We start from the raw sequence: 114075 nt of genomic DNA on the forward strand, positions 1-114075 counted from the left end.
GCCGCCCGTTGGGACGCCTTCCGCGTCGCCCGTCGTGCCGCCTTCCTCGCCGCCTGTCGTGCCGCCTCTAGCCGCAACCCATGCGCAGCACTCCGCGGCCGCCCTCGAGAAGCCTGCGGGGCCGCGCGCCGTGCCCGATAGTGATCGCGCACAGGCGTCCGCGCCGCGCGTTGTGCCGGTGAGCGACCGAGCGGTGATGGACGGCCGAGCGGTTGTCGCCCCACGGCTGGGAACCGGGTCTGATCACGGGCGCGGTGTGGCTCGGGTCGCCGGGAGGAGCGGGCACCCCTCCGAGCAGGCGGCAGCGGGGGATAGACACCCGACGGCGGCCGAGCGGCCGGGTGTGGAAGGCGCGGTGGCCGAGCGGCCGGGTGTGGAAGGCGCGGTGGCCGAGCGGCCGGGTGTGGAAGGCGCGGTGGCCGAGCGGCCGGGTGTGGAAGGCGCGGCGGCCGAGCGGCCGGGTGTGGAAGGCACGGTGGCCGAGCGGCCGGGTGTGGAAGGCACAGTGGGTGAGCGGCCGGGTGTGGAAGGCGCGGCGGTGGCCGAGCGGCCGGGTGTGGAAGGCACGGTGGGTGAGCGGTCGGGTGGGGAAGGCGCGGCGGGCCGGCGGGCGGTTGCGGAAGGCGCGGCGGGCGGTGAACTTGCGGGTGGCGTTGCCGTTGTCACTGGAGCGGGTGCCGGGCTCGGGCGTGCGATGGCGCTCGGGCTCGCCGCCTCCGGCTACGGCGTTGTGGCCGTCGATCTCGATGCTGAAAGTGCTGAAGCCTGTGCCACCCAGGCGCTGGCCTACGGGGTGGCCGCCCGGGCCATGGCGGCCGATGTGCGTGATCCGCGGTTTCTGGAGCGGATCGTGGCTGCCGCCGGGGAGCTCGGCGCCTCTGGCGGTCCCACGGTGCTGGTCAACAGCGTGGCCGGCTGGGTGGCTGAGCGTTATCCGGATTCTGAAGCGTGGGTGCCGCCCACTCTCGACCTGACCGATGCCACGCTTTTGAGTCAGCTCGTGCTCGAACCTATGCGCTCGCGCGGCGGCGGCGCGATCGTCAACGTCATCGCCGGCGGCGCGGGCACGGACCAGGAGGCGCGCCTGATCCGTTTCACCGCGACGTTCGCCCCGGTGGCCCGGCGATTCGACGTCCGGGCGATGTGCGTCACCGCCGACCGGTTGATCGTTCCGGCCACCGATGTCCTGGCCGCCGTCCTGGACCTGATCCACCGCGGCGACCCGGGCGCGATCGTCGAGCTGCGCGGCAGCCGTGCGGCCCGCTTGGACACCGGCGGCGCGGCGGGCCGCTCGGGTAGCGGCGGCTGGGTGGGTCGTTCGGGCGGCGGCAACGGAGAGGGCCGTTCGGGTAGCGGCGGCTGGGTGGGTCGTTCGGGCGGCAGCGACGGAGAGGGCCGTTCGGGCAGCGGCGGCTGGGCGGGGCGTTCGGGCGGTGGCGGACGGGTGGGGGTTCGGGCACTGTTCGCGCGTCGGTGAAGGGCTGAGAGGTTGTTTCTCGGGCTTCGGCCGAGGGTGGCGTGGAGGCCGCCCTCGGTCTTTTGTGTTTTTCGAGGGTGACCACTGAAGCGGCCGGAACGTCGGTGAGCAGGGTGAGTTGCAGCCGGCCGGTCGCTGCGGCGGGGGCCGTCAGGGTTTGGCGGGGAGGCTCATCTCCGTACCGAATCTTGTTTCGGCGGTAAAAACTGCGTTTCAGACTCGCCAAGATCTAGTACGAACGGGCCATGCGCGCTAGTCCGAACGGGCACGAAGCGTCGGGTGAAAGAGCCACCGCAAAACCGGTCAAATGTGGACGCGTGATGGCGGTCACGTCGTAAAGAACATTTCCGGATTGATGACTGTCAAGTGGTTGCGGCGTAACACGCGTTCATCGGCGCAGGTCAGGTAACGGTTTGAAAACTTCGCCCACAGTCTTGACACGGAGGGGCCTTCAGTAAGAACTTTTACCGCGACAGTAAACAGTCCTTCCTGAAGGGATGGCCAATGGGCGAGCCGGAGATGGACGGCACCGCGTCGACCGCGGTCGTCGACTCCCTGGTTCGTGGCGAGCCGGTCGTCCCGACGGTCGAGAGCGCTGCTGACCAGGTGTCGGTGCTCGTGCGCGTGCGATCGTTGCTGCCGGAGTTCACGGGGGCTCTGCGGCGCGTCGCCGAGCAGGTGCTGACCGATCCGGCGGCGGCCTCGAGGGCCACCATCGTCGAGCTCGCCGAGCGCAGCGGCACCTCGCCCGCGACCGTCACGCGGTTCTGCCGGGCGCTCGGCTTCGACGGCTATGCCGATCTGCGGCTGGGGATCGCGGCCGAGACGGGACGGGCGCGCAGCGCCGGCTGGACCGTCGACATCGGCCGCGAGATCCAGCCCAGCGACCCGCTCTCGCGGGTGCTGGGGCAGATCATGGCGGCCGACACGCAGGCCATGCACGACACCGCCGCGCTGCTCGATCTGGCCGAGGTCGAGCGGGCCGCGGTCGCCATCGCCGCCGCACCCCGCGTCAACATCTTCGGGGCCAGCGGCAGTGCCCTGGTCGGCGAGGAGATGCAGTTCAGCCTGCACCGCATCGGAGTGCCGGCGTGGGCCTGGACCGACGTCCACAACGGGCTCGCCAGCGCCGCGCTCTCCCGGCCCGGCGACGTCGCGCTCGGCATCTCGCACAGCGGACAGACCGGCGAGACCATCGAGCTGCTGGCCGAGGCCAGCAGCCGGGGCGCCACCACCATCGCCCTGACCAGCTTTCCGCGTTCGCCGCTGGCCGAGCTGGCCGACATCGTCCTTCTCACCGCCACCCAGGCCACGACCTTCCGGCCGGACGCGCTCAGCGCCCGCCATCCCCAGCTGGTCGTGCTCGATCTGCTCTACGTCGCCGTCGCGCAGCGCACCCACGAGCGCTCGCACGCCGCCTTCCAGCGCACCGCGCAAGCCGTGCACGGTCACAAGGCCGCCAAGGACGGCAGCCCCACATGATCTCCGCCGGTCACCGGCGGTGCACCAGCGACAAAACCCCCACACATAAAAAACTCCCCTCTGGAGGAAGCGTGAAGCGCAAGATCGCGGTCGCCGCGGCACTCGCTGCGACGCTGCTCGCCGCCGCCTGCGGCTCGAACGAAGACTCACCTACTACCTCCGCATCCGGCAAGGTCGACGGCGCCGGCAAGACCCTCAAGGTCTGGCTGATGGTCGACGCGCAGACGGCGTGGAAAGACGTCGTCGACAACGCGAGCAAGCGCTTCACCGAGGCCACCGGCGCCCAGGTCAACGTCGAGTACCAGCAGTGGGCCAACCACCTGACCAAGCTGGACGCCACCCTGGCCGGCACCGACGTGCCGGACGTGATCGAGCTGGGCAACAGCGAGTTCCCCAAGTACGTCTTCAGCGGCGGCTTCGCGGCGATCAACCCGGCCGACTACGAGAACTCGGGCACGTGGCTCGCGGGTCTCAAGGGCGCCTGCGACTTCGAGGGCAAGACCTACTGCGTGCCCTACTACGCCGGCGCGCGCCTGCTGATCTACCGCACCGACCTGTTCAAGGAGGCCGGCCTCGCGGCCCCCAAGACGTACGACGACTTCCTGGCCGCGGCCGAGAAGATCCAGACCGCGAAGAAGTCGGACCCGAAGTTCGGCGCCGTCTACATGCCCGGTCAGTACTGGTACGCGGCGATGAGCTGGGTCAAGTCGACCGGCGGCGACATCGCCAAGCAGGACGGCGACAAGTGGGTCGGCCAGCTCTCGCAGCCGGCCTCGATCGAGGGCCTGCAGCGCTGGGTCGACATGGTCAAGAAGTACTCGAAGGCCGACCCCACCAAGAACGAGAACGAGCAGGCCGGCATCTTCGCGCAGGGCACCTCGGCCATGTTCTACGGCAACGCGTGGGAGCAGGGCTCGGCCGAGGAGGTCAAGAAGGACCCCAACGACGAGAACTCGCCGCTGGTTCCGACCAAGGTCAAGGGCAAGCTGGCCACCGCGGCCATGCCGGAGATCCCCTCCTTCCTGGGCGGCTCGAACCTCGGCGTGGCCGAGAAGAGCCAGAACAAGGAGCTGGCGGCCCAGTGGATCAAGGCCTTCACCGACAGCCAGTCGATGGACGGCCTGATCAAGGCGAACGCGCTGCCGAACTCGACCGCGCTGCTGGACAAGGCCGCCGCGGCCAACCCGGCGCTGGCCCCGGCCGCGCAGGCGGCCAAGGACAGCTGGTTCACCCCGAACGCCGAGAAGTGGGCTGACGTCGAGAAGGGCGCGGTGCTGCAGACGATGCTCACCGACATCCTGACCGGCAAGAAGTCGGTGGCCGACGGCGCCAAGTGGGCCGACGACCAGATCAACGCGACGCTCAACGAGAGCTGAGGCCTGTGGCGCCGCCCGCGAGGGCGGCGCCACGCTTCCTGGAAGGGAACCCGCTGATGTCCGTCGTCGAATCACCGGCGACCCGCCCGGCTGCTCCAGCTCCGATTCGGCCGGCGGCCAGCAAGAAACGCAAATCGGATAAGACCCCTTGGCTGCTGGCGATTCCGGCCCTCGTCCTGCTGGCCGGGCTGCTCGGCTATCCGCTGGTCCGGATGGTGGTCCTGTCCTTCCAGAACATGCGGCTGCGCGAGCTGCTCAGCGGCGCCACGCCGCCGTGGGTGGGCTTCGACAACTACACCAAGGTGCTCACGGACAGCGTGTTCTGGGGCGTGACCGGCCGTACGGTCGCCTTCACCATCGTCTCGGTGTTGATCTCCGTCGTGCTCGGCCTGTCCATCGCCCTGCTCATGCGGCGGGTGACGCGTGGCGTACGGCTGTTCATGGTCGTCGCCATGATGTTCGTCTGGGCGCTCCCGCAGCTGGTGGCCGCGCAGATCTTCCGGTGGATGACCGACTCCGACTTCGGCGTCGTGAACTACCTGATCGACAAGATTCCGGGCGTCGACTACGCGAACCACAGCTGGTTCGTGAACCCGTGGCAGGGCTGGTCGGTGATCACCACGCTGGTGGTCTGGGCCGGCATCCCGTTCCTGGCCATCACGCTGAACGCGGGCCTCACCCAGGTGCCGAAGGAGCTGCTCGAGGCGGCGACGATGGACGGCGCGACGCCCTGGCAATCACTGCGCAACATCATCCTCCCGATCTTGAAACCCTTGATCACTATCGTCACCACGCTTTCGGTGATCTGGAACTTCGGGCTCTTCACACAGGCGTGGGTGCTGCGCGACGGTCATCCTGAGCCGTCGTTCCAGACCCTGGCGACGTACTCGTACACGCAGGCCTTCGGGCAGTCCCGGTACAGCCTGGGCTCGGCCATCGCGGTGATCACCGTGATTCTGATGCTCGGCGTGATGGTCTTCTACATCCGCCAGATGTTCAAGATCGGTGAGGTGGAGTGATGGTCGCCGTCGCCCCGGTGATGAAGAAGAGACGCGCCAAGAGCGCCGACGACGGCGTGCTCACCGTCGGCCGCAGCAAGGCCGGCACGATCGCGGCCAACACCGCCGGGATCCTGTTCTCGATCTTCATGCTGTTCCCGGTCTACTGGGTGCTCAACACCGCGTTCAAGCCGGCCAACGAGGTCCTCTCGCTGGAGCCGACGCTGCTGCCGAAGAACCCGACCTTCGACAACTTCCTGTCGGCGTTCAAGGCGCCGCTGTTCCTGGAGAACATGCTCAACGGCGTGATCATCACGTTGCTGGCGGTGGCCGGCGCGCTGGTCGTGGGCTTCCTGGCCGCGCTGTCGATCGCCCGGTTCAAGTTCTACGGCCGCAAGTCGATCATCCTGGTCATCCTCGTGGTGCAGCTGATCCCGTTCATCTCGTTGCTCATCCCGCTGTTCCTGATGCTTCAGCAGGCCAAGTTGACCAACAGCCTCATCGGTGTGAGCATCACCTACCTTGTGCTGATCCTGCCGTACACCGTGTGGACACTTCGCGGCTTCATCTCGGGCATCCCGCGTGAGCTCGACGAGGCCGCGCTGATCGACGGCTGTACCCGGGCCCAGGTCTTCTGGCGCATCATCCTCCCGCTGACCGGCCCCGGCCTGGTGGCCACCAGCGTCTACGGGTTCATCCAGGCCTGGAACGAATTCATCATCATCAACACGCTCAACAGCCCGGACAAGCAGAACCTGATGGCCTGGCTGCTGCAGAACCAGACGACCCGCGGTACCGCCTGGGGCCCCCTCATGGCCGGTGCGATCATCACCTCGATCCCGGTGGTGATCTTCTTCCTGATCATCCAGCGCAACATCGCCACCGGTCTCACGGCCGGCGCGGTCAAGGGCTGATCACAAACACAACCTGAGGAGATGTTGTGACCGATATTTTCGCCAAGCCCGAGCTGGACCGCCGTACGCTGCTGCGTCGTGCCGCCGCCGTCGGCCTGCTCGCCACCCCCGCGGTCGGCATGCTCAGCGCCTGTGTGGGCGGTGGGTCCGACGACAGCGACTCCGAGCAGGCCACCGGCACCAAGTCGGCGGACAACCCGCTCGGCATCGACCCGAAGGCCGGCGTGGAGATCGTGATCTTCAACGGCGGTCTCGGCACCGCGTACGCCACCGACGTGGACACCCCGCTGTTCAACAAGAAGTGGCCGGACGCCAAGGTCACCTACTCGGCGACCGAGCAGATCTCGACGGTCATCCAGCCCCGGATCAACGCCGGCAACCCTCCGGACATGATCAACAACTCGGGCTCGAACCTGATGGACTTCGGCGCGATCGTCAAGGCCGGCCAGGCCGCCGACCTGACCGACCTGTTCGCGGCCCCGTCGCTGGACATCCCGGGCAAGACCGTGGCCGAGACCCTGGTGCCGGGCGCGGTCGAGCAGGGCAGCTACGACGGCAAGCCGTTCGCGATGAACTACTCGTACACCGTGTTCGGTCTCTGGTACAACAAGGCGCTGTTCGCCAAGAACAACTGGACGGTCCCGACCACCTGGGCCGAGTTCACCGCCCTGTGCGACAAGATCAAGGCGGCCGGCATCACGCCGTTCGGCTACGCGGGCGCCAACGCGTCGTACTACATGGTCCGTGCCCTGCTCACCAGCGCCGGCAAGATCGGCACCGAGCAGGTCCTCAAGGACATCGACAACCTGAAGGAAGGCGCCTGGCAGAACGACGCCATCAAGCAGGCGGCGCAGGCCTGGGGCGAGATCGGCAACAAGTACATCAACAAGACGTTCCTCGGCCTCAAGCACACCGAGGTCCAGCTTCAGCAGAACCAGGACAAGGTCGCGTTCTACCCCTGCGGCTCCTGGCTCGAGAACGAGCAGGCCAAGGACACCCCGCCCGGCTTCGAGTACGCGATCGCCGCGTACCCGAGCGTGACGGCGGCCGACAAGCTCCCGGCTCCGGCCATCAACGCCGCGGCCGGCGAGATCTACTTCGCGGCGGCCAAGGGCAAGAACCCGGCCGGTGGCAAGGAGTACCTGCGCACGATGCTCTCCAAGGAGGCGGCGCTGGGCTTCACCAAGCTCACCAAGTCGCTTACGGTGGTGGCGGGCGCCTCCGACGGTGTCACCATCTCGCCCGGTCTGACCAGCGCCAACGACGCGGTCACCAAGGCCGGCAAGGACATCTTCATGGGCTACCTGTTCGACACCTGGTACAAGAAGCTCGACGACGAGTCCCGCGGTGCCGTCAACGACCTGATGTTCAAGGGCGGGGACGCGCAGAAGTTCTGCGACCGGATGGAGAAGGCGTCCCAGGCGGTTGCCAAGGACTCCTCGGTCACCAAGTTCACCCGTAGCTGATCTTTGTACGGCAACAAGTAGGACGGTAGAGCGCCATGCGACGCGGTAAGTATCCCTTCATCATCGGCTTCCTTATCGTGCCGGTGGCGCTCTACTGCACCTTTGTGGTGGCGGCGTACATCCAGACCTTCCAGTTGTCGTTGAGCAACTGGTCGGGTCTCGGCCCGATCGAGTACGTCGGCTTCGACAACTTCACCAAGCTGTGGCATGACGAGCTGTTCTGGAAGTCGATCCGGCACAACCTCTTCCTGCTCATCCTGCTGCCGATCGTCACGATCATCCTGGCCCTGGTCTTCGCCTTCCTGCTCAACGTGGGCGGCGGGCACAAGGGCGGCACCACCCGCGGCGTGTGGGGCTCCAAGATCTACCGGGTCATCTTCTTCTTCCCGCAGCTGCTGGCCCTGGCCATCGTCGCGGTGATCTTCGGCCGGGTCTTCGGGCCGGACAAGAGCGGCATGCTCAACGGCCTGTTCCCGGCCGACTGGAAACCGTGGCTGTTCCTGGCCGACGAGCGGTACGCGATGCTCTGCATCCTGATCGTGCTGATCTGGCAGGCGGTCGGCTTCTACGTCGTGCTCTTCTCGGCCGGCATGGGCTCGATCCCGGCCGAGATCTACGAGGCGGCCGCACTCGACGGCGCCACCCGCATCACCCTGTTCTTCCGGATCACGATCCCGCTGCTGTGGAACACCGTGCAGGTCGCCTGGGTCTATCTGGGCATCGCCGCGTTCGACGCCTTCGCCCTGGTCAACATCATGACGGTGGACCGGGGCGGGCCGAACGGCGCGTCCTCGGTGCTCAGCTTGATGATCTACCGCAACGCCTTCGAATTCTCGCAGGCCGGCTACGCCTCCGCGCTGGGCGTGGTCCTGTTCTTCCTGACCCTGACCTTCGCCGCGCTGACCCTCCGGGTCACCCGCCGCGATTCCGTCGAAGCCTGAGGCGGACGAGATGACGAACCTGACAAGCACCCCCGGCACCGACGCCGTTCCGGCCGCAGTCGCCACGAGCACCAAGAGCGCCGGCCGCAAGCCCGACAAGAAGCGCGACGTCAACGCCTTCACCGGCCTGGCGCACATCGCCCTGTTCGCCTGGGCGCTGGTGACGGCCGGCCCGCTGATCTGGGTGCTGCTCGCCTCCTTCAAGAGCAACACCGAGATCTTCCTCGGCGAGCCGTTCGCGCTGCCCGAGCACTTCTCGTTCCAGACGTACTTCGACGCCTGGGGCGAGGCGCACATCGGGCGCTACTTCCTCAACAGCGTCATCGTCGTGATCATCAGCACGGCCGGCACGATGCTGTTCGGCTCGATGGCCGCCTACGTGCTGGCGCGCTACCGCTTCTGGGGCAACCGCTTCATCTACTACCTGTTCGTCTCGGGTCTGGCGTTCCCGACCTTCATGGCGCTGGCGCCGCTGTTCTACATCCTCAAGAGCATGGGGCTGCTCGGCTCGTACACCGGCCTGGTCCTGGTCTACATCGCCTACTCGCTGCCGTTCACCGTCTTCTTCCTCGCGGCGTTCTTCAAGACCCTGCCGTACGAGATCGAGGAGGCGGCCACGGTCGACGGCGCCTCGCACACCCGCAAGTTCTTCCAGATCATGATGCCGATGGCGAAGTCCGGCCTGGTCAGCATCACGATCTTCAACATCGTGGGCCAGTGGAACCAGTACCTGCTGCCGGTGGTCATCATGACCGGGCCCGGCGCCGAGTCGAAATATCTGCTGACACAGGGCATCGCGAATATCAGCACCTCGGCCGGCTATCACGCCGAGTGGTCGACGCTGTTCGCCGCGCTGGTCCTCTCCATCCTGCCGATGATCATCGTGTACGCGATCTTCCAGCGGCAGATCCAGGCCGGTCTGACGGCCGGCGCCGTCAAGTAGAACGCCAGATTCCCGGAGGTACGCCGTACGCGCGCCGGAACGCCGACGCGAACGCGAACTCCGAGGTGTAGCCGACCCGGGCCGCCACCGCGGCCACCGTGAGCCGCTCGTCCCGCAGCAGGAGCCGCGCCTTGTGCAGGCGCAGCGCCCGCAGATAGTGGACGGGCGGCTCACCCACAGCGGCCGAGAACCGGGCGGCGAACGCCGTCCGGGACAGCCGCGCCGTGGCCGCCAGCGACGCGAGCGCCCACGGGCGACCCGGATCGCCGTGCATCGCGCCGAGCGCCGCCGCCAGATGCGGGTCGCGTAAGCCCGCCAGCCAACCCGGATGATCGGTGACCTCGCCGTGCCGCCGGATGGCCCGCGCGATCATCGCGTCCGACAGGCGGGCCATGACGACGTCGCTGCCCGGCCCGGCCTCGAACGCCTCCTGCCGCAGCGCCTCGACGTAGGGCGCGAGCCACTGGCTCTCGGCGGCCGGAATCAGGATCACCCGCGGCAGCCCGCTCAGCGCTGGATGATCGGGCTCGCCGGCGACGAAGGCCCCGCAGACGATCGTGGTGGACGGCCCGGCCGTGCCGTGGCGCAGCCGCACCCCCTCGGCCCGCGCCGCGAGCTCGAAGCCGGAGGTGGCGGGCGCGACCCCGTACACCAACTCATGATTGTCGCCCTTGGGCAGGATGACCGTGTCGCCCTCGCTCAGCGGGACGACCTCGCCGGCCAGCGACAGGTCGCAGCGGCCGGAGGTGATCAGGTGGACGCCGCGCAGCCCCGGCCGGTCGAAGACGAGCCGGAACTCCCCGCTCATCTCGATCCAGCGATAGGCGGCGGTGGCGAAGCGGATCTCGCGCAGGACGGTGCCCAGGACGTCCGATGTGGTCTGCGGGACGGGCACACATGGATTGTCGCCCCGCCCGTTCCTAGCGTCGAGGGATGACGAAGATACTGGTGACAGGCTCGACCGGGATCGGCGGAGCGGTGGCCGCGGAGCTGGGGGAGCGGGCCCTGACGATCGGCCGCCACGGCCGGATCCGGGCTGACCTTTCCCTTTTGGCCTCCGTCGCCGAGGCGGCCGACGAGGTGGCCGCCTCCCACGACCGGCTCGACGCGATCGTCTGCTGCGCCGGGGTGTTCACGATGCGCGCGGCCACGACGGCCGAAGGGCTGGAACGGGCCTGGGTGCTCAACTATCTGTCCCGCTTCCTGCTGATCGACCGGCTGCTGCCGCTGCTGCCGCCGGACGGGCGCGTGGTGCTGGTGGCGAACGCGGGCCGTTATCGGGACACGCGCGGCAATCCCACGTGGGGGCTGGGGGTCGCCGGTCGCACCCAGTTCGCCAACGACCTGTACGCGGTGGAGTTGGCCTCTCGGCACCCCTCACTCTCGGTGGCCTGTGTCTATCCGGGTCTGGTCGCCACGGGGGTGTTCCGGGACGCGTACGGCGTGCCGGCCCCGCTTCGGTGGGTGATGAACGCGCTCCAGCAGCGGATCGGCGCTTCTCCCGCCTCGGCCGCGCGTGGGCCCGTACAACTAGCAATCGGTCCTCGGTTTGCTTCTGGTTTCTATGGCCCGTCGGCCCGGCCGCTGTCGATTCCGGCTCGGGTGCGTGACGGGCGAAGGGCCGAGTTGTGGGCCGAGAGCGAGGCCGTGACCACGCGCGTAAGGTCGCAGACATGCCGACGATCACGACCAGCGACGGGGTCCGCCTGAATTACACCGACGAGGGCGCCGGCACGCCGATCGTCCTGATCGCCGGCTTCTGCGCGCCGCTGGAGAGCTGGGAGCTGCAGCGGCGGCCGCTGCTCGAGGCGGGCTATCGGGTGATCGGCTTCGACCGCCGCTCGCACGGGGCGTCCGAGTCACCTTCGTACGGGCAGCGCTTGTCTCGCCATGGCGCCGACGTGCACGAATTCCTCCGCGCGCTCGACCTGGAGGACGTCGTGCTCATCGGCGGCTCGATGGGCGCCAGCACAATCTGGGCTTATTACGATTTATTTGGACCAGGCTGGCTGCGGGCGGTCGTCACCATTGATCAGACGCCGAAGATGGTCAACGACGCCACCTGGTCACACGGCTTCTACGGCCTGACCCGTGAAAACGTGGGCACGTTCTTCGACAACGGCGTCCCCGGCACCGGGCGCGGCCGGCAGGACCGGCTGGCCGGCCTCAGCCGGGTCACCGAGGCGCTCGGGCGGCCGCCTGTCTTCGCCGATCCCAGCACACCCGAACGCCGCGCCCTGCTCCAGAACCACGCCGAAGCGGACTGGCGTGACGTCATCGCGCGCATGACGGTGCCGTCGCTGTTCATCGCGGGCCGCGACAGCCAGCTCTGGCCCAGCACGCACGCCCTAGATCTGAATGAGTCGGCCCGGGTGGTGACGCTCGACGACTGCGGGCACGCCGCCAACCTCGACCAGCCCGAAGCGGTGAACGACGCGATCCTGGAGTTCCTCAAGTGAAAGACCTGCTGACCGGCCTCGACATCGTCGACGACGCGGACGTCCTGGAGAGCCTCGCCCACGACGACGCCGAGTGGGCGCCCTACGGAAAGCCGGTCGCGGCCGTCCGCCCCAAAACCACTGATGACGTACGCCGGGTGGTGGCGGCCTGCGCGGAACGAGGCATTCCGCTCGTCGCGCGCGGAGCCGGCACCGGCCTCTCCGGCGGTGCCAACGCCGTCGACGGCGCCATGATCATCGACCTGTCGAAGATGAACAAGATCGTCGAGATCGACGCCGAGAACATGACGGCGACGGTCCAGCCGGGCGTCGTCAACGACGACCTGAAGAAGGCCGTGGCCGCACACGGCCTGTGGTATCCGCCCGACCCGGCCAGCGCCCCGTGGTCGACCATCGGCGGCAACGTCGCCACCAACGCGGGCGGCCTGTGCTGCCTGAAATACGGCGTCACCCGCGACTACGTCCTCGGCCTGGAGGCGGTGGTGGGCGGTCCGGCGGGGGCCTACGGCACGGTCGTACGCCTCGGTCACCGCACCACGAAAGGCGTCAGCGGCTACGACCTGGCCGCCCTGTTCACCGGCTCCGAAGGCACCTTCGGCGTCATCACCGAGATCACCCTGCGCCTGCGCCCGGCCCGCCGCGAGGCCCCGCGCACGGTGGTCGGCGCCTTCGACAGCGTCGTGGCGGCCGGATCGGCGGTGGCCGCGCTGACCCGGGCCGGCCTGCTGCCGGCCGCCCTGGAACTGCTGGACCGCACCTGCCTGCGGGCGGTCGAGGAGTGGAAACACTTGGGCCTCTCAGCGGACGCGGCCGCCCTGCTGCTGGCCCAGCTGGACAGCCCCGGCGCGGCCGGCGACGAGGAGGCGGCCGCGGTGGCCGCGGTCTTCCGCGAGGCCGGCGCCATGTGGGCCGAGCAGTCCACCGACGAGATCGAGGCCGAGGCGTTGTTCGCGGCCCGGCGCCTGGCCTACCCGGCGCTGGAGCGCCTGAGCCCGGTCCTCACCGAGGACGTGTGCGTCCCCCGCTCACGGGTCCCCGACATGCTGGCCGCCATCGAGGAGATCGCCACCCGCCACGGAGCGACGATCGCCACGATCGCCCACGCCGGCGACGGCAACCTGCACCCGCTGATCCTGGCCCCCGCCGGCGACGAGCAGGCCCGGCTGGCCGCCCAGGCCGCCTTCGAAGACATGCTGACGGCCGCCATAGCCATGGGCGGCACGGTAACCGGCGAGCATGGCGTGGGCCTGCTGAAGCGGGACGGCATGAAGCAGGAACTCTCCCCGTCGGTCCTCGCCATGCAGGTCGCCATCAAGCAGACCCTCGACCCCCTGAACCTCTTCAACCCCGGCAAGGTCGTCGGCTGACCGGGATCACGCCGGAACCGATGGCTCACTGAAGCCGTAATATGCGCGCGGCCGCACGCTCCGCGATTGCGTGCGCCTGCGCGACCTCCAGCGGCTCGGTAGCCGCGACGCCCCGCGCCACGAAGAGCTTGACCACCACAGAGCTGACTCGAAAGACGTAGAAGAACATGGTCATCTCGATCTCCGCGATCGGCATCAGACGCGCGCCGCCGAACACGCGACACTCCTCGCCGACCGGGAGCGCCTCGGGGATCGGCGGGTTGCCCTCGCTGTTGGCCAGGAGCCGTTCGGCGTGGTAGGCGGCCGCCGACGCTGCGTCGGGGAACACGAAGCGGATGTCGACGAGTCGCCAGACGGAGCTGGTGTCTGGGGCGAGCCAGACACGCAGGCCGGTGCCGACGCCGCCGCAGGCGGAAAACGCATAGTCGCCCGGGTCGGGGGCGAGGTCGGCGGAGTCCTGCACCAGTTGCATGCCCGGCAGATCCTCGGCGGTCAGGTACACCTCCCGGAAGGCCTCGAGGGCCGGTGGCGGCCCCGGGTCGGGGATCGGGTCCGGGTCACGGGCGCCCGGATCGGCAACCCCGTCCAGATGTCCCTCCACCGCCGGGCCGACGATGGCCTGTGCCGCGCGAAAGGCGGTGTCGAGCCGTGCGAACACGTCCGTGCCGGCGACGGCGGCAAGCGGGGTGACAGCGCGCCGCAATCCCTCCATCAGCGGCTGCCAGCCCGCGTCGAGCTGCCGGCAGGCCACGGCGACGATGAGTTCCATGTCGCCGGTCTCGGCCGCGACCGCCAGCACGTCGGCGAGCAGGTCGACTCGCAGGTAGACGTTCTCGATGCCGGCGATCCGGTCCAGGGCCGCCCGGACGAGCCCGGCGTCGCCCTCGGCGAGCATCAGCAGGCCCACGGCCGCCGACCACGGATCCACCTCGGCGAGCGCGGCCACTTCGCGATCGGTGAGCTCCCGGCGGTCGTCCTCGCCGAGCCACCTCAGCGCGGTAGCGACGGCCATGGCCCGATGCGTGGGTGCGAGCCCGGCCGGCGCGTCGTCCAGCTCTTGGCGGACGGCGTCGGCCAGCACGGCCGGGTCCCGCGTGAGTGCAGCGACGAACAGCCGGCCGAGTAGTTGCCGGCCGGGATCGCGGATGCCGGACAGGATCTCCGCGGCCAGGTCGCCGTCGATCGGCGTCACCACCCAGAGACCGGCCATCCGGATCAGGTCCTGCTGGATCGGGTCGGGCACCTGGTCGGCCGTGCCGACCGCGTCCCGGACGAAGGCGGCGACCTCGAGGGCGTCGGGATGGGCGGACACCGGACCGTACAGGCGGTCGACGAGGCGCTGAGCGCGCAGCGTCGCCGAGAGATACCAGGAGTCGGCGGCCATCGCCAGCGCGCTCGCGGTCGCCTCCATCTCCTCGGGCAGCAGGAGCGCCGCCTCAAACCGGGCGCGGGCGGCGGGGTCGAGGTATCGCAGCGTCGGTGCCTGGTCGATCTTGGTCAGGTCGAGCTCGGCCGTGTAGCGGGGTAGCGTGACGGCGGCCCGCCCGGCCGCGGCCACCGCGCCGCTCCGGCGGGGATCGTCCGCCTCGGACAGTGGCGCGATGAGCGCCGCCAGCGCGATGAGTCGCTCGGCCGGGTCGTCGAGCCACCCGGTGAGCGCGATCGCCGCATCCCGGTCGTCGGCTGCCGTCGGCGTCACGGCGGCGGCCAGCACACCCGCCCATGACGCGATGCTGCCCCGGCTGCCCGGCCCCATCTGCATGCTGCGGGCCACGTCGGCCGGCTCGGCGAAGGGGACCCGGTCGCGGGCGGCGTGCCAGTAGTTGAGGCAGTTGCTCATGTAGGTGATGAAGTTCGTCGCCCGGACGAGGGAGGGCACCCCACCGTCCTCCACGGGTCTGAAGAAGCCGCCGTGGACGAGCCGCCCGTCGGCCCGGCCCAGGCGGCTCTCTTGCTCCGGCATGCACTCCTCGAGCAGTGCCCGAGCGAGCGCGGGGTCGCCGTCGCAGGCGTCGATGCCCAGGCAGGCGAGAGCGGACAGCCGACCGTCGAGGGAGTCCCATGGGCCGCCGCTGATCCAGCTGCCGTCCATCAGCCGGGCCAGCCGCAGCGCGCGTGGCGGGTCCCAGGTCCGCACAGCCTGGGCCGTCATGCCCAGCGTGCTCGTGATGCGGCTCTCGTAGGGATCCGTGTTCTTCTCCGCGGCGGTGACGATCAGCTCCTCGGCCTCGTCGGCCAGCGCCCGGGCCCGGTCCGGGTCGGCCGGATCTAGGGCGACGGCCAGTTCGGCGATGGAGTCGGCCGGCCCGAACCAGCCCAGCCCCCGCTCGTACTCCAGCACCTGATCCGCCATCTCCGAGGCCTTATCGGGACGCCCGAGCACCGCCCACAGCCGTACGGCGCCGGTCTTCGCCCAGCTTTCCGCGTTGTCCGCGCCGGCGATCCGGTCGAGCAGCTCGCCGGCCAGGCCGGGCTGGCCGGCCGCGACGATCTTGGCCGCGGTCAGCAGGTGGCGCGTCTCCGTCCCGGGCGCGGACGCGGCCGCGAGCAGTTCGGCCGCGAACTGCTCGGCCCGATCCAGGGCGAACTCCCCGTACGACGCGACCAGCTGCGCCAGGGCCGGCAGCGGCTCCTTGGCCCGCCCGTTCTCGACATCCTGCTCTGCTATCGACAGCAGTCGATCCCGATCCTGGGTGCTGACCTGACAGGCCAACTGCGCCGCGGCGGCGGCCCGGCCACCGGTCATGCGCTCGATCAAGGGCGCCCGCGCGTCCGGTGGCCGAGCTCCGGCCGCGGCCTCCAGCACGAGATCGTGGACGCGGTGACGGTCCCACTGCGGTTCTGCGCCGGCCGCGAGGGTCAGCGCACGGTCAAGGTCGTAGGGCGCGAGGGCCACCGCGGCCACCTCGACCGCCTCCCGGTTGCGCAACCCGGTGAACAGGCTGTCGTCGATCACCGGCACCTCGGTGGCCGCCGCGACCAGCAGCTCGGCGCCGTCGTACGGGCCGAGACGGTGGCGCTCGGCGGTTGGGGTGCAGGCGACCAGCGCCCGCGTCGCGGCGAAGCGGTGCTCACCCGGCGGGAGCAGCTCGATGCGGGCCTGCGCCTCGTCGATCCGGCCGAGGCGGGCCATCAGGCCGAACACGGCCGGGGCCAGGTGGGTCCCGCCGGCGCCGAGATCGGCTCGGACCAGGGCGAGGAAGAGCGCGTCGGCCAGCGTGTCGGCCGGAGCGCGGCCCGGGTCCTGGTGCGACAACGCCGCCTCGACCAGCCGCTGGAAGGGCAGGTCGGTGAGGAACCGCCGCCGCGACTCGACGCGCATCCCCGCGGTGACCAGCTCGATGATCTGCACCTGTCCCGCCGGGCCGAGCTCGGCGAGGTGGTCGGCCAGGTGCAACAGCCCGTAGTCGTCGACGACGGTCCAGTCGACCTCCGCCCACACGGCGGCGCCTCGGTAGACCCTGACCACCCGCCGGTGCCACTCGTCGCCCCTGACGAACAGGTCCGGCGCCTCGTCCTCGGCCTCGCCAGTCAGGAACTCGGCCACCGACGGGTGGAAGAATTGCCAGCGATGCTCGACCTCGTCGAGCAGCGGCCGCAGGAGCCGGATCAGGTCGTCGACGGCGCTGGGCCACACCCGGACAGAGCCGAGCCATGTGAGCTGAGCGGAACTCAGCGGGGCGCGGGCAACTGCCAGCACGGCGACGAGCCGCTGCCCGGCGCCCTCCCAGGCCGGCACAAGCTCATCGCCGGCGCTGCGCGGGTCCCTCACGTCGAGCAACCCCAGCCGCTCGATCTCTGTGCGCGCGTTGTGAAGGAAGACCGCATACAGCGCGCCCAGGCCGGCCGGCAGCACGTCGAGGCTCAGCAGGCTGTCGGCCAGCTCGTCGTCACCGCCCGCCACAGCCCCGTCGAGGCCCCGTTGCCACGCGCGCAGGTAGGCGAAGTTGCCCTCCGAGGCGTCGGCGACATGCTCGGCCACTGAACCCGGATCGGCGACTCGGTCCGCGATGGCGGGCGCCCTCAGCACGCCGGTTGCGAAGCCGTGGGTGTCGGTTCGAACGGCGCCAGCCAGCTCGTTGAGGTCGATCGTCTCCACCTGCCCAGGGCGGACGCCTTGCAAGGTCGCCAGGCGCGGGTGGGGCCGCGAGGAGAACACGATGCGGACGTTCTGCGGCAGCTGTGGGCTGCGCTCCAGCCAGTCGAGGACGCTCACCTCGCTGCGGAAGCGCAGCGACTCGTCGATCGCGTCGACGAGGACGACGATCCGCTCGCCCGTAGCCATCGAGGCCAGCGCCGCCGCCGGGTCGAGCAGCGCCAGGAACTGCAGATTCTCCCACGTGAGCAGGCGCGGGTCCACAGTCGCGCGGGCGACGTCGAGGCCTACGAGCCGGCCGCCGAGGTCGGTCACATGCTGCTCGACACGGATCGCGGTGCGGTGGAACGGCGAGACGGTGAGGTCCTCGATCCGCACGCCGACCACGCTCGCGCCTGGACCGGCGGCCGCCACCCGCTGATTCACCACCACCGTCAGCAGGTCAGGGTCGAACAGCTCGGGCCGACGGGTGGCCAGCTGGTGGCCGACTCGCAGGAGCGCCGATACGGCGTCACCCCCGCTCAGCGGTGTGGTGCTGTCGCGGCGGATGAAGTAACGCCCCCAGCCGGGGTGGCGCGCGGCGAGGCCGGCCATGAGGCCGCTCTTGCCGGCGCCGGGCTCTCCGATCAGCACGACGTAGCGGCAGTCCGGCCGTTCCAGCCGTTCCCGTACGGCCTCTTCAAGCCAGATTCGCCGCACGTAGGCCGGGTCGTCCACGTAGTCGCTGACGACATCGTCGAAGAACAGCTCGCCGGCGTCGGCGGTCACTGTCCCAGCCGCTTGATGTCCGCGCCCACGACGTTGGAGGAGGCATCTTTGATCTCCTGTCGCACCGTGACTCGGCCGCTCAGCATCTGCTCGACCTTGGCGCCGGTGACGCCGTGGGCGGTCGCGATCGACTGGAACACGTCGACTCCCGGCCCGGCGCTCTGGAGCAGGGCCGCGAGTTCGGCCTGCATCGCCGGGTCGTCGGCCAGCTTGCTGATCAGCCGGGCCTCCACGACCGGCTGGTAGATCTCCGGCTCGGCGGTGAATCTCTCGAGGTCGCCGGAGGCCGACGAGTCACCCGACCACCATGACTTGATCTTGGCGAAGATGCCGGAGGCGCCGTCCGCGGCGGCGTCCTCCACCGCACTGAGGGCACCGTCCGCCACCTTGCCGGCCACCTTGAGCAAGGCACCCATGACCAGGGGAACCAGGATCTCGAGTCCCATGACGCGCCCTCCCGTCGCCATTCGGCCGATGTCATCGTCGTGCGGATCGGACCGCACGGGCAACGCCGGTTCGGGTCGCACTGATGTCCGGCATCCGACTGTGCTTCCAACGCCAGTCGGTGGCCGCTCCACCACATGGCGCTGTGCCGTCGCCGGACCCGTTCGGCTGGGCGATGGGGATGCGGCACGCCGAGGTTCTCGCCGCCGAGCGGGACCGGGAGGCGGCGACGGCCTTCGGTAAGGGTCGGCTGGCTCATCTCGTGTCCGAGGAGGACTTCGTGGCGTCGCCGGCCATCCTGCTGCCCAGCGAGAACGTTATGCAGATCCTCGGGCCGGTGCGCGGGTGGCCGCGCGGGCGCCTCGGCGGCGCTTCGATCCGCGGGCGATCCGGCGCGCCTGATCGTGCCGGCCGGTGATGAATCGTCCACCTGGAACGCGGCTTCGCGGGCATTCGACCAGGAAAATTCGGATCGTGGCCTTGGTTATGACGACGCGGTCGAGGCGAGCTGACCGGGCAAGGTGCCCGCTCAGGAAACAGCCGACGACGTCACGGAGCCGGAGGAGGCGGAGTGGGCGGCGCCTCCGCGCCGCCCACTCGTCATGTCAGCGGCAGGTCCACATGAGAGGGCGGTTGGCCACCGGGTCGGAGGCTGTGGTGTCTGTGGTGTAGCCGGCGGCTACCTTGCCGTCGGCGCTGAAGGCGCTTGTCACGTACTCCTTCATCTTGTTGTAGAACGGGAGGGGTACGGCCTTCTCGCCGGCGATGATGATGGGCTCGAAATGGCCTGTGGTGGCCAGGACCCAGCCGTTGGCGGCGCCCAGGGTGAGCGGGCCGAGCGGGATGTCGAGCTCCTCGTACTCGTTGGCCGCGATGTTGTAGCGGTAGGTCGCGAAGGTGCGGCTTCCGCCGTCGGGGCTGTCGCGGACGGCCCGGCCGTAGACCCAGCCGCTGCTGACCGACTCCGGCCAGAAGTAGGTGGCCTTCACGCCTTCCACCTCGGGCAGGGGCATCAGGCGGGCCTTGCCGTTCGGCAGCCAGAGGTAGCCGGTGCTCTCGGTGTTCCTCTTCGCGACCGTGCCGATGACCGTGCCGTCCTCGTCGATGGCCTTCGCCTCGCCGGTGCGGAACCCGGACGGCAGGCGCAGCCGCACCGGGTTGGCGCCGGGCGCGGCCCACGTGGCCGGTGTCCCCTCGTACGGGTCGCCGAGCGTGCCGGCGATGGTGCCCGCGTCGTTGATGGCGTTGGCCGTGGCCCGGCCGCCGCGCAGCGGTGTCACGGTGCTGCCCGTGGAGACGTACGCCCGCTGCTCCTCGCCCTTGGTGAAGCTGTAGCCGACGGCCACGCCGGACGAGTTGATGTCGCCCCAGGCCCCGTCGTCGCCGGGCATGGACGGGCGGTTCTGCAGGACGCCGTCCTTCCAGATGACCGTGTACACCTCGAGCTTGGGCGGATAGACCCGCCCGGTCAGGTAGTGGCCGCTCGGGTCGCCCGAGCTGACCGTCGCCTTCTTGATGTCGCCGGTGGGCAGCAGCTTCACTGTGCAGTCCCGCGGGACAGCCGGCGCCGGGGCGGCGGCCACGGTCGAGGGGGAAGGAGAAACGACGGGCGCCGGTTCGGACGAGGGGCGCAGGGCGGCCACCGCCACCGTTCCGCCGCCGGCGGCCACGGCGGTCACCGCGGCCAGGGCCACCCCGCCCGACCAGCGGCGGGCGCGGCGCCGGCGGCGGCCCTCGTCCATCGTGCGGGGAATGTCGATCCGCGACGGGGCCGGCGGCTCGTCGGGGATCGTCCGCAGGATCCGCACCGTCCGGTCGTCCTCACTCATGTCGTTCTCTCCCAGGTTCATAGCCGGTCCAAGGCGGCCGAGTCGAAAACAAGGCGGAGCTTGTCGAGGGCGTGCGCGCATTGGCTTTTCACGGTTCCCTCGGAGCAGCCCAGGTGGTGGGCGACCTCCTTGACCGGCAGGTCGCACAGGTAGCGCAGCACGACGACGGCCCGCTGTCGCGGCGGCAACTGCATCAGCGCGGTCCGTACGACGGACTGGTCGTCCACGGGCACGTGCGGGGCCGGGCCCCGGTCCGGTAACCAGTCGAGCAGCGCGACCTTCCACCAGCCGCGGCGGCGCTCGTCGAGGAAGACCCGGACGAGCATGGTGTTCACGTACGCGTCGACGTTCTCCACGTGGCCGATGCCCGGCCACCGTGTGTAGAGCTTCGTCAGCGTCTCCTGCACGATGTCGTCGGCCTGATGCGAGTCACCGCAGAGCAGATACGCCGTGCGCCGCAGCCCTTTCACCCGGCCGTGCACGAAGGCCAGGTATTCGCTGTCCGTTCTCTTCGGCATCCCCGCTCCTGTCGATGTCCTGCGTATCCGACGGCGGATCGACAAGGATCGGTTGGGTCAAGGGCAAAAGAAAATTTACAGGGGTACGAGGGCGTCGAGCGGCATGGTCGGTGACGTGGCCCCGGGCGCGGTCTCGATGGTGACGCCGACGGCATTGGAGGCGGGCAGGCCCTCGACGATCCGTACGGTCGCCGCCTGGTCCTCGCCGAGCGCTCCGGCCGAGGTGGGGTCGTCGTCGCGGATGGTCCACAGCTGGTAGACGCGGCCGTCGCCCGGCGGGGAGGAGGCGGCCAGCATGATCACGCCGGCGCCGGTCAGCTTCGACGACGCCACGGTGACCCGCCCGCCGCTGGTCAGCGGCTGCTCGCGCACCTGGAGGTCGGGCGCGGCCAGGATCGCGCGGACGCGCGCCTCGGAGGCGCGCGCGGCCTCGGCGACGGCCCGCTCATCCCGTACGCGCTGATCTTGAAGAACGTAGACGGCCGCACCTGCACCGACCGCCGCGACCACGACGGCGGCCGCGGCCACCAGGTGAAGCCGGCGCTGGGGACGAACCGGGCGGACCGCAGCGGCCGGCTCCTGGCGCGTGGTGCCGATCTCTCTCAGGACGTTCGCCCGCATCGAGGGCGGCGGCACCGACCAGGCGGCGTCGGCCAGGCGGGCCGCGGTCTCGCGCAGCTCACCCACCTCGGCCCGGCAGTCCTCGCACTCGCGCAGGTGCCGCTCGAAGGCGACCCGTTCCAGGTCGTCCACCGCGTCCAGCACATACGCGCCGACCAGCGAATGCACGTCGGGCCTCATGCCGCCGCCCCCGTGGTCAGGCAGTCGCGCAGCCGGGCCAGACCGTCGCGCATCCGCGACTTGATGGTGGGAAGCGGCGCCCCGAGCATCTCGGCCACCTGCGGATAGGTGTTGCCTTGGAAATACGCGAGGGTGACCGCCTGCCGCTGCAACTCGGTCAGCCCGTCCAGGCAGCTGCGCACCTGCCGGCGCTCCAGGCGCGTCGCGACCTCGTCGGCGACCGTGTCATACGGGGTGTCAATCGCCTGGATGCCGATCCGGAGGGTGCGGTCGGCCGCCGCCTGCTCGGACCGGGCCCGGTCGACCGCCCGCCGATGGGCGATCGTGAAGATCCACGCCGTCGGCGTTCCCCGCTCCGGGTCGTATTGCGGAGCCCGCCGCCACACCTCGACCAGCACCTCCTGCGCGACCTCCTCGGCGTGCGACGGATCGCGCAGCACGCGCCGGACAAGACCGTAGACACGCGGCGCCACCAGGTCGTACAGCCGCGCGAAGGCCTGCTCGTCGCCCCGCGCCACCCGCACCAGCAGCGCCTCGATGTCCAGCACCGGCGTCGCCATTCCACGCCCCTCCATGGGGATGATTCGCCAGCACCGTCGTCCGCGGATGAGTATCCGGCTAAAGAATCCTGCGGAGCAATTCCTCGGCGGCCGGCCCGGGCGGCGCCGCGGCCGGCAGAGCCACCGAGACCTGCCACGAGGCGCCGGCGGGCAGGCGGGCCACATGCAGCCCGGCCGCGTGCGGCTTGCGGGTCACCGGCGCCGGCACGACGGCGATCCCCAGTCCTTGGTGCACGAAGTCCAGCAACGTGTGGACGTCGTTCACTTCGACCGAGACGCGCCGGTCGACGCCGTGCCGCGCGAACAACTGGTCGTTGACCTTGCGGGCGCCCCAGTCCGGGCTGAAGTCGACGAAGTCCTCGGCGGCCAGGGCGCAGGGATCGAGATCGGCCGGGACGTGGTCAGGGTGGGTGAGCAGCAACATCTCCTCGGTGGCCAGGGCCTCCAGCCGTACGCCCTCGGGAGCGGCACCGGGAAGCGCGACGAAGCCGACGTTGAGCCGCCCCTGCCGGATCTCGTCGACGATGTGCCCCGACCCCGCGTATCTCAGGCTGATCTCCACCCCCGGATGCGAGCGGCGGAACGAGGCCAGCAGCGGCGGCAGGTCGATCACGCCGAGGCACTGCTCGGTGCCGACCGTGAGGCTGCCGCGCACCAGACCGCGCACCGCGGCCACCGCTTCCCGGGCCGCGGCGGCGCTGGCCAGCGTACGATTCGCCTCGGTGAGCAGGGCGCGCCCGGCGTCGGTGAGCTGCACGCGGCGGGTGTGCCGCACGAAGAGCTCGGCGTCGAGCTCGCGTTCGAGCGCCTTGATCGAGGCGGAGAGCCCCGACTGCGCCACCCGCATGCGCTCGGCGGCGCGGGTGAAGTGGCGCTCCTCGGCCACCGCGACGAAGTACTCCAGGTGCCGCAACTCCATGATTGAGCAGTCTAGGTGCTTAATCCGAGCGCTTTCTTCTGTTGGACCTTTGGTCAGCGAGCGACGAAGGTGGGGACATGCCAACCAGCTACACCGCCGAAGGCGACCGTTACGACACCATGGAGTACCGCCGGACCGGGCGTTCCGGGCTCAAGCTGCCCGCCGTCTCGCTCGGTCTGTGGCACAACTTCGGCGACGACAAGCCCCTGGAAACCCAGCGGGCGATCCTGCGCCGGGCCTTCGACCTGGGCATCACCCACTTCGACCTGGCCAACAACTACGGTCCGCCGTACGGGTCGGCCGAGCTCAACTTCGGGCGCCTGCTGGCCGAGGACTTCCGCCCGTACCGCGACGAGCTGGTCATCTCGACCAAGGCCGGGTACGACATGTGGCCGGGACCGTACGGCGAGTGGGGCTCCCGCAAGTACGTGACGGCCTCGCTCGACCAGTCGCTCAAGCGGATGGGCCTGGAGTACGTCGACATCTTCTACTCGCACCGCTTCGACCCGGAGACGCCGCTCGAGGAGACGATGGGCGCGCTCGACGCCGCCGTCCGGGCCGGCAAGGCGCAGTACGTGGGCATCTCGTCGTACTCGCCGGAGAAGACCGCCGAGGCGGCCGCCATCCTGCGTGACCTGGGCACGCCGCTGCTGATCCACCAGCCGTCGTACTCGATGCTGAACCGCTGGATCGAGGGCGGCCTGCTCGACACGCTGCACGAGGTCGGCGCCGGCTGCATCGCCTTCTCGCCGCTGGCCCAGGGCATGCTCACCGACCGCTACCTCAAGGGCGTCCCCTCGGATTCGCGGGCGGCCGAGCACAAGTCACTCTCGACCGACCTGCTCTCCGACGAGAACCTGGGCAAGATCCGGGCGCTGAACGAGATCGCGCAGCGCCGCGGGCAGACCCTGGCCCAGATGGCGATCGCCTGGTCGCTGCGCGACCCGCGGATGACCTCGGTCGTGCTCGGCGCCAGCAGCGTGGCCCAGCTCGAGGCGAACGTCGCGTCCCTGGGGAACACGACGTTCACCGGCGACGAGCTGGCCGAGATCGACAAGTACGCCACCGAGTCGGGCATCAACCTCTGGGCCCGCAGCAGCGAAGTTTAAGAAAAGGACGCGTGGTAGGACGCGGCCATGTCCGCGTCCCCATGCCCCTGCTCCTCGGCCCGGCGGAAGCGTTCGGCGCCGGCTTCGGCCAGGTCCAGCCGTACGCCGTGACGCCGGCCGGCCTCGACGATGAGCCGCGCGTCCTTGCCGGCCGTGCTCACCGCGAAGCTGGCCGGTGTCAGCTTGTCCGCCCGCACCAGGTCGGTCTTGGCCCGCAGGTAGCCGTTGTCGAGCGGGCCGCCCTGGATGAGCTCGAGGAACTTGCCGAAGTCGACGTGCAGCGCCTCGGACAGGGCCAGCACCTCGCCGCCGGCGTGGGTCAGGGCCAGCACCCAGCTGTTGGCGACCAGCTTGAGCCTCGTACCCTCGCCCGGATTGTCGAGCCACACGGTTTTTGCCCCGACAGCATCGAAAACTGGCGAGATTTTGTCCCTTTTGTCGGCAGTGCCGGCCGCCAGCACGGTCAACTGCCCCGCCTCCGCCGGCTGCCTGGTGCCGAGGACGGGCGCGTCGTAGTAGACCAGCCCATGATCACGCGCGAAACCACCGAACTCGTCGACGTCGTCCAGGCTGACGGTGGTCGACTGCACCCAGATCTGGCCCTCGTTCAACGCCGGCTGCGCCTCACGCATCACCTCGCGCACGGCCGCACCGTCGAACAGCATGGTCAGCACCACGTCGGCCCCGCGGACGGCCTCCTCGACGGTGGCCACGACCCGGGCCCCGTCGGCCCCGAGCGGTTGCGCCCTCTCCTGGGTGCGGTTCCACACCCGTACGGTGAAACCGCCTTTGACCAGATTTCTAGCCATGGCGGCGCCCATGATGCCGGTGCCGAGGACGCTGACGGTGAGGGTCTCTGTCATGCGCATCATCTTCCCGCCCGGCGCTGACGAAAACTGTCGTACCCCTTCGCCAGAATGACGGGGTGCTGGTAGCGGTGGACCCGTCGGGGCTCCTTCAAGATCTGCGGGCCGACGGGTCGCCCGCCGGTCCGCCGGTCCACGCCGCCGATCTGCCGGCCGCGATCGCCGCGCGCGAGGCCGCCGACGCGCCGCGCTGGGTGTGGCCGGCCACCGCCGAGTTCTATCCGGGTTTGCTGCGGGCCGGGGTCCGCGTCGCCCGCTGTCACGATCTCGAGCTGACCGAGGCGCTGCTGCTCGGCCACGCCGGCCGCTGGGGCGCTCCCCGGTCGCTCGCCGCCGCCCACGCCCGCCTGCACGGCCGGCCCGTTCCGCCCGATCCGCCGCCGCGCCTGCCCGAGCCGCCCGGCCTCGCCCAGGGCGCCCTGTTCGACACCGTGTCCGCGCCGGCGGCCGCTCTTCAGACCATCTCCGAGGTGTATGGCGATCAGCTGCGCCGAGTCGCCGAGACCGAGCACCCCGGGCGCTTCCGACTGCTCGTGGCCGCCGAGTCGGCCGGCTCCCTGGTCGGGGCCGAGATGGGCCACGCCGGTCTGCCGTGGCGGGCCGACCTGCACGACGAGCTGCTGCGCGAGCTGCTCGGCCCGCCCCAGGCGGTCGGGCCGCCGCGCCGCCTGGCCGAGCTGACCGCCGAGATCAACGCGGCCTTCGGCTTGCACGGGCTGCATCCCGACTCCCCGGCCGAGGTGGTCAAGGCGTTCGCCCGGGCCGGCATCGACATCCCCAACACCCGGGCCTGGGTGGTCCGCCAGGTCGAGCACCCGGCCGTGAAACCCCTGCTCGAATACAAGGAGCTCTACCGCATCTGGACCGCGCACGGCTGGTCCTGGCTCGACCAGTGGGTCACCGGCGGCCGATTCCGGCCCGAGTACGTGCCGGGTGGTGTCGTCTCCGGCCGCTGGGCCGCCCGCGGCGGCGGCGCCCTCCAGGTGCCCAAGTCCGTGCGCCGGGGCGTGGTCGCCGATCCGGGCTGGCGCTTCGTGGTGGCCGACGCCGGGCAGCTCGAGCCGCGGGTGCTGGCCGCGATGTCCGGCGATCGGCGGTTCGCCGAGGCCGGCGCGGCCGGTGACCTCTACGCGGCGCTGGCCGCCAACTCGTTCGACGGCGACCGGGCCAAGGCCAAGGTCGCGCTGATCGGCGCCATGTACGGGCAGACCGGCGGCAACGCCATCCCGGCCCTGGCCGTGCTGCGCAAGCATTACCCGGTCGCCTTCGACTATGTCGAGGCCGCCGCCCGCACGGGTGAGGCCGGTGGCCTGGTCCGCTCGTGGCTGGGCCGCACGTGCCCGCCCTCGTCCGCCACCTGGGGCGACGACGCCGGGCTGGACCCGCCCGAGACCGAGCAGCCGCTGGGCGGGGCGTCCGGGCGGGCGCGCGGGCGCTTCACGCGCAACTTCGTCGTGCAGGCCACGGCGGCCGAGTGGGCGCTGGTGTTGCTGGCCACACTGCGTACGGCTTTGGAGGGAACCCGGGCCGAGCTCGTGCTTTTCGTGCACGATGAAGTTGTCGTCCACTGCCCCGCCGACGAGGCGGAGCAGGTGGTCGCCGCCGTGCACGACAGCGCCGCCAAGGCGGGCAGGATGCTTTTCGGGGACACAACGGTGCGCTTCCCGCTCGATGTCTCAACAGTTGGCGCATACGCCGACGCGAAATGAGATTGCGGTAACTTGGGTGGTCCGAAGCGAGAGGCGCTGCAACGGGGAGTGATCCCCGCCACGCTCGCTCGGTGCAATCCGACCAAGGGCGCCTCCGTTGTAACCACGGAGGTGGTCGGTGTGGAAAGAAAAGAGCGCGTCGCGGAGCTCAAGCGTCTGCTCGGCGAGCGGATCCTGGTGCTCGACGGCGCCTGGGGCACGATGCTGCAGGGCGCCGGGCTGACACCGGACGACTACCGCGGCGACATGATCCCGGCCGATCACCCGCAGGACGTGACGGGCGACCCCGACCTGCTGATCCTGACCCGGCCCGACGTGATCCTCGACGTCCACCGGCAATATCTGGCGGCCGGCGCCGACATCACCACGACCAACACGTTCACCGCGACCAGCATCGCCCAGGCCGACTACGGCCTGGAGCATCTGGTGCACGACATGAACGTCCAGGCCGCGCGGCTCGCCCGGCAGGCGGCCGACGAGGCCGGGGGCACCCGGTTCGTGGCCGGCTCGGTCGGCCCGCTCAACGTCACGCTGTCGCTGTCGCCCAAGGTCGACGACCCGTCCTACCGCGCGGTCACGTTCGACCAGGTCAAGGCGGCGTACGCGGAGCAGATCGCGGCCCTGGCCGAGGGCGGCGTCGACCTGCTGCTGATCGAGACGATCTTCGACACGCTCAACGCCAAGGCGGCCATCGCGGCCGCCCGGGAGGTCGCGCCCGACCTCCCGCTGTGGATCTCGGTGACGATCGTCGACCTGTCCGGGCGCACGCTCAGCGGCCAGACCGTCGAGGCGTTCTGGCGTTCCATCGAGCGGGCCGAGCCGCTGGTCGTGGGCGTGAACTGTTCGCTCGGCGCGACCGAGATGCGCCCGCACGTGACCGATCTGGCCCGCTTCTCCAACGTCTACGTCGCCTCCCACCCGAACGCCGGCCTGCCCAACGCGTTCGGCGGCTACGACGAGCAGCCCGCGGAGACCGCCGCCCTGGTGAAGGGCTTCATCGACGACGGCCTCGTCAACATCGTCGGCGGCTGTTGCGGGACGACTCCGGCGCATATCGGGCAGATCGCTCTCGCGGCCCGCGGCGCGACACCGCGCGTGATCAACCCGCCGGCCGAGACGACCCGGTTCAGCGGCCTGGAGCCGTTCGCGATCGGCCCCGACACCGGCTTCGTCATGATCGGCGAGCGGACCAACGTCACCGGCTCGGCCAAGTTCCGCCGGCTCATCGAGGCCGACAACTACCAGGGCGCGGTCGACGTGGCCCTCGACCAGGTGCGCGGTGGCGCCAACCTGCTCGACGTGAACATGGACGCCGACCTGCTCGACAGCGAGCAGGCGATGACCACCTTCCTCAACCTGATCGCCACCGAGCCCGAGGTGGCCCGCATCCCGGTCATGATCGACAGCTCCAAGTGGAGCGTGCTCGAGGCCGGCCTCAAGTGCGTGCAGGGCAAGGGCGTGGTCAACTCGATCAGCCTCAAGGAGGGCGAGGAGGCCTTCCTCGCCCAGGCCCGCAAGATCCGTGACTTCGGCGCGGGCGTGGTGGTCATGGCCTTCGACGAGGAGGGCCAGGCCGACACCCGCGATCGCAAGGTCGAGATCTGCGGGCGGGCGTACGACCTGCTGGTGAACGTGGCCGGGTTCGCGCCGGACGACATCATCTTCGACCCGAACGTCCTCGCGGTCGCGACGGGCATCTCCGAGCACAACGGCTACGCCAAGGCGTTCATCGAGGCCCTCCCGCTGATCAAAGAGCGTTGCCCGGGCGCCCGCACCAGCGGCGGCATCTCCAACCTGTCGTTCTCGTTCCGCGGCAACGACGTGGTCCGCGAGGCCATGCACTCGGCCTTCCTGTTCCACGCGGTCCGGGCCGGCCTCGACATGGGCATCGTCAACGCCGGTCAGCTCGCCGTCTACCAGGACATCCCGGCCGACCTGCTGGAGCTGGTCGAGGACGTGCTCTTCGACCGCCGTCCCGACGCCACCGACCGGCTGGTCACCTTCGCCTCCACGGTCACCGGCAAGGGCAAGCAGCGCGAGGTCGACCTGTCCTGGCGCGAGGCCCCGGTCGCCGAGCGGCTGTCGTACGCCCTGGTCCACGGCATCGTCGACTACATCGAGGAGGACACCGAGGAAGCCCGACTCGAAAAGAAGCGGCCGCTCGAGGTGATCGAGGGCCCGCTGATGGACGGGATGAAGGTCGTCGGCGACCTGTTCGGCTCGGGCAAGATGTTCCTGCCCCAGGTGGTCAAGAGCGCCCGCGTCATGAAGCGCTCGGTGGCCTACCTCGAGCCGTACATGGAGGCCGAGAAGGAGCAGGCCCGCCTCGAGGGCCGGGCCGAGGTCAGTCGCGGCCAGGGCAAGGTCGTGCTGGCCACGGTCAAGGGCGACGTGCACGACATCGGCAAGAACATCGTCGGCGTCGTGCTCGGCTGCAACAACTACGAGGTGATCGACCTCGGGGTCATGGTCCCGGCCGCGAAGATCCTCGACACCGCCGTGGCCGAGGGCGCCGACGTCATCGGCCTGTCCGGCCTGATCACCCCGTCGCTCGACGAGATGGTCGCGGTCGGCGCCGAGATGCAGCGCCGCGGCCTCAAACTGCCCCTGCTCATCGGTGGGGCGACGACGTCCAAGCAGCACACGGCCGTCCGCATCGCGCCCGCCTACGAGGCCTCCACTGTGCACGTCCTCGACGCGTCGCGGGTCGTCGGCGTGGTCTCCGACCTGCTCGACCCCGACCGGGCCGAGAAGCTCGACGTGGCCAACCGGGCCGACCAGGAGCGGCTGCGCGAGCAGCACGCCAACCGGCACGCGCAGCCGCTGCTCACCCTCGATCAGGCCCGGGCCAACCGCGAGCAGGTCGACTTCAGCGACCTGCCGACGCCGGCCTTCACCGGTGTGCGCGACGTGCAGCCGACGATCGCCCAGCTGCGCGAGATGATCGACTGGCAGTTCCTGTTCCTGGCCTGGGAGCTCAAGGGCAAATACCCGGCCATCCTGGAGCAGCCGGTCGCCCGTGAGCTGTTCGACGACGCCAACACCCTCCTCGACAAGATCATCGCGGACGGCTCGTTCCAGGCCCGGGGCCGGTACGCGTTCTGGCCGGCGCACAGCGACGGCGACGACATCGTGCTCGCCAACGGCGTCAAGTTCCCGATGCTGCGCCAGCAGACCCAGAAGCCGGAGGGCCGCGCCAACCGCTCGCTGGCCGACTACATCGCCCCTTCCAGCGATCACCTGGGTGGCTTCGCGGTGGCCATCCACGGCGCCGAGGACCTCGCGGCCAAGTACGAGGCGGAGAACGACGACTACCGGGCCATCATGGTCAAGGCGCTGGCCGACCGGCTGGCCGAGGCGTTCGCCGAATATCTGCACCTGCAGGTCCGCCGCGAGTGGTTCGAGCCCGGCTCGCAGCCGAAGCTGGAAGACCTGCACGCCGAGCGCTTCCGGGGCATCCGGCCGGCGCTGGGATATCCGGCCAGCCCCGACCACAGCGAGAAGAAGGACCTCTTCGACCTGCTGGGGACGCGGGAGATCGGCGTGGGCCTGACGGAGTCGTACGCGCTGACCCCGGCCGCCGCGGTCAGCGGCCTCATCTTCGCCCACCCCGACTCGCGCTACTTCACCGTGGGCCGGCTCGGCAAGGACCAGATCACCGACTACGCGTCCCGCCGCGGCATGAGCGTCGACGAAGTGGAACGCTGGCTGCGGCCGAACCTGGCGTACGAAATCGAGTGAGGCTCTTCCTCTGCGACTCGCGCCCGGAACCGGCATGATCGTCGCATGACGGCCGGCATCGAGACGCTGCTGGAGAAGGCCCGCGAGGGCCTTCTCCGCCTGGACCCGCACGAGACTCAGGCCGCTGTTCTCAACGGCGCGCTGCTGATCGACACGCGCACGGATCCGCAGCGCGCCGAGCAGGGCGACCTGCCGGGCGCGATCGTCATCGACCGGACCGTGATGGAGTGGCGCCTCGATCCGACGTCGCCGCATCGGATTCCCGAGGCCACCGACCACGACGTGCAGATCATCGTGGTCTGCCGTCAGGGCTACAGCTCGAGCCTGGCCGCGGCGAGCCTGCAAGCCCTGGGCCTGTGGCGGGCGACCGACCTGATCGGCGGTTTCGAGGCCTGGCAAGCCGCGGGCCTGCCCCTGTCGGACAAGCCCGCGGACGTTCGCTACTGACGCGCTCTACTGCGGGTAGTCACCCGTCTCGGTGAAGATCGCCACGACGGTCGCCGCCCGCACGTCGAAGCCCAGGGTCAGGAACTTGCCCGGCTCGAGCTCCACACTCGACGGGTTCGCCTGGTCGGAGTGACCGGAGTCGTACAGCTGCACATCGCCGTACCCGTCCCAGCCCTTCTCGGGCTCCCGCACGAGGCGGCCCACCGTGTCGCGATGCTCGGAGAACCGGGGCTTGAGGTCACCGTACGTCACCAGGACCTCCCCCGTGCTCAACCGCAGAGCGTGATGCGACGAGGCGGGCATGTCGGTCGGCTGGGCGATGCTCCACGTGTGCCCGTCGTCGGTGGACTCGGCGATGTAGGCGTGCCCCACGGTCGTGCGGATCAGCACGATCACGCGGTCGTCGAGCACCGTCAGCGTCGGCTCCTGGAAGTGCACGCCGTCGGCCGCCGCCAGCAGCACCTCGCTCTCGGCCGGCCAGGTGCGCCCGCCGTCGGTGCTGCGCACCACGGTCGCCCGCATCCACGCCTCGCCGGGCAGCCGCCCGTACAGCGGGAAAAGAAGATCGCCGCTGGGGAGCTCGGCCGCCGCGCCGTGCGAGGCCGAGAAGGTCTTCGAGGCCCGGCGCTCCTGTTCCGGCAAAGCCATGGCCGTGCCGACGAGGATCGGCTCACCCCAGGTCTCGCCGTTGTCGGTGCTGCGGTGGACCCAGGTGCCGTGGGTGGTGTGCCAGGGCTCGGTCCACTCGATCACGAAGTAGCTGAGCAGCACCGTGCCGTCCCTCAGCACGACCAGCTTGGGATCGCGGTCGTCGAAGGGGCCGTCCACCGCCGTACGCGGCTCACTCCAGGTCTTGCCGTTGTCATTACTCTCCGCGAGGCGGATCCGGCCGTCCGCCTTCACGTGGCCGGTGCTCTCCCGCCAGGCCGCCAGCAGCCGCCCGTCGGCCAGTCGCACGACATCGGGAAAATGCGGAAGCAGCCCCGGCTCGGCCCGGGCCACAGTGATCTGCGTAGGCAACGCTTTACCCCTCACGCCATGGTCGTTCCTCGCTTCCGACCCTACCGGGGCTGCCGCAGCTCGTCGGCCATCGCGTCCCGGCGCCGGAGGGCGGCCCGCCAGCCGACCACCTCGACCTCGGTGGTCTCGCCGGTGGCGGACGTGGCCCGCACGATCCACGGCCGCCGGAACAGCACCCGGGCCACCATCGAGGCGGCCAGCAGGATCAGGATGATCAGCGCGTCCAGGACGATCAGCAGCAGCGGCAGCAGCACCCACCAGAACAGGACCGCGGCCAGCACGAACGCGAAGAACACGATCGCGATGATCACGAACTCGTCGTTGAAGTTCCCGCCGCTGCTGCTGACCTCGCTGCTCACCTCGGCCCCGCCGCTCAGCGCGTCGCCGGGCCCGATGTCCTTGCGCCGCTTGGCGCGCCACCCGCCGAAACGCCGGGCCATCACCCGCCACCGCGGCTCCCACACCACCCGCACCTCCCACCGCGTCCCACCGGGCGCGGTGACCTCCACAGTTCGCACGGCTTCTATTTCCTCGTATCGATCAACGTAGATGTTTAGTAGGGTCGGCGGCGTAAATCTCACGGGGAGGTACGGGGATGTCACTGCCCGCCATGCCGATGCCGGCCGAGGACGAACGGCCCTTCGATCCGCCGCCCGAGTACGCGGAGCTGCGCGCCGGCGCCACGATGATCCGGGTGTCCTGCCCGACCGGCCTCGACGCCTGGCTGATCTCCGACTACGCCGGGGTGCGCGAGGTGCTCGGCGACGGCCGCCGCTTCTCGACCCGGCCCGGCCTGGCCGCGCACGTGCTCTCGTCGTACGGCCCGGAAAGCCCGATCGACAACTTCACCCGCATGGACGGCCCGGAACACGTGCGGATCCGCCGCAACTTCGCCCCGCAGGTGACACACGCGCGCCGCCTGGCCGAGCTGCGCCCGATGGTCGAGCGGATCACCGACGAGGCCATCACCCGCATGCTGGCCTCGCCCCAGCCGTACCCCCTGCACAGCCAGTTCTCCACCGCCATCACCACCTCGGTGATCGCCGAACTGATCGGGGTGCCCTCGTCGCAACGCCACCTGTTGCACGAGGCGGCGATGGCCCTGTTCGACACCTCGACGAAAGCGGACCAGCTGCGCGAGGCGCTGACCCCGCTCTACACCTATCTGTACGAGGCGGTCGCCACCCGCCGCGCCCAGCCCGGCGACGACGTGCTCAGCCGCATGATCGAGCACAGCGCCGACAGCGACCGCCCGCTGACCGACACCGAGCTCACCGAGATGAACGCGGCCCTGCTGATCGCCGGCTTCGACACCACAGCCTCCATGATCACGTACGGTCTCCTGGCCCTTCTGAACATCCCCGGCGAGTGGGAGAAGCTGGTCGCCGACCCGTCGACGGCCGCGTCGGCCACCGAGGAACTGGTGCGCTACCTGGCGGTCGGCACGGGCCTGCTGCGCCAGGCCACCGAGGACACGGAGGTGAACGGCCAGCCGATCAGGGCCGGCGACTACGTGGTGGTGGCCGTCCAGTCCGGCAACCGCGACATGGCCCTGCACGCCGACGCCGACGACTTCGACATCACCCGCAAGCCCGGCGCCCACCTGGGCTTCGGCCACGGCGCCCACGCCTGCGTGGGCCAGCAGATCGCCCGCATGGAACTGACCACGGTCCTGCGCGCCCTGGCCACCCGGGTGCCGACCCTGCGCGTGGCGGTGCCGCTGAACGAGGTCGAGTGGAAGAAGGACTCGGTGGTGCGGGGCCCGGCCGAGCTCCCGGTGGCCTGGACATGAAGGTGGCCGTCGACCGCGACCACTGCATAGGCGCGGGCAATTGCGCGATGACGGCCCCCTCGGTCTTCGACCAGGACGCCGACGAGGCCATAGTCATCCTGCTGACCGACTCCCCACCCGACTCGGAACAGGACGCGGTCCAGCAGGCGGTGGACCGCTGCCCCGCGGCCGTGATCCGTCTGCTGCCCTGATCCCCCAGTCGACCAGATCCCCGAACAATGTCCGCGCCAGCTCCGCATGCCTCTTGCGGACGACCTCCGCCGACTCGGCCCCGCCCCCGCGGTCCGCGCCCATGCGCTCGAGGCCGCCGGTCTCGCCGGTCGGCGGATCAGCGCCGTCGGCCATGACCATCGTGGCCAGCGCGACACCCTTCGTCGCCGCCTCGCGCTGCGTGTCGGCGTCCGCCTTCGCCGCGACGGCCTCCTGCTTGGCCTCAGCCGCGTCCGCTCGGTCTCGGTCCGGCCGCCCCGGAACAGCGGGATGACCGCGAAGACCACCCAGAGCACGATGGCGAAGAGCGCGGCCCACAACGCGGCACCGGTCAGCCGGGACGGAGCCGGTACGTTCTGATCCACCATGAGTGCTCCCAGGCTCGGTCAGGCAGGCGGGAGCCCTCCGCTTCTGGGGGCAGTCTCCGCCCCGGCGAAGCCCTTGGTGAGGGCGAGTCCAAGATCCGAGGAGGAATCAGTCGGGGGAGTTCTCGCGTAGCCAGGTCAGGACGGCCAGGACCCGCTTGTTGGTGGGTGCGGCGCCCTCGCTGGTGATGTTCAGCTTGGTGAAGATGCGGCGGACGTGGTCCTCGACGGTGCGTTCGGCCAGGGACAGGGCGCCGCCGATGCCCGCGTTGGAGTAGCCCTGGGCGATCAGCCGCAAGACCTCGCGTTCCTGCCGGGTGAGGGAGGTCAGGGCGCTCTCGCGAATCGTCGGCCGCAGCAAACGGTCCACGAAGGAGCGGCCGAGGACCTGTTGTCCGGCGACCAGGCGGGTCAGCTGCACGCCCAGGTCGTCGACGTCGACCTCGTCCTTCCGCAGGTAGCCGATGCTCTGCTCGAAATCGCTGATCAGCCTGATGGCCTGGTCGGTGGCCGTGTAGGCGGACAGGATGAGGATGGCGGCCTCGGGGAACTCGCGCTTGACCGTGCGGGCGAGCTCGATGCCGCCCTCGTCGCTGTCCGGGGTCAGGCGCACGTCGACGACCGCGATGTCGACCGGATGCGCCCGCATCCCGGCGAGCAGTTCGTCGCCGGTGGCCACATTGACGGCGACCTCGATGCCCTTGCTCTCCAGGTAGGCGGCCACGGCCGTACGGAAGACCGCGTGACCGTCCACGATGGCGATCGTCAAGCCTGGCATGCCAGCGGCGTGGTCAGATACGCCCTGCACCTCCGGGGCGAGCGCGCACGTTACCGCCACGAGCAAATCTTGGAGCGACAGCGCCAGATGTACGGTCTTCGCGTGCTCCGCCAGTCTTCCCCGGCCGGCGTCAAGATCGTCGCTCTTCTCGCCGGAATGCCGCCTCCGCCCGCCGTCGGTGGCGGGGCGAAGGAGCCGGCCACCGCCGGTGGCGGGATGGAGGGTGCGGCCGGTGAGGAGCAGTGAGGAAGTCAGGCCGTGCTGACGATCGCGGCGGCCTCCAGGCTCAGTTCGCGGATCGAGCGCTCCCGCATCGCGGCCTTCCGGGTCACCGTGAGGGGGAAGGCGTCTACCGTCTTCACATACCGCGGGATCTTGTAGGTGGCGAGGCGGCCAGCGCAGAAGTCGCGCAGCGTCGCCGCGGTCGGTGGCTCGGCGCCGGGGCGAGGGATGACCCAGGCCATGACCTGCTCGCCGTAGCGGTCGTCGGGGACGCCGATCACCTGGACGTCGGCGATGCCGGGGTGGGTGCGCAGGAACTCCTCGACCTCGGTGGGGTAGACGTTCTCGCCGCCGCGGATCACCACGTCCTTGATGCGGCCGACGATGTTGATGTAGCCGTCCGGGTTCATCACGGCCAGATCACCGGCATGCATCCAGCGGGACGTGTCGATCACCTCGGCGGTGCGCTCGGGCATGTTCCAGTTATCTTCACCTCGACATGGGGCAGCGGCGTCCCGACCGTGGTCACCCGCCGGCCCAGGTCGTCCTCGGGACGGCTCTGCGTGGCCACCGGTGACGTCTCGGTCAAGCCGTAGCAGATGGTCACCTCGGTCATTCCCATGTCGGCGACGACCCGTTTCATCACCTCCACCGGGCAGGGCGACCCGGCCATGACGCCGGTGCGCAGGCTGGACAGGTCGAAGTCGCCGAAGCCGGGCTCGGCCAGCTCGGCGATGAACATGGCGGGCACGCCGTAGAGCGCGGTGCACCGCTCACGCTCGACCGCGGCCAGGGTCGCGCGCGCGTCGAACGCGCCGCCGGGCCACGAAGTAGCCCAGGAAGATCACAGTGGCCGGCGCGGGGCAGTCCGGCCGGGCTTCGCTGATCATCGCGCGGTAGTTGGACGACCGGAACGCCTCCTCGGCGATCATCAGAACCACTTCGGACTGCCTGAGGGCGTAACGCAGTTCGTCCGTACGATAGGAGGGGTTGATGTTGACGAGGATCGCCCCGATGCGGGCGGTCGCGTATTGCACCAGCACCCATTCGGGGCGATTGGTGGCCCAGATGCCGACGCGGTCGCCTTTGGTGATGCCCATGCCGAGCAGCGCGCGGGCCACCAGGTCGATCCGGTCGTCGAGCTCCCGGTAGGTCCACCGGGTGCCGGTCGGCACGTCCACCAGCGCGTCGTGCTCGGCGAACCGGTCGGCGGTGTGCCGGAGCCGGGCGCCGATGGTGTCGTCCAGCAGCGGCTGGGCCGAGGTCCCGTGGGCGTACGGAGTAGTCATGGCCGCAGCGTGGGACGGCCACCTTGACTAATTCTTGCGAGCCTCCCGGAGCAGCGCCTCGAGGTCGGCCGCCACCTCCGCCGCCTCGGCGGCGTCTATGCGACGGAGGATGCGCAGCGCGGTGCGGAGCTGGGCGGCGCCCTCCGGAGCACGGCCACCGGCCACGTCGCACTGGCCGAGACCGGCCAGGGCGAGGGCCCGGTCGAAAGGACTGTGCACCTGACCGGCCACGGCCAGGGCCTCCCGATGGGCGGTCCGCGCACGGCCGGCGTCGCCGGTGAGGCGGTGCAGGGCGCCCAGCTCGTTGAGGACCATGGCCTCGCCGCTCCGGTTGTGGATCTCGCGGTCGATGGCCAGGGCCTCCCGCAGAGCGGTCGCGGCGCCGGCCGGGTCGCCGGAGCGGCGCAGGGCCGCGCCCAGGTAGAGCAGGGCGGTCGACTCGCCCATCCGGTGATCGAGGCGGCGGTGGCTGGTCAGGGCCGCGCGCAGCGCGCCGACGGCCGCCGGGTAGTCGCCGAGGCCGGCGACCACCCGGCCCAGGTCGTTGCGGGTGAGCGCCTCGCCGAGGCGGGCGCCCAGCCGGCGGTAGAGCTCCAGGGCTTCGGTCAGAAGCTGCCGGGCGCCGGTGAAGTCGCCGACCCGGCCGTGCGCGACGCCCAGGATGCGCAGGGCGTAGGCCTCGCCGGGCCGGTCACCCAGCGATCGGTAGCGGGCGAGGGCTTGGCCCAGAAGCTGCCGCGCGCCGTGGAAGTCGGAGGTCATACCGCGGGCGATCGCCAGCTCGACCAGGGCGCCGGCCTCGCCGTGCCGGTCGCCGAGCGTGCGGTAGGCGCCGAGAGCCCGCGCGATGACCGGCATCGACTCGAGATATCCGGCCTCCCGCGACAACGCCTTGGCGAGCACGGTCAGCGCGTTGGCCCCGCCGAGCCGGTCACCCATCGAGCCGTAGCCGGATAGCGCCTCGCGGGCGTCCCGGACGGCGCCGGGATAGTCGCCGGTCAGCCGGCGGACGGTGGCCAGATCGACCAGCGCATTGGCCCGCTCCAGGCCGGACGCGACGGCCACCGCGGCGGCGTGCCGGGTCAGCGCCTCGCTCCACGGCCCGTCCCGCCGCAGCAGCTCGGCCATCCCGGCCGTGAGGGACACGATCTGTCCGGGCTTTTCGGCCACCGCCAGGCAGGCGGTCAGGTTGGCTCTCTCCGCCCGCAACCAGGCCAGCGGATCGAGATCCTCGGGGAGGGGCGCGGGCGGCGGCCCGGGCCGGGTCAGCCGGGCGAGGCGCGCGTCGGCGGCGTTCGCGGTCGCCGCGTAGAAGTCGAGCAGGCGGCCGAGGGCCGCGGCGTCGGGCTCGGCCAGCCTCTGTCCGTACGAGCGGATCAGGTCATGCATCGTGTACCGGCGCCGGCCCATCTCGGTGAGCAGGTTGTCGGCGTGCAGAGCGTCCAGCTCGGCCAGCGCCGCGGCGACCGGCAGCTCGGCCAGGGCGGCGACGGCGTACGGCTCGAAATCGGTGCCCGGGTGCCGGGCGAGCAGGCGGAAGAGGCGCTGCCGGGTGGCCGGCAGGTGACGGTACGACAGGTCGAAGGCGGCGGCGATGCTGGCGTGCTCGGCCGTGGCGTCGAGGAGCCGCTCGTGGGTCTCGCGGAGCAGGTCGGCCACCGTCCAGCCGGGATGCCGTCGCAGCAGCCGGGCCAGCAGGGCGACCGCCAGCGGAAGGTGGCCGCACGCGGCCACCAGCTCGGCGGGGTCGTCCGGCCGGGCGGGCGCGAGCCGGCGGAACATCGTGCCGGCCTCGTCGGCGGTGAGCACGTCCAGCGACACGGGTACGGCGTCGCCGGGCAGGTCGCCCAGGAAGCGCCGGCTGGTGATCAGCACCAGGCAGGTCGAGCCGGCCGGCAGCAGCGGTATCACCTGATCACTGCCGGCTGCGTCGTCGAGCACGATCACAGTGCGCCGTTCGGCCATCCGCGCCCGCCACAGCGCCGAGCGGGCCTCCAGGCCGGACGGTAGCCGCCGCGGGTCGAGTCCGTCCGCGATGAGCAGGGTGGCCAGCACATCGGTGGGGCCGGCGGCGTCGCGGCCGGCGGTGTGGCCGTGCAGGTTGACGTAGAGCTGTCCGTCGGGGAAGGCACCCCGCAACCGGTGTGCCACGTGCACCGCCAGCGCGGTCTTGCCCACCCCGGGCATGCCGGCGACGGCCTGGACACCTGGGCCGCAATGCAGGAGACGGTCGACCTCGGGGCGCCGGCCGGTGAACGCGGCGGTGTCGGCCGGCAGGGAGTTCGGCGTGGAGGGGGCCGGGCGCAGCAGGGTCCGGTGCAGCGCCCGCAGCTCCGGCCCGGGCTCGGTGCCCAGCTCGGCGACGAGGTGCCGCCGCACGGCGGCCCACCGGTCGAGGGCCTCGGCGCCGCGGCCCTGCCGGTGCAGCGCCTCGATGAGGAGCGCGGCCAGGGGCTCGACCAGCGGGTGCTTCCCGGCCAACGGCCGCAGCACGTCGATCACCGCTTCGGCCCGGCCGGCGGCGAGCTGGGCCCGCGCCCAGCCGGCCGTCGTCTCCAGCCGCCGGTGCGTGAGCAGGTCGCGGGTGCGCGACACCCACTCGCCGGTGAGGCCGGCCAGGGCCGGTCCGTGCCAGAGGGCGAGCGCCGCGTCGAGCTCGGAGGCGGAACCGCCGCGGGCCAGCCGGTCGAAGAGGAGCAGGTCGACGCACGACGGGTCGATGTCGAGGGCGTACCCGCCGGAACGCCGGGCCAGCACCGCCCGGTCGCGGGCCACGCGTAACGCTCCCCGCAGCCGGTTCACATAGCTGTACAGGACGCCGCGCACCTGCTCCGGCGGCGAGAGACCCCACACCCGGTCGACGATCGTGTCGATCTGCACGGGCCGGCCGGCGTCCACCGCGAGGGCGGCCAGGACCGTACGCTGGCGCGCCGGTCCGAGCGGCACGTCCGTCCCGTCGACGCGCAGCTCCACCGCTCCCAGCAATCGCAACCGGACTTCGGTCACGCTGTGGACTGTAGGACGTGCGAGAAAGCTTCAAGGCCGGTCGCTTAGCGTCCGCGCATGACCGAAGACAAGGCCTGGCACCGCATCGCCGTGCTGGGCGACAGCATCGCCGTCCACCGGGGTGACCCGGTCGACGGCTTTCCGACACAGACCTGGGCCGAGACGCTGACGCTGGCCCTGGCACCGGCCGAATACCTCAACCTCGGTGTGCACGGCGCCCTGGCCGCCGAGATCAGGGCCGGGCAGCTGGGCCCGGCGCTGGCGTTCCGCCCGAATCTGGCGATTCTCGCGGCTGGCGCCAACGACGCCGTCCGGCGATCCTTCTCATCGGGTGCGGTCGAGGCGGACCTCGTGGCGATGATCGCGGCTCTCAGCCGGGCCGGCGCGCTGGTGGTGACTTTCGGCTGTTTCGACCTTTCCGGCACCCTGGGCGCCGAGGCGGCCGGCCGGCTGCGCACTCTGAGCGAGCTGACCGAGCGCGCCGTCCGCGATCACGGCGGCCTCCACATCAATTTCGGTGCGCACCCGGACCAGCGCGTGCTGGGCGCCGACGGACTGCACATCAACGCGCGCGGTCATGCGATCGTCGCGGCCACGCTCGTACACTCACTCGAAGAACCATGCCGGGCCGGGGACGTTCCGAGGACGTAGAGGTTCGGCACCTGGTCGGCATCAATCGTGCCGCGCACGCCGCATTCTCCCACGGGGGCATGCCCCGGTGCCGAGCGTTTCCAATGGCGCCTGGATGGTTTGCAGGTCCCAGGTCTGGTGGCACCTCGCCCGTTAGTCTGCTCAATGAACGCGGGGCTCGGGGGGTCGTGATGGGCAAAAGGCCGGAGATGCAGCGCGACGAAGCTTTCATGCGAGCTCATGCGGGCAAACGGCAGGCTTTCGAGAAGTTGGCGTCGACCAGATTTCTGCGCCCTGTCGCAGCAGCGCACCGGGCTTATCTCGCGGCGGCGGTCGATGATGTCGAGGCGACGGAACGCGACTTCTGGACCATGTCGTGTCTGCCATCGACCACTGAACGCCGGCTTTCGGCGATCAGCATGCGCTTCATGGAGGTATGCGTTCTGCATGCTCCCGAAGATGTCGAGGCCGGCGCGGCGGCAATGTTCGTCATCGTCCGCCGGTCGGTCCTGGCCGTACCCGGTGAATCCAATGAACATCTTGGGGATCGATATCCGGGTCTCACCTTCAGCCCTTCGGAATACCGGGACGCCGGGACGGATCAGATTCGAGCCTCCGGCTGGCATGACGATCTCGTCGAGGCGCTTCATGAGCCGCGGTTCGCACTGTCGGCTCGGGTGCTGGCCGAACATCTGCTGACCGGTCAGACGGTGCATTGGGAAGGTCACAACTACGAGCTTGCGGACACGGTGTTGCGGCGCGAGCGGTAGGGCGCGGTTACTCGAAGAACTTCAGGCTGAAGCCGGTGTCCGAGGTGGGGCCGGGGACGTTCGCGCGTGAGTATGTGGTGTTGCCCCACCAGACGAAAGTGCCGGTGTACCAGTAGCGGTTCTCCCAGGCGTACGGCGTGCCCTTCGCGACCGCGTGGTAGACGAACGGGAAGCGGGGGCCGGCCGGTGGGCTGGTGGCGATGTCGCCGTTCAGCAGGACGAACGTGTGGTGGCCGGGGCCGTTGACGTTGAGCGTGGGGTCCCAGCCGGGCATCATCGTGGCCCGGTTCGAGCCGAACAGGCAGCCGTTGGACTTGTACCAGTCCCAGACGTATGTGGGGTCGCCGCCGGCGCGCAGTCGCAGGTCGGCCAGGCAGTACTGGTCGCTCCAGCTGCCGTTGGCGGAGTAGACGATGTGCAGTTGGCCGTTGGGGTCGCGGATCGGCTCCGGGCCCTCGTTGATGAACGGGTTGCCGACGACGCGTTCCCAGCCCTCACGCGGCTGCGAGATGATGAAGCGGGCGCCCGTGGCCGCGTACGGACTAGTCATCTTTGCTATGTAGATGTTCTGCTCGACGTTCGTGTCGCCGGCCCAGCCGGACCACACGAACCAGCGCTGCCCGTTGTGGACGAACATGCTGCCGTCGATGGCCCATTTGTTGTCCGGCAGCGCCACCTGCGTCTCGGCGCCGTAGCCGGTGGCGGCGGAGGCCGAGCTGATGACGTACATCCGATGGGCCGAACCGCGCCCGGCCGAGAAGTGGATGTAATAACGGCCGCCGTCCAGCACGATCTCCGGCGCCCACACCTCGCCGAGGTTGCGGGTGTCGCTCCAGACCGTGCGCGCTGATGCGGTGGCCACTGCCTCGGGCGACGATCCTTGGCGTACGGCGATGCCGCCACCCGTGGACTGCACGCCGACGTAGGTCGTGCCGACCCGGATGACGCTCGGATCGGCCGCGCGCAACGACGTCCGGGCGGCCGAGGCCGGCGCCGCGAAACCGGCCAGAACCGCTGCTACGACGAGGAGAATCAGGCGAGCCCGCATGGCTCGACAATCCGAGCCGCAGCGACGCCTGTCAATGAATCAGCCGCGGTCGGCCCAAGTGTCCAGTTCGAGCTGGTGCAAAAGGGAAGGCGCGAAGATGCCGGCGATCGACACGATCGAGATGATCACGAAGGCCGTGCGGAGAACGATCGTCTCGACCTTGCCGCCGACCTTGACCGCCATGCCGTTCGGGACGCCGACCATCCGCCACAGTTTGCGCCCGGTCGGTATCGGCCACAGGATCGGCACGCCGGCCGACGTGATGATGTCGCCCAGCAAATGCACGACGCAGCCGACCGCGACCGCGAACCCCAGTAACGGATAGCCGCGGTCGCCGGGCAGATTGGCCGCCGTGAACCAGGCGATCGCGGCCGAGCAGAGGGTCACGATCACCCAGCCGGCACGCTCGGCCCACTCGTCGAACAGGCCGCGCAGCGCCAGGCCGGCCATGAAGAACACGATCCCGACCACCGCCCACTTGCCGTAGTTGGTGGCCAGCGCCGTCGTGCCCCAGCCGACCAGGGCCGCGAACGGCAGCGTGTGGGTGAAGGTGCGGTGCCCGTTGTTGCGGCGCGGATCCTTGCTGAGCCGGGTCGCCGTGTAGACGCCGAGCGACACCTTCTCGATCACCTCGGCCGCGAACAGCGAGAACACGCCGAACGTCCGCGCGACCGTGGCGCCACCCTGGTTGCGGGTGACCTTGCCGGACAGGTCGAGGTCGGGCAGCAGAGCACCGCCCGCGCAGACGAGCGTGCCGACGCCCACGGCCAGCGGTGACTGCTCGTACCCGGCGAACTGGTCGAGTGCCCAACTGCCGGCGAGCCAGGCGGCCGCGCCCGAAAGGGCGTGCGACGGACCCATCATGTTGTGTTGTCCCTCCCCACAGAGCCGGGTAACTCTGGCAGAGCGGGGAGGGAAGATCAACAACCTCGATGGCCACTGTGGAAGCGCTGGTGCCCCGAATAGCCGGGCGCGTTCCACGGCGCCACCCGCTGGGCGTAGGCGTAGCGGCCCCATCGAGCGTGCCGGATGAGGCCCATGACCAGGAAGGCGAGCGGGATCGCGGGCCAGAAGAAGTGCGCCCCCGAGATGATCCACAAACCGGTCAGGATCATCGCGACCGACACGACGATGTTGAAATGCCGCCGCAGGCCCCGGCGTGTCGCCTTCTTCACCTCGGGTGACTCGGCGAGTGCCCACAGTCCGTTACCGGGCAGATCGGCCGTCAGCGGAGTGAGCTCGTCCCGGTACGTCGCCGCGTAGCAGGCGGCCAGCCGCTGCTCTCCCTCGGTCAGGTCGAGTCGTCCCTCGGCCATCGCGGCCCGCAGGATCTCGGCGACCTGCTCACGTTCCTTGTCGGAGGTCCGCATCCTCTTGGTGCCGGACCAGCTGTTGGCTTCCACGGTTCCTCCTCAGTGGGCTTCCGTGTCACCAGAATCGGCGTTCCCGCCGCCTGCGGCGTCGGCCCGCCGGAGCATCTTTCCTGCGGCCTGTGGGTTATCAGCTGCTTCAGATGTACGACTTCTGGAGTACCCCGACCGCAAGGTGTACGCCCACGGAAGCACGTGTCCGGTCGCCCGCACGCCGATGCCCAGCACCGCCCGAAGTCGGTCATCGCCGGGGTGCTCTTCCACGTGCTGGGCGGGAACGGGCTGGCCGACGAAGGCGGGGTCTTTCTGCCGCTGACGCCGTGGGCCTGGACCCTGCTGGTGGTGGGGCCGGTCGCGCTGCTGTGGCGGCGGGCCTGTCCGGTCACCGTCTTCGCGATCGCGGCGGCGGCGTCGATCGGGTTCGCGACGTTCGCCGAGCCGAGCTGGGTCTATGCGGTGGCGCCGGCGGTGGCGCTCTTCCAGATCGCGCGTAACGGGCGGCTCACGGCGGCCGTCGTGTCGGGCGGGGCGGCTTACGCGGCGTACCTCCTAATTTGTGGTTTCTTTGCCGATCGTCTGGGACTGGACCCGGGCGTGCGGCCCGGACTGCGGGAGGCGCTGCTGCTGGCCGTCGGCATGGTGCTGATGGTCTTCCTGGGCAGCGCCTCGAAGTCGCGGGCCGAGCACATGGCCGAGATCATGAAGGTCCGGGCCGAACGCGCGCGGGCCCGTGAGGAGCAGGAGAAGCGGCAGGCCTCCGAGGAGCGGCTGCGGATCGCGCGCGAGCTGCACGACGTGCTCGGCCACCATCTCTCGCTGATCAACGTGCAGGCCGGGGTCGGGCTGCACCTGATGGAACGCCAGCCGGAGCAGGCCCGCGAGGCGCTCACGGCGATCAAGACGGCCAGCGCGGAGGCTCTGCGGGAGGTCCGCGCGGTGCTGGGCGTGCTGCGCACCGAGGACGAGGCCGCGCCGCGCCAGCCCGCACTGGGCCTGAGCCGGCTGGAGGATCTGACGGCCGACGCCGGCCTGCCGGTCGAGACCAAGGTGACCGGCGACCCACGCGACCTGCCGCCCGAGGTGGACCGCGCGGCGTACCGGATCGTGCAGGAGGCCCTGACCAACGTCCGCCGCCACGCCGGCCCGGGCGCCGCGGCCCGCGTCAACGTCGACTATCTGCCGACCACCCTGCACCTCGGCATCCGTAACGACGGCACCGATGCCTCGCCACCGGGCGCGCCCGCGGAGGGGCACGCCGGAACCGGGATCGCGGGGATGCGGGCCCGGGCCGAGAGTCTGGGTGGGCAGCTGGAAGCCGGACCCGTCGACGGGGGCTATCTCGTTTCGGTGTTGCTGCCGACGCCCAAGGAGGAGTGCTAGATGATCTCGGTGTTGCTGGCGGACGACCAGCTGCTCGTACGGGCCGGATTTCGGGCGCTGCTCAACGCGGAGCCGGACATCCAGATCGTGGGGGAGGCGGCCGACGGGCTCGAGGCGGTGAAGCTGGCCCAGCAGACGCGGCCCGACGTCGTGCTGATGGACATCCGGATGCCGGGCGTCGACGGGCTGGAGGCGACCAGGCGCATCGCGGCCGAGGCCGACCTGAGCGACGTGCGGGTGGTCATTCTGACGACCTTCGAGCTTGACGAGTACGTCTTCGAGGCGCTCCGCTCGGGGGCCTCCGGCTTCCTGGTCAAGGACACCGAGCCGGTCGAGCTGATCCGTGCGGTCCGTGCCGTCGCGGCCGGCGACGCGCTGCTCTCGCCGAGCGTGACGCGCCGCGTGATCGGCGAGTTCGCCGGTGGCAGCCGCGGCCGGCAGGCGCCGCCGCCGGTGGCCCTCGACCAGCTCACCGACCGCGAGCGCGAAGTGCTGGTGCTGGTCGCCGAGGGACTGTCCAACGACGAGATCGCGGGCCGTCTGGTGATCAGCCCGGCCACTGCCAAGACCCACGTCAGCCGCACGATGATCAAACTGGGGGCCCGGGACCGCGCCCAGCTGGTCGTCTACGCGTACGAGGCCGGCCTGATCCGCCCCGGCTGGCTGGGCTGAGGGCGTCAAGAAGGCCGAGCTCAGGTGGGACAAGACCCTGGTCGGCGGGTTTCTGGCCGGTGCGTACATAGCCTTCGGCGGGCTCGTGGCGATCGCCGTGCGGTGTTCGTCGCGTACTTCCTGGCCGTGCAGAGCGGCGTGATCGGCGACGTCGGCACCGGCGCGGGAACCTCCGGCGGCATGGCCTACGAGCGGCTCGCCGGCATCGCCGAGGCCAAGGGGATGCACGAGAGCAACTGGCAGATCTTCCTGCGTGCCGTCGGCTGCAACTGGCTGGTGTGCCTGGCCGTCTGGATGTCGCTCGCCGCCGACACGCTGTCCGGCAAGATCCTGGTGATCTTCTTCCCGATCATGGCGTTCGTGGCGATGGGCTTCGACCACGTCGTGGCCAGCATGTTCTTCCTGCCGGCCGCGATCTTCGCCGGCGTGCCCGGCCTCGGCTGGGACGACACACTGCGCAACTGGCTGCTGGCCGGCGCCGTCATCTTCGTCGCCACCTCATACTGGTATATGTATCTGCGCGACGATTCTAAATGATCTTTTAAACTGCTCGTTCACTCTTTAGTGGTTGCGTTTCTGTACGGAGAAAATGCAGCGTGCCTCCTAACATTCTCTCCATCAGGCACCGCTTGATGAGAGAGAAAGGCAGTTGTCATGAATAAGGTCACGCGCAAGATCACGATGACCGGTGTGGCTCTGGCCGCCGGCCTGACCATGGGCGTTACCCCCGCCGCCGTCGCCCTCGCCGGCCCGGCCCAGGGTGGCGCGGCCGCGCAGGCCAGCGACCACAAGAGCCCCCGTGGCGAGCGCCTTGTCGGTTTCTACCGCACGCAGAGCCAGTGCTTCAAGGTCGGCCGCATCGGCCAGTTCCACGACAAGTGGGACCGGTTCGACTGCGACCGCGTGCAGCGCGGCTTCAAGCGCGGCTGGGTCGCCCTGAAGGTGACGAAGGACGTTCGCGGCCAGCACCACGGCCACGGCCCGAACCGCCCGCACGGCCACCGGTAATTCATTGCACGACGAGGGCCGCACCCCGGCGACGGGTGCGGCCCTCGTTTTATTTCAGGCGATTCACAGGTTTGCCATTTCCCGCCGATGGGAAGTGATAGCAAAAGCGGCGTGTCGTTTCCGCAAAGCAATTCCGCTAGTACTTTCGGACAATTTCTCAGCGATGATCGTTCTCCTTGAGCTCGATCACCCAGGCCCGCCGCTCGCAGATCTTGGAGTCCCGCATCCGGAACACCTCGGCCATCGACATGCGCATCACCTCACCGGTGTCCCGCGTCGCCGACCCACTCAACTCGGCCATGACGGTGTCGCCCTGCTCCACCATCCGCACGACCTCGAGCCGGGGCGGCCCGGCAAACCCGGGCCCTTCGATGTTCGCGTCGTAGGCGGCCTTGCCACGAAGGTGAAACGCCCCGAACACCGTCCACTCGATGTCATCGGTGAGACACGACAGAACCTGCTCGTGATCGCTCTTCCGAAACCCGTCGAGATACTTCTCCACCGTCTCCGTGTTGCGTGACATGCGCCCTCCCAGCTCGTGGTGTCGTCCCCGATGGTCGTAGCGGCCGCCTCGTCCTTGACATCGTGTCCGGCGCGCTCGGCACTCACACTTCATCCGCGCGAAGGCCCGGCGTTGGTGCGGGCTTGAGTCTCAGTTTCGCGGTGGGCCGCGGTCGGGGCTTGAGTTTCAGGTTCGTGGTGGGCCGCGGTCGGGGCTTGAGTTTCAGGTTCGCGGTGGGCCGCGGTCGGGGCTTGAGTTTCAGGTTCGCGGTGGGCCGGGATCGGGGCTGGTGGCGAAGGCTCGGAGGGTCAGCTCCGCGAAGCGGCGGGAGGCCGCCACGCGGGTGGTGGCCGAGGTGGCGCGCAGGCCGGAGTTGGCGACCAGCACGAGGATCAGGTCGTCGACGGTGACGTCGGGGCGCAGGTGGCCGCCCGCCTTGGCCCGGTGGAGCAGCTCGGCCAGCGAGGCGACGCCACGCTCGCGGGCGGCGGTGTCGGTGAAGGCCCGGGCGAAGCCGCGGTCTTCGGCGTGCAGCACGAAGAGCTTCTCGACAACCATGCGCAGGCCACGCCACGCGTCGGGGTCGGCCAGGCCTTCGTCGACGACGGCGTAGCAGGCGTACATCTGCTCGGTGAAAGCCTCGGTGATCAGAGCCTGCTTGGTCGGAAACCGCCGATAGAGCGTGGCCGGCCCGACCTCGGCCCGCCGCGCGATCTCACGCATCGGCACGTCAAGCCCGTCAGCGGCGAAGACTTCACGCGCCGCCGCGAGGATCCGCTCCCGGTTGTCCCGAGCATCCGAGCGCATCCCCGCGCCACCCCGCACCTTCCTCTCATCGCCGTGCGCCGTCACCGCGCCGCCGACCCCGCCCGCGCCTCGCCAGACCTCATCCGCCTCTCGTCCATCCCCGCCTCGCCGGACCCTCTCCGCCCCTCGCCCGTCCGCACCTCGCCCTTCCGCGCCTCGGTCGCCCGCGCTTCGCCCGCCCGCGTCTCGCCGGGCCTTCTCCGCGCCTGACCGATTCGCGCCTGGCCCGTCCGCGCCTGGCCCGTCCGCGCCTGGCCCGTCCGCGCCTGGCCCGTCCGCGTCTCGCCGGACCTCACTCGCGCCTCGCCGGATCCGCGGCTGGCCCGGCCGCGGTTTGCTCATGCGCGGCTCACCGGGCCGCGTGGGCGCCTTGGCCGCCCGCCGTTCGCTGGACTCCGCCCGTGCCGTGCCCATCCGCGCCTTGCCGGGTTGCATTCGCGCCTTGCCCGCGCGCGTCTCGCTCATCCGCGTCTCGCCGGACCTCACTCGCGCCTCGCCGGATCCGCGTCTGGCCCGCCCGCGGCTCGCTCATCCGCGTCTCGCCGGACCTCACTCGCGCCTTGCCAGATCCGCGTGTGGCCCGGCCGCGGTTTGCTCATGCGCGGCTCGCCGGGCCGCGTCGGAACTTTGGCCGCCCGGCGCTCGCTGGACTCCGCCCGCGCCGCGGCCGTCCGCGCCTTGCCGGGTTTCATTCGCGCCTTGCCCGCCCGCGGCTCGCTCATCCGCGGCTCGTGAAGGGCTGGCGTGCCGGTGGGCGGTCGTGTCTGAGGCAAAACTGCGGGCACGCTCTCACTTTAGCCAAGTGGACGGGGGCGTCCGTTAGCGTCGGCGGGCATGAAAGCTGTGGTGATCAAGGAGTTTGGGAGCCCGGACGGGCTTGGTGTCGTCGAGCTGGGGGAGCCGGTGGCCGGGGGCGGGCAGGTGCTCGTCGACGTTGAGGCGGCCGGGGTGGCCGGCGGTGATGTGCTCATTCGGCGGGGTGCGCTGGCCGCGTACGGCTTCCGAACCGGGTTTGTTCCTGGTGGGGAAGTGGCGGGGACGGTGGCGGCGGTCGGTGCGGGCGTCGATCCCGGGTGGGTGGGGCGGCGCGTGTGGGCCTTCACCGGGACCGGGGGCGGCTATGCCGAGAAGGCGGTCGTGGTGCTGCGTGATGTCGTGGCGCTGCCGGACAGTGTCGCCGCCGTAGACGCAGTGACGCTTGGTAGTGCAGGGGTGGTCGGGCATTTCGGGCTGGCCCAGGCGAGGTTCGCGGCGGGGGAGTCGGTGCTGGTGCGCGGGGCCGCTGGGAGCCTCGGCATCGCGACTGTTCAGCTTGCCGCGCGTGGGGGTGCGTCGGTTGTGGCGGTCACGACCAGCTCGGCCGAGCGGGGGCGCCGGCTGCGGGAGCTCGGCGCGACCCATGTGCTCGACCGGGCCGGCGTGGGGGACGGGCCCGAGGCGTACGACGTCATCATCGACGTTGTGGCGGGCGACGGGCTGATGCTCGATCGGCTCGCGGTGAACGGGCGGCTGGTGATCGTGGGTGCGGTCGATGGTCCGCCGCCCGCGGACCTCGGCGCCCGGCTCATGGCCGCGTTCCGGAAGTCGCTCACCGTCGCGACCTTCAGCGCCGACACTGTGCCGGCGGGCGCGCTTCAAGCCGTACGGGAATCGTCGCTTCTGACTTTGAAGTCCGTCGTGCACCAGGTCCTGCCGCTGGCCGAGGCCGCCGAGGCTCACCGCCAGATGGACGCGGGCCAGGTCTTCGGGCGGATCGTGCTGACCGTGTGAGGACCGCCGGTCAGGCGACGGGGTGTCGTGGTGTGGCGATCAGCAGGAGCGCCACGTCGTCGTCGCGTTCGGCCGCGCCGGCGTCTCGCAGCAGGCGGTCGGCCAGGAGTTCGACGTCGTCGGTGGCGTGGTCGGACAGCAGGCGGTGGACGCGGGCCAAGCCCTCGTCGATCGTGGCCGTGCGGCTCTCGACCAGGCCGTCGGTGTGCAGCAGCACGACCGCGCCGGGTGGCAGGTGCTGTGTCTGGTTGCGGCGGGAGATGCGGCGGACCGCGCCGATCAGCGGGTCGTGCTCGCCCAGGGGAACGACCTCGCCGTCCGGCAGCAGCAGCACCGGTGCCGGATGGCCCGCGTTGGCCCAGGTCAGCTGATATCCGCCGGCGTCGTCCGGCTCGAGGTAGGCCAGCAGCACCGTGGCCAGGTTTTCCAGGCCCACCGCCCGGCGGGTGTGCTCCAGCCGGCGCAGCACGGCCGACGGTGGCTCGTGCCGGTCGATGACCAGCGTGCGCAGCATGCTGCGGTATTGGCTCATCGCCGCGGCCGCGGTCACGCTGTGCCCGGTGACGTCGCCCATGACCAGCACGAGGCGGTCCCCTTCGAGGGTCAGCGCGTCGTACCAGTCGCCGCCGACGTGGTCCTCGCGGTGGGCCGGGGCGTAGCGGGCCGCCATCCGCAGCTTCGGGTGCCGGGGCAGCGGGCTGAGCAGCGCCTTCTGCAACACCGCGGCCGCCGCCCGCCGGTCCGCCAGCACGTTGGCGCGGGTCAGCGCCTGCACCACGAAACCGGACAGCGCGGTGAGGATCGCCTGCTCGCCCGGGTCCAGCACGTTCGGCTGTCTCCACACGAACGTCAGCGCCCCGGCGGCGCCGGTCGGTCCCCGCAGCGGCACGCTGGCCGCCGACTGCCATCCGAGCTCCTCGAAGGTGCTCAGCGCGTCCGGCGCCGTCGCGGCGACCGCCGCCAGGTCGGGCAGCAGCACCGGCCGGCCGGTCCGCGCGGCCAGCGCCGACGGGGTGCGCGTACCGGCCGGATAGCGTGCCCACCGTTCGGCCTGCGCCGGCGGCAGCAGTCGCTTCGACGCCAGCGCCACCTGCTCGCCTTCCTCGACCAGGGAGACACCGACGTACGCCGGGTCGAGTGTGCCCGTCACCAGCTCGCGCACCGCGTCGACCACCTTGTCGACGCTGTCGGCGTCGGCCAGGGCGGCGCTGGCGTGCAACAGCAGCCGGGTCCGGGCGGTGACCAGCTCGGCCCCGAACCAGGTGATCCGGGCCCGCAGGGCGTCGGAGCAGGCCGCGGCCAGGTCGGCCAGCAGCGACAGTTCGGCCTCGGTCCAGTGCCGGGGCTCGTGGTCGATCGCGCAGAGCGAGCCGAGCACCTGCCCGTCGGCGTCGGTCAGTGGCATTCCCGCGTAGCCGACCACGCCCAGGTCGGCGATGGCCAGGCTGTCCCGCAGCCGGTCGTCGGCGCGGGCGTCGACGACCACCAGCGGCTCCCGGGTGGCCACCACGTGCTGGCAGAACGAGTGCGACAGCGGGGTCTGCCGTTCCTCCTGCCACGGATGGCCCAGCCCGCAGGCGCCCGGGAAGACCTGCCGGTCGTCGCTGACCAGGGACACCAGCGCCACCGGCACGTGCAGCGCCCGGCGGACGATCTCGGCGAAGCGGTCGAACGCCTCGTCGGCGGCCGCGCCGAGCCCGGTGTGCCGGAGCGCTTCGAGTCGTTCCCGGCCGGTCAGCGCCCGGCGCAGGTCGTCGTAGAGCATCCGGAAATTATGAGGTGGCCGGTTCAGCGGCGCAGGGTCAGGATCAGGTCGACGACCAGGGCGGTCCAGCCCGTCTGGTGCCAGGCGCCCAGACCGGCGCCGTTGTCGCCGTGGAAGTACTCGGGGAAGACGATCAGGTCCTTCCAGTCGGGGTGGGTCTGCAGCAGGTTCGAGGCGCCGTAGATGGGGCGGTGGCCGTTCTCGTCCGGCAGGAACAGGGCGATCAGCCGGCGTGAGATGTCGTCGGCGATGTCGGCCAGGGGTTCCTTCTGTTGCGAGCCGGTCGGGTACTCCGCCTTGAAGTCGTGGCCGAAGAAACCGGCGTACTCACGAAGGGCCTCGATGAGCAGATAGTTGACCGGCATCCAGATCGGGCCGCGCCAGTTCGAGTTGCCGCCGAACAGGCCGCTCGTGCTCTCCGCCGGCTCGTAGCCGACGGTGAAGTCGGAGCCGCCCAGCGACACGGTGAAGGGCTTCTCGAGATGCGATCGGGAAAGGGTCCTGATCCCGTACGCCGAAAGGAACTCCTCCGGATCGAGCATGCGGCCCAGGACACGCAGCAGCTGGTCCTGGCCGACCATGGCCAGCAGGCGCTGCTGGCGGCCCTCGGGGGAGAGGCGGCGGGCGCTGATCACGTCGGCCACCTCGCCCTGTGACGCGCGCAGCCAGCGCAGGCGGGCGCTCAGCTCGGGCAGGCGGTCCAGCGTGGCCTTCGTGATGCGGGTCGTCGCGGCCAGCGGGAGCAGGCCCACGATGGAGCGCACCTTCAGCGGCAACTTGTGGCCGTCGGGCAGGCGCAGTTGGTCGTAGAAGAAGCAGTCCTCCTCGTCCCACAGGCCCTGGCGATAGGCCGCCTCCGCGATGTACGCGAAGTGTTCGAAGAACTTCGTCGCCATGTCCTCGTAGGTGCGGTCGTGCAGCGCGAGCCTGATCGCCATGTCGAGCAGGTTCAGCGCGTACATGGCCATCCAGCCCGTGCCGTCGGACTGCTCCAGCACCCCGGCCACGGGCAGGGCGGCCGAGCGGTCGAACGGGCCGACGTTGTCCAGGCCGAGGAAGCCGCCCTCGAAGACGTTGTTGCCGCCGACGTCCTTGCGGTTGACCCACCAGGTGAAGTTCATCAGCAGCTTGTGCATGACGCGGGCCAGGAAGTCGAAGTCGCGGCCGCCGTCGATCTCGAAGACGCGCAGCGCCGCCCACGCGTGCACGGGCGGGTTGACGTCGCCGAACGCCCACTCGTAGGCCGGGATCTGGCCGTTGGGGTGCATGTACCACTCGCGCAGCAGCAGCACGAGCTGCGCCTTGGCGAAGGCGGGGTCGACGCGGGCGATGGAGACGCAGTGGAACGCCAGGTCCCACGCCGCGTACCAGGGGTACTCCCACGGGTCGGGCATGGAGATGACGTCGAAGCTGTTCATGTGCCACCAGGCGTTGTTGCGCCCGTAGCGCCGGCCCGGTGGTGGCGGCGCCGAGCCGGGATCGCCGGCCAGCCACTGCTTCACGTCGAAGTGGTAGAACTGCTTGCCCCACATCAGCCCGGCGATGCCCTGCCGGGCCACGGCCTTCTCCTCGGGCGACGCCGCGGCCGGGATGACGGCGTCGAAGAACTCGTCGGCTTCCGCGAGCCGCCCGCGCATGACCTCGTTCCACTCGTCGGCCAGGTCGAGCGCGCCCACCTGGTCGTCGTCGGCCGCCAGCCGAAGGCGAATCGTCCGCGTTTCGCCAGGGCCGAGGGTGATTTTGTAGTGCAGCGCGCCCTTCGTCCCGGTCAGCGCCGGGTTGACGGTCGGGGCGCCGGAGACCACGAAGTCGTTGATGCCGTCCTTCGGGAACATGGTCGTCCCCGGCTGGCCCCACAGGCGCTGCGAGTTGGTCTCGTTGTCGCAGAGCAGCGGCGCGCCCCGCTCGTCACCCTCGAGGACGATGCTCCCCAGCGTGCGATGACGGCCCGCGAGCCGGCCCGGACGACCGACGATCGACGGTACGGCGCGATTGGGCAGCCCCCACGACCACGTGTTGCGGAACCACAACGTCGGCAGCACGTGGAGCGTGGCCGCAGCCGGGCCGCGGTTCGCGATGTGGATCGCGATGCACATGTCCTTCGGCGACGCCTTGGCGTAGTCGACGGTCACCGCCCAATAGCGGTCCTCGTCGAAGATCCCGGTGTCGGCGAGCTCGTACTCCGCCTCCTCGCGGGAGCGCTGCCCGTTCACCCGGACCAATTGGTCGTACGGAAACGCCTCCTGCGGATAGTGGTAGCGCCACCGCATCCACGAGTGGGTGGGCGTCGAGTCCTGGTACCACCAGTACTCCTTGGCGTCCTCGCCGTGGTTGCCGCCGTCGCCGCCGAGCCCGAACATCCGCTCCTTGAGGATCGGGTCCTGCCCGTTCCACAGGGCCAGCGCGAAACAGAACGTCTGCCGGTCGTCGCAGATACCGGCCATGCCGTCGTCGTTCCACCGGTAGGCTCGCGACCGCGCGTGGTCATGGGGAAAGTAGTCCCACGCCGTCCCGTGCTCGCTGTAGTCCTCCCGGACCGTGCCCCACGCGCGCTCCGCCACGTAGGGGCCCCATGCCCGCCACGGCTGCTCGCCGGAGTCCGCCTGCGCCAGGCGTAAGCGCTCCGCCACGCCGTGTCTCACCCCCACTGTCCGATGCCCATCTAGATTGATTGTGCCCGAGAACTGGAGGTCATCTGATGGCTACGCTGCGCAGGACGGCGTTCGGCCCCCAGGTGTGCGGGCACCTCGGCGAGTCCGCCACTCGTGAGTGGCTTGTACCCGATGGCCTCGGCGGTTACGCCATGGGCACGATAGGCGGTCTGCGGACCCGCCGCTACCACGGATTGCTCGTCGTCGCGGGCGAGACGCCGGCTTCCCGGCGGCTCGGTTTGGCCTCGCTCGACCCGGTCCTCACCCTCGCCTCGGGCGCGTCGGTGCGCCTGGCCACCCACGAATGGTCCGACGGCACGATCGCCCCGCGCGGCCACGAGCTGCTGACGAGTTTCGAACTGGTCGACGGCCTGCCTCGCTGGCGCTGGCGGATCGGCGACGTCGTCCTGGAGCGCACGCTGGCCATGGTCACCGGCCGCCCGGCCGTCGCCGTGGTGCATCGCCTGCTCACCGGCGGCCCGGTCAGCCTCACCCTCGACGCCCTGTGCACGTGGCGCGACATCCACGGCGAGCGCACCGCCTCGGGTCCGCCGCCCGAGGTCACCGCCGTCGAGGGCGGCTGCGTGGTCGAGGAGGCGTACCGGCTGCGGGGTCCCGAATTCCGCCGGGCGGGTGCGTGGTGGCGCGGCGTGCGGCACCGCGAGGAGGCGGCGCGGGGCCTCACCCCGACAGAGGATTTGTGGTACGCGGGGAGTTTCCACGCCGAGCTACGCCAACCCGGCGCCACGGCTTCGGTCACGGCCTGGTCGGGCGATCTGAGCGCGCCGCCTCCTGACGCCTCGTCGGCCGCCGATCTTGTCACCGCCGCCCGCGCCCGGAACGTTGCCGTCGTAGCGGCGGCCGCGCCGGCTGACGACGACCAGGCGACGCTCGCGCTCGCGGCGGACGCCTTCATCATCCGTACCACCAAAGCATTTGACGTTGTCGCCGGCTATCCGTGGTTCGGCGCCTGGTCCCGCGACACGATGATCAGCTACGAGGGCCTCTTCCTGTCCAGGGGCCGCTTCGACGAGGGACGATCCTTGTTGCTGTCGTACGCCGCGACGCTGTCCGAGGGCATGCTGGCCAACACCGCCGACACGGGCAGCGTCGAGTTCAACACCGCCGACGGCACCCTCTGGTTCGTGCACGCGGTGGGCCGCCACGTGGCGGTGACCGGCGACGTCGACCTGGCCGCCGAGCTGCTCCCGGCGCTGCTGGACGTCGTCGAGAACCACCTGCGCGGCACCCGCTACGGCATCGGTGTCGACCCCACCGACGGCCTGCTCCGCCAGGGCGCCCCCGGCGAGGCCCTGACCTGGATGGACGCCCGCGTCGAGGGCGTGCCGATCACCCCACGGTCCGGCAAGGCCGTCGACATCAACGCCCTGTGGATCAATGCCCTGGCCATGGTCATCAAGCTGGCCTGGCAGGCCCGCGCCGGCGCCGGCCCGGCCGTGAAGGCCCACCCCGAGGCCCTGACCAGTTTCGCCCGCCGCTTCCCGGCCCCCACCGGCTGGCTCTACGACGTCATCGACGGCCCCACGGGCGACGACGCCACGATGCGCCCCAACCAGCTTCTGGCCTGGTCGTTGCCGTACGCCCCGCTCCGCCCGACCCCCGCCGCCCTGCAGACGATCGGCGCCGCCCTGATGACGCCGCTGGGTCTGCGAAGCCAGGCCCAGCACACCCCCGGCTACCGCGGAACCCACCGGGGCACCCCGGCCGAACGCGACGCGGCGTACCACACAGGAACGGTCTGGCCCTGGCTGATCGGCCCGTTCGTGACGTCCTGGCACCGCATAGGAGTCCCCGCCACCCAGATCATCTCCGACGCCGACGACCACCTGTCCGAGTACGGCCTGGGCTCCATCTCGGAGACGGCCGACGGCGACGCTCCCCACGCCGCGACGGGCTGCCCGTTCCAGGCATGGTCGGTGGCCGAGGCTCTACGGGTCCGCCGCCTGTGATCCAGTACGTGCTTTTCGACCACGACGGTGTGCTGGTGGACACCGAGCACTGGTATTTCAAGGCCGGCGAACGCGCGCTGGCCGACATCGGTGTGGCCTTGGACAGGGATCGCTATCTGCGGGACATGGCCCAGGGGCTGGGCACGTGGGCCCAGGCCCGCGCGGCCGGCGTCGACGAGCAGACCATCAGCCGGCAGCGCCGGGTCCGGGACGAGTACTACCAGGAGTATCTGCGGACGGAAGCCATCGAGATCGACGGCGTCGAGGAGGTCCTGGCCGAGCTGTCCCGGCATGTCCGCATGGCCATTGTGACCACGGCCAAGCGGGCGGACTTCGACCTCATCCACGAGAAGCGCCGGATCAGGCACTTCATGGAGTTCGTCCTCGTGCGGGAGGACTACGAGCTCAGCAAGCCCCACCCGGAGCCGTACCTGACCGCCTTGAAGCGCTTCGGCGCGACCAGGGAAGAGGCCCTGGTCGTGGAGGACTCGTCACGAGGCCTGCGCTCGGCCGTGGCGGCCGGCATCGACTGCGCCGTCGTCCACAACGACTTCACCCGGTCGCAGGACTTCTCGCAGGCCACCTATCGCATCGACACCCTCCGCAACCTGCAAGAGATCATCGGAGTCGGTTGATGAGCCAGGGGACGTGCACGCTCGCTCAGTTGCCCGGGGAGAACTCGACTTCGTGGGTCGCCTTGACGATGTTGATCTCGTCGTAGTGCTGCAGGCGCTGTAGTCCCCAGTGACACATCTGGCGAGTCGGCGCATCGTCGACCTCAGCCAGTTGCTCCAGCTTCGTGTGGGTGGCGACGGGCTCGACATGGGCGGTGGTGGCGAACAGGTAGGCCAGGGCCCTTCCGGCTTCGCAACGACCCACGACCGCCAAGCCCGCCAACCGCGGCGTCGTCTCCCGCTCCACCCGAGCCACGGGCGTCACCCGCAAACCACGCACGACCAAGTGACCCCTGCGGAGGAATCATGACCATCAATCCCGTACCGACCCGCCCGCTGGTCAACGTCCTGGCCAGCTTCGACCCGCCCAGGGCAGGGCCGCACTCCTCTGCAAGCTGACCGACGAGATGCGGGCCGCGATGAGGGCCCGGCCACATGGCCGGGCCCTCATCATGTGCCTGCCGAACTCACACGGCGCGCCGCCGGCGACGGCTGATCAGCCAGGCGACGGCTCCGGAGATCGCGCCCACGGCCAGGCCGGTGAAGAGGCTGCTGACCGTGATGGCGCCGCGCAGCAGCACGGACTCCCCGTCCCACAGGAGATTGTGGATCACGGCCAGGGCCAGCCCGCAGACGCCGCCGGTTATCCGGCGATCGGCGTCGCGGTGCCGGTGGCCGCCGCCCTCTTCTCGGCGGCCGAGGCCGGGCATCGCCGGTCGGCCGGCGCGGCCGCCGTCATCGCCCTGGGCGTCTCGGCGGTCTTCCGGATCCTCGAGGGGCAGAGCGAACGGTACGTCCTGCTCTACGACATGGTGGGGCACGTCGCGCTGGCCGTCACCGCCATCGCGCTGGGCGAGCTGGTGCGGGCCCGGCGCCGCATCCACGAGCTGACCGAACGGCCCTGGGCGGCACCCTGACCGCCGGCTGGCGCGTCGAAGCGTCGATCCCCCGGGAGGCGCCATGACGCGGGTGGTCCTCGCCGACGACCAGGCGATCATCCGGGCCGGGCTGACCGTGCTGCTCCAGGGCGGCGACGGCGAGCCGATCACCGTGGTCGGTGAGGCTTCCGACGGGGCTCAGGTGGTGGGGCTGACCCGCCGTACACGACCGGATGTGGTTCTGATGGACGTGCGGATGCCGGGCGTCGGCGGGGTGGCCGCCACCCGGGCCCTGCGCGCGGATCCCGGATGCGCCGGCGTGGCCGTGCTGATGCTGACCACGTTCGACACCGACGCCGAGGTGCTGGGCGCCATGCGCGCGGCCGCCGACGCGCCCGTCCCGCCGGCGCCCGACCCGAGGCTGACCCGGCTCAGCCACCGGGAGCGTCAGGTGCTGGTCGCGGTGGCCGAGGGCGGCGACAACGCCGAGGTCGCCCGGGAGATGAAGTTGAGTCCCGACACCGTACGGACCTACGTGAGCCGCATCCTGGCCAAGGTGGGAGCGTCGAGCCGGGCCCAGCTGGTGGCGATCGCCCATCGCAGCGGCCTCATGGACCGTCGCTCCTAGACAGCCGGCACCGCTCGCTCAGCCGGCGCGGGCTCGCTGTGCGAGGCGCTCACGGGGGAGTGGTCCTCGGCGCACAGGGGGCAGAGGCGGGTCACGCCGTGGCGGTCGCAGTATTCGTTCGTCTTCTTGAAGGCCAGCAGGCCGGACAGGAAACCCACCAGCAGCGCGACGACTATGCCGAGGATCATGGGACTCTCCTCTCGTGCTTTCCCGTCACACGTCGCGGGGGCGCCCGGCGGTTCATAGGATCATCCGCATGGATTTCGGTGTCGGTTACTTTCCCACCCATGACGGCGTTCGGCCCGGTGAGATCGCGCGGCGGGTCGAGGAGCGCGGGCATGCCGCCCTCTACTTCGCGGAGCACACGCATATTCCGGCCAGCCGTGAGACCCCGTGGCCCGGTGGTGACGTGCTGCCGCAGAAGTACTCGCACACGTACGACCTCTTCGTCGCTCTGACCGCCGCGGCCGAGGCGACCAGCCGGCTGCGGATCGGCGCCGGGGTGTGCCTGGTCATCGAGCGGGATCCGATCACCACGGCCAAGGAGGTGGCCAGCGTCGACCATCTCAGCGGCGGGCGGCTCGACTTCGGGGTGGGCATCGGGTGGAACCGCGAGGAGATGCGCAACCACGGCACCGATCCGCGGACGCGGGTGCGGCTGTTCGGTGAGCGGATCAAGGCGATGAAGGAGATCTGGACGCGGGAGGAGGCGAGCTTCCACGGCGAGTTCGTCAACTTCGACCGCATCTGGTCGTGGCCGAAGCCGGCCCAGAAGCCGAACCCGCCGGTGCTCATCGGCGGCGGCGGCGAGAGTGTGGTCGATCGGGTGCTGGAGTACGGGGACGGGTGGTTCCCGCAGTGGCGCGACGACAACATCGCGGCGCGGGTGGCCGAGTTGCGGGCCAAGGCCGACCGCTACCTGCAGATTCAGATGTTGAGCGTGCCGCCGGACCCGAAGGCGCTGGAGAAGTGCGCCGAGGCCGGGGTGGAGCGGGCGTCGGTGTGGCTGCCGTCGGGGCCGTGGAGTGTCGTCGAGCCGGCCCTGGAGAAGTGGGAGAAGGCGATCGGGGAGCTGGTCGGGCGGTGACGCCGGCCGAGCGGTTCGCCGCGCAGCCGGTGGCCCGCCTGGCCACGGTCGGCGCGGACGGGGCGCCGCATCTCGTGCCGATCGTGTTCGCCCTGGTCGGCGACGTGATCGTCTCGGCCGTGGACGGCAAGCCGAAGCGGAGCCGGGCCCTCAAGCGGCTGGCCAACATCGCCGCCGAGCCGCGCGTCAGCGTCCTGGCCGACCATTACGAGAACGACTGGCAAAACCTTTGGTGGGTACGCGCGGACGGCGTGGCCCGCGTCCGCGACGACGCCCCCGCCGGGCTGCCGCAGCTGGTCGCGAAGTACGCGCAGTATCAGACGGCCGTACCCGAGGGTCCTTATATCGAGATCACGGTGGAGAAGTGGTCAGTGTGGGATCCCGCTCGCTATGGCGCGTAGTTTGTCGGGGTTTGCGACGTTGTGGATGTCGACGATGCGGCCGGTGGCGTCGTAAGAGAAGGTGAGGGTGGAGATCACGCGGCCGGCGCCGGTGAAGACCAGGCCGAAACCGCCGTTGACCTCGGCCACGGCCACGCTCATCTCGGCCGGGGTGACGCCCTCGTAGGTGGTCTGGGCCACCGCCGCCAGCCAGGTCGCCACCTTCGGCGCGCCCAGCACCGGGCGCAGGGCCTGGCGCACCTTGCCGCCGCCGTCGGTCCAGAGCGTCACGTCCGGCGCCAGCAACTCCATCAGCGTGTTGATGTCGCCGCCCGCGGCCGCGGCCAGGAACCGGTCGGTGACGTCGCGCTGCCGGGCCCGGTCCGTCTCGAATCGGGGCCGCCGGGCCTGCACGTGTTCGCGGGCCCGGTGCGCGGCCTGGCGTACGGCCGCCTCCGAACGCTCCACCGCCGCCGCGATCTCGGCGTAGCCGAAGTCGAAGACCTCGCGCAGCACGAACACCGCCCGTTCGAGCGGGCTCAGCGATTCCAGCACCACCAGCATCGCCATCGACACCGAGTCGGCGTCGGCCGTCTCCGCCGTGGTCAGGATCGGCTCCGTGAGCCACGGGCCCACGTACGTCTCCCGCCGGCGCCGGGTCGAGCGCAGGTGGTCCATCGCGACGTTGGTGACGATGCGGGTCAGATAGGCCTTGGGGTCGCTGACGTCCGAGCGGTCCGCGGCCGACCACCGCAGCCAGGCGTCCTGCACCGCGTCCTCGGCGTCGGAGGCCGAGCCGAGGATGCGGTAGGCGACCGCGAACAGCAGGTTGCGGTAGTCGTCGGAGGCGCTGGTCACCGGGTGTACCGCCCGCCGTACGTCCAGAACGACGCCGACCGGGGCAGGCGCAGCATGCGGCGGAAGGTGGGCCAGGGGCTCGCGGTCACCGTCTCCTTGTACCGGACGGCCGCCCGCCCGGCCAGGTATGTCCGGCGCGGGCTGTCGTCGGGGCGGGTGAACTGGACGACCGCGTCGCCCGGCCGAGGCTGACCGGCATGTGGAAGTAGCCGAACCGGAACCGCTTGGGCTGCTTGCCGTCGAGCTCGCGGGCGATCGACATGGCCGCGTGCACGCCGGTCGGCATGCCGCCCTGGCAGGTGCCGTGCATGACCCCGTAGCGCTGCCGGATGTGGGCGGCGTCGCCGACCGCGTAGACATGCGGGTGCGAGATTGAGCGCAGGCTCTCGTCGGTGACGATGCGCCCGCGGTCGTCGACGGTGAAGCCGGCCTGGGCGGCGAGGGGAGAGGCCTGCACGCCGGCTCCCGGACAGGCGTTTCGCCAGCGCTTGCGTCTCGGTCCAGCTGTTGAGGGTGTACGTGTGATCGGGCGCGGCCACCGCGGAGCCGAGCGCGAAGACGAGCCGGTCGTAGGGGAGGGGCTCACCGTCGACGTACGCGACGCCGTCGCCCAGGCCGGTCACCCGGCCCCGGACGAACCGGACGCGGGTGTCCTTCAGCAGTTCGGGGATGCTCAGCTCGGCGGTCGTGCGGCCGGCCGCGGTCATGTGCAGGCGGAGGCGCTCGGTGAACCGCTCCTCGGCGTTGACCAGCGTGATCGTCACGTCGTCGCGGCGGCGCAGGCGGCCCGCCAGGTTGGTGGTCGCGGCCAGGCCGGCGTATCCGGCACCCAGAATCAAGATGTTCATGCCCGCGAGACGTAAGCAGCCCTCGCGGTTGTGACATCAGTCGCCGGACAGATCTCGCCGGATGCTCCAGATCGCGCCGGCCATGGCCAGGACGGTCCAGAGGGTGAACTTGAGCAGACCTTCCGGCTTGCCGCCGGCCGCGTCGAGGAACGAGGTGAACGGCCACGGGTCCTTGAGCTGGCCGAGCAGGCCCTCGACGAAGGTGATGAAGCTGATGTAACCGACGAAGAGCCAGAGCGGCCGGCGTACGAGGGTCGCGTTGGCCACGCCGAACAGGGCGATCATCGGGACGGCGATCAGGGTGCCGGTGAACTGCTTCGACTCCTGGCCGCCGATGAAGGTGAAGCCGCTGATCACGGCGAGCGCCACCGCGATCAGCACCGCGGCCACGCATTGGCCGGCCAGCACGGCCAGCCGGCGCGGCCGGCCCAGGAAGAGCAGCACGGCGGTCCGGTGCTGATAGTGGGCCGAGGTGGTGACCACGGCGATGCCGAAGGCGCCGAGCCCGGCGAACAGCGACCAGAAGTCGGCGCTGAGGAAGCCGAACACCATGGCCAGGGCGATGGTGCCGGCCAGCGACACCCAGCTGGAGCGGATGGACAGCGTCCGGTAGAGCTCGCTGCGGATCACGGCGATCATTCGGCGCTCCCCGCCAGTTGGAAGAAGAGCTGTTCCAGCGTCGGGGTGTCGACGGTGAGCTCGTAGAGCGGCTGCCGGACCTCGTACGCGATCTCGCCGGCGTCCTCCGGCGTCAGCCCGGTCACGAAAAGCACCTGCCCATCGGTGGTCACTCCGGCCCCGGCCTGCTCGAAGGCGGCCCACAGCGCGTGCGGGTCACGGCCGCGGACCCGCAGCCGCAGCGCCTGGCGGCCGGTCAGCGCCTCGAGAGGCTCGGCCAGGCGGACCCGGCCGTCCGCGATGATCACCACGTCGTCGACCAGCTGCTCCAGCTCGCCGAGCAGGTGGCTGGAGATGAGCACGGTCCCGCCGGCCGCGGCGTGGCCGCGCAGCAGCCCGCGCAGCCAGGCCATGCCGGACGGGTCGAGGCCGTTGGCCGGCTCGTCCAGGACGAGAACGGATGGCTCGCCCAGCATCGCGGTCGCCACGGCCAGGCGCTGCCGCATGCCGAGGGAATAGTCGCCGGTCCGTTTGCTCCCGGCATCGGCCAGTCCGACGTACTCCAGAAGCTCGTCGACCCGCCCGGAGCTCGCGCCGCAGAGGAAAGCCTGAGTGCGCAGATGGCCGCGCCCGGTCTGGCCGGGATGGCTGAGTCCCTGCTCGAGGACAGCGCCGACCTGCCGCAACGGCTGGTCGAGGTCGCGGTAGCGGCGCCCGTTGACCAGGGCCCGGCCCGAGGTCGCGCGGCTCAGGCCGAGCAGCACGCGCAGGGTGGTGGTCTTGCCCGACCCGTTCATCCCGAGGAAACCGGTGACCCGGCCCGGCGAGGCGGTGAACGTGACGTCCTTGACGGCGTCGACGCCGCCGTAGGTCTTCGTCAATTCCCGTATCTCGATCATCGACCGGGATTATCGCCGCCCCGGTCAAATGAGTACGCGAACTCATCACCGGCGGGCCGTCGGCGACGAGGATCGACGGCGTGACTGATCCCTGCGCGAGGTGCGGCTCCGTTGACTGCGGGCATGCCACCGACCCCGACGCGACCGAGGTGGCCCGGGCGGACGCCGAGATCACCGAGCTGATCCGGCGGCTCGGGGCGGCGCGTCTGGTTGTGACGGAAATCGAGAGGGCGCTCAACGAGGTGTGGGCGCGGCGCAACGCGGCTGCGGCGCGGGTACGGTCCCGGATGCCGGCCGCTGCCCCATCGCCCGCTCCGCGTTTCGCGCAAAATGTGCTTTTTCTGCTGGGTGGACTGCTGCTCGCGGTGGCCGCGGTCGTTTTCACGGCGGTGGCCTGGGCGCAGTTCGGGGTCGGCGGACGGGCCGTGGTGCTCGCCGGCTTCACCGGGGTGGCGCTCGCGGTGCCGCCGTTGGTGATCCGGCGCGGCCTGACGGCCACGGCCGAGACTTTCGCCGCGGTGGGCCTTCTTCTCACGCTGCTTGACGGGTACGCCGCCTGGCACGTCAACCTGTTCGGAGTCGCCGACGGCTCGGGATGGGGGTACGCGGCGGCGGTCTGCGCCGTGACCGGGGCCGTCGCGGCGGGGTACGAGCACTTCACGGGGCTGGTGGCGCCGCGATACGCCGCGTTGCTGGTGGCCCAGCCGGTGGTGCCGCTGCTGGCGGCGATGGCCGGGCCGGGACGTGCGGGCTGGGCGTTCGCCTTTGCCGGGGTGGCGGCGCTCGACGTGGTGGTGCTGGCCCCCGGGCGCCCGCCCCTGGCCGGTGGGCCGCTGCGCACGGCTGCCGTGCCGCTGCGCACGGCAGCCCTGCCGCTTCGCCTGGCCGCCGCTGTCGCGGGTGGGGTCGCCGTGATGGTCGCGGCCGGACACGCGCTGGTCGGTCTGGCCTCGGAGGAGCCGGTGTGGCCGGCGGTGGCGCTGATCGCCGCGGCTCTCGTCGTGGTGGCGGGCGCGGTCGCCGCGCGGCAGCGGATCGCCCAGGAGATCGCGGCGGCGCTGCTGGTGGTGGCCTTCGTGATCGCGGCCGGCCGGGTCACCGCGATGATCAGCCCGGCCGCCGCGCTGACCGACGTGGCCGCGGTGGTTCTGGTGGCATCTCTGCTGGTGCTCGCGGTGGCCCCGCGACGCGTCGTGCCGGCCGCGCGGGCCGGGACGGCGGTGGGCGCGTGGGCCGGGGCGCTCCCAGCGACGGGCGCGCGCGCCGGGGTCTTCTCGGCGGCGGGCGTGCTCGGTGTCACCGTTTTCGTCATGACCGTCGACCAAGTCATGGGCGCGCGGACGGACTGGGCGCCGCCGATGGCGTTCGCGCTGTTGGTGGCGGCCACGGTTGTTCTCGTCCCGGTCGCCTGGCGCCGGCCGGTGGCGGTGCTGGGGGCGTACGCCGTGATCGTCGATGTGGCGATCCTCGCGATGGCTCAGGCGGGTGTGAGCGTGCTGGAGGCGTACACCCTGATGACCGCAAGCGTCGCCCTCCTGGCCGGAATGCTGGTCCGCCGGGCGCGCCCGGCGGCCGGAAGCTGGACCACCTACGGCCTCGCCCTGGTTCTGGCGCTGACGCCGAGCCTGATCTCGATCCTCGTGGGCGACGGGCAGCACCTGCGACGGCTGCTGCTCGGTCTGGGCGCGCTGGGGATCGTGCTGGCCGGCGCCCGGTTCGGACTGCGGGCGCCCGTGCTGCTCGGCGGCGACGTCCTCGCCCTGGTCGCGCTGCACGAGCTGGCGCCGGTGTGGGATCTGCTTCCGCGATGGATTCCGCTCGCCGCGGCCGGGCTGTTGCTGGTGATGCTCGCGATGACGTTGGAGCGCCGGCGGCGTGACCTGGACCGGCTCCGCGCCACCCTGCACCGGTTTTCGTAAAGCGGCGTCACCGCCGGCCGATCTAGGGGCCTGTTGTTCCCTAGATCGGAGGCACGGATGTCCGCCGCGCGCATGCAGATGTGCTTCGCCGCGTGGGTGGCTGCCCTGACGGTGGTCTTCTACGCCCTGCCGGAGTTCAGCATGTACTCCTGGGCGGCGATCGGCCTCTCCGGGGCGGCGGCCGTGCTGGTCGGCATCCGGCTGCACAAGCCGTCCCGGAAGCTGCCCTGGTATCTGCTCTCGGCCGTTGTCGCCTGCTTCACCCTCGGCGACACCACCTACAACGTGCTCACCGACTACCTCGGGTACGCCAACCCGTTCCCGTCGCTGGCCGACCTGTTCTACCTGATCATCTACCCGATGCTCGCGATCGCGTTGCTGATCTTCATCCGGGCCCGGTCGGGCACCGACAACCGGGCCGCGCTGCTCGACGCGCTCGTGCCCACGGCCGGTCTCGGCCTGCTCTCCTGGGTCTTCCTGATCGCGCCGTACGTGCACGACACCGGCCTGACCCTGCCCGACAAGCTGGTCTCGATCGCCTATCCGCTCGGTGACGTGCTGGCCCTGGCCATGTTCGCCCGGCTGCTGACCGGCGGCGGCCGCAAGCCGGCCGCGCTCACCATCCTGGTCGTCGGCGTCTCCAGCCTGCTGGTCACCGACGTCATCTACGGCCTGCGCCAGCTGGCCGACAACTGGCAGGTCGGCGGGCCGGTCGACTTCGGCTGGATCCTGTTCTACACCGCGATCGCGCTGTCCTCGCTGCACCCGTCGATGCGTGACCTGACCGTCGACGGCGAACGGGCCACCGAGCCCATCGCCGGCGGCCGCCGGATCGCCCTCATGGTGGCCGCGGCCCTGATCGCCCCGGCCGTCCTGCTCATCGAGGACCTCGGCGGCGACGTCACCGACGCCCCGATGATCGCCACCGCCAGCGCGCTGATGTTCCTGGCCGTGATGCTGCGCGTGGCCGGGCTCATGCAGACCCAGCGGATCAACGCGGCCCGGGAGCGCACGCTGCGCATCACCGGCGCCGACCTGGTCGCCGCGAGCAGCGAGGCCGACGCGTACGAGGCCCTCAAGAAGGCGATGGGCGCGATCGTGCCCGCCGGGCAGCCGTGGGCCGAGTTCGTGCTCTCGGTCGACGCCAAGCCCGGCCACACGACGGGCCTGGTCGGCACCCGCAAGGTTCTGATCGCCGACGAGCCGGCCCTGGTCGGTCACACGTTCGCCGGCTTCACCTGGGCGCTGTGCGCCGAGGCGATCGCGTCGCCCCGCAAGCCGGGCGAGCCCCGCCGGCACCGGCGGCTCTACCTGGCCGCCGACGACGAGGTGCTGACCGCGCTCGAGCCGGCCTTCGTGGCCCTGATGACGCAAGGCACGATGGCCATCGAGCGGATCAACCTGACCGCCGAGGTGAACCGGCGCAGCAGCGAGGACTACTTCCGCGCCCTGATCCAGAGCGCCTCCGACGTCATCATGATCGTCGGCGACGACGAGGTGATCCGCTACGCCAGCCCGTCGGCGCTGCCCGTCTTCGGCCACACCGAGATGGTCGGCATGCCGCTGCGCCGGCTCATCGCCGCCACCGACCACGCCGAGCTGACCGCCCTGCTCGACCAGGTGCGCTCCGGCCAGGGCTTCCGCGACGGCGTCGACCTGACCGCCATCAGCGGCGACGAGCTGCTCCTGCAGGTCGAGTGCACCTGCCGCGACCTGCGCGACGACCCGGCCGTGGCCGGGCTCGTGGTCACCATAAGAGACGTCACCGAGCGCCGGCGCCTCGAGAACGACCTGGCCCACCAGGCGTTCCACGACGCGCTGACCGGGCTGGCCAACCGCGCGCTGTTCCAGAACCGGCTCGAGAACGCGGCCCGCTTCGCCGACGGGCGCCGGCATGAGGTGGCCGTGCTCTTCATCGACCTCGACGACTTCAAGGAGGTCAACGACACGCTCGGGCACGCCGCCGGCGACCAGTTGCTGACCACGGTCGGCGAGCGCATCTCGGCCGTGGTGGGGCCGCTGAGCACGGTGGCCCGCACCGGCGGCGACGAGTTCGCGGTGCTGCTGGAGCAGGTCGACGCGCAGGCCGACGCCGAGCAGATCGCGGCGCGCATCGTGGCCGCGCTGGCCGAGCCGATCGAGGTCACCGACGCCACCGGGGCCACGCACCTGGTGCGCGGCGCGGCCAGCGTCGGCGTCGCGACCAGCGCCGAGACGGCCGGGATCACCGAGCTGCTGCGCCGGGCCGACGTGGCCATGTACGGGGCGAAGACCGAGGGCAAGAACACGTGGCAGCGCTACGAGGACGAGATGCACGAGGCGATGCTGCGCCGCCTCGAGATGCGCTCGGCCCTCAACGAGGCGGTGCCCGGCGACCAGATGCGGTTGCGGTTCCAGCCCATCGTCGACCTGCCGACCGGCGAGACGATCGGCCTGGAGGCCCTGGTGCGCTGGCAGCACCCGGCGCGCGGCCTGCTCGGCCCGAACGAGTTCATCGAGCTCTCCGAGGAGAACGGTGCGGTCGTCGCGATCGGTGGCTGGGTGCTGCGCGAGGCGCTGCGCACCTTCGCCGAGTGGCGGCGCTCGGACGCCGGCGGCTTCATGCGGTACGTCAGCGTGAACGTGTCGGCCCGTCAGTTCCGTACACCAGGCTTCGTCTCTCAAGTCAAAGAGGTGCTGGCCGAAATAGGAGCCGACCCCAAGTGGCTGCTCCTGGAGATCACCGAGAGCCTGGTGCTGCACGACGCGGACCAGGTCTGGCGTGACCTGCACGAGCTGCGGGCCATGGGCGTCCGGATCGCGATCGACGACTTCGGCACGGGCTACTCGTCGCTGAGCTACCTGAGCCAGATGCCGGTCGACGTCCTGAAGATCGACAAGTCCTTCATCGACGACATCCTGCACAGCCGCCAGCAGATGGCGCTGGTCGAGACGATCGTCAACCTGGCCCGCACGCTCGACCTGGCGGTCGTGGCCGAGGGCATCGAGCTGGAGGAGCACCGCGCGGCCCTGGTCGCGATGGGCTGCCCGTACGGACAGGGCTACCTGTTCTCCAAGCCGGTCACATCCGAAGAGTTCAAGTCAACGATTCTCACGAAGGGCCTTTCATGAGCGACGGTCTCGAGTTCGTCAAGCGCGACGGCCGGTGGGCGGACCTGGAGCGGCTGCGCAGTGGCAACCCCATGTACGACGCCACGATCGAAGAGGTGAAGGGCCGTCGCATCCGGGTCGGCGACCACTGGCTGGCCGACTTCGCCTCGTGCAACTACCTCGGCTTCGACCTCGAGCCCGAGATCATGGAGGCGATCGAGCCCGAGGTGCGCCGCTGGGGCACCCACCCCAGCTGGTCGCGGCTGCTGGGCAATCCGGCGCTCTACCCGCAGATCGAGGAGAAGCTGACGGCGCTGCTGGACGCGCCGGACACGCTGGTCCTGCCGACGATCACGCACATTCACATGTCGGTCCTGCCGATCCTGGCCGGCAAGGGGCACATCTTCCTCGACTCACAGGCCCACAAGACCATTTACGACGGTTCGATGTACGCCCGTGGGCTGGGCGCTACCGTGACGCGTTTCCACGCCAACTCCGTTGATCATCTTCGTTCGCTGTTGAAGGCGGCGCCGGCCGGGGTCTCGAAGATCGTGGCGATGGACGGCGTGAACAGCATGACGGGCAACGCGCCGGACCTGGCGGCGTTCGCGGCGGTGTGCCGCGAATACGGGGCGCTGCTGTACGTGGACGACGCGCACGGCTTCGGCGTGATCGGCGAGCGGGGGGCGAACGAGAAGTCGCCGTACGGCCTCAAGGGCAACGCGATCGTCAAGTACGCCGGCGAGACGTACGACAACATCGTGCTGGTGGGTGGCTTCTCGAAGAGCTATTCGTCGCTGCTGGCGTTCCTGGCCCTGCCGACGTGGCTGAAGAACCACTTGAAGGTGTCGGCGCCGCCGTACCTGTACTCGGGCCCGGCCCCGACGGCGTCCCTGGCGACGGTGCTGGCCGGCTTGTCGGTGAACGAGAAGCGGGGCGACGACATCCGGGCGTCGCTCTACCGGAAGACGATGAAGGTGCTGGACCACGTACGGGCCCTGGGCGTCTACACGCCGAACACGGGCAACACGCCGGTGATCGAGCTGCCGCTGGCCGAGGGCGAGGACATCGACGTGGTCGGCAAGCTCCTGTGGGACCGCGGCATCTACGTGACGCTGGCGGCCTACCCGCTGGTCCCGCGCGACCAGGTCGGCTTCCGAGCCCAGGTGACAGCCGCCAACGGCGACGACGAGCTGGACGAGCTGAACGCAGTCATCACCGAACTGAACGCCGCCGGCCGCCTCCGCCGCGCCTGATGCCTCTCCTGGCCGGGTGACTACCGGTCACCCGGCCAGTGTGATGATCGGCGGTATGCGACTTTCGATCTGGCCCTCGGCGGGGCAGAGCTTTGCGGGCGTGCTCGAAGCGGCCCGGCACGCCGCGGACACCGGCTGGGACGGCGTGCACTTCGCCGACCACTTCATGCCCAACGGCGAGTCGGGCGCGGTGCTCGAGTGCGGCTCGGTGGTGGCCGCGCTGGCCGCGGCGGTGCCGCGGATCGAGATCACCACCTTGGTATACGGGATGACCTACCGTCACCCGGCCGTCCTCGCGAATATGGCGGCGACCGTCGACCACATCAGCGGCGGCCGTTTCCGGCTGGGCGTGGGCGCCGGCTGGCAGATCAACGAGCACGAGCAGTACGGCATCGAGCTGCCTCCCGTGAAGCAGCGCATCGACCGCTTCGTCGAGGGCCTGCTGGCGATCAAGGGCCTGCTGACCCAGCCGCGCACCACCCTGCACGGCGAGTACTACCAGCTCATCGACGCCGAATGTGACCCGAAGCCGCTGCGCGACCCGCTGCCCATCCTGATCGGCGCGAAGGGCGAGAAGCGCATGCTCCGCATTGTCGCCGAGCATGCCGACGCCTGGAACACCTGGGGCGTGCCCGCGCACATCGCCCAGAAGTCGGCAGTCCTGGACGAGCATTGCGCCGCGATCGGCCGCGACCCTGGCTCGATCGCCCGCACCGCCCAGGCCCTGACCGTCGTCGACGGCTCGATCCCGGATGGCCTGACCGCCCCGGTGATCGGCGGCTCGATCGCCGCTCTGAAGGACGCGATCGCCGAGTACGAGTCCCTCGGCCTGGACGAGCTGATCATCCCCGACGGCCTGCTCGGCGGGGGCCCCACCCGCCTCAAGGCCATGGACACTCTGCGCGACCTGGTCCACGCCTGACTTCGAGGAGGGGCCTGCAGGCCCCTCCTCGCTCGATCAGCGGCCTGCGACGATGGCCTCGGCGACCTGGCGCAGCTGGTAGTGGTCCGGGTGGAAGCCGGCGGCGATGTCCGGGTGCAGACCCGCCTTGGTGCCGTCCAGGAGCATCGCCGTGACTTCGTCGACGCTCTGCCCGGCATACTCGTGCCGGAGCCTGTCCGTTGCCGCCTGCAGCGCCGAGGTGAGTTGATCCTCGAGCGGCCCGCGTAGTTTCTCCTCCACCGGGTTGAGGCTCTGCGGATCCAAGGTGACCTGTGGCTCGGCCATGTAGCCCTCCCGTGTTCTGCGGCGCGACGCGGATACCCGCCCCTGTCACGCCGTTAAACGCGATAAGCCCCCTTCGCGATGTGTCCACAGGCAACTCTCAGCTCAGCTGCGGCCGCGCTTCACCTCGAAGAAGGTGTCGATGCGGCTCAGCGAGGCGACCGCGTCCCAGATGGCCAGGGCCTCGTCGCGCTCGGGGACCGCGCCGATGATCGGGCCGTGGAGCCCGCGCCCAGCTCCCTCGACGTGCACGACCGGCGAGCCGATGCCGGGCCCGGCCAGGGCGAGCGCCGCCTCGTGCGACTCCCGCACGGCGTCGTCCCAGTTGGCGTCGTCGAGCACCGCCTTGGCGTCCTCGACGCCCGCCGCCTCCGCCGCCTCCTGCACCAGCTCGTCCGTGAGCGCCGCCCCTCCGTCGTGCACCCGGGTGCCGATCTCGGTGTAGAACGCCGCGGCCACCTCCTCGCGGCGGTCCGCCCGCAAGGCCTCGACCAGGCGCAGCGCCCGGAAGGACGCGTCAGTGGCCGCCCGGTACTGCTCGGGGATGTTGTCGCCGTTGAGAATCTTCAGGCTGAACGCGCGCCAGCGCAGGGTCAGGTCGCGCTCGGGGGCGGCCGTGACCAGCCAGCGCGAGGTGCGCCAGGTGAACGGGCACGCGGGATCGAAGTAGTAAGTGGCCTCCATGGATCACACCCTAGGCGCCGTTGTGCCTGCTTTTCCCGCAACTGAGGAGCGTTTGCTAGGTCGCGCTGCGGGGCAGAGGGATCACTGGCCGTTGAAGTGATAGAGATCACTTCGACGCACGTTCGGCCGGATGGAGGGTCAATGGCGACTATCGACCGACATCCGCAAAGGCGCACCCTGCGTGCTCGGGCACTCGCGGCGGGAGCCGCGCTAGCCCTGGCAGCACCGCTCGCGGCCTGCGGATCAGACGACAACGGCGGCGTACCCGTCCTCAACCTGTACCAGTTCCCCGTCGAGAACATGCAGTCCGTCGTGGACATGTGCAACCAGCAGGCGGCGGGCAGGTACGAGATCAAGTACCAGGTGCTGCCGCGCGCGGCCGACGACCAGCGGGTCCAGATGGTCCGCCGGCTCGCCGCCAAGGACGACAGCATGGACCTCCTCGGCATGGACGTCACCTGGACCCAGGAGTTCGCCAGCGCCAACTGGATCAAGGAGTGGACGGGCGCGGACCGCAGCGAGATCGAGAACGGCACCCTGCCCGGCCCGCTCGCCTCCGGCGAGTACGAGGGAAAGCTGTACGCGGCGCCGAACAACACCAACGTGCAGCTCCTGTGGTACCGCAAGGACCTCGTGCCGACCCCGCCGAAGACGTGGGACGAGATGATCCAGATGTCACAGCAGCTCAAGGCCGAGGGCAAGACGTACCAGGTGCTCACCATGGGCGCCCAGTACGAGGGCCTGGTCGTGCTGTACAACAGCCTGGTCGCCAGCTCCGGCGGCACCGTGGTGAGCGAGGACGGCAAGTCCGCCGTGATGGACGCCGGGGCGGTCAACGCGCTGCGCACCCTCAAGACCTTCGCCACCGCCGGCGTGACCAGCCCGTCGTTCTCCAACTCGATCGAGGACGACGTCCGGCTCGCCTTCCAGAACGGCGGCGGCGCGTTCCAGCTGAACTGGCCGTACGTGTACGCCTCCATGCAGAGCGACGCGCCGGACCTCGCCAAGAACGTCGCGTGGGCGCGGTACCCGGGCATCGACCCGAACAAGCCGAGCGTCACCACAATCGGCGGGTCGAACGTCGCGGTGAGCGCCTTCAGCAAGCACCCGGATCTTTCGTTCGAGGCGGCCAAGTGCTTGCGCGGCCCGGAGGCGCAGAAGTACCTGGCCATCAACGCCGGGCAGCCGCCGTCGATCGAGGCCGTGTACAACGAGCCCGAGATGGCCAAGGCGTACCCGATGAAGGAGACGCTGCTCGAGGAGCTGAAGGACGCCGCTCCGCGGCCCCGCACCCCCGCGTACCAGAACCTCTCCACCGTCGTGTCGGCCGAGCTCTCGCCGCCGGCGAGCATCGAGCCGGACCGGACCGGCGCCGAGCTCAAGAGCTCCATCCAGGACGCGCTCGAGTCGAAGGGAGTGCTCCCGTGAGCATCTCCAGCACCACGCCGGCGGCGGAGACCGCGGAGCAGAAGATCCCGCGCCAGCGTCAGCGCCGCCGCACCGAGTTGAGCGAGGGCAAGAAGCAGGAGCGCAAGCTGGGCTGGTTGTTGTGTGCGCCGGCCGCCTTGGTCATGGTGGTCGTCACCGCGTACCCGATCGTCTATTCGTTCTGGCTTTCGTTGCAGCGCTATGACCTGAAGTTCCCCGAGGACCGGCAGTTCGTCTGGTTCGAGAACTACGTGACAGTGCTGACCAACAGCTACTGGTGGACGGCCTTCGGCGTCACCATGCTGATCACCGTCGTCTCCGTGGTGGTCGAGCTGGTGCTCGGCATGGGGCTGGCGCTGATCATGCACCGCACGCTGGTCGGGCGCGGGCTCGTGCGCACGTCCGCCCTCATCCCGTACGGCATCGTCACGGTCGTCGCGGCCTTCAGCTGGCGCTATGCCTGGACGCCGGGCACCGGTTATCTGGCCAACCTGGTCAGCCCCGAGGGGGCGCCGCTGACGGAACGGGCCAGCGCGCTCGCCATCATCATCCTGGCCGAGATCTGGAAGACCACGCCGTTCATGGCGCTGCTGCTGATGGCCGGCCTCGCGCTGGTCCCCGACGACCTGCTCAAGGCCGCGTCGATGGACGGCGCGAGCTGGTGGCAGCGTTTCACCAAGGTGATGCTGCCGGTGATGAAGCCGGCGATCCTGGTCGCGCTGCTCTTCCGCACCCTGGACGCGCTGCGCGTCTTCGACAACATCTACGTGCTCACCAACGGCGCCAACGAGACGTCGTCCGTGTCGATGATCGCCTACAACAACCTGATCAAGGGACTCAACCTCGGCATCGGTTCGACGATGTCCGTGCTGATCTTCCTGACGGTGGCGATCATCGCGTTCATTTTCGTGAAGCTGTTCGGCACCGCGGCGCCGGGCGCGAGCGAGGAGGGTCGACGCTAGATGGCCACCGTGAACACCTCCGCCAAGGTCAAATGGGGTCTGCTGGACGCGGTAGTCGTCGTCTTCGCCCTGATCCCGGTGCTCTGGATCGCGTCGCTGTCGTTCAAGACGACGCCGACGCTGACCGACGGCAACTTCATCCCGCGCGACTGGACGCTCGACAACTACAAGCTGATCTTCCAGACCGACCAGTTCGTCCGCGCTCTGATCAACTCGATCGGCATCGCCCTGATCGCGACCACGATCGCGGTCGTGCTGGGCACCATGGCGGCGTACGCGATCAGCCGTCTCGATTTCCCCGGCAAGGGTCTGCTGGTCGGGGTGTCGCTGCTCATCGCGATGTTCCCGCAGGTGTCGCTGGTGACGCCGCTGTTCAACATCGAGCGCAACACCGGCTTGTTCGACACGTGGGCCGGGCTGATCCTGCCGTACATCACGTTCGCGCTGCCGCTGGCGATCTACACGCTGTCGGCGTTCTTCAAGCAGATCCCGTGGGACCTGGAGAAGGCGGCGAAGATGGACGGCGCCACGCAGGGCGAGGCGTTCCGCAAGGTGATCGCCCCGCTGGCGGCGCCGGGCGTCTTCACCACCGCGATCCTCGTCTTCATCTTCTGCTGGAACGACTTCCTGTTCGCCATCTCGCTCACCTCGACCGAGCGCTCGCGCACGGTCCCGGCGGCACTGTCGTTCTTCACCGGTGCCTCGCAGTTCGAGGACCCCACCGGCGCGATCTCCGCGGCCGCCGTGGTGATCACGATCCCGATCATCCTGTTCGTGCTGTTCTTCCAGAGGCGCATCGTCGCGGGCCTGACGTCCGGCGCGGTGAAGGGTTAGGTTGCCATGGCTGACATCGTTCTTGACAAGGTCACGAAGAGCTATCCGGACGGCACCACCGCCGTGCACGGCATCGACCTGGAGATCGCCGACGGCGAGTTCATCATCTTGGTCGGCCCGTCCGGCTGCGGAAAGTCCACGACGCTGAACATGATCGCCGGCCTGGAGGACATCACCTCGGGCGAGCTGCGCATCGGCGGTCAGCGGGTCAACGACAAGGCGCCGAAGGACCGGGACATCGCGATGGTGTTCCAGTCGTACGCGCTCTACCCGAACATGAGCGTCCGGGAGAACATGGCTTTCCCGCTGAAGCTGGCGAAGATGGACAAGGCCACGATCAACCAGAAGGTGGAGGAGGCGGCCCGCGTCCTGGAGCTGACGGATTACCTGGACCGCAAGCCGGCCAACCTGTCCGGTGGCCAGCGCCAGCGGGTCGCTATGGGACGGGCGATCGTCCGCAGTCCGAAGGCGTTCCTCATGGACGAGCCGCTGTCCAACCTCGACGCGAAACTGCGGGTGCAGATGCGTACGCAGGTCTCGCGCCTGCAGAAGCAGCTGGGCACCACGACGGTCTACGTGACGCACGACCAGACCGAGGCCATGACGCTGGGCGACCGGGTCGTGGTCATGCGCGGCGGCTACATCCAGCAGGTCGGCGACCCGCAGACCCTGTACGACAACCCGGTGAACCTCTTCGTGGCCGGTTTCATCGGCTCGCCGTCGATGAACTTCCTGCCGGCCGCGGTCGAGGAGTCGATGTTGCGCACGCCCCTCGGCGACCTGCCGCTGGGTGAGCGGATGAAGAGGACGCTCGGCGCGAGCGACGCACCGCGCCAGCTGATCGTCGGCATCCGCCCCGAGCACTTCGAGGACGCCCGACTGATCGACGACACCCAGCGGGCGAAGGGCTTCGAGTTCACCGCCCCGGTCGACCTGGTCGAGTCGATGGGCTCGGACAAGTACGTCTACTTCACGATCGAAGGTGAGCACGCGGCCTCCCCGGACCTGGAGGACCTGGCCGCCGACGCGGGCGGCGCTGACCTGCCGCCGCAGGACAGCCTGGTGACCCGCCTGTCGGCCGAGTCGCGGGTGCGCGACGGCGCCGACGCCAAGGTCTGGATGAACCTCGACAAGATCCACCTCTTCGACCCGCGCGACGGCAAGAACATCACCCTGCACGAAGGCCGCGCGGCCGGAGTGACAGCGTCCTGAGTAGAGGAACGGCGGGTGCCCGCGGCGCGGGCGCTCGCCGTTCACAGCAACTCCGCATCGTGGACGAGCAGTGCTACCTGTACGCGGTTGTTCAGCGCGAGCTTGGACATGACGCGCGAGACGTGGCCCTTCACGGTGGGCAGGCTCATGCCGAGGGCGGTGCCGATCTCGGCGTTGGAGCTGCCCCCGCCCAGGCAGATGGCCACCTCGTGCTCACGATCGGTCAGAACCTTGAGCTTCGACTTGGCCTTGGCCCGCCGCGAGCCGGCCGCGGGATCGGCGACGTAGTCGACCACCTTGCGGATCACCGCCGGCGACAACATGCTCTCGCCGGCCGAGACCCGCCGCACGGCCGCGATGATCTCCTGCGGCTCCGTGTCCTTGAGAAGGAAACCGCTGGCCCCGCACCGCAGCGACTCGACGACGTATTCGTCGATGTTGAACGTCGTCAGCATGATGATCTGCGGCGCCGCCGGACGGCTCCGGATGCGCTGGGTGGCGAGCATGCCGTCGAGCTTCGGCATCCGAATGTCCATGAGCATGACGTCGGGCCAGTTCGCCGCGGCCACGGTGATCGCCTCGACCCCGTTCTCCGCCTCGCCCACGACCTCGATGTCGGGCTGCTGCCGGAAGAGCAGCCGCAGCGCCCCGCGAACCATCGCGTCGTCGTCGACGATCGCCAGCCGGATGGGCCGTTGCCCCTCGCCTATTCCCGCCATGGCAACCAGGCCTCGAAACGGAAGCGCTCGTCCTCGGGCCCATACTCCACACGCCCGCCCACCAGCGCGGCTCGCTCCCCGGCCCCGACCAGCCCACTGCCCGACCCGGGAACACGGTCCGCGCTCCCGCCGGGCGTGGGCACGCCGCCTTCGCTCACTGTGCTGTCCCATTCGGCATGGCCGTGCCAGGCGGGGTTGACACCGCCTGCCTCGTTGGGCAGCGCGTTGGTGACCAGGATGCGCAGGTCGCCGCCGGTGGCGCCGTCGAGGCGAACGTCGACCGACTCGCCGGGCGCGTGTTTGCGAGCGTTGGTCAGAGCCTCCTGGAGCAGCCGGTAGGCCGTGCGTCCGAGCACGGGTGACGGCTCGACACGAGGCCTCAACCAGACCAGGTCGATCGTCATGCCGGCGGTGCGAGCGCCGTCTACCAGCTCCTCCACGTCGGCCAGGCCGGGCTGTGGCGGCTCCGGCTCTGACAGGTCGCCCTCACGTAGCGCTCCGATGACGGCGCGCAGCTCCTCCAGTGCCTCGTGCGCACTCTGCCGGATCGTGCGGGCGGCCGCCGCGATCTCCGCGGGCGGCGCGTCGCTGCTCACCTCGAGCGCACCGGCGTGCAGGCTCACCATCGACATGCTGTGCGCCAGCACGTCGTGCATCTCGCGGGCGATACGCGACCGCTCGGTGAGCCGCGCCTGGTCGATCCGCAGCTGCTGCTCCTCGCGCGCCCGCAGTGCTTCCTGGCGCAGTGACAGAGTCAGCCGCCGGTACGCCCTCAGGAACAGGCCCCAGCCGATCGTGGCGAGGCCGGTCGCGGCGCGCATCACGATGTCGACCCACAGCGGGAACGGCGGGCTGTCCTGCAGCGCGTAATACACGATGCCGGTGGTGACATGGGCGGCGGCCAGGATGAAGACGACTTTGGCCCGATAACGGATCGCGACCGTGAAGAGCGCGATGAGGATGGCGCCCGTCGCCATCACCGAGACGGTGCCGATGGGCAGAAGGATCAGGCAGACGGCGAGCGGCCATCGCCGTCGAGCGAACAGCGTGAGCGCGCACAGGACGCCGACCACCACATCGGCCTGCCAGGGAATCGCGGCCGAGGGCGAGGTCGCGTCGCCGAGCGGCACCATGATGGCGCCGTAGAGCAGAGCACACAGGACAGCGATGAGGTCGGCGACCCGGTCACGGAGGGCCGAGCGCCGGGCAACCGGCGGATCGGGCACCAGCAATCGGAACGGCAGCGACGACATGACCCGCAGCTTACGAGGGCGGGCGTCCGTTGAGGACCTACCAAAGTATGGCCTCGACCCCTTCCAAAGCATCGTGCGCCCGGCCCGCCTCCTCCGCGATCCTCTGGCGCATGACATCGATTCTGTGGACGGCGCTCGCGGCCGGCTGGGGCGTCACCGCCGGCCTCTGGACCCCGCGCGGCCCGCTCACGATCACCGAAGCGCTGTGCTCGGTGATCGTCAGCGCGGCGATCGGCCTGGCCGCCGGACGCCGCGGCCGCTCCCGCCTGGTGATGGTCCTGGTCCCCTTGGCCTTCCTATTAGGGCTCGAGACAGCCCGCTCCCGCTACGCCGGGCCGTCGACCGGGCCACCGCACGCCAGCGCGTTCGGTTTCGTCGCGCTGGTCGCCGGTCGCGGCCTGCAAGCCACGCTCACACTTCTCCCGATGATGCTCGGGCTGGTCATCGGCCGGGGCGTCAGCCGGCGACTCGGGCAGGTCCTGGTCGCGCTGCCGGCCGCGGGGGTGCTGCTCCTGACCGCCGCGATCGCCGTCCCGGCCCGCACCGCGCCGATCCAGGGCGGCGTCGCCGACCTGGCCACGGTCGGCCGGCTCAACGTCATGATCCGGGGTGTGGACGCCGGCGCGCCCGTGCTCCTGTTCGTTCCGGGCGCGCCGGGTGGCTCCGAGCTCGGCGCTGTCCGCAACCATCTCGGCGCGGTCGAGCAGCGCTTCGTGATGGCGACCCTCGACCGCCGGGGCGGCGGCGCCTCCTATCCGGCGCTCGATCCGGCCTCCCACGCCACGCTCGACCGGATGGTGCGGGACATCCTCGACGTCACGGACTACCTACGGCAGCGCTTCCGCCACGACAAGATCTATCTGCTCGGGCACTCGGGTGGCTCGGTCCTGTCGGTGCTCGCGCTGCAGCGCGCCCCGGAGAAGTTCGCCGCCTACATCGGCGCCGGCCAGGCCGTCGACCTGCGGGCCAGCGACCGGATCTTCTACGACGACATCCTGGCCTGGGCCCGGGCCACCGGCCGGGACGACGTCGCCCAGCAGCTCACCGGCCAAGGGCCGCCACCCTACGAGGACGTCTGGGGATACGAGCCGATCATGTTGTATGAGAACGAGGCGTACGCGCAGCCGTCCCTCGGTTTCGAGATCGGCGTCCGCGAGTACACGGTGCTGCAGAAGGCTCACACGATCAACGCGATCCTCGACACGTGGTCGGTGCTCTACCCGCAGATGCAGGAGATCGATCTGCGCCGCGACGCGCCCAGCATGCCAGTGCCGGCCTGGTTCGTGCAGGGCGCCGGCGAGATGCGCGGCCTCGAGGTGATCTTCGACGAGTGGTACGAGCAGTTGCGCGCACCGAGAAAAGAGCTCGTGGTGATCGGTGGCGCGGGCCACCGGGCGATCTTCGAGCAGCCGGGCCGATTCGTGACGGTGCTGGACGATGTTCTGGCCGGCTGACCAAGAGGCCGGCGGCGCCGGTGCCATGCACACACCCGAGGGTGGTGCGGGCCGGTGGCCCAAGCGGAGGCTCTCGATCCCCTTGAACCACCGGCAGTCATCTTCGCTACCCGTTCCTGGCCGGGCTAACCACGTCAGCCATCAATATCGGCAAAAGCTCGGCGAGCACGGTCAGCCCGTCGCGGCTGAGGACCGACTCGGGGTGGAACTGCACCCCGGCGAAGCCGGGTCCGCGCAGCGCGTGGACCGCGGAGTCGGCCGGGTCACGGGCGATCTCCACCGTGCCGTGCGCTGTGACGAGCTCGTCCACCTCCGACACGGCGGCGAAGCTGGAGTAGAAGCCGACCCGCCGCGTCTCGCCGAAGAGGCCGATTTCGCGGGCCAGGCCCTGGTAAGGGGCTTCGCGGCGGCGCAGGCCGAGCCCGAGCAGAACGGCGAGGATCTCGTGCCCGAGGCAGACGGCGAAAAGCGGCCTTCCGGCGGCCAGCCGCGCTTCGACGAGGTCGCGCATGACGGTCATCTTCGGATCGTCCGGGTTGCCCGGGTCGCCCGGACCGGGCCCGGCCACGAGCAGATCGGCGGCGAGCGGATCGATGCCCGGCGACCCGCCCGCGAAAAGGTCGGCGAGATCCGTCTCAGCAGGGGCCGCGTCGGGGCCAGGGGCGGGGTGGACGCGGGCGGGGCCGGGCTGTGGGACGAAGTCTGTCCATGGAGCCACGGTCACGGTCAGGCCGAGGGCTTTGAGCTGGTGGGCGAGCATGGCGGTGAAGGTGTCCTCGCCGTCGACGATCAGGGCGGTCTTGCCGGCGAGAGCGGGGACGGTGAGGGCGCCGGGTGCCCGCGAGTCGAGCCAGAAACGGGCCAAGCCGTCGTTGCGGGCGGCCAGGGCGGCACGGATCTCGGGGGACTCGGCTTGCGGGCGTACCGAAGAAGAGCCGGAAGAGGTGGCACCCAGCGCGGCCAAGATGCCGGCCGCCTTGGTGTGGGTCTCGGCGACCTCGCCGGCGGCGGTCGAGTGGCGGACGAGGGTCGCGCCCACCGGGACGCGCAGGGTGCCGTCGGGAGAGATCTCGGCGGTGCGGATGAGGATCGGGGCGTCGAGCGTCTGCCGGCCCTGCTCGTCGTGGTCCAGCAGAGCCAGGACGCCCGCGTAATAGCGGCGGCCGCGGCCTTCGTGACGGGCGATCACGCGGCAGGCGTTCTCGATGGGGCTGCCGGTGACCGTGGGGGCGAACATGGTCTCGCGCAGCACGTCGCGGACGTCGAGGGAGCCGCGGCCGGCCAGCAGGTACTCGGTGTGCGTGAGATGGGCCATCTGCTTCAGGTAGGGGCCGGCCACCTGGCCGCCGTGCTCGGCCACGGTCGCCATCATCTTCAGCTCCTCGTCCAGGACCATGTAGAGCTCCTCGGTCTCCTTCGGGTCGTGCAGGAAGTCGAGGAGGTCGCCGGAGCCGTGACGGAAGGTGCCGCTGATCGGGTTCATCATCGTGATGCCGTCGGCCACGCTGACGTGGCGTTCCGGGGTGGCGCCGATCAGCGTGCGGGTGCCGGTGTGCACGAGAAAGGTCCAGTAGGTGCCCTGCTCCTGGGCCAGCAGGCGGCCGAAGGCGGCTCGGGCGGCGGCGACCGGGTCGCCGTCGACGGTCGCGTGGAAGACGCGGTGGATCACGAAGTTGGCGCCCTCGCCGTGGCCGATCTCGTCGCGCAGGACGTCCTCGACGATCGAGCCGTACTCGGCGTCGGAGAGGTCGAAGCCGCCGTCGCGGACGCTGAGCGGGGCGGCCGGGAAGGAGCTCAACGGCTCGTTCCGTGCCGAGCGCACCACCAGGCATTCCAGTGGGGCGCCGTCGTCGACGCAGTCGAAGCCCCGTTCGGCGATCTGGCGGTAAGGGATGACGGCCAGCGTGGGGCGGCCGCGGTGCAGGGGGATGTCGTCGAGCGTGGCTACGGTCACGACGTCGCCGGTCAGCACCTCGACGTGGTCGGCGCCGTCCCGGTGGAGCAGGGCGAAAGGCCGCATGGTGGTCCTCTTTCGGGTCTCGGCGGCGCCGCTCGAGGTCCGACCATACGAAAACGGCCGCCTCGGGGAGGCGGCCGCGTGAAGTGGTTACGCGCGGGGAGAAGTGGCCGCCGGTCTGGCGGGCCACCACATGCTCAAGCGCGCGTGCAACATGCCGCCGAGCCTACGGCCCGGCCCCCGAGTGGCGCAACGGACACGCGCGAGCCGTCAGGTGAAGGCCAGGCGGACGGCGTTGCGGGCCCAGCGCATGCGGCCGATGGCGCAGTCCGGGTGCTCGCCGAACTCCTGGGCCACCAGCTCGGCGCAGCGGGCCTCGCCGAGGCGGTCGACCGTCGAGTTGACGGCGGCCCGGATCAGCTCGGGAGTGGGGCTCTGGGAACGCTGCAGGTTCGAAGCGAACAGCGCCTCGGTGCGGATGGCGTCGATCACGGCGTGCATCGGGGTCCTCCTGCCGGCTCAAGGGTGAGTGGGCGTCTGCAAACAGAACACCGGAGCGTGGGCGCAGGCCCGCTGCGCGAAGGGTGCGGGTGGGTTGCGCCGCGAAGAACACCTGGCGCGGCGCGGCGGCGCCCGGCCGGGCACGGACGTGATGGAGGAGCGGATGGGGTTGCGGTGGCGGGTGCCGAGCATTTGCGGAGCGGCCTCACAACTCGGACTAACCGGATATGGTCCCAATAAGTAGCGAAAGCTGCGTCCACCAACCAGAGGGAGATTGCCGTGACGGTGGTCTTGGTCGCCGACGACGACGCCGACATCCGCGACCTGGTGGCGTTCAAGCTGGAGCAGGCGGGGTTCGAGGTGATCGCGGTCGAGGACGGCCAGAGCGCCGTCGAGCAGGCGCGGAGCCGGCAACCGACGCTGGCGGTGCTCGACGTGTCGATGCCGGGGCTGTCCGGGATCGAGGTGTGCCGGATGTTGCGGGCCGACCCGGCCACGGCCGGGATTCTGATCATCATGTTGACCGCGCGGGTGCAGGAGCAGGATGTCGAGGGCGGCTTCAGTGCCGGCGCCGACGACTACGTGACCAAGCCGTTCAGCCCGCGCGAGCTGGTCTCGCGCATTCAGGCGTTGCTGAGCCGAGCCCGGGCGTGAACAGCGCCTGGGCGGACGATGCGACGTGAGGGCTCGGTCGGCCGGCTGCTGACCAATGCCTTCACGGGTGTGGTCGCGCTGGTCGTCGGGTGCGGGGCGGTTGAGCTCGCGGCGGTGCTCGTGGAGCATCACGCGGAGCGGCAGCTCGTGGTCGAGGTCCAGCCACTGCGACTGGCCAACGCCGAACTGCGGGCGATGCTCGCGGGGGCGCAGGCGGGGCTGCGTGGGTACTCGCTGACCGGGGACGAGCGGATGCTCGACACCTACGAGATCGCCCGCAGCGAATACGGGCTCGCGGGAGACGAACTGCTCCGGCTCGGAGCTGATCGGGACAGCGCGGCGGCGGCGTCCGCGCAGATCGACCAGGCCGACGGCTGGTGGGCGGTTGCGGAACGGCAACGGCAGGCGCCGCCGGGCAGCGATGAGGCTGCCGCTTATGCGGAGCAGGGGGAGCCGCTGTTCCGGGCGTTCGTGGCGGCCAACGACGAACTGAGGATCTCCACCGAGGAGCAGGCCGCCGATCTCGGTGATCAGGCGGAGGCGATGCGCTGGGTGACCATCGCGGTGATCTGCCTGCTCACCGTCTTGGCCGCGGCGCTTGCCGTGGTCACGGCCGTTCGTACCCGGCGGCGGATCGTCGGCCCGCTGACCGCGGTCGTCACCGAAGCCGAAAGCCGGGCCGCGGCCAGCGCCGCGGCCGGAGCGGCAGCCGGGGTGAAAGCCGGCACGGCAGCTGGGGTGAAGGCGGGCTCGGCTGCTGGGGTGGCGGCCGGGTCGGCTGATGGCCTGGCGGTCGCATCGGGGGCAGGGGCGACCGTCGCATCGGGGGCCGTGTCGGCGGCTGGAACTCGGCCAGGGTCGGCGGCTGGAACTCGGCCAGGGTCGGCGGCCGGAGTTCGGCCAGGGTCGGCGGCTGGAGCTGGGCAAGGGTTGGCGGCTGAGGCTTGGCAAGGGCCGGCGGAGATTCGGGCCATTGCGGAGGCGCTTGACGCGGCGGCCGAGCGTGCCGAGGAGATGCGGCGCAACGAGGAGCTTGTCGTGGCTCGGCTGCATGAGATCGACACGGTGAAGTCCGACTTCATGTCGACCGTGTCGCACGAGTTGCGGACGCCGTTGACCAGCATTTCCGGGTACGTCGAATTGATGCGGGACGCCGAGCCGGGGCAGTTGACCGCATCGCAGGAGCGGATGCTCGATGTCATCGCCCGCAACGCTCGGCGGCTGCGTGACCTGATCGAGGACATTCTGACGCTGTCGCGGATCGAGTCCGGGGACTTCCGGACCATGCGGGGGCCGCTCGATCTGGCGGAAGTCGTGCTGCGGGCCGTCGCCGCGGTCGAGCCGACCGCCGCGAAAGCCTTCGTCGGGCTGCACGCCGACGTGCGCGGGCCCGTTCCGGTGCGCGGGGACAGCGCCCAGCTCAACCGGGTGCTCGACAACCTGCTGTCCAACGCGGTCAAGTTCACCCCGGCCGAAGGGACCGTCACCATCACCGTCGAGCGGCGGGGTGACCATGCCCTTCTCGTGATCGCCGATACGGGAATGGGCATTCCCGAGGACGAGGCGGAGGCGCTGTTCGGGCGGTTCTTCCGGGCCAGCAACGCCATTCGCCAGGCGGTGCCGGGCACCGGGCTCGGGCTGGCGATCGTGCACACCATCCTCAGCAACCACGAGGGCACCATCGAGGTCCGCTCCACCGAAAACGTCGGCACCACCGTCACCGTGAAGCTCCCGGCGGACGAGCTCGTGCCCGCTTTGTCCGGTTCCAGCCGCGACGGCGTGGGCAGAGACGGGGCCGGTTGAATCGGGTCAAAGCGGGAGGGCCGACGGTCCGATGGAAGGCCGGGAGCCACGGTAGCCGGGGAGTCACGGTGGAGGGCCGGGAAATGCGGTGGCAGGGAGTCACGGTCGAGCGCCGGGAGTCGCGGTGGCCAGGAGTTGCGGTGGAAGGCCGGGGGCCATGGTGGAAGGCCGCGGTCACGGTGCAGGGCCGGGGTCACCGTGGAAGGCGCGCGGGGCCAGGTGAAGGGTGGGGATCGAGCGGGTCGTGGGGCTGGCTACGTGCGGGTGGTGTAGTCGATGGCCTCCTGGGCCAGGCGGCGGGAGGGGATGCGGGACAAGGCCGGGGGTGGGACGACGATGACGGGGCACGGGGACGAGCGGACGCAGCGGCGGACTGTGGTGCCGCCCCACCAGCGGCTTGTCGGGGCGCCTACCACGATGAGGTCGTCGGGGGTGGTGACGTACTGGCGCAGGGCGGCGGCGGGGGATCCTGACGGCACGCGGACCATCACGTTCAGGTCGGCTGCTGTGGTGCCCAGGGCCAGTTCGAAGACCTCGTCCACTCGGCGGCGGGCCTCGGCGGCCAGGGCGCGCTCCCAGTCGAGGCTCGGGCGCGATCGTGGGCCTGTGTTGAGCATCCACGTGCGTACGGCCAGAAGCGGAACCGACCGGCGCCTGGCCTGACGGACCGCGAAGCGGGCGGCCTCGAGGCCGGACAGGGACGACGAGACGCCGAGGATCACCTTCGCATCGCTCACCGGGCAACCGTGACTCCGCCGCGCCGGTGATGCCAGAGGGGTGGCCGATTTTTGACGCGGTGTTGACGGGCTACGAGGCCGGCGCCGGCTCGGTCACCGGATGGCGCAGGCCCGGATGGCCGGCCGGCAGCGAACGGCGGATCACCCACCAGCTCACCGCCAGGCACGCCGCGACCAGCGGCCACGTCAACGCGATCCGGGCGACGCCCAGCGCCGCCACCTGGTCCGCCGCGTACAACGGCAGGAACACCGCCAGCCGGATCAAATACTGCAAAACCCAGATCCAACTGCCTCGCATGTACGCCCTCAGCAGGGCCGGATCGCGGCGCCACCGGGTCTTCTGGCCCAGGACCGCCCCGACGATCACGCCCAGCAAAGGCCAGCGGATCACGATGCTGACCGACCAGGCCAGGGCGCTCGCCGCGTTGCTGAACAGCTGAAGCAGGAAGAAGTCGGCCGCGTTGCCCGTGCGCAAGGCGATCAGCGCCGCCACGCACACACCGAGCAGACCGATCAGCACCGCCCGCGGTTTCTCGCCGCGCCGCAGCCGCCACCACGAGATCGCCAGGGCGCAGACCACCGCCGTGATCGCCCCACCCCAGATCGACTGCCCGAAGGCCAGCCACCCGGCGAGGTAGCCGGCCGCCGGCACGGTCGCGTCGACCGCGGCGCGCCGCCCGTTCAGCAGCTCCGCCAGCGACTCCGGCTGCGCCATCCCCACCCCGTCCCTCGAAGTTAGGAAAGCCTAACCGCAGCCCGGCCGCGAGGCGACCAGGAGGGGCCTGGGCGGAGGGCGAGGCGGGAGGGTGCCCGGCCGGAGAGGCGGGAGGGTGCCCGGCCGGAAAGGCGGGGGGTGCCCGATCGGAAGGGCGGGAGGGTGCCCCATCGGGAAGGCAGCAGGGCGCCCGACCGGAGAGGCAGGCGGGCGCCCGGCCGATGGGCTGGAGTTGCTATCTGTAGTCGGTGGATTCGCTGACCGTGCGCCACTTGGCGTCTGCGGTGGCCAAAGAGGCGGCGGCCTGCTGGGCCACCTCCACCGCGTCGGAGCCCAGCAGGAGGCGGGTTGGGGGGTTCGGGTTCTCGACCAGGTCGAGCAGAACCTGGGCTATGCGGGCCGGGTCGCCCGGCTGGTGACCGCTGGCGGCTCGCAGGCTTGCCTCGACCGGGGCTATGACCTGGCGGTACGCCTCGGACAGCGGCAGCGTGGTCATCGAGGAACCTGCCCATTCGGTGCGCATGCCGCCCGGCTCCAGGACCGTGACCTTGATGCCCAGGGGTGCCGTTTCGAGGGCCAGCACCGCCGAGAAGCCGTTCACCGCGTGCTTGGCCGCCTGGTAGCCGGCCAAGCCGGGCACCGCCACCCGATCGCCCACGGACGAGACCTGGATGAGGTGGCCGCCGCCCTGGGCTCGCATCACCGGCAGCGCCGCCCGGCTCATGTTCACCACGCCGGAGAAGTTCGCGTCCATCTGGGCCTGGAAGACCGCCGGCGGCATGTCCTCGAAGGCCGCCACGTCCGCGTAACCGGCGTTGTTGACCACGACGTCCAGGCCGCCGAACGTTTCCACGGCCGCCTGCACCGCGGCCTCGCACTGGGCCGGGTCCGTGACGTCGAGCTCCACCACCCGTACACCCGCAGGAAGATCGTTGAGGGAGGAAGCCCGGCGGGAGGTCGCCACCAGACGGTGGCCCGCGGCCAGGGCCGATCGTGCGATCTGCCGTCCCAGGCCGCCGGAGCAGCCCGTCACCAGCCATGTCTTCGGCATGGTCACTTCGCCTTCGTGATCGTCTGGTACTCGATGTACTGGGTGAGGCCGACCGCCCCGTACTCACGCCCGATCCCGCTGGTCTTGAAGCCGCCGAACGGGCCGTCGAAGCCGATCGGGGCGCCGTTGACGGTGACCGTGCCGGTGCGGAGGCGGCGGGCCACGGCGAGCGCCCGCGACGGGTCGGCCGACCAGACGCCGCCGGACAGGCCGTACTCGGAGTCGTTGGCGATGCGGACGGCGTCGTCCTCGTCGTCGTAGGCGATGACCGCCAGCACCGGCCCGAAGATCTCCTCCTGGGCGATGCGCATGCTGTTGTCGACGTCCGCGAACAGCGTCGGCGTGACGTAGAAGCCCTTGTCGAGACCTTCCGGGATCTGCGATCCGCCGACCACCAGCGTCGCCCCCTCGGCCACGCCCAGGTCGATGTAGTCGCGGACGCGCTGCTGCTGGTCGGCCCGGACCATCGGCCCGATGAAGACGGAAGGGTCGGTCGGATCGCCGACCTTGGCCGACTTCACCATCTCGGCCAGGGCCGCCACGATCTCGTCGTAGCGGCTGCGCGGGGCCAGGATGCGGGTCTGTGCGATGCACGACTCGCCGTTGTTGAGCAGCGAGCCGAACTTCAAGCCGGCCGTCACCGACGGAAGCGAGACGTCGTCCAGGATGATCGCGGCCGACTTGCCGCCCAGCTCCAGGCTGACCCGCTTGAGCTGCTCACCCGCGAGTGAGGCGATCCGGCGACCGGCCCGGGTCGAGCCGGTGAACGCGATCTTGTCGACGCCCGGGTGCTTGACCAGGTGCTCGCTGGTCTCGCGGTCGGCGGCCAGGACGCTGATCATGCCTTCGGGCACGCCGGCCTCGGACAGGAGCGACGCCAGCAGGTTCATGCTCAGCGTGTTCTCGGGCGAGACCTTGAGGATGACCGCGTTTCCGGCCAGCAGAGCCGGGATGATCTTCGCGTTGGCCGCCGAGAACGGCGAATTCCACGGGATGATCGCCGCTACCACGCCGACCGGCACCCGGCGTACGACCGAAGTGAATGGAGCGCCGGGGTCGGAAGGCGCAAGCGTCTCCTCCCAGCCGAATGTTTCCGCCGCTTTCAGAAAGGAATTGGCCTGGCGGGAGAGGCCCGGCTGGCCGGCCTGGCAGAACCACAGCGCGGAACCATTTTCGGCAGCGATGACCGAGGCGATTTCGTCGGCCCGCTGTTCGCGAAGCGAGTTGTAACGGCGGAGTACGGCGATGCGTTCCGCGGGCGACAGATGTGGCCCATTGTCGAAGACGTTCCGCGCGATCTCGACGGCCCGGTCGATGTCGGCCGGCTGCGCCTGGACGACCTGCGCGATCACCGATTGGTCATGCGGCGACACGATGTCGTGCGGGGTGGGATCGGACGGCTCGGTCCAGACGCCGCCGAGAAAGAGCTTGGTGTTCATGATGCCTCCACTAGAACAGGGGTTTTCGAGGAAAATCCGGTGACGATCGCGACGACGATTCCCAGGGCCAGCGCGGCGACGAAGAAATAGACGGACCCGGTGAACGCGGCGTGAAAGGCGGCCACCTTTCCGTCCGGCAGTGCGTCGGCGTACACAATCGTCAAAATCGCGATGCCGAGCGATCCGCCGACCTGGTGCGCCACATTGACCAGGCCGGACGCGGCGCCGGCGTCCTGCGGCTCGACGTCGGCCACGCCACCGTTGGTCATCAAGATGATCGCGATGCCCTGACCGATTCCGATCACCAGCAGGGGCAGCAAGACGTCCGGGAAGTAGGTCGATCCGGCCGAGACCCGCGAGAGCCACCATGTGCCGATCAGTGCGATCGTCAGCGAGGCGACGAGAAGCACGGGACGGCCCAGCCTCGCCAGGAGCGGCCTGACCACGTACACCATCGCGAAGAACATGCCCGTGACCGGGACATAGGCGAAGCCAGTCTGTAGCGCGCTGAGGCCGAGCACCTCCTGCAGATATTGGCTCAGGAAGTAGAAGACGGCGAAATTCCCGCCGACGATCAAAAGCCTTCCCGCGTACGCACCGGAGCGCTCGACGTTCGCGAAGAGGCGCAACGGGGTGATCGGCTGAGCCACGACCCGCTCGATGAGGACGAAAGCGATCAGCAGAACCACGCCCGCGGCCAGCGAGACGATCGTCGTCACGTCGCCCCATCCGGCCTCGGAAGCCTGGATGAAGCCGTACACGAGCGCCGTCATGCCCAGCGTCGAGGTGAGCGCACCACCGAGGTCGAAGCTGCCCTTGCTGCGGGCGGTGTCGGCCAGGAAACGTGGGGCGAGCGCCGTGATGACCAGGCCGATCGGCACGTTGACCAGCAGTCCCCAGCGCCAGGACAGCAGGTCGGTGAAGACGCCGCCGATCACGATGCCGACGCTGCCGCCGGCGCCGATCACCGCGCTGTACAGGGCGATCAGCCGGGCCCGGTCGGCGGCGTCGCGGGAGCCGGCGACCAGCAGCGCCAAGGTCGACGGGACCGCGAGGGAGGCCGCCACACCCTGCGCCGCGCGGGCCGCGATCAGGAACGGGCCGGTCGGCGCGAGGCCGGCGGCGAGCGAGGCCAGGGTGAACAGCGCGATCCCGCCGACGAATACGCGGCGGCGGCCGAGCAGGTCACCGGCCCGGGCGCCGAGCAGCAGGAGGCCGCCGAACGCGAGCACGTACGCGTTCTGCACCCAGGACAGCGCGCCCTGGGAGAAGTCGAACTGCTGCTGGACCTTCGGCAGCGCGGTGGTGATGATCGAGGTGTCGAGGGTCATCATCAGCTGGGATCCGAGGATCAGCGTCAGCGCGACCCGGCGCGGCGGCGGTGGCATCGAAACTTTCCTTCCGTCATTTCTTCCTCAGCGACCATTGCCCCGCCGGGTCCCCGGGTGCCCCCGTGCCCGACCCTGGTCCCGGTGCTGGTGCCCGCCGTCACACCGCCCGGAAGTTTCCGATACTTATTGACTTGTTTCGATGCACGGGTCGACACTGAGGACCCCGGGAGCGCTCCCAAACCCCGTCCCCGGAGGGAGTCCCAGTGATTCTCAAGATCGCGGTTCTCGTGGCCGCGCTGGCGATCACGGCCGCGCCGGTCGAGAACGAGGGCACCGGCTGCCCCGTGTCCGTCCCGGCCACGCTGACCAGCAACGCCAAGCTGCCCGACCCGTTCCGCAGGATCGACGGAAGCCGCATCACGACCACCGGCGAGTGGACCTGCCGGCGGGAGGAGATCAAAAAGCTTTCCGAGCGTTATGTGTACGGCGAGAAGCCCACCCGGCCGCAAAGCGTGACCGGCACGGTGACCGCCTCCGCGATCACCGTGAACGTGGCCGACCAGGGCCGCAGCTCCAACTTCTCGGCCCGGGTCGAGCTGCCCGGCGGCACCGGCCCGTTCCCGGCCGTCGTCGTGTACGGCGGCTTCGGCGCCGACACCGCGGCCATCAAAGCGGCCGGTGCGGCTGTGATCAACTACGACCCGTACACCGTGGGCCGAGAAGGAACTCCGCGGAACAACAAGCAGGGCGCGTTCTACAGCGTCTACGGCTCGTCGAGCCCGACCGGCCTGCTCATGGCCTGGTCGTGGGGCGTCAGCCGGATCATCGACGTGCTCGAGCAGTCCGGCGGCACCATCCTGCGGGCCGACGCCACCGGCGTGACCGGCTGCTCCCGCTTCGGCAAGGGCGCCTTCGTGGCCGGCGCGTTCGACCAGCGCATCGCCCTGACCATGCCGATCGAGTCGGGCAGCGCCGGCGTGCCCATCTTCCGCGGCATCCCGGGCGAAGGCGCACAGAGCCTGAGCAGCGCCTACGGCGAACAGCCATGGCTGGGCGACGCCTTCGGCTCGTTCACCTCCGACCCGTCCCGGCTGCCGGTGGACACGCACGAGATGGTGGCGATGGTCGCCCCGCGCGGTCTGTTCATCATGGACAACCCGCACATCGCGAACCTCGGCCCCCGCTCGGCGAGCGTGGCGGCGCTGGCCGGGGCCGAGGTCTACAAGGCAGTGGGCGCCACCGAGAACATCACCTACTGGTCGGACGTCCAGGACGGCACCCATTGCGCCAGCCGCCCGGAGTGGCGGGCTCCTCTGACCGCCAACCTCCAGAAGTTCCTGCGCGGCACCGCCGCGACCACCGGCGGCATGCGCATCTCCAGCAAGGCCCAGGGCCGCCTGGCTGATTGGATCGATTGGACGACGCCCACGTTGGGCGGTGGAGGCCCTACTACGCCTCCACCTACTACTACGCCGCCTCCTCCTACCACTACGCCGCCGCCGACCGGCGCCGGCTGCTCTGCTTCGGTCACGCTGAATTCGTGGTCCGGCGGCTTCGTGGCGACCGTACGGGTGACGGCCGGTGCCGCCGCGCTGACCGGCTGGAACGTCGGGCTGACACTCCCGGCCGGCGCCACCATCGCGAACGCCTGGAACGCCAACCGCAGCGCCACCAGCGGCGCCGTCCAGTTCACCAACGTCGCCTACAACGGCGCCCTGCCACCCGGCGGCGCCACCGAATTCGGCTTCCAGGCCACCGGCAACAGCGCCGCGATGACGCCGACCTGCACCGCCACATGAGCTCCCCGGGAGGCTGCTGGTACTGACGCGGCCCATCTCCCGTGGAAGCCCAGCCTGGTGCGGTCGCCGACCCCACGCGACCGATTCCTGGGCCGGGCTGGGCTTCCTGGGCGACGCGGACGGCGCACCGGGCCGCAGCCGCCGGATCGCCGCTCGACCTCGAAAGGCCGCGGGAGGCCTACTGCCGAGGCCCAGGACGTGCGGCTTTCTGCACGCTGCGCGTCGACGTCGAACATCTTCGTGGCCCCGGCCAACACCGATTTCGAGCGCGCCGCACGGCGGCACGATCGTGGTGTCGTCGCGGCCGGGTGAGGGCTCGACCTTCACTCTCCACGTGCCCGACGACGTCCGCGATGCCTTCGCGCTGACCGCTGCTCGCACACATCGGAAATCCGGGCGGGTATTTCATCGCCCGCAAGATCCGGCAGGATCTGCGTTTCGAGAACCTGCTCATCGTCTTTCTCGTGCCGGACGCTTCACCGGGCGCCCTCGAGCCGGCCACCGAAGCCGGCGCCACCGGCATCCTGCTCAAGCCAGTCGATCTCGATGATCTGTTCGAGCTGATGGTCTCGTGGATCACCGTGGAGCCGGGCGGGCAGTAGGGCCGGATATCTCCCCGACGGCTTTCTGACAGGGCTCCGGCTGGTCATTGACTTGACCTAGAAATCGAGAGAAAGCTGGGTGCACGTTTCTCGCCGCGCCGCAGACAAATGATTCTCGGCGGGCATTTCTTTCGTGCTTTTTCTTTGGGGGGAAGGGCGTGTCATGGAAAAGCTGAGGTATTGCGCCGCACCGCCGCGCACCATGCCGGTGCTGCCGTCCGACATGCCGGCCGATCGGCGGCGGGCGATCATCGTGAGCCGGGTGATGTGGGCGAACGGGACGAAGCTGCGCTACGCCTTCATGGAGACCGGCCGCGACGACCAGAAAGCCGTGGTCCGCGAGTCGTTCGCCGAGTGGAAGGGCATCGGGATCGGCCTCGACTTCGAAGAGGTGACCTCGCTCGCCGAGGCCGAGGTCCGCGTCGGATTCGAGCAGGGCGACGGCTCGTGGTCCTATCTCGGCCGTGACGTGCTGGGCATCGGTCAGAACGACCGGACCATGAACTTCGGATGGGACCTGACGACGCCGTACGGCCGGACGACCGCCCGCCACGAGATCGGGCACACGCTCGGCCTGCCCCACGAGCACCAGAACCCGAACGCCGGCATCGTCTGGGACGAGGAGGCCGTCTACGCCTTCCTGGGCGCCCCGCCGAACAACTGGCCGCGCGAGACCACGTTCCACAACGTGCTCCGCAAGCTCGACCCGGCCGAGGTCAAAGGCTCCGACTGGGATCCCGAGTCCGTCATGGAGTACAGCTTCCCGAGCGGTCTGGTGATCAGCCCGGAGGAGTACAAGACGAACGGCATCCGCCCGCCCGGCACCATTTCGAAGATCGACCAGGAGCAGGTGCTGATCTGGTATCCGGGTCTTCAGCCGCAACTGCCGCGCCTGACGCCGTTCCAGTCCACGCCGATGAGCCTGAAACCGGGCGAGCAGTTCAACGCCGAGATCGTCCCGGACGCGAGCCGCGAGTACAGCATCGGCACGTTCGGCGCGGCCGACGTCGTGCTCGTGCTCTTCGAGGAGGTCGACGGCGAGTTGCGCTACCTGGCCGGCGACGACGACAGCGGCGAGGACCGCAACGCGCTGATCAACGTCAAGCTCTTCGCGGGCCGCCGTTATGTGGTCCGGGCCCGGCTGTATTACGCGTGGGCTTCGGGCGAGTCCGCGGTCATGTACTGGTGAACGAAGCCTCTCGTTCCCGCGCGGCCCTGCCGGCGGCCGCTCTGCTGGCGACCGTCCTGCTCCTCGGCGCCTGCGACACACCGTCGCAGGCCGACGAGGGCGTCCGCGGTCGCGTCCTCGACGGAGCCGGCGCGCCCATCACCGGCGCGACAGTGACCCGCCGCGCGATCGGCCCCTCCTCCTCGCCCGACCTGAAGGTGGTGACCACCGACCGGGACGGCCGCTACGACTGGCCCCTGGACCCGGGCGTCTGGGAGCTGGAGTTCACCGCCCGCGACCACAGTCCCGCCACCGTCGGAGTCACGGTGGCCGACGGCCAGTGGCAGACGATCGACATCAAGCTGCGATAGACGCCCCTCTCGACGTATCGCTGTTCGTCGATTGACTTGACGTAACACGCTGTTGACAATAGGGATCCTGGGAGCGCTCCCAGATTGTCGGAAGGATCCCTAGTGACTCCACACCTGCGCAGGCGGGTCACCGTCCTGATCTCGGCCGCGGCGGCGACGCTGGCGCTGACGTCCCTGACGATTCAACCGGCGTCGGCCGAACCGGCGCAGCACATCACCAACGGCGACTTCACCACCGGGACGGCCGGCTGGTGGTCCACCGACAACGCGCCGCTGTCAGCCACCGGCGGCGAGCTCTGCGCCGAGGTTCCCGGCGGCACCACCAACGCCTGGGACGTCAGCCTCGGCTACAACGGCGTTCCTCTCGCGAATGGCGACGCCTACCAGCTCAGCTTCCGCGCGCACAGCAGCGCGCCGGTCACCGTCCGAGCGAACGTGCAGCTCAACGAGGCGCCCTACACCGCAGTGCTGTCCCGGGCGGTCGCCCTGACCACCTCGGCGCAGACGTTCGAGCACGCCTTCACCTCCACCCTGGACTCGGCCGACGGCACGCTGACGTTCCAGCTCGGCGGCAGCGCCGACCCGTACACCTTCTGCCTCGACGACGTCTCGCTGACCAGCGACGCCGCCGCCCCGCCGGCCGGCCCCGAGCAGTTGGAGAACGGCGACTTCGCCGACGGCACCGCGGGCTGGTACTCCTACGGCACCACGGCCACGGGAGTCGAGGACGGGCAGCTGTGCGCCACCGTGCCGTCCGGACTGGCCAACCCCTGGGACGCCGGCATCGGGCAGAACAACGTCGCCCTGAAGGCGGGATCCTCGTACACGCTGTCGTTCGACGCCACGGCCGCACCCGGCGCCACCGTACGGGCGGCCGTTCAGCTCGGCGCCGACCCGTACACGTCGTACTTCAGTCGCGATGTCGCCCTGACGCCCGCGCGGCAGCACCTGGAGTACACGTTCACCGCTTCCGAGGACACCGCCGCCGGCCAGGTGGCCTTCCAGGTCGGCGGCGGCGCCGCTGAATACCGGCTGTGCCTGGACAACGTGTCGTTGATCGGCGGCGAGGAGGAACCGCCGTACGTGCCCGAGACCGGGCCGCGGGTCCGGGTCAACCAGGTCGGTTATCTGCCGGGCGGGCCGAAGAAGGCGACGCTGGTCACCGAGGCCACCGAGGCCCTCGACTGGCAGCTCGAGAACGCCGCCGGGACCGTGGTCACCTCGGGCCGGAGCACGCCGCGCGGCACGGACGCCGCCTCGGGCCAGAACGTGCACACCATCGACTTCTCCGCCTACGCCACCGCGGGGACCGGTTACACGCTCGTCGCCGACGGGCAGACCAGCTACCCGTTCGACATCTCCGGCACCGTCTACCAGCAGCTGCGCTCGGACGCCCTGCAGTTCTTCTCCATCCAGCGCAGCGGCATCGCGATCGACGGCGATCTGGTCGGCGAGCAGTACGCCCGGCCGGCCGGTCACCTCGGCGTGGCCCCGAACAAGGGCGACACGAGCGTGCCGTGCCGGGCCGGCTCCTGCGACTACCGGCTGGACGTGCGGGGCGGCTGGTACGACGCGGGGGACCACGGTAAGTACGTGGTCAACGGCGGTATCGCCGTACAGCAGCTGATGAGCGGTTTCGAACGCACCAAGACCGCCGTCACCGCCGCACACGGCGCCGGACTGGCCGACAGCACCCTGCGAGTGCCCGAGCGCGGCAACAAGGTTCCCGACATCCTCGACGAGGCCCGCTGGGAGCTCGAGTTCCTGATGCGCATGCAGGTCCCGGCCGGTCAGCCGCTGGCCGGGATGGCCCACCACAAGATGCACGACGCCAACTGGACCGGCCTTCCGATGCAGCCCCAGGACGACCCCGAGCAGCGTGAGCTGCAGCCACCGTCGACGGCGGCCACGCTGAACCTGGCGGCCACGGCGGCCCAGTGCGCGCGGCTGTTCGCGCCGTACGACGCGGCGTTCTCGGCCAAGTGCCTCACCGCGTCCCGCACCGCGTACGCCGCGGCCAAGGCCCACCCGGCGATGATCGCGCGGGACCTGGGCGGCGGTGGTGGCAGCTACGGCGACGACGACGTCTCCGACGAGTTCTACTGGGCCGCGGCCGAGCTGTACCTGACCACCGGCGAGGCGGCGTTCCTGACCGACGTGACCGCGTCGCGGCACCACACCGGCGACGTCTTCGCGGCCACCGGCTTCGGCTGGGCCAGCACCGCGGCGCTGGGGCGGCTCGACCTGGCCACGGTGCCGAGCGCTCTGCCGGCGGCCGACCGGCAGCGGGTCCGCCAGTCGGTGGTGACCGCCGCCGACAACTATCTGGCGACCCTCGGCGCCCAGGCCTACGGGCTGCCGATGCCCGGCAACGCCGGCAGCTACTTCTGGGGCGCCAACAGCAACATCCTCAACAACGTCCAGGTGCTGGCCACCGCGTTCGACATGACCAGCGCGGCGAAATACCGCGACGGGGCGCTGCAGGGCGTCGACTACATCTTCGGCCGCAACGCGCTGAACCAGTCGTACGTGACCGGCTGGGGCGAGAAGGCGTCTCAGAACCAGCACACCCGTATCTACGCCCACCAGAAGGACGCCACGCTGCCCCACCCGCCGGCCGGATCGCTGGCCGGCGGCGCGAACGCCGGGCTGGACGACCCGTACGCCAAGGCTCTGCTCACCGGTTGCAAGCCGATGTTCTGCTACGTCGACGACATCGAGTCCTACGCGACAAACGAGGTGGCCATCAACTGGAACTCCGCCCTGGCCTGGGTGGCGTCCTTCCTGGCCGACCAGGGACGAAGTGAGCCGGCCCCGGCCGTGTCGTGCCGGGCCACCTACAGCAACTACGGCGACTGGGCGGACAAGACCGGGTTCACCGCGCAACTGGCCATCACCAACACCGGCACCACGGTCATCGACGGTTGGGCCGCGCGCTTCGCCTTCCTCGGCGGCCAGCGCCTGCGCGAGGCGTGGTCGGCCGAGGCGGCGCAGTCCGGCGCCACGGTGACGGCCCGCAACACCACCACGAACCGGCGCCTCCAACCTGGGGCGACGGTGTACTTCGGTTTCAACGCCACGACACCGGGCGGCCCGAACCCGGCGCCGGAACTGATAACTCTCAATGGCGCGGCCTGCGCCCTGGCCTGAGCCGGGATGGCATCATCGGGCGATGACGTCGCCGCGCGAGTTCTGGTCGCTGTTCGAGCCTCTGCACGCCGTCACCTACTTCACGCCGCAGGCCGGGGCGGCCTTCGAGGCGGCCGGGCTGACCGGGTTCTGGCGCCGGTACTTCGCGGGGCGGGCGGCGGCGCTCGGCGCGGTCGGTGCGGGCCCGGTGACGGCGGCGTTCTTCGGGTTCGCGCCGCGGATGGTGGCGCGGGCGCTGCCGGACGTGTGGACGCGGATCACGCCGGAGGCGGCGGTGGCCGCGCGGACCGCGGGGGCGGCCGCCGCGCTGACCGCCCTGTTCGAGGGACTGCCGGAGTCCACCGTGGTGGGTGCGGCCGACATGCTCGAGGAGGCGGCCCGGGCGGTCGCCCTGCCCGGGCGGGTGCTGGCGGCGGCGCACGCCGATCTGCCCTGGCCGGCCGAGCCGGTGGCCCGGTTGTGGCACGCGGCGACGATCCTGCGCGAGCATCGCGGGGACGGGCACGTGGCGGCGCTGCTCACGGCCGGGGTCGACGGCTGCGAGTCGCTCGTGTGGCGGGCCGGGCTCGACGGCGGCCGGCTGCGCGAGGTGACCCAGCCGGCGCGCGGCTGGACGGACGAGGAATGGCAGGCGGCGGCGGAGCGGTTGGCCGGCCGTGGCTGGCTCACCGCGGAAGGTGCGGCCACGGCGGCCGGGCGTGACGCGTACGCCGAAATCGAGAATTTGACCGATCGTCTGGCCGCCGCGCCGGTCAGGAATGCCGTCCTGCTGGCGCCGCTGACCGAGCGGGTCTGGACGGTGCTGCCCGACGACAACCCCATTCCGCTGCGTCGCTGACGCGGAGTTTCGCCGGTGCCGTGGCGGGCACACCACCAGAGTGTTTCCTGCTGAGAATCTGCGCGACTGGCGCGGCGAGAACGTCATCGACCCCGACGGCGCCAAGATCGGCGAGCTGGAGGCGGTCTACGTCGACACGCTGAACGACGAGCCCGCGTACGCGACCGTGCGTGTCGGCTTCATCGGCCGGCATCGTCTGGTCTTCGTGCCCCTGGCCGGCGCCACCGTGACCCCGAAGGCCGTGCGGGTCCGCTTCGGCAAGAAGCAGGTCACCGACGCGCCGAGCATCGAGCTCGACGGTGAGCTGGCCGCCACCGAGGAGCCGACCGTGTTCGCCCACTACAACGTGCCGTACGAGACCGGGATCTCGGGCGCCCGCCGGCTGGCCCGCCGCTGACCCCTTGCACTCTCTGGCTAATGCGGTTAGCTTATAGCTAACGCAACTAGCCAGGAGTGAGTCATGACGGAATTTCTGACGGTCGACGGTGGCACCATCGCGTACGACGTGACCGGCGACGGGCCGCTCGTCGTCCTGGCCCCCGGCATCGGCAACGGCCGCGACGCGTACCGGTTCGTCGCGCCGCGCCTGGCCGAGGCGGGCTACCGGGTGGCGACGGCCGACCTGCGGGGCGCGGGCGAGTCGAGCGCGGTCTGGCCCTCGTACAGCCGCACCGACATCGCCGGCGACCTGCTCGCGGTGATCAGGCACCTCGGCTGGCCGGCCGTGCTCGTCGGCCACTCCATCTCCGGCGGCGCCGCCACCATCGCCGCCGCCCAGGCGCCCGAGCTGATCACCGCCGTGATCGAGCTGGCGCCCTTCACCCGCGCCCAGTCGTTCAAGCTGAGCGACCTGCGCCGCAAGGCGACGATCAAACTGGCCGGCACCATGATGGGCCGCCTGTCGTCGTGGAAGGGCTACCTCGAGCTCGCCTATCCGGGGCGCAAGCCGGCCGACTGGACCGCCCAGATGGCCGGGATCGAGGCCATGCTGCGCGAGCCCGGCCGGATGAAGGCCCTGCAGAAGATGACCCAGACGTCGCCGGCCGACGCGGGGGAGCGGCTGGGCGACGTCCGCGTCCCCGCCCTGATCGTCGAGGGCACCCTCGACCCCGACTGGACCGACCCCCGGGCCGAGGGCGAGGCCATCGTGGCCGCGATGCCGGCCGGCCGGGCCCGGCTTGAGATGATCGAGGGCGCGGGCCACTACCCGCACGTCCAACACCCCGACGAGACGGTGGCTGCCATGCTCACGTTCCTGCGGGCCCACGCCCGTGCCTAGGGCCGGACTGGCCCCGGCCGCGGTCATCGAGGCCGGCGCGGCCCTGGCCGACGAGGTGGGCCTGGACAACCTGACCATGGGCCTGCTGGCCGAGCGGGTCGGCGTGCGGACCCCGTCGCTGTACAAACACGTCGACTCCCTGGACGCCCTGCGCCGCGGCATCGGCATGCGGGCCAAGGCCGAGTTCGCCGTGGCCCTGGCCCGGGCGGCGGTCGGCCAGTCGGGCGCGGCCGCGGTCCACGCCTTCGCCGACGCGTACCGCGCCTGGACGCTGGAGCATCCGGGCCGGTACGCGGCCACGGTCCGGGCCCCCGAGCCCGGCGACGAGGAGGACAGGCAAGTGTCCGACGAGTCCATCCAGATCCTGTTCGACGTCCTGACCGGCTTGGGCCTGCCCGAGTCCCGGGCCATCGACGCGGCCCGGGCCCTGCGCTCCAGCCTGCACGGCTTCGCCAGCCTCGAGGCCGGCGGCGCCTTCGGCCTCGACCGGGACGTGACCGAGAGCTACCACTTCATGGTCGACGCCCTGATCGCCGGCTTCACCGCGCCCTGACCGCGGCGGGCCGGCGTCAGGCCCTGGCCGGCGCCGCGGTTCAGGGTCAGCATTCGAACATCGTGCGCCGATGCCATGGCTCCGGGCGCATCAGCGCGGGACGGCGCGGAACCACTCCTCCCGGTCGGCCGGGTCGGGGCCGCGCCGGGCCAGAACCGGCGGATCGTCGGTGGTGACCGGGGCGTAGTGGTCGAAGCGGGTCGTCAGGACGGCCTCGCCGCCGGTCAGGTCGGGCAGGGCGGCGACCACCGCCGGCACGCGGGACGACGGCAGCGTGCCGCCGACCTCCAGATAGCCGCCGGTCGTGGTGGTGTCGTCGATGACCGCGCCGAGCCGGCCCAGCAGGGCCGCCACCGCGTCGAACGTGGTGGGTGGCAGGTTGAGGTCGAAGCGCTCGATCGGCTGGCACACCCGGGTGCCGGCCCGGCGCAGCGCGGCCGCCACCACGACCGGGGCCAGGTTGCGGAAGTCGGCGGCCACGCTCGAGATCGACTTGTCGAACTTCTGGTGCGGCCGGCTCTGCCGCGGCCAGTACTGCGAGGACGTCATGGTGACCACGCAGTCGGTGACCGGCCAGCCGTGGCGTCCCTGGCGCAGGGCCGCCCGTACACCCTCCTCGATCGCCGCCACGAAGGCCGGCGTGAGACGGCCCGGCTCGATGCCGGGGCGCACCTCGATGCCGTGCCCGGCTTCGGCCGCCTCGATACGCAGGCCGATGCCGGCCAGGTACGGGTTGCCGCGCTCCCTGATGCGGTCCTCGGCCGTGCCGGTGCCGGCCACCCGCTCGATGCAGGCGGTCAGGGTGCCCGAGAAGCGGGCCCGTACGCCGTACCGGTCCTCCAGCAGCGCGGCGATGACCTCCTTCTGGACCTCGCCGTGCAGGCGGATGACCGCCTGCGCCTCGTGCTCGTCGAGCCGCAGGTCGACCAACGGGTCCTCGTCGGCGAGCTCGGCCAGGCCGGCGAACAGGGCCAGCCGCTGGGCCGGGTCGACCGCCTCGACCAGCGCCTGCCGGGTCGGCGGCGGGAAACGGTAGAGGTGCCGCCGCGGCGGATCGCCGACGTGCTGGCCGATCCGGGCCTCCAGACCCCGTACCGCCGCGATCTGCCCGGCCGTCGCCGACGGCCGCACCCGCACGCCGTCCGGCTCACTCACGGCGATCTCGGTGACCCGCTGCGGCCGGTTCCCGGTCAACTGCACCCGATCCCGTACGCGCAACTGCCCCGACCACAACCGCAACCAGGCCCGCCGGCCGTGCCCGTCACGGTCGACCGCGAACACCGTGCCCGCCAGCGGGCCGTCGCCCCGGGCGCCGCGCGGCAGCAAGCCGGCCAGGATGTGCCGCAGCTGTGGGACGCCGGCGCCGGTGATGGCCGAACCGCACGCCACCGGGGAAAGCCGCCCGCCGCGCACGGCCTGCCGGATCGCCCGGCGCACGTGCCGCGGGCCGACCGGCTCGCCGGTGAGCCACCGGGCGGCCAGGGCGTCGTCGACGTCGGCCACGGCCTCCACGACCGGTTCGGCGCCGAGCTCGACGGCTCGCACCCGGGCGTCCCGGCCGCCCGGCCCGTCGACCGTGCTCAGCACGAGCGGGCGGGCCGCGAGCCGGTCGCGCAGCTGGGTCACCACGCGCTCCACGTCGGCGCCGGCACGGTCCACCTTGTTGAGGAAGAACATGGTCGGCACGCCGATGCGGCGCAGGGCCCGCCAGATGGCGACGGTCTGCGGCTGCACACCCTCCACACTCGACACCACCAGCACGGCGGCGTCGAGCACGGCCAGCGACCGCTCCACCTCCGCGATGAAGTCGGGGTGGCCGGGCGTGTCGAGCAGGTTGACCGTGAGGTCACCGAGCCGGATCGAGGTGACGGCGGCCCGGATGGTGATGCCGCGCCGCCGCTCCAGCTCCATCGAGTCGGTGCGGGTGGTGCCGGCGTCGACGCTGCCGGGCCGGTCGACCGCACCCGCCTCGAAGAGCAGGCGCTCGGTCAGGCTGGTCTTGCCGGCGTCAACATGGGCGACGATTCCGAGGTTCAACAATGCCAAAGCAGATCTCCACGGTAGGACGGTTCAGGGTCCGGAGCGTGGAAGCTGCTCGCATTGCTTACTCCTCTTCGAAGACGGGATCGCGGCCGAGCCACCACCGTCGCACGGCGGCCAGGGCGGCGCCACCGCTTTTCCCGGCGACGCGGTGCCGATGACGGTCGCGCCGCGGGCGACCGCGAGTTGCACGGCCAGCCCGCCGACCGCGCCTCGACCAGCTCACCGAGGCGCCCGCCCAGATCGCGATGGCCGAGACGCTGTTCGGCGGCATCTGCCCTCCCCTCGATCACGACCACGACATCGTGTGGCGCTGGTTCCACGACGAGCGCATCCGGGCCGCGTTCCCGGCCGCGGCCGGTCTGGCCCTGCTCCGCGTCATCGGCCAGGAGTCCTTCACCTGAGCCGAGTGTGCTCACGGTGCGGCGTTCAGCAGGTCCAGGGCGCTGTGCTGGCAGCTGTGGTTCGTGCCCAGGAACGGGCCGGACCAGTGTGAGCCGTACATGCCGATGCTGTCGCGGTCGTTGGCGTGGGCGCTGTCGGCGTTGCGGGTCAGGTACGTGTTGTAGGCCCCGCCGACCGCCGTGTTCAGCACGCCCAAGCCGCGGATGGCCGCGCCCTTGAACGAGGCGCCGTCGCCGCCGCACGTGTCGGGCTCGTTCGGCTCGCGCAAGATGCCGTTCGGGGACAGGTAGCCACTGGTGGTCATCGCGTCGCCGACTCGGCGGGCGGCGGCCAGCACGGTCGCGTCGCCGGTCAGCCGGTGGAGCTCGACCAGACCATTGATCAAAACACCTTGGTTGTACGTCCAGGTGGTGTCGCCGTTGTTCCTACAGGTGCTCAGGTTGACGCCGTCGTTGACCAGGTTCGAGCCGTTGATCAGTCCGGTGCTCTGGAACCACGACCATCCGGCTCGGGCGCGGTCGCGATAGGTGGTGTCGCCGGGCAGGCGCCGGCTGAGCATGGCGTTGAGCTGGATGTACAGGCTGTTCTCGATGGCGTTCTTGTTCTTGCGGTCGGTCTTCCACCAGACGCCGCCGCCGCAGGTGCCGTCCCAGTAGCTGTGCATCCAGTCGGCGTCGGCCCGGGCCGTGGTCAGGTAGCGGCTGTCGCCGGTCACGTCGTACGCGGCGATCCAGGCCAGGCCCCACCAGCCGGTGTCGTCGAGGAACTCGTTGCGGAACTGTCCCTGCCGGGCGTTGACGTTCTTGTCGTACGTGCTAGCGATGGCGTACTGGTAGCTGCGCATCCCGCTGCGCTGGATGTTGGTGATCAGGGCGGTGAGCGCGTTGGCGCCGGTCCACCAGCCGTTGCCGTCGAACAGGCCGGTGCCGCGGTCGAAGCGCATCATCAGCGCGGTGGCCGCGGCCGTGCGCCGGTCCCAGGCGTTCCAGGTGCCGCGGACCCAGGGCGTGCAGCTGATCTCGGGGCGGTCGCCGGCTTTGCCGCAGGCGCGCAGCGCCCCGACGCCGTTGGTGTTCCAGTCGTCGACGTTGAACTGGCTCGTGCGCCAGCCGGTCGCGCCGGCCGGGATCGTCGTGGCGCCCAGCCGGCCGTTGTCCGGCCAGGTGCGGCCGCCGTCGAAGGAACGGTCGATCCACACCTCGTCGGCCGCCCGGCCGCCGTCGATCGAGGCCCAGCCCATGGCGTTGGTGTCGTCGACGTGGAGCCTGAACGCGCGCCCGTAGAGGACGCTGGTCGCGGCGACCCGGTCACCGGCGGCCGTCGCCGCGTCACGGCCGTCGCAGTAGCGGTTGCACACCACCGTGGGGGCGGCGGAGGCGGAGTTCACCGGGACCAGGGCGATGGACAGGGCGGCCATGGCCGTGGCGGCGAGTTTCGTAGGCGCACGCACGAGAAGCGGTCCTCTCTCGGGGGTTGAGAGCGCTCTCTGGCGGACGCTAATCCGTCCTGACATCGATGTCAATCTATTGATTGACGCAGCGCCTTCACTCCGGCCAGGTAGTCGTCGGGGTCTGTGCCGTCGACCAGCAGGCGCTGCACGATGAAGCCCTGCATCAGGCCGAGCATGGCCGCGCCGACCTGCTCCGGCACGGCGCCGGCGTCCAGTTGCCCGGCGGCCTGCCATCGGCGGGCGACCTCGGCGAAGTAGCCCCGCAGCCGCTTGTAGACGCCGTCGGCGCGGGCGGCCACCTGGGGACTGCGGAGCGCCTCGGCCCACACCTGCAGCCCGACCCGGGTCACGTCGATGCCCAGGGCCGGGTGGTGGGCCATCTCCCCGTCGATGACGTGGATCATCGCCGTCATGGCCTGCTCGGGCGAGGGGGTGGCGCCCTCGGCGAGCAGGGAGCCGAAGACCTCGTCGGCCGACGACAGCGCCGTCTCCGCGACCGCCGTGATCAGGTCTTCCTTGCTGCGGAAGTAGCGGTACACCGCCCCGGCGGAGAGCCCGGACTCGCCGATGATGTCGGCCATCGAGGTGGAGTGGAAACCGTTGATGGCGAAGAGCCGGGCCGCGGCCGCCATGATCTCGGCGCGACGGTCGGCCCGGTACTGCTCGGAGACGCGGGGCATGTGACAAAGAATAAAGGCGAATGTTCGTTCTTGATAACGGGCGGCGGTGCGGCTACAAAAGAAAGCGAATAACCGTTCTTTTAGGGAGTGCCATGGCCGCCGCCGCGTCGCCTTCACCGTGGACGATCGAGACCAGGACCGTCGTCCTGCTCACGGTGATCATCAGCGTGATGCTCACCGCCTTCGCCTGGCCGGCCGTGCGGTCCTCGACCCACGACGTGCCGATCGCCGTCGCCGGGCCGGCCGCCGCCGCCGGCCGTGTCAGCGCGGCCCTCGAGCAGCGCCTGCCGAACGGCTTCGAGATCACCCGGGTCGACACCCCGGCCGCCGCCGAACAGCTGATCCGCGACCGCGAGGTGTACGGGGCGATCGACGTCAGCGCGGGCACACCGCAGGTCCTCACCGCCTCCGCGGGCAGCGCCTCGATCGCGCAGACCCTTCAGGGTGTGGCCGGCGCGCTCGGCCCGGCTCAGGCGGCCGTCGCCGTCCACGACGTCGTCGCGCTGCCGGCGGACGATCCGCGCGGCGCCGGCCTCACGGCCGCGGCGTTCCCGCTCGTGCTGGGCGGCATGCTCGCCGCGGTGCTGCTCACGAACCTGGTGCGGGGCCGGGTCCGCCGGATCGCCGGCGCCCTCGCCTTCGCCGTCACCGGCGGCCTGGCCATGGCCGCGATCCTGCAGTTCTGGCTCGGCTCGCTCGACGGCGCCTACCTGGCCAACTCCGGCGCCATCGCGCTGACCGTGGCCGCCACGTCGATGACCATCCTCGGCCTGGAATCGCTGCTCGGCTACGCCGGCTTCGGCATCGGAGCGGCCATCATGATGCTGCTCGGCAACCCGCTCTCGGGCATCTCCACCGCGCCCGAGACGCTGCCCGGCTGGTCCGGCACGCTCGGCCAGCTGCTGCCGCCCGGCGCGGGCGGGCACCTGCTGCGCTCCACCGCCTACTTCGGCGGCCACGGTGAGGCGCAACCGATCATCGTCCTGGTCGCCTGGCTCGCCCTGGGCGCGGTGCTCGGCCTGCTCGGGCACCACCGCTCCCGCCGCGCCGCGGCCGCGACGACCGCCGGCGAGACGACAGCGCAGCCGGCACCGTACGCGACGGTCTGAGGCCGGTGCGCCGGTACGTTCTGCGCGCGGCCGGCGCGATAGTGGGGGCGGCCGTCGTCCTGGGGTTGCTGCACGACCGCGTACCGGATCCGGGGGAGATGAAAGCCGCCCTGGCCGCCGCCGACCGCCGCTGGCTGGCCGTCGCCGTCCTGGCCCAGACGCTGTCCCAGGCCGCCTTCGCCGGGCAGCAGCGCACCCTGCTCGCGGCCCTGACCGTTCGGATCTCGCGGCGCGGTGCGCTCGCCATCGCGTACACCCGTTCGGCGATGAGCTCGGTGCTGCCGGCCGGATCGGCCGTCTCGGCTGCCTTCGCCGTGCGCGAATACAAAAGGCACGGCGCGAGTACGGCGACCGCGGCCACCGCGATGGTGCTCTCCGGCCTCGCCTCCGTCCTGGGCATCACGGTGCTGTGCGCGGGCGTGCTGGGTGGCTTCTCGCGGCCGTGGCATGCGCTTCTGCTGGTCGCCGCCGCGGCATTGACGACCGGGGTGCCGCTTCTGTTGCGCCGGTTCGGTGAGGCGCGCCGGATGGGGCTCCGGCGCTGGAGCCTGACCGTCGGCTGCGCGATGCTCAACTGGCTGCTCGACCTCGGCTGCCTCGTCGCCGTCACGCACGCGCTCGATCTCCCGGTGCCGGCCCACCAGCTCGCGACGGTCTACCTGACGGTGCAGGCCGTCCGGCAGATTCCCCTGACTCCCGGCGGCATCGGCCTCATCGAGGCGAGCCTGCTCTCCGGCCTCCTCGCCGCGGGAGCACCACAGGCCGGGGCCGCCGCCGTGGTGCTCGCCTACCGGGTCATCTCGTTCTGGCTGGTCCTGCCCCTGGGCCTGGCGGCATATCTGCGGCTGCGGCGCCTCACCCTCGGGCCGGGCAGACCCACAGTGTCGGCGAGGACGGGATGCGGGCCGCCGGGGAGCAGTCGAACCGCTCGTCGATCAGTGCTTGGACGTCGGGGGCCGACTTCGGGATGCTGAACCAGGCGGTCTGCACGATCAGATATCGGGCGTCGAGGCTCCCGGTCAGGCAGAGCATGTTGTCGGGATAGCTGGGGCGCAGGCGCATCCGCGGTGCGAAGGCCCCGCGCTGCAGCCACAGCGGCGACGGGTACCGGCAGGTCGTCGGGTTGCCCATGCTGTGGTTGACGGTGCCGTACGTCAGGTACAGCACCGGCGTGTCCCGGCCGATCCGCTCGCTGAGGCCGGCCAGGGGCGAGGCGGGCGTCGGGCCGACCCGGATGGTGTAGTTGTAACCGCTGAAGACATAGGGGAATCCGGGCAGTACGGCCGGTATCTGCGCCAGGCAGAGCGCGATCACACCGGCCGGCCAGGGCAGCGAGACCCGCACCCGGCCGGCCACGAACCAGGCGGCGACGGCCAGAGCGATCGCGGCGATCTCGTACGCCCCGATCACCGGCCCGGCGTGCGCCAGCCGCCAGGAGGCAGGCTGGCGCAGCAGCACGATGCTGACCGCGGCGACGAGCACCGTGGTGGCGACCAGCGGCAACCGGAACCCGGGCCGGAGCGCGAAGGCGGCGCCCCACAGCCCGGCGGCGAGCACGACGGTGGACGCGAAGTGGTAGTTGAAGAACTCGCTCTGCCCGTACGCGGGAGCCAGCGAGATCCCGAGCGCGACCACCGCCACCACCGCGCCCACCCAGCGGCGGCGGCCCGTCTCGCGCTGGACGAGCGCCGCCGCCGCGGCCGGCGCCAGCACCACGACGGGGCTGAGCACGGCCGCGTCGCCGATCGCGATGCGCAGCAGGCGCAGGTCGCCGAGGTAGATCCGCTGAGGTTTGCTGTGCACCAGGCTGGCCAGGTCGCTCAGCCAGATCCACTCCCAGGGCAGGAAGTGCTTGCTCACCACATACCAGAGGCCGACCCAGACCACCGTGGACAGTGCCGTCCACGCGGCGCGGCGCCGGTCGAGCACGAAGACGACGAGCAGCGCGATCAGCGCGACCGGGAACGTGGAGGCCTTGACCGCCACGACCAGCATCGCGGCCAGGCCGCCGAGCGTCGCGCCGAGCCACAGTGGCCGGGGCGCGCACGCGGCGCCGACCGCCAGCACAGCAGCGACGGCGGCGGTCCAGTCGGGCTCGAGGAAGTGCCAGGGCGGCACGACGAGCAGGGCCAGGCCGGTGGCGCCGGCTATCCCGGCCGCCGCGCGCCGCCCGGCGAAGCGCCGGACACCCAGGAACAGCACGGCGATCACGGCGGCGACCGCGACGTACGTCTTGATCCGGACCAGCGGCGGGGCGTCGCCGGCGAACGCGGCCATCAGCAATTTGTAGGCGAGCGGCCGGGACACGAAGACGTCCCAGATGCTGACACCGCCCCGGCCCGCGGTCTCGAGGCCACCCAGGACGTACCGCACGTCGCCGTTCAGCTCGGGCCGGCTGGCCACCGCGATCGCGGCGCCGGCCGCGATCACCGCCAGCGCCGCGCCCACCGTCCGTGTCGTTCCCCCGCGCAACATGTTCATCAGACATCCCGGTCGTAAGGTTCGGGTATGGCGCAACGACTTGTCAGCGTGTGGCAACCATTCTTCCTCGGCAGCGAGAGCCCGCAAGCCGCTCTCGATGCCGCGATCGAGCTGGAGGAGCTCGGCTACTCCCGGATCTGGTTCTCGGCCGGCTTCGGTGAGACCATCCCGCGCCGCTTCCGCGAGCTGCTCGACGGGACCACCCGCATCGGCGTCGCCACCGGCATCTCGACCGTCTGGCACACGTCACCGGCCACGGCGGCCGCGTTCGCCGAGGAGGCCGAGCGGGCACATCCCGGCCGGTTCCTGCTGGGGCTCGGCGCCAGCCACGCCGTCCTGGTCGAGGGCGACGGCACGGACTACCGCAAGCCGTACTCGAAAATGGTCGGCTATCTCGACGAGCTCGACGCCCTCGGACTCGCCCCCGAGCGGCGCGTCCTGGCCGCTCTCGGCCCGCGCATGCTCGAGCTCTCCCGCGACCGTTCGGCCGGCGCCCACCCGTACTTCACCACCGCCGAGCACACCGCCGAGGCCCGCACGGCGATCGGGCCCGGCCGTCTGCTCGCCCCCGAGGTGGCCGTCGTCGTCGACCCGGACGCCGCTTCGGCGCGGGCCACCGCCCGGCAGTACACCAGCGGCTATCTGACGCTGCCGAACTACACCAACAACCTGCGCCGCTTCGGCTGGACCGACGACGACTTCGCCGACGGCGGCAGCGACCGCCTGGTCGACGCGGTCATTCCCTGGGGTACGCCCGAGCAGGTCGCCGCCGGCCTCGAGAAGCACTACCGGGCCGGCGCCGACGAGGTCGCCATCCAGGTCCTCAACGGCGGCGACGCCACCGAGTTCCCGGCCGCCGCGTTCCGTGCCCTGGCCAAGGAACTGATCGCGGGCGGCTGAGCTCCACTCACTGTTGGGCGGCCTCGGCCGGAGCTCGTGGAACGGGGCCGCTCATCGCGTAGGCGGCGAGGCCGGCCAGCGCCAGCAGCAGCGCGGTCACGGTCGCCGCGGTGCTCGACGGCGGCTGGGCCTGCCAGGTCAGGATCTGCCCGGCGACCGGCTCCGCCCGGGGGAACAGCACCGCCGGCAGCGTCCAGGCCAGCGGCAGGAACCACGCCCGGGCGGTGCCGAGCGTCGCCGCGCACAGGGCGGTCAGTCCCAGCAGCCCGGCCGCGTCCCGCACCACCAGCTCGGCCGGCCCGAACCGGGCGCCGGTCGGGAGCGTGGCCAGCAACAGCAGGGTCACGAGGAGGCCGGCCACGAGCAGGTGCGCCGCCCGGCGCGGCAGCCACGCGAACGCGGCGGTGCGCTCCATCTCGTCGTCGGGGCCGCCGAGGGTGGGGGTCAGGCAGATGACCAGCAGCAGGACGGTCAGGACGACCATCTGCTCACCCATCTCGGGGGTGTCGGCGAGCGCCAGCCCGAGCGACCACATCGCGGCGGCGCAGGCGACGACACCGACGACCGCCGCGTGGGCCCGCCGGGAGCGCAGGTACAGCGTGAGCCACCTCATCCCTTGCCCCCGGCCAGCAGTCCCTCGGCGGCGGTGCAGGTCACCGCCGCCTTTCGCAACGCGAGCACGCGAGCCTGCGCCTCGGCCCGGGGCAGCCGCTGCAGGCCTTGCCAGAGCTGGACCGCCTCGGCGTAGTACTCCGCCGCGTACCCGTCGCGCGTCTGGTCGGCCACTGGCTGACGGCCCATGAGCCAGTGTGCGGCCGCGAGCCGCTCGGCCGGTGCGGGGACGTTCTCACACGTGGGCGGCCCGTCGAACGCCCCCGTCACGACCTCCTCGAACAGGTCCGTGTCGAACCCCACGCTGACCAGCACGACGTCCGCACGGAACTCCGGGTACCACTCCGGCCGGTAGGTGGCGGTGTTCTCGTGCACCTCGGCCGGCGCGCCGGGTAGCGTGGCCAGCACCTTCAGGCCCTCCCGGGCCGGGCCGGCGAGGTCGTCGATCCGTCCGGAGTGGACGCGCGCGACGCAGACGCGGGGCGTGCCGCCGGCGCAGACGAGTTCCTTGGCCACCGGGTCGATCGCGTCGGTGACGGTCCTGTTCTGATGCGGCATCACGGCGATCGCCACCGCGGCGCCGACCGCCACTGGCAACAGCGCCGCCGTGCGGGCCCGCCACCCCGCGGACGTGGACAGGAGCACGGCCGCGGCGGCCAGCGCGGCCAGCCAGGCGGCCTGGGCGGCGCTGACCCGGGTGGGCACATCGGCGTACGAGCCCGGCATGTTCATCTCGTAGATCGGCGAGAACACCAGGGCCAGCCAGCCGCGCGGCCGGGTCGCGGCCGGGATGGTCAGCAGCAGTCCGAGGCCGGCTACGCCGAGCGCCGGCGCCACCGGAAGCCACGGCAGCAGGCGGCCGACGGCCAGGCCGAGCCAGGCGGCCGCGATCAGCGCCAGCACGCCCACCGCGGTGACGGCGAAGACCTGGACCGGGAAGTACTCGGCGGTCCGGGCGATCCAGATGCCGCCGGCGGCGCCCATCACCAGATAGCCGGCGACCACGGCGACCGCCATCGCCCCGAGTGTCGGCAGCACCCGCTGCGCCACCGGGCGCGGAGTGCTCGCGAACAGCTCACCCACCCGGGTGCGGTGCTCGCGGCGGCCCTGCCAGGCGCCGGCGGCCAGCGCCAGCGGCCACAGCACGGCCAGGTAGAGCCGTTGCGTCATGGCCAGTTGCATCCATCCGTCGCCGAAACCGGCCCCGGCGTCGAGGACCAGCAGCAGCGTGCCGACCACGGCCAGGGCCAGCGCCGACCCGATCGCCGCGGAGCGGCGCAGCTCGATGCCGAAGACGCGGCTCACCGGGCGCTCACCGCCCGGTCGCGGCGCAGCAGCGCCGAATATCCGCGCTCGGCCGGGCTGTCGCCGGGATCGCCCGCGCCGCCCTGCGCGATCAGGTCGTCCGGCGTGCCCTGGTAGACCAGGCGGCCCTCGTTGACCAGCACCACATCGCTGCAGGCGGCCACCACGTCCTCGACCAGGTGGGTCGAGACCAGCACGCAGCTGTCCACGCCCACGTCGCGCAGCAGCTCCCGGAAGTCGAGGCGCTGCTCGGGGTCGAGGCCGACGGTGGGCTCGTCGAGCAGCAGCACGGCCGGGTCGTTGACGATGGCCTGCGCGATGCCGGCGCGGCGGAGCATGCCGCCGGACAGCGTCTTCATCCGGGCGCCGGCCTTGGCCTCGAGGCCGACCCGTTCGATCGCCCGCTGCGTCGCGCCCGGGATCGCGGTCTTCGGCATCTCCTTGAGCCAGGCCATGTATTCGACGAACTCGCGCAGCGTGAACCGGGGATAGAAGCCGAACTGCTGCGGCAGGTAGCCCAGCCGTCGGCGGACCTGGCGCAGGTCGGCCCGGCCGTCGACCGGCTCGCCGAGCAGCCGCAGCCGTCCGGCGGCCGGTTTCAGCACCGTGGCCAGCGCGCGCATCAGCGTGGTCTTGCCGGCGCCGTTCGGGCCGAGCAGGCCGTGCACGCCGGTTCCGAGGGTCAGGTCGAGCCCGTTGACGGCGAGGTGCCGGCCCGCGCGTACCTGAAGCTCCTCGGCGTGGATGGCCCAGGGGTGAAGGGAGGGGGCGGTCTCGGCCGCACTCACCGTACGCATGTCGAAGCTCCTCAATTGCGGCTGGACAGCCGGCGGAAGGTGGCGGCCTGGGTGACGGCGAAGCCGCCCAGGACGAGGGTCAGCAGCGCCCACCCGAGAGAGCTGCCCGGCTGCAGCACCACCGGTGGATCGGCGGTCACCACGGCCGGCACGATCACGGCCAGCGTCCAGGCCGTGCCCAGAACGGCGGCGGCGCGGCGCACGCCGGCGTACGCGCCCAGGGCGATCGTGGCGGCGGTGAAGGCCAGGCAGGGCAGCAGCGTCACGGCCAGCGAGACGCCGGTGCGGTCACTGGCCAGGGCGAGGGCCGGCACGACCACGGCCAGCACCGCGGCCGTCCGCCGCAACAGCATGGCCAGCCCGGACCGGGGCGTGCCGGCGATCAGCTCCCAGGCCGGGTCGTGCCGCCGGCTCCAGGCCACCGCCACCCCGGGCAGCGGCGCCACCGGCGCCAGCAGGGCCACCAGCGACGGGAAGCTGGGCTGCGCCGCCTCGAGCAGGGCCGCGCAGGCCAGCACCGCCACCGTCATGGTGAGCCACGGCATCAGGTGCCAGACCAGCCAGCGGTGGCGGGCCGCCGCCCAGCGCCGCGGCCGGGTGGGAGCCGGCCCGGCCGCGATCCCGCGGTCGAGGCCGGTGGCGATCCGGTCGAGCAACGCCCGGGTGTCGCCGGTGGTGTAGCCGGCCATCAGTGACCGGCAGTCGGCGCAGCTCTCCAGGTGCACCTCGACCGACCACGTGGTGACCTCGTCGAGGTCGGCCTCCCGGTCGGCGTAGCGGGCGATCGCGGCGAGGCTCGGATGGGTGGTCATGAGAGGGCCTCCCGGAGGGCGATCCGGGCCCGCCGGGCCCGGGACTTGACGGTGTTCTCGGGCACGCCGAGCAGGATGGAGGTCTCGCGCACGGAGAATCCGTCGAGCACCATCGCGCGCAACACCTCGCGGGCCTCCGGCGGCAGCTCGGTCAGCGCCCGCTCCAGCTCGTGGCCGACCCAGCCCGCCAGCACCTCGTCCTCGGCGGCCGGGGCGACCGTCTCGGCGAGCGGCACGGCCGGCACCTGGGCCTGCCGGGCCCGCCGGCGGAACGCGTCGACCAGGCGGTGCGCCGCGATCGTCCACAGCCAGCCGACCGCGCTGCCCGAACTGGTCTGGCCCGCGAAGCTGCCCGCGGCCCGCCAGACCGCCAGGTAGGTCTCCTGCATCACGTCCGCCACCACGTCGTCGTCGGCACATCGGCGGCGCAACCGGGCGAGCAGCCACGGCGACGTCCGCCGGTACAGCTCGTCGAAGGCGCGCCGGTCCCCGGCCGCGGTGCGACGGACGAGTTCGTCCTCGTCCAGGCTTCGTCTCACACCAAGCAAGACGACAGTGTGATCGCTTTCCGGTGCGGTCCACGATGTGACCTGGGTCACTCGCGCTGGTGTCCCCCGCGCGAGCTACCGGGAACTGTCCACTCATCGGTGACGATTTCCGGCGTACGGCTCAATAGCTTTCCGTCATGCGTTTTCTCCTGCAGTTCGCGGCCGTGGTCGCAGTGTCGTTCGTCGCCGGGCTGGCCGTCACCGCGGCCGGCGACAACGTGTGGTTGATGCTGGCCGCGGGCGTGGCCGGGGCCGTGCTGGCGGTGTTCGTCTACGCCTGGACGGTCCGCCTCACCGAGAAACGGGAGGTCACCGAGGCGTCGGCGCGGACCGCCGCCTCCGGCCTGGTCCGGGGAACGGTGCTGGGTCTCGCGTTGTTCTCGGCGGTCATCGCCAACATCGCGGTCAACGGTGGCTACCGGGTCCACGGCCTCGGGGAGCACCCCACCGGCGCGATCGGGCTGGCCGGCTTCATGGCCGCCGCCGCGGTCACCGAGGAGCTGCTGTATCGGGGGGTGCTGTTCCGGCACGTCGAGCGATGGACCGGCACGTGGATCGCGCTGACCCTGTCCGCCCTCGTGTTCGGGGCCGCGCACCTGCTCAACGACAACGCCACCCCGTGGGGCGCGCTGTGCGTCGCGATCGCCGGTGGCGGCATGCTCACCTCGGCCTACATCGCCACCCGGAGCCTCTGGCTGCCGATCGGCCTGCATTTCGGCTGGAACTACGCGCAGTCCGCGATCTTCAGTTCCGAGGTCTCCGGCAACGGCACCAACGACGGTTTGCTGTACGCCGAGTCGACCGGCAACGCGTGGATCAGCGGCGGGCAGTTCGGCCCGGAGGCGAGCGTCTACACGGTGCTCACCGGCGTGCTGGTGACGGCGGTGTTCCTGTGGCTGGCCCACCGCCGGGGCCGGCTCGTGCCCATGCGCCGCGAGGCCCGGACCGCCGCTCTTACACTCGCCCGGTGACTCGCCACTCGATCCCCCCGATCTGGCGCGACCTGCCGCTGGCGGTGGCGCTGACCGCGGTCGCGCTCGTCCCGGCCTGGCACCAGCACGGCACCCGGCTGGCCGACCTCGTGCCGGAGCGGCCGTTCGGCCTGCTGGGCGCGGTGGTCGTGGGAATCGAGTGCCTGCCCTTGGCCGTACGGCGGAAATGGCCCGTGGCCGCGCTGGCGCTCGTGTTCACCGGGTTCGCGTTCGATCAGCTCCTCGGCTATCACACGGTGGGTGGTGTCGCGCTGGCGGTCGCTCTGGTCACCGCGGGCGCGCACGCCGAGCGCCACCGGCGGTCCACAATGGTCGCCGCGTCGGCCGGGTTCGCCGCGCTGATGGTGGCGCTGGACCGGATCGGGCGCGTCGGCCCGGCCGACGTCGTGCTGTTCTACGTGTCACTGGCGGCCATGTGGGGCGTCGGCTCGGCGCTGCGGGTCAACCGGCACGCCGAGACCGAGCGCACGCGGCACGCCGAGGAGGCGGCGCGGGCGGCCGAGCGGACCCGGATCGCCCGTGAGCTGCACGATGTGGTGACCCATCACGTGACGGCGATGGTGGTGCAGACCGAGGCGGCGCGCTACCTGACCGCGGCCCCGGACCGCCTGGACGAGACCCTGAGCGCGGTCAGCGACACCGGGCGGCGGGCCATCACCGATCTGCGGCACCTGCTCGACGTCCTCAATCCCGGGCACGGCGGCGAGCTCCGGGCGCTGGTGGAGCAGACCCGGCGGGCCGGGCAGCCGGTGGAGCTGGTCGAGCAGGGCACACCCGGCGGCGCCGAGGCCACGATCTACCGGGTGGCGCAGGAGGCGCTGACGAACGCGCTGAA

At 70.8% G+C, this 114075-nt stretch carries 110 protein-coding genes (1 of these 110 only partly in view); 60 read left to right on the forward strand and 50 right to left on the reverse strand.

The window, feature by feature from the left end:
• Positions 1–355: 355 nt before the first annotated feature.
• The 8 genes from CRP55_RS55555 (at position 356) to CRP55_RS06815 (ending at position 9597) form a co-directional block, all read left to right on the forward strand.
• Positions 356–1477: an SDR family NAD(P)-dependent oxidoreductase gene (locus tag CRP55_RS55555; protein ID WP_179855041.1), complete on the forward strand. Its 1122-nt coding sequence runs from the start codon at positions 356–358 to the stop codon at positions 1475–1477.
• 504 nt (positions 1478–1981) lie between these two features.
• Positions 1982–2959 carry a MurR/RpiR family transcriptional regulator gene (locus CRP55_RS06785; protein WP_097318812.1) on the forward strand — a complete coding sequence of 326 codons (978 nt, stop codon included), beginning with the start codon at positions 1982–1984 and terminating at the stop codon, positions 2957–2959.
• A gap of 71 nt (positions 2960–3030) precedes the next feature.
• Positions 3031–4335: an extracellular solute-binding protein gene (locus CRP55_RS06790; RefSeq protein ID WP_097318813.1), complete on the forward strand. Its 1305-nt coding sequence runs from the start codon at positions 3031–3033 to the stop codon at positions 4333–4335.
• A gap of 56 nt (positions 4336–4391) precedes the next feature.
• Positions 4392–5354, forward strand: a complete 963-nt coding sequence (locus tag CRP55_RS06795) for a carbohydrate ABC transporter permease (protein ID WP_097318814.1) — start codon at positions 4392–4394, stop codon at positions 5352–5354.
• Positions 5354–6247, forward strand: coding sequence for a carbohydrate ABC transporter permease (locus CRP55_RS06800; RefSeq protein ID WP_097318815.1), 894 nt, complete (start codon positions 5354–5356; stop codon positions 6245–6247). The genes CRP55_RS06795 and CRP55_RS06800 overlap by 1 nt, the downstream gene beginning before the upstream one ends.
• A gap of 26 nt (positions 6248–6273) precedes the next feature.
• On the forward strand, positions 6274–7713 hold the full coding sequence (gene ngcE / locus CRP55_RS06805) for an N-acetylglucosamine/diacetylchitobiose ABC transporter substrate-binding protein (protein ID WP_097318816.1): 1440 nt from the start codon (positions 6274–6276) through the stop codon (positions 7711–7713).
• Between the two features lie 35 nt (positions 7714–7748).
• Entirely contained in the window at positions 7749–8654 is a 906-nt protein-coding gene (locus CRP55_RS06810; RefSeq protein ID WP_097318817.1) for a carbohydrate ABC transporter permease, read from the forward strand.
• A 10-nt stretch (positions 8655–8664) separates the two neighbouring features.
• A complete protein-coding gene (locus CRP55_RS06815) occupies positions 8665–9597 on the forward strand; it encodes a carbohydrate ABC transporter permease (RefSeq protein ID WP_097318818.1) in 933 nt (310 codons plus the stop codon).
• Here CRP55_RS06815 and CRP55_RS06820 read toward each other — a convergent pair.
• Positions 9590–10492 carry an AraC family transcriptional regulator gene (locus CRP55_RS06820; RefSeq protein ID WP_245922853.1) on the reverse strand — a complete coding sequence of 301 codons (903 nt, stop codon included), beginning with the start codon at positions 10490–10492 and terminating at the stop codon, positions 9590–9592. The genes CRP55_RS06815 and CRP55_RS06820 overlap by 8 nt on opposite strands.
• A gap of 38 nt (positions 10493–10530) precedes the next feature.
• On the opposite strand from CRP55_RS06820, the gene CRP55_RS06825 reads away from it, so the two are divergent.
• Genes CRP55_RS06825 through CRP55_RS06835 form a run of 3 tightly spaced genes read left to right on the forward strand, consistent with a single transcriptional unit; the run spans position 10531 to position 13423 of the window.
• Positions 10531–11307 (forward strand): SDR family NAD(P)-dependent oxidoreductase, encoded by a 777-nt coding sequence (locus CRP55_RS06825; RefSeq protein ID WP_097318819.1) that lies wholly within the window; start codon positions 10531–10533, stop codon positions 11305–11307.
• On the forward strand, positions 11271–12056 hold the full coding sequence (locus CRP55_RS06830) for an alpha/beta fold hydrolase (protein ID WP_097318820.1): 786 nt from the start codon (positions 11271–11273) through the stop codon (positions 12054–12056). Before CRP55_RS06825 ends, CRP55_RS06830 begins: the two co-directional genes overlap by 37 nt.
• A complete protein-coding gene (locus tag CRP55_RS06835; protein ID WP_097318821.1) occupies positions 12053–13423 on the forward strand; it encodes an FAD-binding oxidoreductase in 1371 nt (456 codons plus the stop codon). Before CRP55_RS06830 ends, CRP55_RS06835 begins: the two co-directional genes overlap by 4 nt.
• 25 nt (positions 13424–13448) lie before the next feature.
• Here the strand turns inward: CRP55_RS06835 and CRP55_RS06840 are convergent, their stop codons facing one another.
• Both CRP55_RS06840 and CRP55_RS06845 read right to left on the reverse strand, forming a co-directional pair.
• Complete coding sequence (locus tag CRP55_RS06840) at positions 13449–18287, reverse strand: hypothetical protein (protein ID WP_097318822.1); 4839 nt, start codon at positions 18285–18287, stop codon at positions 13449–13451.
• The gene (locus tag CRP55_RS06845) at positions 18284–18733 is read right to left on the reverse strand and encodes a hypothetical protein (RefSeq protein WP_097318823.1); all 450 of its coding nucleotides are present in this window, start codon (positions 18731–18733) and stop codon (positions 18284–18286) included. Before CRP55_RS06845 ends, CRP55_RS06840 begins: the two co-directional genes overlap by 4 nt.
• Before the next feature lie 83 nt (positions 18734–18816).
• On the opposite strand from CRP55_RS06845, the gene CRP55_RS06850 reads away from it, so the two are divergent.
• Positions 18817–19149 carry a hypothetical protein gene (locus CRP55_RS06850; protein WP_143234434.1) on the forward strand — a complete coding sequence of 111 codons (333 nt, stop codon included), beginning with the start codon at positions 18817–18819 and terminating at the stop codon, positions 19147–19149.
• 187 nt (positions 19150–19336) lie between these two features.
• Here the strand turns inward: CRP55_RS06850 and CRP55_RS06855 are convergent, their stop codons facing one another.
• The 5 genes from CRP55_RS06855 to CRP55_RS06875 all read right to left on the reverse strand — a co-directional run bounded on the left by CRP55_RS06855 (position 19337) and on the right by CRP55_RS06875 (position 23358).
• On the reverse strand, positions 19337–20560 hold the full coding sequence (locus CRP55_RS06855; RefSeq protein WP_143234436.1) for a hypothetical protein: 1224 nt from the start codon (positions 20558–20560) through the stop codon (positions 19337–19339).
• Between the two features lie 17 nt (positions 20561–20577).
• On the reverse strand, positions 20578–21078 hold the full coding sequence (locus CRP55_RS06860) for a SigE family RNA polymerase sigma factor (RefSeq protein ID WP_097318826.1): 501 nt from the start codon (positions 21076–21078) through the stop codon (positions 20578–20580).
• Positions 21079–21153: 75 nt separating this feature from the next.
• The gene (locus CRP55_RS06865) at positions 21154–21879 is read right to left on the reverse strand and encodes an anti-sigma factor (RefSeq protein WP_097318827.1); all 726 of its coding nucleotides are present in this window, start codon (positions 21877–21879) and stop codon (positions 21154–21156) included.
• On the reverse strand, positions 21876–22439 hold the full coding sequence (gene sigK / locus CRP55_RS06870; protein WP_179855042.1) for an ECF RNA polymerase sigma factor SigK: 564 nt from the start codon (positions 22437–22439) through the stop codon (positions 21876–21878). The genes CRP55_RS06865 and sigK overlap by 4 nt, the downstream gene beginning before the upstream one ends.
• A gap of 58 nt (positions 22440–22497) precedes the next feature.
• Positions 22498–23358, reverse strand: a complete 861-nt coding sequence (locus CRP55_RS06875; RefSeq protein ID WP_097318829.1) for a LysR family transcriptional regulator — start codon at positions 23356–23358, stop codon at positions 22498–22500.
• A 77-nt stretch (positions 23359–23435) separates the two neighbouring features.
• Between CRP55_RS06875 and mgrA the strand changes: the two genes are divergently transcribed.
• Complete coding sequence (mgrA, locus tag CRP55_RS06880; RefSeq protein WP_097318830.1) at positions 23436–24467, forward strand: L-glyceraldehyde 3-phosphate reductase; 1032 nt, start codon at positions 23436–23438, stop codon at positions 24465–24467.
• On the opposite strand, the gene CRP55_RS06885 is transcribed toward mgrA, so the two are convergent.
• Entirely contained in the window at positions 24464–25330 is an 867-nt protein-coding gene (locus CRP55_RS06885; RefSeq protein ID WP_097318831.1) for an NAD(P)-dependent oxidoreductase, read from the reverse strand. The genes mgrA and CRP55_RS06885 overlap by 4 nt on opposite strands.
• A gap of 62 nt (positions 25331–25392) precedes the next feature.
• Between CRP55_RS06885 and CRP55_RS06890 the strand changes: the two genes are divergently transcribed.
• From CRP55_RS06890 to CRP55_RS06900, 3 genes are all read left to right on the forward strand, one after another.
• The gene (locus CRP55_RS06890; protein WP_097318832.1) at positions 25393–27042 is read left to right on the forward strand and encodes a bifunctional 3'-5' exonuclease/DNA polymerase; all 1650 of its coding nucleotides are present in this window, start codon (positions 25393–25395) and stop codon (positions 27040–27042) included.
• Between the two features lie 120 nt (positions 27043–27162).
• Complete coding sequence (metH, locus tag CRP55_RS06895; RefSeq protein ID WP_097319212.1) at positions 27163–30783, forward strand: methionine synthase; 3621 nt, start codon at positions 27163–27165, stop codon at positions 30781–30783.
• 45 nt (positions 30784–30828) lie between these two features.
• The gene (locus CRP55_RS06900) at positions 30829–31230 is read left to right on the forward strand and encodes a rhodanese-like domain-containing protein (protein WP_097318833.1); all 402 of its coding nucleotides are present in this window, start codon (positions 30829–30831) and stop codon (positions 31228–31230) included.
• Positions 31231–31236: 6 nt separating this feature from the next.
• Here CRP55_RS06900 and CRP55_RS06905 read toward each other — a convergent pair whose 3' ends face one another.
• Together CRP55_RS06905 and CRP55_RS52795 are read right to left on the reverse strand one after the other, a co-directional pair.
• Positions 31237–32250 carry a sialidase family protein gene (locus CRP55_RS06905; protein WP_179855043.1) on the reverse strand — a complete coding sequence of 338 codons (1014 nt, stop codon included), beginning with the start codon at positions 32248–32250 and terminating at the stop codon, positions 31237–31239.
• Positions 32251–32291: 41 nt separating this feature from the next.
• On the reverse strand, positions 32292–32768 hold the full coding sequence (locus tag CRP55_RS52795) for a hypothetical protein (RefSeq protein WP_179855044.1): 477 nt from the start codon (positions 32766–32768) through the stop codon (positions 32292–32294).
• Positions 32769–32845: 77 nt separating this feature from the next.
• On the opposite strand from CRP55_RS52795, the gene CRP55_RS06910 reads away from it, so the two are divergent.
• Genes CRP55_RS06910 through CRP55_RS06920 form a run of 3 tightly spaced genes read left to right on the forward strand, consistent with a single transcriptional unit; the run spans position 32846 to position 34612 of the window.
• The gene (locus tag CRP55_RS06910) at positions 32846–34042 is read left to right on the forward strand and encodes a cytochrome P450 (RefSeq protein WP_097318835.1); all 1197 of its coding nucleotides are present in this window, start codon (positions 32846–32848) and stop codon (positions 34040–34042) included.
• Positions 34039–34233, forward strand: coding sequence for a ferredoxin (locus CRP55_RS06915; RefSeq protein WP_097318836.1), 195 nt, complete (start codon positions 34039–34041; stop codon positions 34231–34233). Before CRP55_RS06910 ends, CRP55_RS06915 begins: the two co-directional genes overlap by 4 nt.
• Positions 34234–34279: 46 nt before the next feature.
• Complete coding sequence (locus CRP55_RS06920) at positions 34280–34612, forward strand: hypothetical protein (protein WP_097318837.1); 333 nt, start codon at positions 34280–34282, stop codon at positions 34610–34612.
• Positions 34613–34726: 114 nt separating this feature from the next.
• Here the strand turns inward: CRP55_RS06920 and CRP55_RS06925 are convergent, their stop codons facing one another.
• The gene (locus tag CRP55_RS06925; protein ID WP_179855045.1) at positions 34727–35386 is read right to left on the reverse strand and encodes a response regulator transcription factor; all 660 of its coding nucleotides are present in this window, start codon (positions 35384–35386) and stop codon (positions 34727–34729) included.
• Positions 35387–35497: 111 nt separating this feature from the next.
• Between CRP55_RS06925 and CRP55_RS52800 the strand changes: the two genes are divergently transcribed.
• Positions 35498–35641, forward strand: coding sequence for a hypothetical protein (locus CRP55_RS52800; RefSeq protein ID WP_179855046.1), 144 nt, complete (start codon positions 35498–35500; stop codon positions 35639–35641).
• 5 nt (positions 35642–35646) lie between these two features.
• Here CRP55_RS52800 and CRP55_RS55560 read toward each other — a convergent pair whose 3' ends face one another.
• The 4 genes from CRP55_RS55560 to CRP55_RS06940 are packed head-to-tail and all read right to left on the reverse strand — an operon-like array spanning position 35647 to position 39912.
• Positions 35647–36093: an AMP-binding enzyme gene (locus CRP55_RS55560; RefSeq protein ID WP_342751524.1), complete on the reverse strand. Its 447-nt coding sequence runs from the start codon at positions 36091–36093 to the stop codon at positions 35647–35649.
• A complete protein-coding gene (locus CRP55_RS55565) occupies positions 36069–36410 on the reverse strand; it encodes an AMP-binding protein (RefSeq protein WP_438865771.1) in 342 nt (113 codons plus the stop codon). Before CRP55_RS55565 ends, CRP55_RS55560 begins: the two co-directional genes overlap by 25 nt.
• Positions 36391–36906 (reverse strand): AMP-binding protein, encoded by a 516-nt coding sequence (locus tag CRP55_RS55570; RefSeq protein ID WP_281260760.1) that lies wholly within the window; start codon positions 36904–36906, stop codon positions 36391–36393. Before CRP55_RS55570 ends, CRP55_RS55565 begins: the two co-directional genes overlap by 20 nt.
• A gap of 27 nt (positions 36907–36933) precedes the next feature.
• On the reverse strand, positions 36934–39912 hold the full coding sequence (locus CRP55_RS06940) for an AfsR/SARP family transcriptional regulator (protein WP_097318840.1): 2979 nt from the start codon (positions 39910–39912) through the stop codon (positions 36934–36936).
• Between the two features lie 57 nt (positions 39913–39969).
• Between CRP55_RS06940 and CRP55_RS06945 the strand changes: the two genes are divergently transcribed.
• Complete coding sequence (locus CRP55_RS06945) at positions 39970–40563, forward strand: SGNH/GDSL hydrolase family protein (RefSeq protein WP_097318841.1); 594 nt, start codon at positions 39970–39972, stop codon at positions 40561–40563.
• A 188-nt stretch (positions 40564–40751) separates the two neighbouring features.
• Positions 40752–41312, forward strand: a complete 561-nt coding sequence (locus tag CRP55_RS06950) for a hypothetical protein (protein WP_143234438.1) — start codon at positions 40752–40754, stop codon at positions 41310–41312.
• 7 nt (positions 41313–41319) lie between these two features.
• Here the strand turns inward: CRP55_RS06950 and CRP55_RS06955 are convergent, their stop codons facing one another.
• From CRP55_RS06955 to CRP55_RS06965, 3 genes are read right to left on the reverse strand one after another with little or no spacing between them, the layout of a single operon-like run.
• Entirely contained in the window at positions 41320–42360 is a 1041-nt protein-coding gene (locus CRP55_RS06955) for a glycoside hydrolase family 43 protein (protein ID WP_097318843.1), read from the reverse strand.
• 39 nt (positions 42361–42399) lie between these two features.
• On the reverse strand, positions 42400–43224 hold the full coding sequence (locus CRP55_RS06960; protein WP_097318844.1) for a metal-dependent hydrolase: 825 nt from the start codon (positions 43222–43224) through the stop codon (positions 42400–42402).
• A gap of 56 nt (positions 43225–43280) precedes the next feature.
• Positions 43281–43763 carry a DUF1707 SHOCT-like domain-containing protein gene (locus CRP55_RS06965; RefSeq protein ID WP_245922854.1) on the reverse strand — a complete coding sequence of 161 codons (483 nt, stop codon included), beginning with the start codon at positions 43761–43763 and terminating at the stop codon, positions 43281–43283.
• Between the two features lie 162 nt (positions 43764–43925).
• Between CRP55_RS06965 and CRP55_RS06970 the strand changes: the two genes are divergently transcribed.
• The 4 genes from CRP55_RS06970 (at position 43926) to CRP55_RS06985 (ending at position 46790) form a co-directional block, all read left to right on the forward strand.
• Positions 43926–45110, forward strand: a complete 1185-nt coding sequence (locus CRP55_RS06970; protein ID WP_097318845.1) for a sensor histidine kinase — start codon at positions 43926–43928, stop codon at positions 45108–45110.
• A complete protein-coding gene (locus tag CRP55_RS06975) occupies positions 45111–45782 on the forward strand; it encodes a response regulator (protein WP_097318846.1) in 672 nt (223 codons plus the stop codon).
• A 102-nt stretch (positions 45783–45884) separates the two neighbouring features.
• Complete coding sequence (locus CRP55_RS06980) at positions 45885–46319, forward strand: formate/nitrite transporter family protein (RefSeq protein ID WP_218854141.1); 435 nt, start codon at positions 45885–45887, stop codon at positions 46317–46319.
• Positions 46320–46436: 117 nt separating this feature from the next.
• Positions 46437–46790 carry a hypothetical protein gene (locus CRP55_RS06985; protein ID WP_097318847.1) on the forward strand — a complete coding sequence of 118 codons (354 nt, stop codon included), beginning with the start codon at positions 46437–46439 and terminating at the stop codon, positions 46788–46790.
• 157 nt (positions 46791–46947) lie between these two features.
• Here the strand turns inward: CRP55_RS06985 and CRP55_RS06990 are convergent, their stop codons facing one another.
• Both CRP55_RS06990 and CRP55_RS06995 read right to left on the reverse strand, forming a co-directional pair.
• On the reverse strand, positions 46948–47313 hold the full coding sequence (locus tag CRP55_RS06990) for a nuclear transport factor 2 family protein (RefSeq protein ID WP_097318848.1): 366 nt from the start codon (positions 47311–47313) through the stop codon (positions 46948–46950).
• Between the two features lie 237 nt (positions 47314–47550).
• On the reverse strand, positions 47551–48099 hold the full coding sequence (locus CRP55_RS06995) for a TetR/AcrR family transcriptional regulator (RefSeq protein WP_097318849.1): 549 nt from the start codon (positions 48097–48099) through the stop codon (positions 47551–47553).
• An 834-nt stretch (positions 48100–48933) separates the two neighbouring features.
• Between CRP55_RS06995 and CRP55_RS07005 the strand changes: the two genes are divergently transcribed.
• A complete protein-coding gene (locus CRP55_RS07005; RefSeq protein WP_097318851.1) occupies positions 48934–49869 on the forward strand; it encodes a zinc-binding dehydrogenase in 936 nt (311 codons plus the stop codon).
• A gap of 10 nt (positions 49870–49879) precedes the next feature.
• Here CRP55_RS07005 and CRP55_RS07010 read toward each other — a convergent pair whose 3' ends face one another.
• Both CRP55_RS07010 and CRP55_RS07015 read right to left on the reverse strand, forming a co-directional pair.
• The gene (locus tag CRP55_RS07010) at positions 49880–51634 is read right to left on the reverse strand and encodes a GAF domain-containing SpoIIE family protein phosphatase (protein ID WP_097318852.1); all 1755 of its coding nucleotides are present in this window, start codon (positions 51632–51634) and stop codon (positions 49880–49882) included.
• 23 nt (positions 51635–51657) lie between these two features.
• On the reverse strand, positions 51658–54264 hold the full coding sequence (locus CRP55_RS07015; protein ID WP_097319214.1) for an MGH1-like glycoside hydrolase domain-containing protein: 2607 nt from the start codon (positions 54262–54264) through the stop codon (positions 51658–51660).
• A 68-nt stretch (positions 54265–54332) separates the two neighbouring features.
• Here CRP55_RS07015 and CRP55_RS07020 point away from each other — a divergent pair, with 68 nt between their 5' ends.
• Positions 54333–56255, forward strand: a complete 1923-nt coding sequence (locus CRP55_RS07020; RefSeq protein WP_097318853.1) for an amylo-alpha-1,6-glucosidase — start codon at positions 54333–54335, stop codon at positions 56253–56255.
• 8 nt (positions 56256–56263) lie between these two features.
• Positions 56264–56890, forward strand: coding sequence for an HAD family hydrolase (locus CRP55_RS07025; protein ID WP_245922855.1), 627 nt, complete (start codon positions 56264–56266; stop codon positions 56888–56890).
• A gap of 25 nt (positions 56891–56915) precedes the next feature.
• Here CRP55_RS07025 and CRP55_RS07030 read toward each other — a convergent pair whose 3' ends face one another.
• Positions 56916–57185 (reverse strand): hypothetical protein, encoded by a 270-nt coding sequence (locus CRP55_RS07030; protein ID WP_143234442.1) that lies wholly within the window; start codon positions 57183–57185, stop codon positions 56916–56918.
• A 211-nt stretch (positions 57186–57396) separates the two neighbouring features.
• Positions 57397–57543 carry a hypothetical protein gene (locus CRP55_RS52805; RefSeq protein ID WP_179855047.1) on the reverse strand — a complete coding sequence of 49 codons (147 nt, stop codon included), beginning with the start codon at positions 57541–57543 and terminating at the stop codon, positions 57397–57399.
• Between CRP55_RS52805 and CRP55_RS07035 the strand changes: the two genes are divergently transcribed.
• Together CRP55_RS07035 and CRP55_RS07040 are read left to right on the forward strand one after the other, a co-directional pair.
• Positions 57535–57846 carry a hypothetical protein gene (locus CRP55_RS07035; RefSeq protein ID WP_097318856.1) on the forward strand — a complete coding sequence of 104 codons (312 nt, stop codon included), beginning with the start codon at positions 57535–57537 and terminating at the stop codon, positions 57844–57846. The two genes, CRP55_RS52805 and CRP55_RS07035, sit on opposite strands and share 9 nt — an antisense overlap.
• Positions 57847–57889: 43 nt before the next feature.
• Complete coding sequence (locus CRP55_RS07040; protein ID WP_097318857.1) at positions 57890–58435, forward strand: response regulator transcription factor; 546 nt, start codon at positions 57890–57892, stop codon at positions 58433–58435.
• On the opposite strand, the gene CRP55_RS07045 is transcribed toward CRP55_RS07040, so the two are convergent.
• On the reverse strand, positions 58432–58623 hold the full coding sequence (locus CRP55_RS07045) for a hypothetical protein (RefSeq protein WP_097318858.1): 192 nt from the start codon (positions 58621–58623) through the stop codon (positions 58432–58434). The two genes, CRP55_RS07040 and CRP55_RS07045, sit on opposite strands and share 4 nt — an antisense overlap.
• 68 nt (positions 58624–58691) lie before the next feature.
• Here CRP55_RS07045 and CRP55_RS07050 point away from each other — a divergent pair, with 68 nt between their 5' ends.
• Together CRP55_RS07050 and CRP55_RS07055 are read left to right on the forward strand one after the other, a co-directional pair.
• On the forward strand, positions 58692–59522 hold the full coding sequence (locus CRP55_RS07050; protein WP_097318859.1) for an LLM class F420-dependent oxidoreductase: 831 nt from the start codon (positions 58692–58694) through the stop codon (positions 59520–59522).
• On the forward strand, positions 59519–59923 hold the full coding sequence (locus tag CRP55_RS07055; protein ID WP_245922856.1) for a TIGR03668 family PPOX class F420-dependent oxidoreductase: 405 nt from the start codon (positions 59519–59521) through the stop codon (positions 59921–59923). The genes CRP55_RS07050 and CRP55_RS07055 overlap by 4 nt, the downstream gene beginning before the upstream one ends.
• Here the strand turns inward: CRP55_RS07055 and CRP55_RS07060 are convergent.
• Both CRP55_RS07060 and CRP55_RS54395 read right to left on the reverse strand, forming a co-directional pair.
• On the reverse strand, positions 59891–60760 hold the full coding sequence (locus tag CRP55_RS07060; RefSeq protein WP_218854144.1) for an RNA polymerase sigma-70 factor: 870 nt from the start codon (positions 60758–60760) through the stop codon (positions 59891–59893). The two genes, CRP55_RS07055 and CRP55_RS07060, sit on opposite strands and share 33 nt — an antisense overlap.
• A gap of 85 nt (positions 60761–60845) precedes the next feature.
• Positions 60846–61217, reverse strand: a complete 372-nt coding sequence (locus CRP55_RS54395; protein WP_245922857.1) for an FAD-dependent oxidoreductase — start codon at positions 61215–61217, stop codon at positions 60846–60848.
• Between the two features lie 64 nt (positions 61218–61281).
• Between CRP55_RS54395 and CRP55_RS54400 the strand changes: the two genes are divergently transcribed.
• Positions 61282–61623, forward strand: coding sequence for a hypothetical protein (locus tag CRP55_RS54400; RefSeq protein WP_179855048.1), 342 nt, complete (start codon positions 61282–61284; stop codon positions 61621–61623).
• A gap of 21 nt (positions 61624–61644) precedes the next feature.
• Here the strand turns inward: CRP55_RS54400 and CRP55_RS07075 are convergent, their stop codons facing one another.
• Together CRP55_RS07075 and CRP55_RS07080 are read right to left on the reverse strand one after the other, a co-directional pair.
• On the reverse strand, positions 61645–62247 hold the full coding sequence (locus CRP55_RS07075; protein ID WP_097318864.1) for a hypothetical protein: 603 nt from the start codon (positions 62245–62247) through the stop codon (positions 61645–61647).
• A complete protein-coding gene (locus tag CRP55_RS07080) occupies positions 62244–63125 on the reverse strand; it encodes an ATP-binding cassette domain-containing protein (protein WP_097318865.1) in 882 nt (293 codons plus the stop codon). Before CRP55_RS07080 ends, CRP55_RS07075 begins: the two co-directional genes overlap by 4 nt.
• 80 nt (positions 63126–63205) lie before the next feature.
• Here CRP55_RS07080 and CRP55_RS07085 point away from each other — a divergent pair, with 80 nt between their 5' ends.
• The 4 genes from CRP55_RS07085 to CRP55_RS07100 are packed head-to-tail and all read left to right on the forward strand — an operon-like array spanning position 63206 to position 70312.
• Positions 63206–65044, forward strand: coding sequence for an SCO7613 C-terminal domain-containing membrane protein (locus tag CRP55_RS07085; RefSeq protein ID WP_143234444.1), 1839 nt, complete (start codon positions 63206–63208; stop codon positions 65042–65044).
• A 57-nt stretch (positions 65045–65101) separates the two neighbouring features.
• Entirely contained in the window at positions 65102–68155 is a 3054-nt protein-coding gene (locus CRP55_RS07090; protein ID WP_097318867.1) for a putative bifunctional diguanylate cyclase/phosphodiesterase, read from the forward strand.
• Positions 68152–69390, forward strand: a complete 1239-nt coding sequence (locus CRP55_RS07095) for an aminotransferase class I/II-fold pyridoxal phosphate-dependent enzyme (RefSeq protein ID WP_097318868.1) — start codon at positions 68152–68154, stop codon at positions 69388–69390. The genes CRP55_RS07090 and CRP55_RS07095 overlap by 4 nt, the downstream gene beginning before the upstream one ends.
• Before the next feature lie 55 nt (positions 69391–69445).
• Complete coding sequence (locus tag CRP55_RS07100) at positions 69446–70312, forward strand: LLM class flavin-dependent oxidoreductase (protein WP_097318869.1); 867 nt, start codon at positions 69446–69448, stop codon at positions 70310–70312.
• Between the two features lie 36 nt (positions 70313–70348).
• On the opposite strand, the gene CRP55_RS07105 is transcribed toward CRP55_RS07100, so the two are convergent.
• A complete protein-coding gene (locus CRP55_RS07105; RefSeq protein ID WP_097318870.1) occupies positions 70349–70618 on the reverse strand; it encodes a hypothetical protein in 270 nt (89 codons plus the stop codon).
• A gap of 102 nt (positions 70619–70720) precedes the next feature.
• The gene (locus tag CRP55_RS07110; protein ID WP_097318871.1) at positions 70721–71299 is read right to left on the reverse strand and encodes a mycothiol-dependent nitroreductase Rv2466c family protein; all 579 of its coding nucleotides are present in this window, start codon (positions 71297–71299) and stop codon (positions 70721–70723) included.
• 141 nt (positions 71300–71440) lie between these two features.
• On the opposite strand from CRP55_RS07110, the gene CRP55_RS07115 reads away from it, so the two are divergent.
• From CRP55_RS07115 to CRP55_RS07130, 4 genes are read left to right on the forward strand one after another with little or no spacing between them, the layout of a single operon-like run.
• Positions 71441–72727 (forward strand): ABC transporter substrate-binding protein, encoded by a 1287-nt coding sequence (locus CRP55_RS07115; RefSeq protein WP_097318872.1) that lies wholly within the window; start codon positions 71441–71443, stop codon positions 72725–72727.
• On the forward strand, positions 72724–73689 hold the full coding sequence (locus tag CRP55_RS07120) for a carbohydrate ABC transporter permease (RefSeq protein ID WP_097318873.1): 966 nt from the start codon (positions 72724–72726) through the stop codon (positions 73687–73689). The genes CRP55_RS07115 and CRP55_RS07120 overlap by 4 nt, the downstream gene beginning before the upstream one ends.
• A complete protein-coding gene (locus CRP55_RS07125) occupies positions 73690–74523 on the forward strand; it encodes a carbohydrate ABC transporter permease (protein WP_097318874.1) in 834 nt (277 codons plus the stop codon).
• Between the two features lie 6 nt (positions 74524–74529).
• Positions 74530–75735 carry an ABC transporter ATP-binding protein gene (locus tag CRP55_RS07130; RefSeq protein WP_097318875.1) on the forward strand — a complete coding sequence of 402 codons (1206 nt, stop codon included), beginning with the start codon at positions 74530–74532 and terminating at the stop codon, positions 75733–75735.
• Between the two features lie 41 nt (positions 75736–75776).
• Here CRP55_RS07130 and CRP55_RS07135 read toward each other — a convergent pair whose 3' ends face one another.
• The gene (locus CRP55_RS07135) at positions 75777–76454 is read right to left on the reverse strand and encodes a response regulator transcription factor (RefSeq protein ID WP_097318876.1); all 678 of its coding nucleotides are present in this window, start codon (positions 76452–76454) and stop codon (positions 75777–75779) included.
• Positions 76442–77707: a sensor histidine kinase gene (locus tag CRP55_RS07140; protein ID WP_245922858.1), complete on the reverse strand. Its 1266-nt coding sequence runs from the start codon at positions 77705–77707 to the stop codon at positions 76442–76444. The genes CRP55_RS07135 and CRP55_RS07140 overlap by 13 nt, the downstream gene beginning before the upstream one ends.
• Before the next feature lie 110 nt (positions 77708–77817).
• Between CRP55_RS07140 and CRP55_RS07145 the strand changes: the two genes are divergently transcribed.
• Complete coding sequence (locus CRP55_RS07145) at positions 77818–79161, forward strand: alpha/beta fold hydrolase (RefSeq protein WP_097318877.1); 1344 nt, start codon at positions 77818–77820, stop codon at positions 79159–79161.
• Between the two features lie 106 nt (positions 79162–79267).
• On the opposite strand, the gene CRP55_RS07150 is transcribed toward CRP55_RS07145, so the two are convergent.
• Both CRP55_RS07150 and CRP55_RS07155 read right to left on the reverse strand, forming a co-directional pair.
• The gene (locus CRP55_RS07150) at positions 79268–81181 is read right to left on the reverse strand and encodes an anthranilate synthase family protein (protein ID WP_097318878.1); all 1914 of its coding nucleotides are present in this window, start codon (positions 81179–81181) and stop codon (positions 79268–79270) included.
• 207 nt (positions 81182–81388) lie between these two features.
• The gene (locus CRP55_RS07155) at positions 81389–81619 is read right to left on the reverse strand and encodes a hypothetical protein (RefSeq protein WP_097318879.1); all 231 of its coding nucleotides are present in this window, start codon (positions 81617–81619) and stop codon (positions 81389–81391) included.
• 279 nt (positions 81620–81898) lie between these two features.
• Here CRP55_RS07155 and CRP55_RS07160 point away from each other — a divergent pair, with 279 nt between their 5' ends.
• The gene (locus CRP55_RS07160) at positions 81899–82273 is read left to right on the forward strand and encodes a response regulator transcription factor (RefSeq protein WP_097318880.1); all 375 of its coding nucleotides are present in this window, start codon (positions 81899–81901) and stop codon (positions 82271–82273) included.
• Positions 82274–82342: 69 nt separating this feature from the next.
• Positions 82343–84076, forward strand: coding sequence for an ATP-binding protein (locus CRP55_RS07165; RefSeq protein WP_179855049.1), 1734 nt, complete (start codon positions 82343–82345; stop codon positions 84074–84076).
• 254 nt (positions 84077–84330) lie between these two features.
• On the opposite strand, the gene CRP55_RS07170 is transcribed toward CRP55_RS07165, so the two are convergent.
• The 5 genes from CRP55_RS07170 to CRP55_RS07190 form a co-directional block, all read right to left on the reverse strand.
• Positions 84331–84813 (reverse strand): universal stress protein, encoded by a 483-nt coding sequence (locus CRP55_RS07170; RefSeq protein WP_179855050.1) that lies wholly within the window; start codon positions 84811–84813, stop codon positions 84331–84333.
• Positions 84814–84883: 70 nt separating this feature from the next.
• On the reverse strand, positions 84884–85528 hold the full coding sequence (locus tag CRP55_RS07175; protein ID WP_097318883.1) for a DUF3159 domain-containing protein: 645 nt from the start codon (positions 85526–85528) through the stop codon (positions 84884–84886).
• Positions 85529–85763: 235 nt separating this feature from the next.
• Complete coding sequence (locus CRP55_RS07180; RefSeq protein WP_097318884.1) at positions 85764–86579, reverse strand: SDR family NAD(P)-dependent oxidoreductase; 816 nt, start codon at positions 86577–86579, stop codon at positions 85764–85766.
• Between the two features lie 2 nt (positions 86580–86581).
• A complete protein-coding gene (locus tag CRP55_RS07185) occupies positions 86582–88018 on the reverse strand; it encodes an aldehyde dehydrogenase (protein ID WP_097318885.1) in 1437 nt (478 codons plus the stop codon).
• On the reverse strand, positions 88015–89406 hold the full coding sequence (locus CRP55_RS07190; protein WP_218854154.1) for an MFS transporter: 1392 nt from the start codon (positions 89404–89406) through the stop codon (positions 88015–88017). The genes CRP55_RS07185 and CRP55_RS07190 overlap by 4 nt, the downstream gene beginning before the upstream one ends.
• Positions 89407–89612: 206 nt before the next feature.
• Between CRP55_RS07190 and CRP55_RS07195 the strand changes: the two genes are divergently transcribed.
• From CRP55_RS07195 to CRP55_RS07230, 9 genes are all read left to right on the forward strand, one after another.
• Positions 89613–91148 carry a glucuronyl esterase domain-containing protein gene (locus CRP55_RS07195; protein WP_245922859.1) on the forward strand — a complete coding sequence of 512 codons (1536 nt, stop codon included), beginning with the start codon at positions 89613–89615 and terminating at the stop codon, positions 91146–91148.
• Between the two features lie 464 nt (positions 91149–91612).
• Positions 91613–91750: a response regulator gene (locus tag CRP55_RS52815; RefSeq protein ID WP_179855051.1), complete on the forward strand. Its 138-nt coding sequence runs from the start codon at positions 91613–91615 to the stop codon at positions 91748–91750.
• Positions 91751–91913: 163 nt separating this feature from the next.
• A complete protein-coding gene (locus CRP55_RS07200) occupies positions 91914–92939 on the forward strand; it encodes a M12 family metallopeptidase (RefSeq protein WP_097318886.1) in 1026 nt (341 codons plus the stop codon).
• Complete coding sequence (locus CRP55_RS07205; protein WP_179855052.1) at positions 92936–93289, forward strand: carboxypeptidase-like regulatory domain-containing protein; 354 nt, start codon at positions 92936–92938, stop codon at positions 93287–93289. The genes CRP55_RS07200 and CRP55_RS07205 overlap by 4 nt, the downstream gene beginning before the upstream one ends.
• A gap of 102 nt (positions 93290–93391) precedes the next feature.
• The gene (locus CRP55_RS07210; RefSeq protein ID WP_097318888.1) at positions 93392–96439 is read left to right on the forward strand and encodes a glycoside hydrolase family 9 protein; all 3048 of its coding nucleotides are present in this window, start codon (positions 93392–93394) and stop codon (positions 96437–96439) included.
• 22 nt (positions 96440–96461) lie between these two features.
• On the forward strand, positions 96462–97277 hold the full coding sequence (locus CRP55_RS07215) for an SCO6745 family protein (RefSeq protein ID WP_097318889.1): 816 nt from the start codon (positions 96462–96464) through the stop codon (positions 97275–97277).
• Between the two features lie 40 nt (positions 97278–97317).
• Entirely contained in the window at positions 97318–97674 is a 357-nt protein-coding gene (locus CRP55_RS07220; protein WP_097318890.1) for a PRC-barrel domain-containing protein, read from the forward strand.
• Positions 97675–97737: 63 nt separating this feature from the next.
• A complete protein-coding gene (locus CRP55_RS07225) occupies positions 97738–98556 on the forward strand; it encodes an alpha/beta fold hydrolase (RefSeq protein WP_097318891.1) in 819 nt (272 codons plus the stop codon).
• Positions 98549–99109, forward strand: coding sequence for a TetR/AcrR family transcriptional regulator (locus tag CRP55_RS07230; protein WP_097318892.1), 561 nt, complete (start codon positions 98549–98551; stop codon positions 99107–99109). Before CRP55_RS07225 ends, CRP55_RS07230 begins: the two co-directional genes overlap by 8 nt.
• Before the next feature lie 90 nt (positions 99110–99199).
• Here CRP55_RS07230 and CRP55_RS07235 read toward each other — a convergent pair whose 3' ends face one another.
• Complete coding sequence (locus CRP55_RS07235) at positions 99200–101149, reverse strand: elongation factor G (protein WP_245922860.1); 1950 nt, start codon at positions 101147–101149, stop codon at positions 99200–99202.
• Positions 101150–101397: 248 nt separating this feature from the next.
• Here CRP55_RS07235 and CRP55_RS07240 point away from each other — a divergent pair, with 248 nt between their 5' ends.
• Positions 101398–101553 (forward strand): hypothetical protein, encoded by a 156-nt coding sequence (locus CRP55_RS07240; protein WP_179855053.1) that lies wholly within the window; start codon positions 101398–101400, stop codon positions 101551–101553.
• Positions 101554–101564: 11 nt separating this feature from the next.
• On the opposite strand, the gene CRP55_RS07245 is transcribed toward CRP55_RS07240, so the two are convergent.
• Both CRP55_RS07245 and CRP55_RS07250 read right to left on the reverse strand, forming a co-directional pair.
• Positions 101565–103004 (reverse strand): glycoside hydrolase family 76 protein, encoded by a 1440-nt coding sequence (locus tag CRP55_RS07245; RefSeq protein ID WP_245922861.1) that lies wholly within the window; start codon positions 103002–103004, stop codon positions 101565–101567.
• 68 nt (positions 103005–103072) lie between these two features.
• Positions 103073–103684 carry a TetR/AcrR family transcriptional regulator gene (locus CRP55_RS07250; protein WP_097318895.1) on the reverse strand — a complete coding sequence of 204 codons (612 nt, stop codon included), beginning with the start codon at positions 103682–103684 and terminating at the stop codon, positions 103073–103075.
• Positions 103685–103776: 92 nt separating this feature from the next.
• Here CRP55_RS07250 and CRP55_RS07255 point away from each other — a divergent pair, with 92 nt between their 5' ends.
• Together CRP55_RS07255 and CRP55_RS07260 are read left to right on the forward strand one after the other, a co-directional pair.
• A complete protein-coding gene (locus CRP55_RS07255) occupies positions 103777–104793 on the forward strand; it encodes a hypothetical protein (RefSeq protein ID WP_097318896.1) in 1017 nt (338 codons plus the stop codon).
• Between the two features lie 5 nt (positions 104794–104798).
• Entirely contained in the window at positions 104799–105767 is a 969-nt protein-coding gene (locus CRP55_RS07260) for a lysylphosphatidylglycerol synthase transmembrane domain-containing protein (protein ID WP_097318897.1), read from the forward strand.
• Here the strand turns inward: CRP55_RS07260 and CRP55_RS52820 are convergent.
• A complete protein-coding gene (locus CRP55_RS52820; protein ID WP_245922862.1) occupies positions 105649–107274 on the reverse strand; it encodes a hypothetical protein in 1626 nt (541 codons plus the stop codon). The genes CRP55_RS07260 and CRP55_RS52820 overlap by 119 nt on opposite strands.
• 27 nt (positions 107275–107301) lie before the next feature.
• Between CRP55_RS52820 and CRP55_RS07270 the strand changes: the two genes are divergently transcribed.
• On the forward strand, positions 107302–108174 hold the full coding sequence (locus CRP55_RS07270; protein WP_097318898.1) for a TIGR03620 family F420-dependent LLM class oxidoreductase: 873 nt from the start codon (positions 107302–107304) through the stop codon (positions 108172–108174).
• A 7-nt stretch (positions 108175–108181) separates the two neighbouring features.
• Here CRP55_RS07270 and CRP55_RS07275 read toward each other — a convergent pair whose 3' ends face one another.
• Genes CRP55_RS07275 through CRP55_RS07295 form a run of 5 tightly spaced genes read right to left on the reverse strand, consistent with a single transcriptional unit; the run spans position 108182 to position 112239 of the window.
• Positions 108182–108787 carry a hypothetical protein gene (locus CRP55_RS07275; protein WP_097318899.1) on the reverse strand — a complete coding sequence of 202 codons (606 nt, stop codon included), beginning with the start codon at positions 108785–108787 and terminating at the stop codon, positions 108182–108184.
• On the reverse strand, positions 108784–110091 hold the full coding sequence (locus CRP55_RS07280; protein WP_097318900.1) for a hypothetical protein: 1308 nt from the start codon (positions 110089–110091) through the stop codon (positions 108784–108786). Before CRP55_RS07280 ends, CRP55_RS07275 begins: the two co-directional genes overlap by 4 nt.
• Positions 110088–110888: an ABC transporter ATP-binding protein gene (locus tag CRP55_RS07285; protein WP_097318901.1), complete on the reverse strand. Its 801-nt coding sequence runs from the start codon at positions 110886–110888 to the stop codon at positions 110088–110090. The genes CRP55_RS07280 and CRP55_RS07285 overlap by 4 nt, the downstream gene beginning before the upstream one ends.
• Before the next feature lie 11 nt (positions 110889–110899).
• Positions 110900–111700: a zf-HC2 domain-containing protein gene (locus CRP55_RS07290; protein WP_097318902.1), complete on the reverse strand. Its 801-nt coding sequence runs from the start codon at positions 111698–111700 to the stop codon at positions 110900–110902.
• Positions 111697–112239 carry an RNA polymerase sigma factor gene (locus CRP55_RS07295; RefSeq protein ID WP_097318903.1) on the reverse strand — a complete coding sequence of 181 codons (543 nt, stop codon included), beginning with the start codon at positions 112237–112239 and terminating at the stop codon, positions 111697–111699. Before CRP55_RS07295 ends, CRP55_RS07290 begins: the two co-directional genes overlap by 4 nt.
• Positions 112240–112385: 146 nt before the next feature.
• Between CRP55_RS07295 and CRP55_RS07300 the strand changes: the two genes are divergently transcribed.
• Both CRP55_RS07300 and CRP55_RS07305 read left to right on the forward strand, forming a co-directional pair.
• Positions 112386–113219, forward strand: coding sequence for a CPBP family intramembrane glutamic endopeptidase (locus CRP55_RS07300; RefSeq protein WP_097318904.1), 834 nt, complete (start codon positions 112386–112388; stop codon positions 113217–113219).
• Positions 113216–114075 carry the 5' portion of a sensor histidine kinase gene (locus CRP55_RS07305; protein ID WP_097318905.1) on the forward strand. Its footprint extends 232 nt past the window's final position, so 860 of the gene's 1092 nt are visible here — the first part of the coding sequence; it begins with the start codon at positions 113216–113218; the stop codon falls past the right edge of the window. The genes CRP55_RS07300 and CRP55_RS07305 overlap by 4 nt, the downstream gene beginning before the upstream one ends.

The sequence above is a fragment of the Paractinoplanes atraurantiacus genome (genome assembly GCF_900215205.1).
In the GTDB taxonomy this organism is placed as follows: Bacteria; Actinomycetota; Actinomycetes; order Mycobacteriales; family Micromonosporaceae; genus Actinoplanes; species Actinoplanes atraurantiacus.

Coding starts and splice junctions, on each gene's coding strand:
- CRP55_RS06785 (WP_097318812.1), top strand. CDS start 1,982: ATGGGCGAGCCGGAGATGGACGGCACCGCGTCGACCGCGGTCGTCGAC.
- CRP55_RS06795 (WP_097318814.1), top strand. CDS start 4,392: ATGTCCGTCGTCGAATCACCGGCGACCCGCCCGGCTGCTCCAGCTCCG.
- CRP55_RS06800 (WP_097318815.1), top strand. CDS start 5,354: ATGGTCGCCGTCGCCCCGGTGATGAAGAAGAGACGCGCCAAGAGCGCC.
- CRP55_RS06810 (WP_097318817.1), top strand. CDS start 7,749: ATGCGACGCGGTAAGTATCCCTTCATCATCGGCTTCCTTATCGTGCCG.
- CRP55_RS06815 (WP_097318818.1), top strand. CDS start 8,665: ATGACGAACCTGACAAGCACCCCCGGCACCGACGCCGTTCCGGCCGCA.
- CRP55_RS06825 (WP_097318819.1), top strand. CDS start 10,531: ATGACGAAGATACTGGTGACAGGCTCGACCGGGATCGGCGGAGCGGTG.
- CRP55_RS06830 (WP_097318820.1), top strand. CDS start 11,271: ATGCCGACGATCACGACCAGCGACGGGGTCCGCCTGAATTACACCGAC.
- CRP55_RS06845 (WP_097318823.1), bottom strand. CDS start 18,733: ATGGGACTCGAGATCCTGGTTCCCCTGGTCATGGGTGCCTTGCTCAAG.
- CRP55_RS06850 (WP_143234434.1), top strand. CDS start 18,817: ATGTCCGGCATCCGACTGTGCTTCCAACGCCAGTCGGTGGCCGCTCCA.
- CRP55_RS06855 (WP_143234436.1), bottom strand. CDS start 20,560: ATGAGTGAGGACGACCGGACGGTGCGGATCCTGCGGACGATCCCCGAC.
- CRP55_RS06860 (WP_097318826.1), bottom strand. CDS start 21,078: ATGCCGAAGAGAACGGACAGCGAATACCTGGCCTTCGTGCACGGCCGG.
- CRP55_RS06865 (WP_097318827.1), bottom strand. CDS start 21,879: ATGAGGCCCGACGTGCATTCGCTGGTCGGCGCGTATGTGCTGGACGCG.
- sigK (WP_179855042.1), bottom strand. CDS start 22,439: ATGGCGACGCCGGTGCTGGACATCGAGGCGCTGCTGGTGCGGGTGGCG.
- CRP55_RS06875 (WP_097318829.1), bottom strand. CDS start 23,358: ATGGAGTTGCGGCACCTGGAGTACTTCGTCGCGGTGGCCGAGGAGCGC.
- mgrA (WP_097318830.1), top strand. CDS start 23,436: ATGCCAACCAGCTACACCGCCGAAGGCGACCGTTACGACACCATGGAG.
- CRP55_RS06885 (WP_097318831.1), bottom strand. CDS start 25,330: ATGACAGAGACCCTCACCGTCAGCGTCCTCGGCACCGGCATCATGGGC.
- CRP55_RS06900 (WP_097318833.1), top strand. CDS start 30,829: ATGACGGCCGGCATCGAGACGCTGCTGGAGAAGGCCCGCGAGGGCCTT.
- CRP55_RS06910 (WP_097318835.1), top strand. CDS start 32,846: ATGTCACTGCCCGCCATGCCGATGCCGGCCGAGGACGAACGGCCCTTC.
- CRP55_RS06915 (WP_097318836.1), top strand. CDS start 34,039: ATGAAGGTGGCCGTCGACCGCGACCACTGCATAGGCGCGGGCAATTGC.
- CRP55_RS06920 (WP_097318837.1), top strand. CDS start 34,280: ATGCCTCTTGCGGACGACCTCCGCCGACTCGGCCCCGCCCCCGCGGTC.
- CRP55_RS55560 (WP_342751524.1), bottom strand. CDS start 36,093: ATGCCCGAGCGCACCGCCGAGGTGATCGACACGTCCCGCTGGATGCAT.
- CRP55_RS55570 (WP_281260760.1), bottom strand. CDS start 36,906: ATGACTACTCCGTACGCCCACGGGACCTCGGCCCAGCCGCTGCTGGAC.
- CRP55_RS06945 (WP_097318841.1), top strand. CDS start 39,970: ATGACCGAAGACAAGGCCTGGCACCGCATCGCCGTGCTGGGCGACAGC.
- CRP55_RS06950 (WP_143234438.1), top strand. CDS start 40,752: ATGCAGCGCGACGAAGCTTTCATGCGAGCTCATGCGGGCAAACGGCAG.
- CRP55_RS06955 (WP_097318843.1), bottom strand. CDS start 42,360: ATGCGGGCTCGCCTGATTCTCCTCGTCGTAGCAGCGGTTCTGGCCGGT.
- CRP55_RS06960 (WP_097318844.1), bottom strand. CDS start 43,224: ATGATGGGTCCGTCGCACGCCCTTTCGGGCGCGGCCGCCTGGCTCGCC.
- CRP55_RS06975 (WP_097318846.1), top strand. CDS start 45,111: ATGATCTCGGTGTTGCTGGCGGACGACCAGCTGCTCGTACGGGCCGGA.
- CRP55_RS06985 (WP_097318847.1), top strand. CDS start 46,437: ATGAATAAGGTCACGCGCAAGATCACGATGACCGGTGTGGCTCTGGCC.
- CRP55_RS06990 (WP_097318848.1), bottom strand. CDS start 47,313: ATGTCACGCAACACGGAGACGGTGGAGAAGTATCTCGACGGGTTTCGG.
- CRP55_RS06995 (WP_097318849.1), bottom strand. CDS start 48,099: ATGCGCTCGGATGCTCGGGACAACCGGGAGCGGATCCTCGCGGCGGCG.
- CRP55_RS07005 (WP_097318851.1), top strand. CDS start 48,934: ATGAAAGCTGTGGTGATCAAGGAGTTTGGGAGCCCGGACGGGCTTGGT.
- CRP55_RS07010 (WP_097318852.1), bottom strand. CDS start 51,634: ATGCTCTACGACGACCTGCGCCGGGCGCTGACCGGCCGGGAACGACTC.
- CRP55_RS07020 (WP_097318853.1), top strand. CDS start 54,333: ATGGCTACGCTGCGCAGGACGGCGTTCGGCCCCCAGGTGTGCGGGCAC.
- CRP55_RS07040 (WP_097318857.1), top strand. CDS start 57,890: ATGACGCGGGTGGTCCTCGCCGACGACCAGGCGATCATCCGGGCCGGG.
- CRP55_RS07045 (WP_097318858.1), bottom strand. CDS start 58,623: ATGATCCTCGGCATAGTCGTCGCGCTGCTGGTGGGTTTCCTGTCCGGC.
- CRP55_RS07050 (WP_097318859.1), top strand. CDS start 58,692: ATGGATTTCGGTGTCGGTTACTTTCCCACCCATGACGGCGTTCGGCCC.
- CRP55_RS07075 (WP_097318864.1), bottom strand. CDS start 62,247: ATGATCGCCGTGATCCGCAGCGAGCTCTACCGGACGCTGTCCATCCGC.
- CRP55_RS07080 (WP_097318865.1), bottom strand. CDS start 63,125: ATGATCGAGATACGGGAATTGACGAAGACCTACGGCGGCGTCGACGCC.
- CRP55_RS07090 (WP_097318867.1), top strand. CDS start 65,102: ATGTCCGCCGCGCGCATGCAGATGTGCTTCGCCGCGTGGGTGGCTGCC.
- CRP55_RS07095 (WP_097318868.1), top strand. CDS start 68,152: ATGAGCGACGGTCTCGAGTTCGTCAAGCGCGACGGCCGGTGGGCGGAC.
- CRP55_RS07100 (WP_097318869.1), top strand. CDS start 69,446: ATGCGACTTTCGATCTGGCCCTCGGCGGGGCAGAGCTTTGCGGGCGTG.
- CRP55_RS07105 (WP_097318870.1), bottom strand. CDS start 70,618: ATGGCCGAGCCACAGGTCACCTTGGATCCGCAGAGCCTCAACCCGGTG.
- CRP55_RS07110 (WP_097318871.1), bottom strand. CDS start 71,299: ATGGAGGCCACTTACTACTTCGATCCCGCGTGCCCGTTCACCTGGCGC.
- CRP55_RS07115 (WP_097318872.1), top strand. CDS start 71,441: ATGGCGACTATCGACCGACATCCGCAAAGGCGCACCCTGCGTGCTCGG.
- CRP55_RS07125 (WP_097318874.1), top strand. CDS start 73,690: ATGGCCACCGTGAACACCTCCGCCAAGGTCAAATGGGGTCTGCTGGAC.
- CRP55_RS07130 (WP_097318875.1), top strand. CDS start 74,530: ATGGCTGACATCGTTCTTGACAAGGTCACGAAGAGCTATCCGGACGGC.
- CRP55_RS07135 (WP_097318876.1), bottom strand. CDS start 76,454: ATGGCGGGAATAGGCGAGGGGCAACGGCCCATCCGGCTGGCGATCGTC.
- CRP55_RS07140 (WP_245922858.1), bottom strand. CDS start 77,707: ATGTCGTCGCTGCCGTTCCGATTGCTGGTGCCCGATCCGCCGGTTGCC.
- CRP55_RS07145 (WP_097318877.1), top strand. CDS start 77,818: ATGACATCGATTCTGTGGACGGCGCTCGCGGCCGGCTGGGGCGTCACC.
- CRP55_RS07150 (WP_097318878.1), bottom strand. CDS start 81,181: ATGCGGCCTTTCGCCCTGCTCCACCGGGACGGCGCCGACCACGTCGAG.
- CRP55_RS07155 (WP_097318879.1), bottom strand. CDS start 81,619: ATGCACGCCGTGATCGACGCCATCCGCACCGAGGCGCTGTTCGCTTCG.
- CRP55_RS07175 (WP_097318883.1), bottom strand. CDS start 85,528: ATGGCGCAGCCGGAGTCGCTGGCGGAGCTGCTGAACGGGCGGCGCGCC.
- CRP55_RS07180 (WP_097318884.1), bottom strand. CDS start 86,579: ATGCCGAAGACATGGCTGGTGACGGGCTGCTCCGGCGGCCTGGGACGG.
- CRP55_RS07185 (WP_097318885.1), bottom strand. CDS start 88,018: ATGAACACCAAGCTCTTTCTCGGCGGCGTCTGGACCGAGCCGTCCGAT.
- CRP55_RS07190 (WP_218854154.1), bottom strand. CDS start 89,406: ATGCCACCGCCGCCGCGCCGGGTCGCGCTGACGCTGATCCTCGGATCC.
- CRP55_RS07200 (WP_097318886.1), top strand. CDS start 91,914: ATGGAAAAGCTGAGGTATTGCGCCGCACCGCCGCGCACCATGCCGGTG.
- CRP55_RS07215 (WP_097318889.1), top strand. CDS start 96,462: ATGACGTCGCCGCGCGAGTTCTGGTCGCTGTTCGAGCCTCTGCACGCC.
- CRP55_RS07225 (WP_097318891.1), top strand. CDS start 97,738: ATGACGGAATTTCTGACGGTCGACGGTGGCACCATCGCGTACGACGTG.
- CRP55_RS07240 (WP_179855053.1), top strand. CDS start 101,398: ATGGCCGAGACGCTGTTCGGCGGCATCTGCCCTCCCCTCGATCACGAC.
- CRP55_RS07250 (WP_097318895.1), bottom strand. CDS start 103,684: ATGCCCCGCGTCTCCGAGCAGTACCGGGCCGACCGTCGCGCCGAGATC.
- CRP55_RS07255 (WP_097318896.1), top strand. CDS start 103,777: ATGGCCGCCGCCGCGTCGCCTTCACCGTGGACGATCGAGACCAGGACC.
- CRP55_RS52820 (WP_245922862.1), bottom strand. CDS start 107,274: ATGAACATGTTGCGCGGGGGAACGACACGGACGGTGGGCGCGGCGCTG.
- CRP55_RS07270 (WP_097318898.1), top strand. CDS start 107,302: ATGGCGCAACGACTTGTCAGCGTGTGGCAACCATTCTTCCTCGGCAGC.
- CRP55_RS07275 (WP_097318899.1), bottom strand. CDS start 108,787: ATGAGGTGGCTCACGCTGTACCTGCGCTCCCGGCGGGCCCACGCGGCG.
- CRP55_RS07285 (WP_097318901.1), bottom strand. CDS start 110,888: ATGCGTACGGTGAGTGCGGCCGAGACCGCCCCCTCCCTTCACCCCTGG.
- CRP55_RS07290 (WP_097318902.1), bottom strand. CDS start 111,700: ATGACCACCCATCCGAGCCTCGCCGCGATCGCCCGCTACGCCGACCGG.
- CRP55_RS07300 (WP_097318904.1), top strand. CDS start 112,386: ATGCGTTTTCTCCTGCAGTTCGCGGCCGTGGTCGCAGTGTCGTTCGTC.